The sequence below is a fragment of the Nitrososphaera sp. genome (genome assembly GCF_013388945.1).
In the GTDB taxonomy this organism is placed as follows: Archaea; Thermoproteota; Nitrososphaeria; order Nitrososphaerales; family Nitrososphaeraceae; genus Nitrososphaera.
In genome coordinates, this window is sequence record NZ_JACAEH010000004.1 from 107792 (window position 1) to 223134 (window position 115343).

Annotated in this window: 118 protein-coding genes, 1 tRNA gene and 1 pseudogene (2 of these 120 running past the window's edge); 48 read left to right on the plus strand and 72 right to left on the minus strand. The window is 52.9% G+C overall.

Going from position 1 to position 115343, the window contains the following annotated elements; all coding sequences use genetic code 11:
* Positions 1–30, minus strand: the beginning of a protein-coding gene (locus HXY31_RS02205; protein WP_292639131.1) for a dCMP deaminase family protein. The gene continues 501 nt to the left of window position 1, outside the view; the window shows 30 of its 531 coding nt (coding positions 1–30); the start codon lies at positions 28–30; its stop codon lies beyond the left edge, outside the window.
* A 78-nt stretch (positions 31–108) separates the two neighbouring features.
* On the opposite strand from HXY31_RS02205, the gene HXY31_RS02210 reads away from it, so the two are divergent.
* Positions 109–564, plus strand: coding sequence for a CBS domain-containing protein (locus HXY31_RS02210; protein ID WP_292639134.1), 456 nt, complete (start codon positions 109–111; stop codon positions 562–564).
* Here the strand turns inward: HXY31_RS02210 and HXY31_RS02215 are convergent.
* Positions 561–1040, minus strand: coding sequence for a universal stress protein (locus tag HXY31_RS02215; RefSeq protein WP_292639137.1), 480 nt, complete (start codon positions 1038–1040; stop codon positions 561–563). The two genes, HXY31_RS02210 and HXY31_RS02215, sit on opposite strands and share 4 nt — an antisense overlap.
* Positions 1037–1183, minus strand: a complete 147-nt coding sequence (locus tag HXY31_RS02220) for a hypothetical protein (protein WP_292639140.1) — start codon at positions 1181–1183, stop codon at positions 1037–1039. The genes HXY31_RS02215 and HXY31_RS02220 overlap by 4 nt, the downstream gene beginning before the upstream one ends.
* 490 nt (positions 1184–1673) lie before the next feature.
* On the opposite strand from HXY31_RS02220, the gene polX reads away from it, so the two are divergent.
* Together polX and HXY31_RS02230 are read left to right on the plus strand one after the other, a co-directional pair.
* On the plus strand, positions 1674–3404 hold the full coding sequence (gene polX / locus HXY31_RS02225; RefSeq protein ID WP_292639141.1) for a DNA polymerase/3'-5' exonuclease PolX: 1731 nt from the start codon (positions 1674–1676) through the stop codon (positions 3402–3404).
* Between the two features lie 33 nt (positions 3405–3437).
* Positions 3438–3989, plus strand: a complete 552-nt coding sequence (locus HXY31_RS02230) for a hypothetical protein (RefSeq protein WP_292639143.1) — start codon at positions 3438–3440, stop codon at positions 3987–3989.
* On the opposite strand, the gene HXY31_RS02235 is transcribed toward HXY31_RS02230, so the two are convergent.
* Both HXY31_RS02235 and HXY31_RS02240 read right to left on the minus strand, forming a co-directional pair.
* Positions 3981–5123, minus strand: a complete 1143-nt coding sequence (locus tag HXY31_RS02235) for an FAD/NAD(P)-binding oxidoreductase (RefSeq protein ID WP_292639145.1) — start codon at positions 5121–5123, stop codon at positions 3981–3983. The two genes, HXY31_RS02230 and HXY31_RS02235, sit on opposite strands and share 9 nt — an antisense overlap.
* 38 nt (positions 5124–5161) lie before the next feature.
* Positions 5162–5902, minus strand: a complete 741-nt coding sequence (locus tag HXY31_RS02240) for an SDR family oxidoreductase (protein ID WP_292639147.1) — start codon at positions 5900–5902, stop codon at positions 5162–5164.
* Positions 5903–5976: 74 nt separating this feature from the next.
* Here HXY31_RS02240 and HXY31_RS02245 point away from each other — a divergent pair, with 74 nt between their 5' ends.
* A complete protein-coding gene (locus HXY31_RS02245; protein ID WP_292639149.1) occupies positions 5977–6162 on the plus strand; it encodes a hypothetical protein in 186 nt (61 codons plus the stop codon).
* 17 nt (positions 6163–6179) lie between these two features.
* On the opposite strand, the gene HXY31_RS02250 is transcribed toward HXY31_RS02245, so the two are convergent.
* The 3 genes from HXY31_RS02250 to HXY31_RS02260 form a co-directional block, all read right to left on the minus strand.
* Positions 6180–6761 carry a hypothetical protein gene (locus HXY31_RS02250; RefSeq protein ID WP_292639151.1) on the minus strand — a complete coding sequence of 194 codons (582 nt, stop codon included), beginning with the start codon at positions 6759–6761 and terminating at the stop codon, positions 6180–6182.
* 114 nt (positions 6762–6875) lie between these two features.
* Positions 6876–7157, minus strand: coding sequence for a hypothetical protein (locus HXY31_RS02255; RefSeq protein ID WP_292639153.1), 282 nt, complete (start codon positions 7155–7157; stop codon positions 6876–6878).
* A gap of 33 nt (positions 7158–7190) precedes the next feature.
* Entirely contained in the window at positions 7191–7757 is a 567-nt protein-coding gene (locus tag HXY31_RS02260) for a hypothetical protein (protein WP_292639156.1), read from the minus strand.
* Between the two features lie 66 nt (positions 7758–7823).
* Between HXY31_RS02260 and glnA the strand changes: the two genes are divergently transcribed.
* Positions 7824–9293 (plus strand): type I glutamate--ammonia ligase, encoded by a 1470-nt coding sequence (gene glnA / locus HXY31_RS02265; protein ID WP_292639159.1) that lies wholly within the window; start codon positions 7824–7826, stop codon positions 9291–9293.
* On the opposite strand, the gene HXY31_RS02270 is transcribed toward glnA, so the two are convergent.
* Complete coding sequence (locus HXY31_RS02270) at positions 9290–9541, minus strand: hypothetical protein (protein WP_292639162.1); 252 nt, start codon at positions 9539–9541, stop codon at positions 9290–9292. The genes glnA and HXY31_RS02270 overlap by 4 nt on opposite strands.
* Entirely contained in the window at positions 9541–9819 is a 279-nt protein-coding gene (locus HXY31_RS02275; protein WP_292639164.1) for a peptidylprolyl isomerase, read from the minus strand. The genes HXY31_RS02270 and HXY31_RS02275 overlap by 1 nt, the downstream gene beginning before the upstream one ends.
* A 78-nt stretch (positions 9820–9897) precedes the next feature.
* On the opposite strand from HXY31_RS02275, the gene HXY31_RS02280 reads away from it, so the two are divergent.
* A complete protein-coding gene (locus HXY31_RS02280; RefSeq protein WP_292639167.1) occupies positions 9898–10191 on the plus strand; it encodes a hypothetical protein in 294 nt (97 codons plus the stop codon).
* A gap of 134 nt (positions 10192–10325) precedes the next feature.
* Here the strand turns inward: HXY31_RS02280 and HXY31_RS02285 are convergent, their stop codons facing one another.
* Positions 10326–10886 carry an HD domain-containing protein gene (locus HXY31_RS02285; protein ID WP_292639170.1) on the minus strand — a complete coding sequence of 187 codons (561 nt, stop codon included), beginning with the start codon at positions 10884–10886 and terminating at the stop codon, positions 10326–10328.
* A gap of 77 nt (positions 10887–10963) precedes the next feature.
* On the opposite strand from HXY31_RS02285, the gene HXY31_RS02290 reads away from it, so the two are divergent.
* On the plus strand, positions 10964–11551 hold the full coding sequence (locus HXY31_RS02290; RefSeq protein WP_292639173.1) for a DnaJ domain-containing protein: 588 nt from the start codon (positions 10964–10966) through the stop codon (positions 11549–11551).
* A 4-nt stretch (positions 11552–11555) separates the two neighbouring features.
* Here HXY31_RS02290 and HXY31_RS02295 read toward each other — a convergent pair whose 3' ends face one another.
* On the minus strand, positions 11556–12149 hold the full coding sequence (locus tag HXY31_RS02295) for a hypothetical protein (protein WP_292639175.1): 594 nt from the start codon (positions 12147–12149) through the stop codon (positions 11556–11558).
* Between the two features lie 102 nt (positions 12150–12251).
* On the opposite strand from HXY31_RS02295, the gene cobI reads away from it, so the two are divergent.
* From cobI to HXY31_RS02315, 4 genes are read left to right on the plus strand one after another with little or no spacing between them, the layout of a single operon-like run.
* Positions 12252–12980: a precorrin-2 C(20)-methyltransferase gene (cobI, locus tag HXY31_RS02300; RefSeq protein WP_292639177.1), complete on the plus strand. Its 729-nt coding sequence runs from the start codon at positions 12252–12254 to the stop codon at positions 12978–12980.
* Positions 12967–13743 (plus strand): precorrin-4 C(11)-methyltransferase, encoded by a 777-nt coding sequence (gene cobM / locus HXY31_RS02305; protein WP_292639180.1) that lies wholly within the window; start codon positions 12967–12969, stop codon positions 13741–13743. The genes cobI and cobM overlap by 14 nt, the downstream gene beginning before the upstream one ends.
* Positions 13744–13801: 58 nt before the next feature.
* Positions 13802–14020: a hypothetical protein gene (locus tag HXY31_RS02310; RefSeq protein WP_292639182.1), complete on the plus strand. Its 219-nt coding sequence runs from the start codon at positions 13802–13804 to the stop codon at positions 14018–14020.
* The gene (locus HXY31_RS02315; RefSeq protein WP_292639184.1) at positions 14020–14427 is read left to right on the plus strand and encodes a hypothetical protein; all 408 of its coding nucleotides are present in this window, start codon (positions 14020–14022) and stop codon (positions 14425–14427) included. Before HXY31_RS02310 ends, HXY31_RS02315 begins: the two co-directional genes overlap by 1 nt.
* Here HXY31_RS02315 and HXY31_RS02320 read toward each other — a convergent pair.
* The 3 genes from HXY31_RS02320 to HXY31_RS02330 form a co-directional block, all read right to left on the minus strand.
* Complete coding sequence (locus HXY31_RS02320) at positions 14424–14639, minus strand: hypothetical protein (protein ID WP_292639187.1); 216 nt, start codon at positions 14637–14639, stop codon at positions 14424–14426. The two genes, HXY31_RS02315 and HXY31_RS02320, sit on opposite strands and share 4 nt — an antisense overlap.
* A 9-nt stretch (positions 14640–14648) precedes the next feature.
* The gene (locus tag HXY31_RS02325; protein WP_292639189.1) at positions 14649–15293 is read right to left on the minus strand and encodes a hypothetical protein; all 645 of its coding nucleotides are present in this window, start codon (positions 15291–15293) and stop codon (positions 14649–14651) included.
* Between the two features lie 227 nt (positions 15294–15520).
* Positions 15521–15820 carry a hypothetical protein gene (locus HXY31_RS02330; protein WP_292639190.1) on the minus strand — a complete coding sequence of 100 codons (300 nt, stop codon included), beginning with the start codon at positions 15818–15820 and terminating at the stop codon, positions 15521–15523.
* 53 nt (positions 15821–15873) lie between these two features.
* On the opposite strand from HXY31_RS02330, the gene HXY31_RS02335 reads away from it, so the two are divergent.
* Positions 15874–16449 (plus strand): hypothetical protein, encoded by a 576-nt coding sequence (locus HXY31_RS02335; protein ID WP_292639192.1) that lies wholly within the window; start codon positions 15874–15876, stop codon positions 16447–16449.
* Between the two features lie 19 nt (positions 16450–16468).
* Here the strand turns inward: HXY31_RS02335 and HXY31_RS02340 are convergent, their stop codons facing one another.
* Both HXY31_RS02340 and HXY31_RS02345 read right to left on the minus strand, forming a co-directional pair.
* On the minus strand, positions 16469–17620 hold the full coding sequence (locus HXY31_RS02340) for a vWA domain-containing protein (RefSeq protein WP_292639194.1): 1152 nt from the start codon (positions 17618–17620) through the stop codon (positions 16469–16471).
* 95 nt (positions 17621–17715) lie between these two features.
* Positions 17716–18018 carry a hypothetical protein gene (locus HXY31_RS02345; protein ID WP_292639196.1) on the minus strand — a complete coding sequence of 101 codons (303 nt, stop codon included), beginning with the start codon at positions 18016–18018 and terminating at the stop codon, positions 17716–17718.
* A gap of 114 nt (positions 18019–18132) precedes the next feature.
* On the opposite strand from HXY31_RS02345, the gene HXY31_RS02350 reads away from it, so the two are divergent.
* The 5 genes from HXY31_RS02350 to HXY31_RS02370 all read left to right on the plus strand — a co-directional run bounded on the left by HXY31_RS02350 (position 18133) and on the right by HXY31_RS02370 (position 20906).
* A complete protein-coding gene (locus tag HXY31_RS02350) occupies positions 18133–18579 on the plus strand; it encodes a hypothetical protein (protein WP_292639198.1) in 447 nt (148 codons plus the stop codon).
* Between the two features lie 323 nt (positions 18580–18902).
* Positions 18903–19220 carry a hypothetical protein gene (locus HXY31_RS02355; protein WP_292639200.1) on the plus strand — a complete coding sequence of 106 codons (318 nt, stop codon included), beginning with the start codon at positions 18903–18905 and terminating at the stop codon, positions 19218–19220.
* Between the two features lie 37 nt (positions 19221–19257).
* Positions 19258–20058, plus strand: coding sequence for a glutamate racemase (gene murI, locus HXY31_RS02360; protein WP_292639202.1), 801 nt, complete (start codon positions 19258–19260; stop codon positions 20056–20058).
* A 226-nt stretch (positions 20059–20284) separates the two neighbouring features.
* Positions 20285–20656 (plus strand): hypothetical protein, encoded by a 372-nt coding sequence (locus HXY31_RS02365; protein WP_292639204.1) that lies wholly within the window; start codon positions 20285–20287, stop codon positions 20654–20656.
* On the plus strand, positions 20646–20906 hold the full coding sequence (locus HXY31_RS02370; RefSeq protein ID WP_292639205.1) for a hypothetical protein: 261 nt from the start codon (positions 20646–20648) through the stop codon (positions 20904–20906). The genes HXY31_RS02365 and HXY31_RS02370 overlap by 11 nt, the downstream gene beginning before the upstream one ends.
* 1 nt (position 20907) lies before the next feature.
* Here the strand turns inward: HXY31_RS02370 and HXY31_RS02375 are convergent, their stop codons facing one another.
* Together HXY31_RS02375 and HXY31_RS02380 are read right to left on the minus strand one after the other, a co-directional pair.
* Positions 20908–22098, minus strand: a complete 1191-nt coding sequence (locus HXY31_RS02375; RefSeq protein WP_292639207.1) for an adenylate/guanylate cyclase domain-containing protein — start codon at positions 22096–22098, stop codon at positions 20908–20910.
* Between the two features lie 58 nt (positions 22099–22156).
* Complete coding sequence (locus HXY31_RS02380; protein ID WP_292639209.1) at positions 22157–27151, minus strand: SpaA isopeptide-forming pilin-related protein; 4995 nt, start codon at positions 27149–27151, stop codon at positions 22157–22159.
* Positions 27152–27664: 513 nt separating this feature from the next.
* Between HXY31_RS02380 and HXY31_RS02385 the strand changes: the two genes are divergently transcribed.
* Positions 27665–28882 carry a transposase gene (locus HXY31_RS02385; RefSeq protein ID WP_292639212.1) on the plus strand — a complete coding sequence of 406 codons (1218 nt, stop codon included), beginning with the start codon at positions 27665–27667 and terminating at the stop codon, positions 28880–28882.
* Positions 28883–28905: 23 nt separating this feature from the next.
* On the opposite strand, the gene HXY31_RS02390 is transcribed toward HXY31_RS02385, so the two are convergent.
* The gene (locus HXY31_RS02390; protein WP_292639214.1) at positions 28906–29340 is read right to left on the minus strand and encodes a universal stress protein; all 435 of its coding nucleotides are present in this window, start codon (positions 29338–29340) and stop codon (positions 28906–28908) included.
* Positions 29341–29432: 92 nt separating this feature from the next.
* Here HXY31_RS02390 and uppS point away from each other — a divergent pair, with 92 nt between their 5' ends.
* Both uppS and HXY31_RS02400 read left to right on the plus strand, forming a co-directional pair.
* Positions 29433–30254, plus strand: a complete 822-nt coding sequence (uppS, locus tag HXY31_RS02395; protein ID WP_292639950.1) for a polyprenyl diphosphate synthase — start codon at positions 29433–29435, stop codon at positions 30252–30254.
* Between the two features lie 31 nt (positions 30255–30285).
* On the plus strand, positions 30286–30414 hold the full coding sequence (locus HXY31_RS02400; protein WP_292639217.1) for a hypothetical protein: 129 nt from the start codon (positions 30286–30288) through the stop codon (positions 30412–30414).
* Between the two features lie 4 nt (positions 30415–30418).
* Here the strand turns inward: HXY31_RS02400 and HXY31_RS02405 are convergent, their stop codons facing one another.
* Positions 30419–31345, minus strand: a complete 927-nt coding sequence (locus HXY31_RS02405; protein WP_292639219.1) for a hypothetical protein — start codon at positions 31343–31345, stop codon at positions 30419–30421.
* Between the two features lie 27 nt (positions 31346–31372).
* Positions 31373–32164: an NAD+ synthase gene (locus tag HXY31_RS02410; protein WP_292639221.1), complete on the minus strand. Its 792-nt coding sequence runs from the start codon at positions 32162–32164 to the stop codon at positions 31373–31375.
* 115 nt (positions 32165–32279) lie between these two features.
* Between HXY31_RS02410 and HXY31_RS02415 the strand changes: the two genes are divergently transcribed.
* Positions 32280–33257 (plus strand): hypothetical protein, encoded by a 978-nt coding sequence (locus HXY31_RS02415; RefSeq protein WP_292639223.1) that lies wholly within the window; start codon positions 32280–32282, stop codon positions 33255–33257.
* A 51-nt stretch (positions 33258–33308) separates the two neighbouring features.
* Here the strand turns inward: HXY31_RS02415 and HXY31_RS02420 are convergent, their stop codons facing one another.
* The 3 genes from HXY31_RS02420 to HXY31_RS02430 form a co-directional block, all read right to left on the minus strand.
* The gene (locus tag HXY31_RS02420) at positions 33309–33695 is read right to left on the minus strand and encodes a PIN domain-containing protein (protein WP_292639224.1); all 387 of its coding nucleotides are present in this window, start codon (positions 33693–33695) and stop codon (positions 33309–33311) included.
* Positions 33688–33897 (minus strand): AbrB/MazE/SpoVT family DNA-binding domain-containing protein, encoded by a 210-nt coding sequence (locus tag HXY31_RS02425; RefSeq protein WP_292639226.1) that lies wholly within the window; start codon positions 33895–33897, stop codon positions 33688–33690. The genes HXY31_RS02420 and HXY31_RS02425 overlap by 8 nt, the downstream gene beginning before the upstream one ends.
* Before the next feature lie 537 nt (positions 33898–34434).
* The gene (locus HXY31_RS02430) at positions 34435–35133 is read right to left on the minus strand and encodes a hypothetical protein (RefSeq protein WP_292639229.1); all 699 of its coding nucleotides are present in this window, start codon (positions 35131–35133) and stop codon (positions 34435–34437) included.
* A 34-nt stretch (positions 35134–35167) separates the two neighbouring features.
* Here HXY31_RS02430 and HXY31_RS02435 point away from each other — a divergent pair, with 34 nt between their 5' ends.
* The 3 genes from HXY31_RS02435 (at position 35168) to HXY31_RS02445 (ending at position 38002) form a co-directional block, all read left to right on the plus strand.
* The gene (locus tag HXY31_RS02435; RefSeq protein WP_292639231.1) at positions 35168–35401 is read left to right on the plus strand and encodes a hypothetical protein; all 234 of its coding nucleotides are present in this window, start codon (positions 35168–35170) and stop codon (positions 35399–35401) included.
* 775 nt (positions 35402–36176) lie between these two features.
* On the plus strand, positions 36177–36938 hold the full coding sequence (locus tag HXY31_RS02440; protein ID WP_292639233.1) for a glycosyltransferase: 762 nt from the start codon (positions 36177–36179) through the stop codon (positions 36936–36938).
* A 5-nt stretch (positions 36939–36943) separates the two neighbouring features.
* The gene (locus HXY31_RS02445; RefSeq protein WP_292639236.1) at positions 36944–38002 is read left to right on the plus strand and encodes an SIS domain-containing protein; all 1059 of its coding nucleotides are present in this window, start codon (positions 36944–36946) and stop codon (positions 38000–38002) included.
* On the opposite strand, the gene HXY31_RS02450 is transcribed toward HXY31_RS02445, so the two are convergent.
* Genes HXY31_RS02450 through HXY31_RS02460 form a run of 3 tightly spaced genes read right to left on the minus strand, consistent with a single transcriptional unit; the run spans position 37999 to position 40977 of the window.
* Positions 37999–38721, minus strand: coding sequence for an amidohydrolase family protein (locus HXY31_RS02450; RefSeq protein WP_292639239.1), 723 nt, complete (start codon positions 38719–38721; stop codon positions 37999–38001). The genes HXY31_RS02445 and HXY31_RS02450 overlap by 4 nt on opposite strands.
* On the minus strand, positions 38718–39902 hold the full coding sequence (locus tag HXY31_RS02455; protein ID WP_292639241.1) for an asparagine synthase C-terminal domain-containing protein: 1185 nt from the start codon (positions 39900–39902) through the stop codon (positions 38718–38720). Before HXY31_RS02455 ends, HXY31_RS02450 begins: the two co-directional genes overlap by 4 nt.
* A gap of 10 nt (positions 39903–39912) precedes the next feature.
* Positions 39913–40977 carry a hypothetical protein gene (locus HXY31_RS02460; RefSeq protein WP_292639244.1) on the minus strand — a complete coding sequence of 355 codons (1065 nt, stop codon included), beginning with the start codon at positions 40975–40977 and terminating at the stop codon, positions 39913–39915.
* 149 nt (positions 40978–41126) lie between these two features.
* On the opposite strand from HXY31_RS02460, the gene HXY31_RS02465 reads away from it, so the two are divergent.
* A complete protein-coding gene (locus HXY31_RS02465; protein ID WP_292639247.1) occupies positions 41127–42011 on the plus strand; it encodes an FkbM family methyltransferase in 885 nt (294 codons plus the stop codon).
* Here the strand turns inward: HXY31_RS02465 and HXY31_RS02470 are convergent.
* The 9 genes from HXY31_RS02470 to HXY31_RS02510 all read right to left on the minus strand — a co-directional run bounded on the left by HXY31_RS02470 (position 41971) and on the right by HXY31_RS02510 (position 52458).
* A complete protein-coding gene (locus tag HXY31_RS02470) occupies positions 41971–43116 on the minus strand; it encodes a hypothetical protein (protein ID WP_292639250.1) in 1146 nt (381 codons plus the stop codon). The genes HXY31_RS02465 and HXY31_RS02470 overlap by 41 nt on opposite strands.
* Before the next feature lie 205 nt (positions 43117–43321).
* On the minus strand, positions 43322–44377 hold the full coding sequence (locus HXY31_RS02475; RefSeq protein ID WP_292639253.1) for a glycosyltransferase family 2 protein: 1056 nt from the start codon (positions 44375–44377) through the stop codon (positions 43322–43324).
* Positions 44378–44410: 33 nt separating this feature from the next.
* Positions 44411–45790: a UDP-glucose/GDP-mannose dehydrogenase family protein gene (locus HXY31_RS02480; protein ID WP_292639256.1), complete on the minus strand. Its 1380-nt coding sequence runs from the start codon at positions 45788–45790 to the stop codon at positions 44411–44413.
* Complete coding sequence (locus HXY31_RS02485) at positions 45772–46785, minus strand: NAD-dependent epimerase/dehydratase family protein (RefSeq protein WP_292639259.1); 1014 nt, start codon at positions 46783–46785, stop codon at positions 45772–45774. The genes HXY31_RS02480 and HXY31_RS02485 overlap by 19 nt, the downstream gene beginning before the upstream one ends.
* Before the next feature lie 36 nt (positions 46786–46821).
* Positions 46822–47646 carry an FkbM family methyltransferase gene (locus HXY31_RS02490; RefSeq protein ID WP_292639261.1) on the minus strand — a complete coding sequence of 275 codons (825 nt, stop codon included), beginning with the start codon at positions 47644–47646 and terminating at the stop codon, positions 46822–46824.
* 41 nt (positions 47647–47687) lie between these two features.
* Complete coding sequence (locus tag HXY31_RS02495) at positions 47688–48245, minus strand: HAD-IA family hydrolase (RefSeq protein ID WP_292639264.1); 558 nt, start codon at positions 48243–48245, stop codon at positions 47688–47690.
* 41 nt (positions 48246–48286) lie between these two features.
* Positions 48287–50083: a hypothetical protein gene (locus HXY31_RS02500; protein WP_292639267.1), complete on the minus strand. Its 1797-nt coding sequence runs from the start codon at positions 50081–50083 to the stop codon at positions 48287–48289.
* A gap of 115 nt (positions 50084–50198) precedes the next feature.
* On the minus strand, positions 50199–50930 hold the full coding sequence (locus HXY31_RS02505; protein ID WP_292639270.1) for a class I SAM-dependent methyltransferase: 732 nt from the start codon (positions 50928–50930) through the stop codon (positions 50199–50201).
* Positions 50931–51219: 289 nt separating this feature from the next.
* Positions 51220–52458, minus strand: a complete 1239-nt coding sequence (locus HXY31_RS02510; RefSeq protein WP_292639273.1) for a glycosyltransferase — start codon at positions 52456–52458, stop codon at positions 51220–51222.
* A 155-nt stretch (positions 52459–52613) separates the two neighbouring features.
* On the opposite strand from HXY31_RS02510, the gene HXY31_RS02515 reads away from it, so the two are divergent.
* On the plus strand, positions 52614–55463 hold the full coding sequence (locus HXY31_RS02515) for an alpha-(1->3)-arabinofuranosyltransferase family protein (protein WP_292639276.1): 2850 nt from the start codon (positions 52614–52616) through the stop codon (positions 55461–55463).
* On the opposite strand, the gene HXY31_RS02520 is transcribed toward HXY31_RS02515, so the two are convergent.
* Complete coding sequence (locus tag HXY31_RS02520; protein WP_292639279.1) at positions 55453–56952, minus strand: radical SAM protein; 1500 nt, start codon at positions 56950–56952, stop codon at positions 55453–55455. The two genes, HXY31_RS02515 and HXY31_RS02520, sit on opposite strands and share 11 nt — an antisense overlap.
* A 67-nt stretch (positions 56953–57019) precedes the next feature.
* Positions 57020–58168, minus strand: coding sequence for a glycosyltransferase family 4 protein (locus HXY31_RS02525; RefSeq protein ID WP_292639952.1), 1149 nt, complete (start codon positions 58166–58168; stop codon positions 57020–57022).
* Between the two features lie 109 nt (positions 58169–58277).
* On the opposite strand from HXY31_RS02525, the gene HXY31_RS02530 reads away from it, so the two are divergent.
* On the plus strand, positions 58278–59597 hold the full coding sequence (locus HXY31_RS02530) for a nucleotide sugar dehydrogenase (protein WP_292639282.1): 1320 nt from the start codon (positions 58278–58280) through the stop codon (positions 59595–59597).
* 1 nt (position 59598) lies between these two features.
* Positions 59599–60528: an NAD-dependent epimerase/dehydratase family protein gene (locus HXY31_RS02535; RefSeq protein WP_292639954.1), complete on the plus strand. Its 930-nt coding sequence runs from the start codon at positions 59599–59601 to the stop codon at positions 60526–60528.
* Here the strand turns inward: HXY31_RS02535 and HXY31_RS02540 are convergent.
* From HXY31_RS02540 to HXY31_RS02550, 3 genes are all read right to left on the minus strand, one after another.
* Entirely contained in the window at positions 60521–61399 is an 879-nt protein-coding gene (locus HXY31_RS02540; RefSeq protein WP_366933069.1) for an NAD(P)-dependent oxidoreductase, read from the minus strand. The two genes, HXY31_RS02535 and HXY31_RS02540, sit on opposite strands and share 8 nt — an antisense overlap.
* A gap of 11 nt (positions 61400–61410) precedes the next feature.
* On the minus strand, positions 61411–62682 hold the full coding sequence (locus HXY31_RS02545; protein ID WP_292639284.1) for an aminotransferase class I/II-fold pyridoxal phosphate-dependent enzyme: 1272 nt from the start codon (positions 62680–62682) through the stop codon (positions 61411–61413).
* 243 nt (positions 62683–62925) lie between these two features.
* Positions 62926–64431 (minus strand): radical SAM protein, encoded by a 1506-nt coding sequence (locus tag HXY31_RS02550; RefSeq protein WP_292639287.1) that lies wholly within the window; start codon positions 64429–64431, stop codon positions 62926–62928.
* A gap of 92 nt (positions 64432–64523) precedes the next feature.
* Here HXY31_RS02550 and HXY31_RS02555 point away from each other — a divergent pair, with 92 nt between their 5' ends.
* Positions 64524–65495: a glycosyltransferase gene (locus tag HXY31_RS02555; RefSeq protein WP_292639290.1), complete on the plus strand. Its 972-nt coding sequence runs from the start codon at positions 64524–64526 to the stop codon at positions 65493–65495.
* Here the strand turns inward: HXY31_RS02555 and HXY31_RS02560 are convergent.
* Positions 65492–66361 (minus strand): UTP--glucose-1-phosphate uridylyltransferase, encoded by an 870-nt coding sequence (locus tag HXY31_RS02560; protein ID WP_292639292.1) that lies wholly within the window; start codon positions 66359–66361, stop codon positions 65492–65494. The two genes, HXY31_RS02555 and HXY31_RS02560, sit on opposite strands and share 4 nt — an antisense overlap.
* 382 nt (positions 66362–66743) lie before the next feature.
* Between HXY31_RS02560 and HXY31_RS02565 the strand changes: the two genes are divergently transcribed.
* Together HXY31_RS02565 and HXY31_RS02570 are read left to right on the plus strand one after the other, a co-directional pair.
* The gene (locus HXY31_RS02565) at positions 66744–67682 is read left to right on the plus strand and encodes a Gfo/Idh/MocA family oxidoreductase (RefSeq protein ID WP_292639295.1); all 939 of its coding nucleotides are present in this window, start codon (positions 66744–66746) and stop codon (positions 67680–67682) included.
* Positions 67683–67761: 79 nt separating this feature from the next.
* Entirely contained in the window at positions 67762–68586 is an 825-nt protein-coding gene (locus HXY31_RS02570) for an SDR family NAD(P)-dependent oxidoreductase (protein ID WP_292639298.1), read from the plus strand.
* A 27-nt stretch (positions 68587–68613) separates the two neighbouring features.
* Here HXY31_RS02570 and HXY31_RS02575 read toward each other — a convergent pair whose 3' ends face one another.
* Entirely contained in the window at positions 68614–69933 is a 1320-nt protein-coding gene (locus HXY31_RS02575) for a hypothetical protein (RefSeq protein WP_292639300.1), read from the minus strand.
* A gap of 210 nt (positions 69934–70143) precedes the next feature.
* Here HXY31_RS02575 and HXY31_RS02580 point away from each other — a divergent pair, with 210 nt between their 5' ends.
* Both HXY31_RS02580 and HXY31_RS02585 read left to right on the plus strand, forming a co-directional pair.
* Complete coding sequence (locus HXY31_RS02580) at positions 70144–70266, plus strand: hypothetical protein (protein ID WP_292639303.1); 123 nt, start codon at positions 70144–70146, stop codon at positions 70264–70266.
* A gap of 72 nt (positions 70267–70338) precedes the next feature.
* The gene (locus HXY31_RS02585) at positions 70339–70773 is read left to right on the plus strand and encodes a hypothetical protein (protein ID WP_292639306.1); all 435 of its coding nucleotides are present in this window, start codon (positions 70339–70341) and stop codon (positions 70771–70773) included.
* Between the two features lie 16 nt (positions 70774–70789).
* Here the strand turns inward: HXY31_RS02585 and HXY31_RS02590 are convergent, their stop codons facing one another.
* Together HXY31_RS02590 and HXY31_RS02595 are read right to left on the minus strand one after the other, a co-directional pair.
* Complete coding sequence (locus HXY31_RS02590; protein WP_292639309.1) at positions 70790–71227, minus strand: hypothetical protein; 438 nt, start codon at positions 71225–71227, stop codon at positions 70790–70792.
* 151 nt (positions 71228–71378) lie between these two features.
* Complete coding sequence (locus HXY31_RS02595; protein ID WP_292639312.1) at positions 71379–75233, minus strand: hypothetical protein; 3855 nt, start codon at positions 75231–75233, stop codon at positions 71379–71381.
* A 376-nt stretch (positions 75234–75609) separates the two neighbouring features.
* Here HXY31_RS02595 and HXY31_RS02600 point away from each other — a divergent pair, with 376 nt between their 5' ends.
* Entirely contained in the window at positions 75610–80736 is a 5127-nt protein-coding gene (locus HXY31_RS02600; RefSeq protein WP_292639315.1) for a LamG-like jellyroll fold domain-containing protein, read from the plus strand.
* Between the two features lie 12 nt (positions 80737–80748).
* Here the strand turns inward: HXY31_RS02600 and HXY31_RS02605 are convergent, their stop codons facing one another.
* The 4 genes from HXY31_RS02605 to HXY31_RS02620 all read right to left on the minus strand — a co-directional run bounded on the left by HXY31_RS02605 (position 80749) and on the right by HXY31_RS02620 (position 83363).
* The gene (locus HXY31_RS02605; RefSeq protein ID WP_292639318.1) at positions 80749–82173 is read right to left on the minus strand and encodes a hypothetical protein; all 1425 of its coding nucleotides are present in this window, start codon (positions 82171–82173) and stop codon (positions 80749–80751) included.
* A 28-nt stretch (positions 82174–82201) separates the two neighbouring features.
* Positions 82202–82507 (minus strand): hypothetical protein, encoded by a 306-nt coding sequence (locus HXY31_RS02610; protein WP_292639319.1) that lies wholly within the window; start codon positions 82505–82507, stop codon positions 82202–82204.
* Positions 82494–82868, minus strand: a complete 375-nt coding sequence (locus HXY31_RS02615) for a hypothetical protein (RefSeq protein ID WP_292639322.1) — start codon at positions 82866–82868, stop codon at positions 82494–82496. The genes HXY31_RS02610 and HXY31_RS02615 overlap by 14 nt, the downstream gene beginning before the upstream one ends.
* A 189-nt stretch (positions 82869–83057) precedes the next feature.
* On the minus strand, positions 83058–83363 hold the full coding sequence (locus tag HXY31_RS02620) for a hypothetical protein (protein ID WP_292639327.1): 306 nt from the start codon (positions 83361–83363) through the stop codon (positions 83058–83060).
* Between the two features lie 115 nt (positions 83364–83478).
* Between HXY31_RS02620 and HXY31_RS02625 the strand changes: the two genes are divergently transcribed.
* On the plus strand, positions 83479–83631 hold the full coding sequence (locus HXY31_RS02625; RefSeq protein WP_292639976.1) for a hypothetical protein: 153 nt from the start codon (positions 83479–83481) through the stop codon (positions 83629–83631).
* Here HXY31_RS02625 and HXY31_RS02630 read toward each other — a convergent pair.
* The 7 genes from HXY31_RS02630 to HXY31_RS02660 form a co-directional block, all read right to left on the minus strand.
* Positions 83628–84446 (minus strand): SDR family oxidoreductase, encoded by an 819-nt coding sequence (locus HXY31_RS02630; protein WP_292639329.1) that lies wholly within the window; start codon positions 84444–84446, stop codon positions 83628–83630. The genes HXY31_RS02625 and HXY31_RS02630 overlap by 4 nt on opposite strands.
* Before the next feature lie 15 nt (positions 84447–84461).
* Positions 84462–86648: a CDC48 family AAA ATPase gene (locus tag HXY31_RS02635; RefSeq protein WP_292639332.1), complete on the minus strand. Its 2187-nt coding sequence runs from the start codon at positions 86646–86648 to the stop codon at positions 84462–84464.
* 36 nt (positions 86649–86684) lie between these two features.
* Positions 86685–86867 carry a hypothetical protein gene (locus tag HXY31_RS02640; RefSeq protein ID WP_292639335.1) on the minus strand — a complete coding sequence of 61 codons (183 nt, stop codon included), beginning with the start codon at positions 86865–86867 and terminating at the stop codon, positions 86685–86687.
* A gap of 56 nt (positions 86868–86923) precedes the next feature.
* A complete protein-coding gene (locus HXY31_RS02645; protein ID WP_292639337.1) occupies positions 86924–89650 on the minus strand; it encodes an adenosylcobalamin-dependent ribonucleoside-diphosphate reductase in 2727 nt (908 codons plus the stop codon).
* A 266-nt stretch (positions 89651–89916) separates the two neighbouring features.
* The gene (gene nrdD / locus HXY31_RS02650) at positions 89917–91974 is read right to left on the minus strand and encodes an anaerobic ribonucleoside-triphosphate reductase (protein WP_292639340.1); all 2058 of its coding nucleotides are present in this window, start codon (positions 91972–91974) and stop codon (positions 89917–89919) included.
* 107 nt (positions 91975–92081) lie between these two features.
* Positions 92082–92675 carry a hypothetical protein gene (locus tag HXY31_RS02655; protein WP_292639342.1) on the minus strand — a complete coding sequence of 198 codons (594 nt, stop codon included), beginning with the start codon at positions 92673–92675 and terminating at the stop codon, positions 92082–92084.
* An 85-nt stretch (positions 92676–92760) separates the two neighbouring features.
* Positions 92761–92925, minus strand: coding sequence for a hypothetical protein (locus HXY31_RS02660; protein WP_292639344.1), 165 nt, complete (start codon positions 92923–92925; stop codon positions 92761–92763).
* 124 nt (positions 92926–93049) lie between these two features.
* On the opposite strand from HXY31_RS02660, the gene HXY31_RS02665 reads away from it, so the two are divergent.
* Positions 93050–93514, plus strand: coding sequence for a hypothetical protein (locus HXY31_RS02665; RefSeq protein ID WP_292639346.1), 465 nt, complete (start codon positions 93050–93052; stop codon positions 93512–93514).
* On the opposite strand, the gene HXY31_RS02670 is transcribed toward HXY31_RS02665, so the two are convergent.
* Positions 93515–93895, minus strand: a complete 381-nt coding sequence (locus tag HXY31_RS02670) for an OB-fold domain-containing protein (RefSeq protein ID WP_292639348.1) — start codon at positions 93893–93895, stop codon at positions 93515–93517.
* A 5-nt stretch (positions 93896–93900) separates the two neighbouring features.
* The gene (locus tag HXY31_RS02675; protein WP_292639350.1) at positions 93901–95067 is read right to left on the minus strand and encodes a thiolase domain-containing protein; all 1167 of its coding nucleotides are present in this window, start codon (positions 95065–95067) and stop codon (positions 93901–93903) included.
* 107 nt (positions 95068–95174) lie between these two features.
* Here HXY31_RS02675 and topA point away from each other — a divergent pair, with 107 nt between their 5' ends.
* Both topA and HXY31_RS02685 read left to right on the plus strand, forming a co-directional pair.
* Positions 95175–97175, plus strand: coding sequence for a DNA topoisomerase I (topA, locus tag HXY31_RS02680; RefSeq protein ID WP_292639353.1), 2001 nt, complete (start codon positions 95175–95177; stop codon positions 97173–97175).
* Between the two features lie 60 nt (positions 97176–97235).
* Positions 97236–97370, plus strand: coding sequence for a hypothetical protein (locus HXY31_RS02685; protein WP_292639355.1), 135 nt, complete (start codon positions 97236–97238; stop codon positions 97368–97370).
* Here HXY31_RS02685 and HXY31_RS02690 read toward each other — a convergent pair.
* The 3 genes from HXY31_RS02690 to HXY31_RS02700 are packed head-to-tail and all read right to left on the minus strand — an operon-like array spanning position 97367 to position 98718.
* Entirely contained in the window at positions 97367–98176 is an 810-nt protein-coding gene (locus HXY31_RS02690; protein WP_366933062.1) for a carbon-nitrogen hydrolase family protein, read from the minus strand. The genes HXY31_RS02685 and HXY31_RS02690 overlap by 4 nt on opposite strands.
* A gap of 27 nt (positions 98177–98203) precedes the next feature.
* Positions 98204–98380, minus strand: coding sequence for a tautomerase family protein (locus tag HXY31_RS02695; protein WP_292639356.1), 177 nt, complete (start codon positions 98378–98380; stop codon positions 98204–98206).
* 14 nt (positions 98381–98394) lie between these two features.
* On the minus strand, positions 98395–98718 hold the full coding sequence (locus HXY31_RS02700) for a helix-turn-helix domain-containing protein (RefSeq protein ID WP_292639358.1): 324 nt from the start codon (positions 98716–98718) through the stop codon (positions 98395–98397).
* Positions 98719–98762: 44 nt separating this feature from the next.
* Here HXY31_RS02700 and HXY31_RS02705 point away from each other — a divergent pair, with 44 nt between their 5' ends.
* Positions 98763–99446, plus strand: coding sequence for a uracil-DNA glycosylase (locus HXY31_RS02705; protein WP_292639360.1), 684 nt, complete (start codon positions 98763–98765; stop codon positions 99444–99446).
* Between the two features lie 177 nt (positions 99447–99623).
* Here HXY31_RS02705 and HXY31_RS02710 read toward each other — a convergent pair.
* Both HXY31_RS02710 and HXY31_RS02715 read right to left on the minus strand, forming a co-directional pair.
* Positions 99624–100118 (minus strand): annotated as a pseudogene (locus tag HXY31_RS02710) (transcription factor); the annotation flags it as partial.
* Positions 100119–100178: 60 nt separating this feature from the next.
* Positions 100179–101123 carry an adenylate/guanylate cyclase domain-containing protein gene (locus HXY31_RS02715; RefSeq protein WP_292639361.1) on the minus strand — a complete coding sequence of 315 codons (945 nt, stop codon included), beginning with the start codon at positions 101121–101123 and terminating at the stop codon, positions 100179–100181.
* A 127-nt stretch (positions 101124–101250) separates the two neighbouring features.
* Between HXY31_RS02715 and HXY31_RS02720 the strand changes: the two genes are divergently transcribed.
* A complete protein-coding gene (locus HXY31_RS02720; RefSeq protein WP_292639363.1) occupies positions 101251–101430 on the plus strand; it encodes a hypothetical protein in 180 nt (59 codons plus the stop codon).
* On the opposite strand, the gene HXY31_RS02725 is transcribed toward HXY31_RS02720, so the two are convergent.
* Positions 101414–101779 carry a response regulator gene (locus tag HXY31_RS02725; protein WP_292639365.1) on the minus strand — a complete coding sequence of 122 codons (366 nt, stop codon included), beginning with the start codon at positions 101777–101779 and terminating at the stop codon, positions 101414–101416. The two genes, HXY31_RS02720 and HXY31_RS02725, sit on opposite strands and share 17 nt — an antisense overlap.
* Before the next feature lie 97 nt (positions 101780–101876).
* Between HXY31_RS02725 and HXY31_RS02730 the strand changes: the two genes are divergently transcribed.
* Positions 101877–102338, plus strand: coding sequence for a COX15/CtaA family protein (locus tag HXY31_RS02730; protein ID WP_292639367.1), 462 nt, complete (start codon positions 101877–101879; stop codon positions 102336–102338).
* On the opposite strand, the gene HXY31_RS02735 is transcribed toward HXY31_RS02730, so the two are convergent.
* Entirely contained in the window at positions 102335–102475 is a 141-nt protein-coding gene (locus tag HXY31_RS02735) for a hypothetical protein (protein WP_292639369.1), read from the minus strand. The genes HXY31_RS02730 and HXY31_RS02735 overlap by 4 nt on opposite strands.
* A 77-nt stretch (positions 102476–102552) precedes the next feature.
* Between HXY31_RS02735 and HXY31_RS02740 the strand changes: the two genes are divergently transcribed.
* On the plus strand, positions 102553–104022 hold the full coding sequence (locus HXY31_RS02740; RefSeq protein ID WP_292639371.1) for a DNA-directed DNA polymerase II small subunit: 1470 nt from the start codon (positions 102553–102555) through the stop codon (positions 104020–104022).
* On the opposite strand, the gene HXY31_RS02745 is transcribed toward HXY31_RS02740, so the two are convergent.
* Complete coding sequence (locus tag HXY31_RS02745) at positions 104012–105283, minus strand: AAA family ATPase (protein WP_292639373.1); 1272 nt, start codon at positions 105281–105283, stop codon at positions 104012–104014. The two genes, HXY31_RS02740 and HXY31_RS02745, sit on opposite strands and share 11 nt — an antisense overlap.
* Before the next feature lie 439 nt (positions 105284–105722).
* Between HXY31_RS02745 and HXY31_RS02750 the strand changes: the two genes are divergently transcribed.
* Positions 105723–106169 carry a hypothetical protein gene (locus HXY31_RS02750; protein ID WP_292639375.1) on the plus strand — a complete coding sequence of 149 codons (447 nt, stop codon included), beginning with the start codon at positions 105723–105725 and terminating at the stop codon, positions 106167–106169.
* Here HXY31_RS02750 and HXY31_RS02755 read toward each other — a convergent pair.
* Together HXY31_RS02755 and HXY31_RS02760 are read right to left on the minus strand one after the other, a co-directional pair.
* Entirely contained in the window at positions 106099–106713 is a 615-nt protein-coding gene (locus tag HXY31_RS02755; RefSeq protein ID WP_292639378.1) for a helix-turn-helix domain-containing protein, read from the minus strand. The genes HXY31_RS02750 and HXY31_RS02755 overlap by 71 nt on opposite strands.
* Positions 106714–106766: 53 nt before the next feature.
* Positions 106767–107105 carry a hypothetical protein gene (locus HXY31_RS02760; protein WP_292639380.1) on the minus strand — a complete coding sequence of 113 codons (339 nt, stop codon included), beginning with the start codon at positions 107103–107105 and terminating at the stop codon, positions 106767–106769.
* Between the two features lie 115 nt (positions 107106–107220).
* Between HXY31_RS02760 and HXY31_RS02765 the strand changes: the two genes are divergently transcribed.
* Both HXY31_RS02765 and HXY31_RS02770 read left to right on the plus strand, forming a co-directional pair.
* Positions 107221–107970, plus strand: coding sequence for a geranylgeranylglyceryl/heptaprenylglyceryl phosphate synthase (locus HXY31_RS02765; protein WP_292639382.1), 750 nt, complete (start codon positions 107221–107223; stop codon positions 107968–107970).
* Positions 107971–111345: a DNA polymerase II large subunit gene (locus tag HXY31_RS02770; RefSeq protein ID WP_292639384.1), complete on the plus strand. Its 3375-nt coding sequence runs from the start codon at positions 107971–107973 to the stop codon at positions 111343–111345.
* On the opposite strand, the gene HXY31_RS02775 is transcribed toward HXY31_RS02770, so the two are convergent.
* The 3 genes from HXY31_RS02775 to hisI form a co-directional block, all read right to left on the minus strand.
* A complete protein-coding gene (locus tag HXY31_RS02775; RefSeq protein ID WP_292639386.1) occupies positions 111342–112673 on the minus strand; it encodes a ThiF family adenylyltransferase in 1332 nt (443 codons plus the stop codon). The two genes, HXY31_RS02770 and HXY31_RS02775, sit on opposite strands and share 4 nt — an antisense overlap.
* A gap of 5 nt (positions 112674–112678) precedes the next feature.
* Entirely contained in the window at positions 112679–113896 is a 1218-nt protein-coding gene (locus HXY31_RS02780) for a threonine synthase (RefSeq protein ID WP_292639388.1), read from the minus strand.
* A gap of 160 nt (positions 113897–114056) precedes the next feature.
* Positions 114057–114392 (minus strand): phosphoribosyl-AMP cyclohydrolase, encoded by a 336-nt coding sequence (gene hisI / locus HXY31_RS02785; protein WP_292639391.1) that lies wholly within the window; start codon positions 114390–114392, stop codon positions 114057–114059.
* Positions 114393–114462: 70 nt separating this feature from the next.
* Between hisI and HXY31_RS02790 the strand changes: the two genes are divergently transcribed.
* From HXY31_RS02790 to HXY31_RS02800, 3 genes are all read left to right on the plus strand, one after another.
* A complete protein-coding gene (locus tag HXY31_RS02790) occupies positions 114463–115032 on the plus strand; it encodes a hypothetical protein (protein WP_292639393.1) in 570 nt (189 codons plus the stop codon).
* 24 nt (positions 115033–115056) lie between these two features.
* Entirely contained in the window at positions 115057–115215 is a 159-nt protein-coding gene (locus tag HXY31_RS02795; protein ID WP_292639395.1) for a hypothetical protein, read from the plus strand.
* A gap of 41 nt (positions 115216–115256) precedes the next feature.
* Positions 115257–115343, plus strand: a tRNA-Met gene (locus tag HXY31_RS02800); it runs 7 nt beyond the window's last position.

Below are 115343 nucleotides of genomic sequence, written 5' to 3' on the forward strand. Positions count from 1 at the left end.
AAAGTAGGTGTCCCAGTCGGGTCTCTGCATCCGCACTATCTGGGCAGTGTTGCTATAAAAGCTGTTGGCAAGATGCAGTAATATAGAGCAGGCCTTCCAAAAGATGCCATGAGCAAGCGCGTTCGAGCCAAAAAGTCAGCGACGGTTGAAGAGATCATGAGCCGCAAAGTCGTGTCGGTGGACGCGGACGCAAGCGCACAGAAAGCGGCAGAAATCATGGCAAAGAAAAACGTCAGTTCTGTCATGCTCAAGGACGGCGACAGGATAGTCGGGATACTCACCGAGCGCGACCTTGCCAGAAACGTTTGTGCAAAGGACGGCCTCGCAAGCAAGACCCCTGCAGTGTCCATAATGTCGACCCCAGTGCAGGCAGTCAGCAAGAACGCGCCTGTCGGAAGGGCGGCAAGCATGATGGCCGAGCACCGCCTGAGGCACCTCGCAGTCGAGGGCGACTACCAGGAAATAATCGGCGTTGTCACCACCACCGACCTTGCCAGGTACCTGCGCAAAAAGCTGGGCGTCACCGGCGCAGATCTGGAAATAGTAGAAGCGTTGTATGCCTAGTGCACGATGAGCACCGGACACTTTGCTTTTTCAGACACGGTCCTTGAAACGCTGCCAATCGCCCTGAGCTTTGAAAATCCCGAGAGCCCGACGTTGCCTATCACTATCAGGTCCACGTCCTCCTCGTCGGCTATGGCAAGTATCCTGTCTGAAGGGTAGCCCACCTCGACGCGCATCTTTACCTCCACGCCCGCCGCTTCCAAGTCGGGTTTTTTTTCGGAAAGCATCTTTTGCGCGGCCGATTTCAGGTCCTGGTGGAGCTCCTTCCATACCGCTGCAACAGAGGTCTCCTCCCCTGTCTTTGTAGAGCGCATCCGGGACTCGAACATCATCGGCGGTATGGGTATCTCCTGGACGATGTTTAGAAGTACGAGCTTGCCGGACTTGACGAGCTTTAAAAGTGAGACTGCATGTTTCAGTGCAGCTTCGGATGGCTTTGAGCCGTCGTAGGGGACGAGGATTTTACGAAAAGTCACGCATGTAAATCGGTGCTAGCCGATATATCCTTTGCCTGCCTTGCGCGCCTGAGCCTCTGCTCGTCCCGGGCTATGCGCAGGCCCAGCAGGCACGCAATAAAGGCCACGCCGGCAGCGCCGGCGATTGTCAGGGCGTCTGTCACCTTGCCTTCACTTCGAGGAGCGCAGGCTGGCGCCTTCCCATCCTCCAAGCGGCCTCCATCGCGGCCAGGGTGACCGCAAACCCGATTGCCACGTATCCGATTTCTTCGATCATGATACTACTATAGCAAGAAGAAAGATTAACGGTGCTAAAATGCAGGCACGATCCTTCAGAGCCGGTTGCTAGAGCTCATCGCTGCATGCAGATGTCAGCGGCGCTTTTGCGCTATCATAACGGCGCGCTAGCAATCAAGAGCGCGTTATATCAACGGTAAAATCGCCCGGCGCGCATACGCAATCAACGACTTCACAGGAACATGGGGAGTGGATCGGCATTTCCAACCAAGTCCCCACTTCCCATGTTTTTATCAAAATGTGACCAACTCAGAGCTAGAAAGCCATCATCACCGCTGGTCAGCAGTTAACAGCACCTATTGTAATGACAACCTAGCAGATAAACGTTAAGAACGGTAGGACCTGCATATACAGTGCTTGGGCAAAAACGAGCAGCTTGCAAAGGCTCTCCGTGACATCGGCTTTCTCACTGAGGTCGAGGACGCTGAAAACGCCCAGTTCAAGTCCAAGGCGTACTACAGGGCTGCTGACAGCGTCGAAAATCTTTCTGCAGACGTTGCCGACATTTACAAAAAGGGCGGCGTTGCTGCCCTGCTGGAAATACCGGGCATAGGCAAGGCGATAGGTGAAAAGATAGTGGAGTTCATCAACAAAGGTGCTATTCACCACCTCGAGGAGCTGAAAAAGCAGATACCGGTGGACGTCGACCAGATGAGCTCCATTGAAGGTATCGGTCCCAAGACGGTCAAGGCCATCTACAAAAAGCTGGGCGTGACGGACTTGGCAAGCCTTGAAAGCGCGGCAAAAGAGGGCCGGCTGAAGACCGTCCCGGGCATCTCTGCAAAAAAAGAGCAGGACATTTTGAAAAAGATAGAGTTTGCGAAAAAGAGCGGAGGCAGGCGCATAATAGGAGAAGTGTGGCCGCTTGCAAAGGGTATAGAGTCGCGGCTCCAAGAGCTGGACGGAGTTCTGTCAGCCGCGCTCGTCGGTTCTGCCCGGCGCATGAAAGAGACTGTGGGCGACCTTGATTTCTTGGTCGCCGCCAAGGACGCAGGTTCTGTCATGGACTTTTTCACGAAAATGCAAGAAGTCGAGGAGGTCAAGGGCAGGGGTCCGGCAAAGGCGTTTGTCAGGCTGGAAGGAGGCATCGACGCCGACGTGCTGGTCGTGCCGGAGGAGAGCTGGGGGTCGGCGCTTCTGTATTTCACCGGAAGCAAGGACCACAACGTGGAGCTGCGCAAGGTTGCCATTGACAAAAAGCTGAGGCTCAACGAGTGGGGCCTGTTCGAGGCAGGCACCGAAAAGATGGTTGCCGGCAGGACAGAGGAGCAGGTCTACAGGGCCCTCGGCCTGCAGTGGATACCGCCTGAGATGCGCGAGAACACGGGCGAGATACAGCTGGCGGCAAAAAACCGGATACCGGGCCTTGTGGAGTACGGCAGCCTAAAAGGCGACCTGCAGGTTCACAGTAACAGCACCGACGGCACGGCTACCATAGAAGAGATGGCCCGCGCCGCAAAAGAGTTTGGCCTTGACTACATCGCGCTGACCGACCACACCAAGAGCCTTGCAATGGCAGGAGGCCTTGACGGCGGCGAGCTCTTGGAGCAGGCACACGAAATTGCCGAGCTTAACGACAGGCTGGACGGTTTCCGCGTCCTTGCGTCTGCCGAAGTGAACATCATGAAGGACGGCTCGCTTGACATCCCAAACAACGTGCTTGACAAGCTTGACATCGTGGGCGCGGCTATCCACTCTAACTTTAACCTGCCAAAGGAAGAACAGACTGCGCGCCTTGCAAAGGCGGCGGAGAACCCTAGCGTGGACATCATATTCCACCCGACAGGCAGGCTCATCAACAGGCGCGAGGGCTACCCCGTCGACATTGAAAGGCTGGTGCAGGTTGCCAGAGACACCGGCACCGTCTTGGAGATAGACGCGCACTACAACCGGCTCGACCTGAAGGACGAGTACGTGAGGCTTGCCGTGGAAAACGGCGTCAAGCTGGTCATAGACTCTGACGCCCACCACCCCGTGCACTTTGCGTTCCTCCAGTTCGGGATAGGGCAGGCGAGGCGTGGCTGGGCAAAGCCATCAGACGTCCTCAACACGCTTTCGGCAGACAGGCTTCTCAAGGCAATCAAGTAAATCATTATATCCCTTCCCACAATACACTAGCCCGTGCGCTCAGAGCTCAGAGACGACCGCAGCGCGAGAAAGATCTACCTCGGCGTGTTCTACTTTTGCGCCTTCGTGATGGCAGCCGTCACGTTCTACGCTCTGTACGCCAGCATCGACGAGTACCAGAGGACCGGCAAGGTTGTGATAGGCGAGGTTCTCGTCGAGACCGAGTTCCCGTTCCCCGGCCTTGCCAAGCTTGTGACGTACCTGATGATAGTCTCCGTGGTGGGCTGGTACTGCGTTGTCAAGCTCGGTGGCGACAAGGTGAGCAGCATACCCAAGTGGGCAAAGTCCATCCTGCAGCTGATAGTGCTTGCGATAGCGGTGGTTTCGCTGTACGAGTTTGTCTACAACTTTATGGTCTGGAACTCGCTCATAACAGCCGACGTGATACAGGGCATATTCAGGTTCGACAGCATCAACGTCGAATACCCTAAGCCCGAGACGCCGTGGAACCTGGTGTTTGCGACCAAGATGTCGCTTGCCGCGTTTCTGATATCCGCGCACGGCTTTTACACGATGTCAAAGCCGGAGAAAAAGGATCTACAGTAGCCACTCTTTCAGCCGGCTGCGCTCAAACTCGTGTTTCTTCTCAAAGTACTTTTCTGCAGGCGCGTCGAGCTTGAACGCGGGCCCGGCGGAATTGTAAAAGTCGGCCTCCACGTAGCCGGCCGTCCTGTTGCCTGCCTCTACGTAGCAGTACCCCTGCCCGTTGTATGCGGCCTGCGGCTTTTGGCCTGCTATCTCGTCTGTTATCTCCTGCGCGACGACCTTGGCCTCGCCCTCTGCAAAGATGCCGGCCTTGGGCATCGCAAGCTGGCCCATCTTTATCTCCGTCACGTCGCCTATCGCAAAGACGTTTTCAAACTGCGTCCGCAATGTTTCTCTGTCGACGGCTATCCATTCGGCTGCAAGGCCGGAGCTCTTGATGACGTCAGGAGCCCTGTGCTGCGGTATTCCTATGAGCACGTCGAATTTTTCACGCCTGCCATTTTCAAACTCTACCTCGCCGTCCCTCACAACCTTTGGCTTGCAGTTTGGCGAAAACTTGATGCCGAATTTTCCTATCATCTCCACCACGTCGGCGCTCACCTTTGGGCCGGCGACCGGCAGCGCGATGGGCGACGGCGCAAAGACTTCAAGATCTATCGCCTTCCTCGTCCCGTTATTTTCAAGCATGTCGCTTATCATCATGGCAGCCTCGTAGGGCGCTGGCGGGCACTTGTAGGGCGCGCCCATTATCGAGATTGCCACCTTGCCCTTCCTTAGCGCCAACAGTTTTTCCCGGAGCCCGGGCACCTGCTTTGAGTCGTAGAGGTTGAACCCCCTCCCCTCAAAGCCTTCCACCCTCTCCGGCGCAAGCTCTGTCCCGAGCGCGACAACAAGGTAGTCGTATTCGAGCCACCCGTGCCCCTTTACCTGCACGCGCTTTTTTGCCACCTCTATCTTTGTTATCTCGTCGTTCAGGTACTCGATGCCCTTGGCGTTGAGGCTTGAAAGCGGGGTCTGCGATTCTTCCAGATTCCTGGTGCCGTTGAGCACCCATAGCTTGACCAGCCCCATCATGAACGACTTTTTCCTGTCGATGATTATTATCCTGTGTTCCTGCCCCAGGTTCTTGCGAAGTGTGTTTGCACATGCAAGGCCGCCAAAGCCGGCCCCAAGTATCAATATCCGCTTGCCCACAGTTCCAGACACAAGATACAGAGTAAAAAGTCTAGTGGCTAGCGTTCCTGCGGCGTGGGCCGGAGCATTATCTCGTTGACGTTCATGTGCGGGGGCGACTCGACGGCAAAGAGAATGGCGCTTGCGATGTCCTCGGCCTTGAGCGTCACCGCCTGCTTTGTGGACTCGACGAACTTGGCAAGAGACTCGTCGGTTATGGTGTCGTTCAGCTCTGTATCCACCACGCCGGGCTCGATGCACGTGACGCGTATGTTAGAGCGCGTGCTGAACTCCTGCCTGAGCCCTTCTGAAAAGGCTGTGACTGCGTGCTTGGTCGCGCAGTAGACGCTCCCTGAGGGGAACACCACCCTGCCTGCTATCGACGACATGTTGACGATGTGGCCCGATTTCCTGGCAAGCATGTGCGGAATTGCGGCAGCTGTGCAGTAGATGACGCCCTTTAGGTTGACATCTATCATCTGGTCCCACTCGGCGACCTTGAGCTTTTTGAAAAACGAAAGTGGCATGAGGCCTGCGTTGTTGACAAGTATGTCGACTGAACCCCATTTGCCGACCGCGGCCTCTACAAAGGCGTCGCACTCGGCCTTTTTGGTGACGTCAAGCTTCATCACTATCGCCTCGCCACCGGCCTTCTCTATCTCCTGCTTTAGTGCATCAAGCCTGTCCGTGCGCCTTGCGCCCGCAGCGACCTTGGCGCCTGCGCGAGAAAGCGCAAGCGCAGTCGCGTAGCCTATGCCGCTGCTTGCCCCCGTGACCAGCGCGACCTTGCCCTTTATCATGGCCGTACGGATTTGCTTGCGCCGTAATATTCTTTTGCAACGCTTAAGTACTGAAGAGCCGATTACTTCTCTCGATGGATCTGGACGACGGCGACGAGCTGGCCTACCTCTGGACAAAGGTCAAGTTCGTGCAAAAGTACATGAGCGCCAACAACTGCTCTTTTGACGTGGCAGAAAAAGAGTTCCGCCGGTGGATAGACGGGCTCATGGACAGCAGGATAGAGCTTTCAAACCGCATGCTGAACTCGTCGAATATTTGAAAAAACAGCTGCCCGGATTACCCGAGCAGCTCCCTTGAAGATGTCCCGAGCCTCCCGAGGAACCCGAGCACGCAGCCAAAAAGGATGTGCATGGCAAGCGCGCCGGCCACAATCGTGCCTGACAGTTCTACGAGCCTTGCTGCAAGCTGGGCACTTGATATCTCTGCAAGCTGGCCGGCAATAGTAAAGTCTGCAGATGTGGCTCCCTGCGCCATCGCCTGGAGCATCGGCAGAATAACGCCAAAGTGCAGCGGCAAGAACAGCACCGCCCACACCACGGCGCCTGTCATCGGCCCCGTCGCCAGGCCCTTGAAGACCGAGCTTATGTAGAGTGCCCTCACGCGGTCTGAGATTGTCATGTAGATGATGCCAATCACGGTGGCAGTCACCATGTGCATGACAAAGCCTACGTAGACGTCGGTTGCAGGGCCCTGGCCGAGGGCCATGCCTATCACCTTGTAGAACGTGCCCGGCGGGGTCAAAAGCGCCGAGTCGATTGCAAGGAACACGCCAAATATCGCCCACGCTGCCGCCTGGCCTGCCACTATCCCTGACTTGACCGAGTCCCTGATTGGTGCGACTTTGCGCATTGACTGCATGGCGTTACTATCGCACTCCAGATATTTACGGGATCGATCAGGATATTTGCAAAGCTTTTGGAAAACGGCGACGCTATTCAAGAACGTGCAAAACTAGATCTGAAAAGCTGAAATTTATGCGCTCTGCGGCTCGGCCTTTAATTTTTGCTTCCGGGCCATGAAGAGCAACAGCGCGCCAAACATGGCAAGGATTATCGCTATCCCTTGCGCGCCTCCAAGTGGAATCAGCGCAAAGTACGCCGCCGCAAACGCAAAGCACACGGCTGCCTGGATTATGTAGGTGTAAAGCTGCTTCATGCCGGTCTTTTTTGCGGCAAGCCCAACTGCGAAAAACGCCGCCGTCGGGTAGACCGTGTACAGCACAAAGTCAATGATGTCGACGCCGTTGTGCGACAAGCGTGCTGCATTACTCTTTATCGGTATTTAATTTTACAGATGGGCGTGCACCTGGACTGCCACGCCGGCCTCGACAAGCGAGCGGGCGTTCTCTAAAGGAAGGGTGGCGACGTTTTCCTGCTGGAAGGGGCCGTATTTGGTCATGTCGACTCCGATGAACTGCTCCATCGGCCTTACAAAGCGCACTATGATGCGCTTTTCGCGCATCCTTGCAGATATTGCCTCGAGCACCTTGGGCCTGCCCCTGCTTGCGGCCTCGACGACTTCTTCCATGCGGCTTGCAGACTCGTTCTTGCCGTCAAGCACATACTTTTCCTCGTCGGTGAGCCTTGAATAGTCTAGCTGCTCGGCGCCTGACTGGGCCTTTCTCTGCCTGACTTCCACTAAAAGCCGCGCGGACGACGACATCAGCTCCACTATCCTGTCGCGCACCTTGGCTTCCATCCCTTCAAAGCCCTGGCCCTTCAGGCTGCCAAGCGACGACGCTATCTTTTGGTAGATGTCCGGCTCGACTTCCTGCAGGCCGGAAGACTCGACTTCCCGGCGCAAGAGCTCGCCTACATCCTTCAGAGAAATGCCGCCGTCATTTTGTTCACTCAATTTTTTTCCCTGCGAATAACCTTAAAGTAGAGGGTTTCCGTGTCCTACTGCGAGAGGTTAGCCAGGTTGCCTTATAAACTGATTGACGGAAGAATCGTGCCGCTTACATTCACAGCCCCGGAAGTAATGCGCCGGCTCAAGGACGACGACATCAAGTTCATCGACCTCCAGTTTACCGGGCTCTTTGGCAGGTTCCACCACACGACGATGGACGCCAAGATGTTCCGCATAGAAGACTTTGAGGACGGCCTGCCCAAGGTGGACGGCTCGTCCATCAGGGGCTTTACCGAAATCCACGAGTCTGACCTAATAATAAGGCCCGACCCTGCTACCTATGCAATAATACCGTGGATAGAGCCGGAGCACAAGACTGCAAGGCTCATCTGCGACATACTGAGCGGCGGCGCAGAACGCGACGTGTTTCCCCGCGACCCGAGGGGCCTTGCGAGAAAGGCCGAGCGCTACACCGCAGAGCAGGGGTACGACACGTCGTACTGGGGGCCCGAAGTAGAGTTTTTCGTGTTTGACAAGATAGAGGTCAACACCATGACGCCGTACCAGGGGCAGAGCTACCACATCACCTCGAAAGAAGCCCCGTGGTCTACAGACAACGTCGGCTACGCGCTCAGGCTGAAAGAGGGCTACCTGCCAAGCGCGCCGGGCGACACGCTCATGGAATACCGAAACGAGTGCGTTGACGCGCTTGCAAACAACTTTGGCATTGTCTGCGACGCGCACCACCACGAGGTCGCAACCGCAGGCCAGTGCGAGATAGACATCCGCTTTGACACTCTGACAAACGCTGCCGACGGCGTGCAGAGCTACAAGTACATCGTGAAAAACATAGCGAAAAAGAGGAACATGATAGCGACGATGATGCCAAAGCCCATTGCACTTGACAACGGTTCCGGCATGCACGTCAACGTCAGCCTCTGGAACAAGGGCAAGAACCTGTTCTACGACCCAGACGACGACTATGCGGAGCTGTCGCAGACGGGGCGGTATTTCGGCGGAGGCATAATGGAGCACGCGCAGGCCCTTGCCGCAATAATCGCGCCCACTACAAACTCGTACCGCAGGCTCGTGCCCGGGTACGAGGCGCCGGTCTACGTGGCGTGGAGCACCGGCAACAGGTCCGCGATCATCAGGATACCGGCCCACTACAAGGGCAAAAAGTTTGCAAACATGAAGCGCATAGAGTTCCGCGCGCCTGACCCGTCGTGCAACCCGTACCTTGCGTTCTCGGCCATCATGGCCGCCGGCCTTGACGGAATCAAGAAAAAGCGCGACATGGGCGAGCCGGTCAAGGAGGACATATTCAAGATGAGTCCAAAGCGCAGGCGCGAGCTTGGGATAAAGCAGCTGCCCGCGTCGTTGCGCGACGCGTACGAGGCGCTTGACAGCGACAACGCGTTCTTAAAGCCGGTGTTCGACGACCTGACGATAGAAAAGATAATCGAGCACGCGCATGCAGAGCACGTGGAGGTCACCGTGAGGCCGCACCCCCACGAGTTCTCGATGTACGCCGATGTCTAGTACTTCCACTCGCCGGCGATGCCGTTCCACCACGACCGGTAGGGACGCGCGTCGGCGCCTATCTCGCCCTGTATGCGGTTCTCTATCGCAAAGAACATGTTCTCCATAGCGTCCGCGCCGCCGTCGGCTGCAAGCTCTTTTCCTATCTCGACGACCCTGCTTTTCCTTGCTGCAAGCTCGCGCGATTCTGGCTGCTGTATGCACCGCGTCAGGAGATCGTACAGCTCTTCTTCAAGCCCGGCATCCATCAGTCAACCCTCTTGATTATGTGGTATCCAAATTCCGTTTTCACCGGCTCTGACATCTGGCCCTTTTCGAGCTTGAACGCGGCGTTTTCAAACGGCTTGACCATCATGCCTCTTGTAAAGTAGCCGAGGTCGCCCCCGCGCTTGCCCGATCCCCTGTCGATTGAAAGCTCCTGCGCAAGCTTGGAGAAGCTCTCGCCCTTTTTCAGCCTCTCGAGTATGGCAAGGGCCTCGCTCTGCTTCTGCACCAGTATGTGCGAGCACTTGATCTTGTTTGACATTGCAAGGATTGAAACGGTGCATGAATTAACCTTTGCTGGCCCGAAACTGTGATATAAGCGCCAAAAGATGTGCCTGTGATGTCCGACGACACGGAAGCCGCCGGCCCCATACCCTTCCCGACCCTCACCATCCTCTATGTCCCCGTCGAGGCCGCGTCGGTGGTAGAAGACGTGAGCCAGAAATATCCAAACATCACCGTCGAGGAGTGCGTCGGCTTTTTCCACGGCGGCCAGAGAAACTACAAGAAGGTGACTATTTGGAGTCAGGGCATAGATAGTTTGTGGATGGACGCAGTTATTGCAAGGACAAAGGAGCTTGGCGGCGTCGAGTTTGTCACGGTAGTGTCTGGCGGCATGATGCACATATTGTGAAATACGGGAGCTGCGTATCTAGTGCATGGAAGAGATAAAGCGCTGCCCGATATGCGGCTGTACGGAGCACAGGCTTGTTGGCTGCCACAGGCACTGGGGAAAGCACAAGCAGGGCCCTGACGGCCGCTGCGTGGCTACTTGATCTCGTACAGTGCGACTGAGAGCTTGAACGCAAAGCGCTCGTCGGTGTTCTGGGCAAGCGGGACGGCGTACTTTTGCGCGTCTTCCTTGAACCTGAGCGCTTTTTCGCGGTGGGCATGATTTTTCATAAGCCGCGCTATGTCCAGCTGCTCGGCAAGTTTTACAAGCCTTGCGCCCTTGGATTCCTTGGCAAGCCTTGCGTAGTATTCGTCAAGGCCAGAACCCTGCTTTGGGTCTGCAGTGGCGCGGACAATCCCTGCTATGCTGTCGCCGCACTCTTCTTTCACGTCGTTTTCAGACACGCTTTCAAGCGCGTCGTGCAAAAACGCGGCGGCCACAAGCTCGACGTCGCGCACCTGGAACTCCTCTGCAATGATGAGCGCGACGCGCAGCGAGTGGTCTATGTGCGGCTCGTCGAGGAACTTGCCCCGGTGGGCCCTGTTTGCAAGCGCAAAGGCTTTTGTAAGCTTGACAACGTCGTCCGTGTTTGTCTCGAAATGCTTGAGAAGGCGCGCAAATCCGGCCTTTGTAAAATCGTCAAATCCTGATTCCACGCCTTTTTGTGGATAGGGAGCCCTTTTAATGTGATTCGGAACAAGACATAATAGTTCTGACCGACGATCATGTTGCGTTGGCCGACAGCAAGGGCTACTATGCCACGCTTGGCGTCTCTGAAAGGGCGAGTCACCACGAGATTAAAAAAGCCTACAGGAAGATGGCAAGGAAATACCATCCTGACAGGAACGGCACCGCGTACGCGGAGGACATGATAAAAAAGATAAACGCGGCGTACGAAGTGTTGTCAGACGACCACAAGCGCGCCCAGTACGACAAGACCGGCTTTGCAGACGCAAAAGAGCAGGCCGAGCCTGCTTATGACATGAGCGAGCATGTGCAGGAACACCACGAGCACAGGGCCGAGCGCGTCAAGACGGTCAAGAAGGACACTGACTATTACTACGGCCCCACGTTCATCGAGACGCCAAAGAGCAGGTTCCACGTTATTGTCGAGCCGTCGCTCTGCATGGCCTTTGGATCGTGCGAGACGCTTGCGCCAAAGGTGTTTGTGGTGGAAAAGAACAAGCGCGTAAACCCAAAGGCGCGTGTTGAATCTGAAACCGGCGCGGACCTTGACACCATATACGCGGCTGCGCAGACGTGCCCCACAAAGGCCATCAAGATTATCGACCGGTATACTGGCGAGCAGCTGTTTCCGTAGTCAGTCAGAAAAGGGCTTTGATTTCTGCTTCCAGATTTTGCTCGGTCACCGGCTCTATTCCCTGAATCCTGTACCACTTGCTCTGGAGCAGCCTGCTTCCTTCGCCGTCCTCGCCTACAAAGACAAACTTGTCAAACAGCGCAAAGGAAGTCCAGTCACCTTCAAGCGTCCCCAGAAAACCTTCAGTTTTTGCTACGAAGAATAGCGCTTTTTCGCCTTTCTTGTGTTCCACTGCATAATAGTTGTCCACAAACACCTCGGACCTGAACGGGTAGGCGCACCCGAACCCATACTCGGAGAATGTGACTGTAGGCCGGTGTTCTCCTGTCTCGTCCAGCAGGTATCTGTCAGCAGATATGGTGACAACATAGCGCAGATCCGCACCTTCCAGCCGCCAGTCCGCCGGCCGCAGCTCTGCGCTCATCACGGTCCCGTACAGTATCATCGAGGAATATCCCACCTGTCTTTCCAAGTCGGGCGCAGAAATCTGCAGACCCGGAGCCCCGCATGCGCCGACATTGGAAAATACGGAAAACATGATGACAAATGCCGCGCCCACTGCGAGCCCGGCTATGACAGGACCGCGTTCTGAAGCCAAGTACATGTTTTTCGCTCATCGCGCTTTTGAGCATTTATCCCGGTCCAAACGTGCATTCTGCAAGTAGAATATTATAAATTGCTGCAAGCGTGAGCAGTCCTCATGAAGCTTTACTGCGTCGGTTGCGGCCCCGGCGACCCCGAGTTGCTCACGGTCAGGGCCGTGAACCTGATAAAAAGTGCAGAGGTGATATTTGCGCCAACTGCAAGAGAGGGCAAGCCCAGCATCGCGCTTTCAGTCGTAGAAAAGTACGTCGACAAGTCAACAAAGACTGCAAGCCTCGTGTTCCCGATGGTAAAAGACAAAGAGTCGCTCAAGGACTACTGGAAGCGAAACGCCGCCGAGATAGCAGAGGCGGTGCGGGCCGGCAAGAAGGTCGTATACCTTACAGTCGGCGACCCGGCGCTCTACAGCACCTGGATATACATCCACCGCCAGCTGAGAAGCGACCACCCTGACATCGAGATAGAGGTGGTGCCCGGCGTCACGTCGCTTTTTGCAATCGCCAACAAGGCCGGGATAAGCTTGGCAGAGGGCGACGAGACGGTGGCAATAGTGCCGGCGTGCTACGACATGGAGCGCGTAAAAAAGGCGGCAGGCGCGTGCGACACGGTGATATTTCTCAAGGACGGCCGGTACTTTGACAGCGTGATCGACATGCTCGGGCAGGCAGGATTTCCCGACGACGCGTCGATATCAGTCGCGCAGGACATCTCTGTCCCCCAGAGCGAGATACTCGAGCAGACCACGCTTGCGGAGCAGCGGGGCAGGAAGGGGCCGGCGGAAAAGTACTTTGCGATAATGGTGGCAAAGAAAAATGCCAGAAAGTAAGACGGTGTATTTTGTCGGGTCCGGACCTGGCGACCCCGAGCTCATAACGCTCAAGGCCAAAAAGCTGGTCGAGCAGGCAGACGTCATAATTTACTCTGGTTCACTGTTCAACCCAAAGAACCTGGAATACGCAAAGAAAGACGCCAAGCTCTACGACGCCGCTGTAATTGACCGGGAGAAGATCTACCAGATACTGCGCGACTCTGCCCTTGAGGGCAAGCTGGCAGTCAGGTTCCACGATGGCGACCCTGCGCTTTTCAGCACAATCAGGGAGCAGATAGACAAGCTTGAATCAGACGGCATAAAATGCAAGGTTGTGCCCGGCGTGACTGCGATCCTTGGCGCCGCTGCCGACCTGAAGCTTGAATTGACACTGCCGGGCGTCACGCAGACGCTCATCATCACAAGGGCGGAATTGCGCACGCCGGTCCCCGAGAGGGAGTCGATTGCAGAGCTTGCAAAGCACGGCGCGACAATGGCGTTTTACCTGAGCGTGCACCTGATAAACGACGTTGTAAAGGAACTTTTGAAAGGGGGCGTCTACACAAAGGACACGCCGGCGGCAGTCGTGTACAGGGCGACGTGGGACGACGAGAAGGTGATAAAGGGCACACTTGGCGACATCGCCGAAAAGACGAAAAAGGAGAGGATAATCAAGACGGCGCTCATAATCGTCGGCGACGTGATAGCGCCCAAGAAATACGAGTATTCAAAGGTGTACGACGCAGGCTTTACGCACGGCTACAGAAAGGCAGACAAGTGAAAGCTGTAGTCAACATGGGCGCGCCTTAATTATCCCAGCCGTCCCAGTAACTAGCCCCATGACCTACATGCTTGACAGACGCGTGATGGATGCGCTTGCTAGGTCCCTTGACGTCCTCGGCGAATCATCGAAAAAGGTCGTGCTCTACCACATTTCCCAGAGGGGCGTGAACCCGGAAGGCGCCACGCTGGAGGAGGTAGAGGCCGCGCTTTATGCGATGCTTGGGCCCGCGGCGTCGATAATCACAGGCCCGATGCTAAAAGAGCTTGAGCCCTGATGGATGGCTACTTTGACCTTTTCTGCCAGCGCGTCATTTCCTGCGACGGCGCCATAAGATCGGTGCGGGCCGCAAACGGCCTTGGCAGGATCCTCGGAAGCTCGTACAGGGCCGGCCTTGCCCACATGCGGAACGACGAGGAGGAGCTCCACTCGCTCAGGTCGGTCCTGCGCGCGGCGCTCAGGGAGGATTTCGAGCCCGTAAACGGCAGGCTGCGCTACTCGCTTTCTGTTTACGAGAGGCTTGCGCGAGCTACTGTCCCGCTGAAAGGCGGCGGCAACCCGGGCGACAAGCTTTACCTGCTTGTCGCGTTTGAGCCCGGCGCCGACATCGGGTCGATAATCACGGGCAAGATATTTCCGGAGATAGAGCGTGCAGGGATAAAAGAAGAAAAAGCGGGGGCCTAGGCCCTTCTGGCCCACGCAGTCACGGTGACCGTGCTCACCAGCGCGCCTGCGGCGCCCGTTATCATGGCAAACACGATGCTCGGGTCGACTGACAGCGTCGGGATGAGTGCCAGAAGCGCCTGGCCGACGACGGGCGAGGCCAGGTACGCAAAGAACCCGACTGCAAACCCGATCATTGCAAATATTGCGATTACGCCTGCTCTTGATGCCACGCCGACCACCTACTGCTGGTGCTCCTCCGACAGGCCGTAGCCTGCCGACGGGATTGAAGGGAACTTGTCGTTCACCTTCTGCTCCGCGACAGCCGATGCCTCCTGCATTATCTGGTCAATGTCTGCTCCCGAGCCTGTGTTCAGGTCGAAGGTGGGTGTGGTCCCTTGCAGCGACTCCATAAGCACGCCGCCGAGCATGTTCTGCATGTTGCTTATTTCGCCGTCTGCTCCCGGCAGGAACTGCGCAAGTCCTGGCTTCAGGCCCTTTATCGAGGCCATCGCCGGGCCCAGCGCCACCATCGCGTCACCGAGGTCGTGCACCGTGCTGAGCCTCATCTGGACCTGCTCAAGCGCCATCTTGGCGGAGTTGAGCGTCCTTGAGATCTTGCGGACCTCGGCAAGCTCGTTTGAAAGCGCCTTTGCCGCGTCCGTGTCGTGCCTCTGCGTGGCCTCGACAACGCGCCGGAATAGTGCGGCGTCCTTCTCGTTCATCTTGCTTATCATTGTCTCTAATTTTGAGGTCTGAAGGTGAAGCTTGTTAACCGCGGTCTCGATCCTTGGCTTGAGCGGACCCTGCGGCTTGAGAGCCTCCTTCAGCTTTTCGCTTGTGCTGACCTTGCTCTGGTTATTCCAGTTTTTTTCAAACCCGGTCATGGCTTCGCATGAAGATTTGCGTTATTAATTCCGGGTGTATAATCTGCTAAACCATAAGCTTAGCTTATTACAGTGACCATGAGACGCGCGCCGGTACCAGATTTTTCTAGAGCTTCCGTCTAGGATAATCCGCCGCGGCGAAAGCTTGAGAGACGCGCGGAAAAAGAAAAATCCTCTCCGCGATGCGCAGGTAGCGCCGTCTCGAAAAAGCGGCGGCAGGAGAACGACTACTTTAGTGGTATCTTGGCTACCTCTTTCATCGCCACAGAGCCCCAGGCGCCCATGCCACGGCTCTGGCCCGCCTGCGCCGGCCCGGTTATCTGGCTCACAGCTATATCGGTCGCGGCCATCGGCGGCCACAGCATGGCGACGTACTCGCCGGCGTCGCCGGCCTTGTCGAGGCTTGCCGGCACCATGTTTTCCTGTCTAAAGCCGGCGGCTGCGAGCTTGGCCTTGACCGGCTCTATCAGGTCGCGCCTGCCGTGCACGATGATGTAGATCTTTTTATTCCCGTCTATCTGCGACACAGGGTTCCAATACGGGTAGGACTATAAACATGTTGGCTATTCTTCTTCCATATTTGATAGTCGCCGACTCGCACATGGCAATGGTGCTCCCCGACGACATCTCGGCGCGCATATCCGACTTTGTGGCAGGCAGGCGGGGATTCCCGTTCATCGAAAAAGGCGAAACGATGTGTGTGATGTACCTGTACGGGAAAACAGGCGGCGTGACCGACGCCGATGTCAAGGAGGCGACGGAGCTTGCCGGGCGCACGGCTGAACAGGTGTCAGCCGATGTCGACAGGTACAGGAACAGCTCAAAGGCGATGCTTGACCCCGAATACATCAGGAGCAAGTTTGTAAACCGCGGGCTCCAGCTTGCAGTCGAGAAAAAGCATGGAACTGGAAGGCTTGCAGGCGACCCCGCAGTTCTCGCGGACTGCTTTGCGCAGCACGTCGCCTTTTACAGGCAGGACCACTTTTTTGGCCTGTACGGTCCGCTGAAAGAAGCTGAATTAACGGCAGATATCAGGGCCGCGCTTGTCCGCAGGATGGTTATGGTCTGCTACAACAAAAAGAGCGAGAAAGAGCTGGGCACGCACCCGCTCATACCGGTGTACGTCTGGTTCAGGGACCGTGCAGGGTTGAAATAGAAAAAGGAAAGAGGGGAGGTCAGGCTACCGTCGAGTCGAACAGCGCTCCCTGGTCTACTGCTGCAGCTCCGCTCTGGTCGTGCGGAACTGTCACCAGCACCTCGCCGGTGCACGAGCCGCCTGCTCCGTCGTCGGCGCTGAACATGATGTGGTACACCCTGCCGTCGCCGGTGCCAGACCTCTCGGACCTTACTTCCGCGGTGCCCGTTCCAACTCCCGCGCCGTCAGGCGACTTGTCCCCGTCGCCAAGGCCGTTTGTGGGCTCGTCCTGGAAGATGCCGGTTATGGTGACTGTCACCTCGTCGCCGTCTGCGTCAGTCACGCCTTCGATGGTCACGCTCTGCATCTTGTGGTTCGGCGGCCACAGAGTGGCAACGCTTGGCGCCGCTGCGCTGCAGTCAGGCTCCTCGTTTGCGGTTCCGCAGGTCTCTATGATGGCAAGGATTGCGTCAGCAGTTCCCGTGCCGTCGGCAGCAGTTGTTATGAACACGCCGCCGCTTGTCGTGGCGTCGTCTGCAAGTATGGCTGCCTGGCCCGCATAGTCGCCGGCTGTCGGGACGAACACGTCGGATATCCTGATGCCAAGGCCGGCCGCAGTCACTGCCACGTCGTGCATCCTGGCAACGTCTGCCGGGTCGGTGACGTCGTCAAATCCGCCTGGCGGGGCGTCGGTTATCAGGATGAGGATGTTCACTGCCCCTGCCCTCCACGGCTCGTCAAAGTCGCCTGTCTGTCCCGGCCTTGCAGCCAGATTGTTGATTGCCGTGTTCTTGGCTTCGTCTGATGCCTCTGGCAGGCCGGCTCCGCCGCCTGCAACCGTGGCAGCTATTGATGCTTCAACCGCGGCAAGGCTGATTGTCAGCTCGTGGTGGACCGTCACGTCGTCCTTGAATGTTATGTATCCAAGACGCAGGTCGTCGTCTGCCGTGTCCGGCATGCCGTCAGGACCCGACGCTGCCTGCGCCTGGTCTATGATGGTCGGCAGCGACCCTACGACGTTGGCGATTGCGCCGCCCATGCTTCCGGTGTCGTCCAGTGCTATGGCTATGTCCATCGGCCCGCAGAATTTCTGCGCTTCTGCGTTCCTCGGGACAAATGCTGTCGCAAAGACTGCCCCCACCAGCAAGAGCGAGAGCAGCATCGTGCTTGAGAACGTAAGATATTGCGTCATCGGAAGTGACAGACGGTTGAAAATGAAATAAAGCTGGCTCACCTTGCCAATGCTCATTGGAAAAGTGAGTAACTTTTCCAAGCTACAATGTTATGTCAGGTTGATGAAAGCAGTGCTGCCGCGCCATCGGTGAACTGCGTCCGGTAAAGATTCATCCCGCTTTCGCTCAAGGATATGACTTGAAAGCCTTCCTCGTCTTTTTCCCTCCTGATGAGGTCCAGCATGTCCATCCAGGCAAGGTAGAGCATGCACTTGTCATAGCCAAGGCCAGACTTCATGGCAAGGTGGGTCTTTTTCATCCGGGGGCTGGACTGCAGGATGATGATTATGCGTCGGACTATGCTCCACTCTATGCGCTTTAGCTCTCTCTTGCTGTCTCTCAGACCTGTGCCCTCCAAGGGGTATCTACTTGAGAAGTCGCTTGCTAAAGAAGTTTTTGGCAGGTGTGAACATGACAGAAAGGCAATCGCGTAGTGCAGCGATAATATACTGAAAAACGTCAAATGCTTGCGTTGCCTGCTCCAATGGTCAGGTTTTCCGAGTTTCTTGGAATCGGCTATTTTGGAGACGAAAGGCAGAGCGTTATTGCGCCGATTTTTGACTCCCGACACAACGCCGAAAAGGGATGGTCAAGAGTTGCCGACAGCCGGCCGGCGTTCCACGCCGTCTTTGTGCAGCACGAGCAAAAGTACGAGTTTATCGCCTACCCGCTTGAAATGGACGAGGGCAGGATAAACTACGTCCTGTACAGGTCGTTTTCAAGCCTCGGCAGCCTGCGCAGGTTCAAAGAGACGCTGGGCGGGCGCACGTTCATCAAGTTTGGCTGGCACGACCTGACAAAGCCCGAAAAATTCGACGTGATGCCGGCCTATGCCACAGTCGACGGCGTAGAGTTTGTCGCCCCAAATGACATCAAGCCCGGCTCGCTTGTCGACAGGATAAGGAAAAACGAGCTTTAAGTGGTTAGGGCCCGCCCGGCTTTTGTTCCGGGCGGGAGGTGATTTGAGACTTGCTGGTTTACAACTGATATGCAGTGCGACCACAGTGGTCTCACGCTGCATACCAGTCGGAAACTTGCTGGTAGATGCCAACGCCAGTCTTCCTGGAAATTAGGCATGCCTAATTAGGTCAGCCTAATATTTAAACGGTCCCAGCTTTCTTGCCCCAGAAAACCCTGCATGTATGCACGCAATCCGGGAAAATTCTTATCTCATACTCCAGCCAAAGATTGCTAACTGCAGCCATGGCCGGGAAAAATGGTCTCTGCGAGAAGATAGGGGAGATGCGAAACGTCCAGGCAGTGTTCCTTGTGCACGACGGAAGCATCGTGCAGTGGAAGGCCAGAAGGGGCGTCAGGACTCCGTCGCCGGAGCAGATGGACAACGTCGTGGTGCAGAGGCACATGATACTTGCGCTTGCGCGGGCGCACGAAGGCTTTCTCGGCAAGTTCCACTACAACCTGAGCCGGTACGACGACTCTGACATACTGCTCTTTGACACGCCGGCCGGGAAAAAATCGATGCTGATGGTCATGGTGAAAAAGCCGTACGAGCTTGACGGGCTCTTGCACGAGATTCGCGGCGCGCTAAGGGACTATTGATCTACGTTTATACCCTATTTGATAGATAGCATCACAGTTGACGAACAACCCGATAGCCGTGTTTGATTCCGGCATAGGCTCGCTTTCCATAATCAAGGAGCTTCGGCGCGAGCTTCCTGCAGAGGACCTGCTGTACTTTGCCGACAGGGCGCACTTTCCGTACGGCAACATGTCGCACAAGGAGCTTTACGAGATAGTCTTTAACACTATAAACTACCTGAAAAGGTTCAAGCCAAAGCTCATAGTCCTTGCGTCAAACACGCCGTCGGTGCAGGTGCTTGAAGAGGTAAAAAAGAGGGTGACAGACGTCCCGGTAATTGGCGTCAGGCCGCCGCTCAAAGAGGCTGCAAGGATGACAAAGAAGAAGCACATCGGGATACTTGCGACTGCCGGCACAGTGAACAGCAAGGAGCTTGAAGCCCAGATAAGGAAGGAGGTGCCGCAGCACATCCTTGTTACAAAGTTCAACGCGTCGCCCATCGTGCAGCTCGTGGAGCAGGGAGTGCACCTGACCGACGAGCGCAGGACGTTTGACGTGATTTCAAGGGTGCTCGGCGACGATGCCGACGAAAAGATAGACGTCATCACGCTTTCAAGCACGCACCTGCCCTTTGTCAAGCGCTACCTGAATGCGCTTTTGCCAACAGTCAGGTTCGTCGACCCCGCGCAGATGGTCGCAAAGGACGTGAGGAAATTCTTGAAGTTCTACAGGATGACAAAGAAGAGCGGGAGCGGGAAACTGCAGATCCTGGTTTCTGACGGCAAGCGCGAGTTTGAAAAGTCGGTGCGGGCCATGGGCGTGAGGGAGCCGGTCGAGGAAGTCTTTCTCACGTTCTAGCAGACCCAGCTGCGCACGTAAAATTTGTAAAATAATAAAGATATTTTGATATTAGTTCTGGATTTGTCTGAATGCCGATAGAGAATTACATCCATGTTCTTGCATTATGAAAACTATTGCAGCGTTGTTAGTGCTAATATGCCGTTGCTACTAGGCCAAAGCCCGCAGTAGATTGCGCAATTGCATTTTACCAACCAATATCATCTGCATCTGCGAACTATAGGGCATGTCGTCATTCCGGATCGGTGAAACGCTCGAATCGCGCTATGTGCGGGACGGGGACGGGCTGTTTTTGGACAGGCCGGCGCATGCGCTGCAGAGCACTCTGCTCGACGAGAAGGCAAGGCTTGTTTGCAAGGAGCTCGGGCTCAGCTACAGCGCGATGAGCCCGGTCCAGAGGCTGTTCCTCACGCACTATAGGTGCTCCGTCTGCAAGCTCGTGCCGCTGTACTTCCTTGACCTGGCGCACCCAAAGAAGGCCCGGTGCGGCAAGTGCGGGCATCTGGTGTCGTTCACAAGCTCGGGCAAGTACGGCAAGATGAGGAAAAAGCTGGCTCTTGTGCTGCAGATAAAGGGAGGCGGGGAAAGTGTTTCGTAACAGCGTAGACGCGTTCCTCTATCTCCTTGACGGCAGGGAGCAGGAAGAGCACCCGGCGCACAGCGTGAAGAGCATAGAGGTGGATATCAAGTACATGGCAAACGGCATCAAGAGGTGCGGCGTTCAGGTCATGTATGACGACGGGGTTGGATACGGCGTGGAGGCGTACGACAAGGAGGCAGACGAGCTGTACAGGGAGGCCAAGATCCGGTCCTGCCTCCGCAAGGCGCCCCTGCTGACTGTCACCTGACTTACCATTCGAACCTGTACGACAGGCCCGGGGGCATCTCCTTCCGAGACCATTTTGCGATATTGCGACTGCCGGCCTTTGTTATTGCCGGCTGCACGCTGGTCTTCTTTTTCGCCTCCGTCTCGAGGCTCACCTCGTAAACGGTTGGCGCCTTCATGCCGGCGGGGTAGTCCATGGCGATGGCAAACTTGCCGCACGCAACCAAAAACGCGTTTTCAAAGTACCTTTCAGGCTCTTCCACGTCGTACTCCAAGACGTAGCGGCTGCGCTCGCCTTTTTCCACCGGCGTGTTGAAGAGTGTGGTGAACTCTTTTTGCCGCGGCTTGTCGATGCTGATGCTCGATATCTTCAGGTCGTGGCCGTGGTCGTCGTAGACTTTGATGTTCAGCTCGTCAAACGTCTTGTCCACGTCGGAAGTTATGCCGTGCAGGACGTGGTGTATCGGGTCGTCAGAGATGTTTTCTATCTCGTAGGTCCGCTTGTAGTGCATGAGCTGCGTCTTGGAGTTTTTCAGAGTCATATCCACCTGCACAAACGGGTATAATGCAGTCTTTACCAGTCGCGACGCTTCTCTGCCCATCTTGCTCCTCTGGAACGAGCCTTTCACCGGCGGCCTGGGGTTGCCAAAGCCGGTTCCGTACGCAGAGTAGAGCAAAAGCGCCTGCCCGTGCTTTATGGAATAGTCGTGGACAGGCTTTATCATCCTCTTGTACTCGTCTGAAAGCTCGCGAAGGTCCTCTGCCATCCTGGTGCTCACAAGTATGTGGCCGTCGTCGCCAAGGTCCATGACGCGCCTTGCAATTATTATGCCCGGTCCCCAGACGTTCTTGTTCCCAAGCACGTCGTTTACAACAAACACGTTGCCTGCGTGCATCCCCACCCTAACCCGCACGGTTTCCGAGGGGATCTTGTCCCGGTTGTACTGCGCAAGGCGCTTGTGGAGCTCTATTGCAAGCTGCAGCGGGAACTGGGGCCCCTGCAAGAATCCTATTGCCATGCCGTCGCCTGTCGGGAGCACGAGCATCAGCTCCTTCGGCGTCTCCTTGAAGGCGGCGCACTCCATGATGCACTTGTTCAGCGTCTCTATCTTTTTGATCTGGGTCTTGGTGGACATCGCAGGGTCCGAGAGGCCGACTATGTCAACGAAGAAGAAATTGGCATGGATGAGGTTGAGGTTGGAAAGGATTGTCAAGCGTGAAGATACGCGTACTATATCCCGCTTTCAGATAAAGTTATTCGGCCAAAAGAGGTCACACCTTCAGCGCTTTCTGGAAGGCGTCTGACAGGGGCCACGGAGAGTCGACGCCGCTCCAGACCATCACCAGAACTGTGTAGTTGCCGCGGCGAAGGTCTATTGTTTCAGAGACCTCCTGTTCGGCGCCCCTTTCAAGCGTGCCCGTCGATACGTGGACGTACTGCGTGATGCCGGCCCTGTCAAGCACCTGAATTATCACCGCGTAGTCCTGGGAGAGCCTCTGCGCGTTCTTTACCGTCGTTGACAGGGCGATTTTTCCCTCGGCAGTCTTGCTTGCCAGCGGCTTGTCAGACACGATTGACATTTTCTTCAGAGGATAGGCCTCAAAGTACGAGTCTGGGTACGTGCCGTCGTCTATCACTGCCGCGACGACCGGCGAAAGCGAGGTGAGCTTTGCCCTGATAACCTTTGCATTAGTGTCGACGCTTACTGTCACGTCCTCCCACCCTGCGCCGGTGTAGTGCAGCAACCGCAATTCTGATTCTTGCGCAAACGGCGGGAGCAGCGAGGGGTCGTACGGTATGACAATCTCGATAGGCCCGGAGAACGTGACGCCGGAAGTGTCGATTTCATAGACCGTGCCCACGGTTGCATAAGGCGTGCTTCCCTGGCTGCCTGCAACTACCACCTTGCCAGTGCTGCCAGAGACCGATGAAAATATGCCGGGCATCTGTGAAGGTGTAGAAACGCTCACCCTCACGTTTCCGGTCGCCTGGATGCTGGCAAAGCTCAGCCCTATCGTCTTGCCGCCTACTGACACGGACGTGTTCACGTTGCTGCCAGAGCTGACAGGCGCCGCAGATGAGCTGGACGAGCCGGGTGTGCTTCCGCCGCCGGCTCCGGGGATGATGCTCTGGAGCACGTTTGCGGTTATCTTGACGCCGCCGATTGCAAACTTGGACCAGTGTCCGGGCTCAAGCTCGTATCCGCAGTACTGGCCTGTGTCAAGGGACGGCACCCTAGTGGGCTTTGTTACCGTGGTCCACTGGTTCAGGCCCTCGTCAAAGAAAAAGAGCGAGACGTCGGGGCATCCGTCTGACAGCTTGTCGACGTTCAGGTTCCTGTCGACCAGAACCCTCACCTTGGGGGAGCCCTGGAACGCCGACGGGCTGGAAAAGTTGGTGCCTGAAAAGTCGCCGGCAAAGTCCACCGTCAGAAACATCGCAGGCGTTTCCAGTATCGACGTGGGCGGGGCAGGCGTCCCTGAAGGGACGGTGTCTGTCACGCCGACGCTGAACGCGGCGTTGTCCACCGAGCCGGCGCTTGTAAAGGTCATCTCTACGTTCTTGAGCTGGCCCGAGCCTGTTGCAGTCGGGGTCAGGCTGTCAAACAGGACCGTCATGCCCGGCAGTGTCTTTTCCAAGACTGGCGTCATGACGAACTTGTTGTCAGAGCCCTGCTGCCCGATTACGATTGGCGGGATGATGTACACCTTGTTTGTAACAAGGTTCTGCTCCGGCGAGCCGTATGTGGGGATGGTGTAGGCCGACTTCAAGTCCTGTATGGAGGAGTTGGCAGGCGCTTCTGCTGCAAAAGAGATTGTCGGAAGTGTGGTGACCTCCGCGGGCGGGACTAGCAGTCCCTGCGGCAGGTCGTTCACGGTCTGGACAGGCGTGTTGTTGACGGCCGCCCCGCGGAGCACAAAGTTGTTGAACTCGACACTTGTCAGGTCAGGCGCAGGGATTTCAAGGGTCTGCTCTACCACCTGACCGGTAGGAATGTTTTCAAAGATGACGACTGGCGACTGCTGGGTCGCGTGCACGCTTGCAGTTATCTCCTCGACCACCCTTGCAAAGCCGGCCGGGACCTGGGTCTCTTCAATTGCAAAGGTGCCAAATTCCACGTTGTTGAGCAGTATGACGCCGTTTGTAGTGTTAGAGTCCTCCGGCATCCCGTCCTGCACCACAAGCGAAGACGTGAGGGTGAACGGGTTTGGAGTTATGGTAAAGCGCGCGCCCTCAAGCAGATTGGTCGTGCTCTGAAGCACCTTCTTTATCGTGAGCGTGCCTTTCCTGTCGTTCACTGTAACGTTTACGGTGTCCGGGGCGCTGTTGGCTTTGCCGTCGTTCACCACCAGCCGGAATGTCAGGGTGACTGTAGAGGTTATCGTCGGGGCGGTGAACGTGGGCGAGGCGGCGCTTGCGCTTGACAGCGCCACTGCCGGGCCGCCGGTCTGCGTCCACGAAAAAGCCAGCGCGTCGTTATCAGGGTCGGAGCTTGCCGCCCCGTTGAGGGTCACCAAGTTGCCCTCGTCAACTGTCTGGTCTGCTCCTGCGTTTGCTACCGGCTGTCTGTTTTTCATTGCTGTTGTGCTGTCTGAAAAGCCCAGCTGGTCTGCAACAGCGCCGGGGATCGTGAACTTTGTGAAGAAAATTTCGTGACCACCGGCAGAAAGGTCTTCCCAGACTGCGTATACGGTATTCCCAGATATCGCCACCTCGGGGACCGTTGAATCGCCGGTGTTTTTGCTGAGGTTGAGTTTCACATCAAAAGTGGAGCCGCTGTTGGCGCTGTGGCGGAACAGTATTTCAGCAGGCGAGGACGCATCATCCCACGTGACAGCAACGCTGCTGCCGGCCGAAGTGACAAAGGGGTCAAGCGAAGAGCCCGAGTTGCTGCTGAGGTTTACTGCCGAGCCGAACGTGGCGCCGCTGTCGGTGCTTTTGGAAAACATGATCTCGTCGTTTCCAGATGTATCGTCCTGCCATGCCAAGTAGACATTTGAGCCTGTAAAAGACACCCAGGGCCAGTCCGAAGAGCCCGAGTTGCTGCTGAGGTTTACCGGCGCACTGAACGACGTGCCGCTGTCGGTGCTCCTTGCATACATGATGTCAAAGTTGCCGGGAGTGTTGTCTGTCCATGCCACAATGACGTTGGTGCCCGATGCCGAAACGATTGGAAGCTCTGAGGTGCCAAGGTTTCCGCTCAGGTTTGCAGATGCGCTGAAGCTGGCGCCGCTGTCGGTGCTCCTTGAGAAAAATACCTCGTATTCCGCGGCTACCCCGGACTGCCAGGTTACGTAAACATTGGTGCCCAGAGCGGCCATGTGCGGGATGATGGAAAAATCTGAGTCGTTGCTGACGTTCACTGCCGAGCTGAACGTTTCCCCGTTGTCTGTGCTCTTTTTGAAGAGTATTTCGTGGTTTGTTGCAGACGTATAATCTTCCCACACAACATAGACGACGCTGCCGACTGCCACGACAAAGGGAATCGTGGAATCCGTGCTGTCGTTGCTGAGGTTTACCGGCGCACTGAACGACGTGCCGCTGTCGGTGCTCCTTGCATACATGATGTCAAAATCTCCCGCAGTGTCATCGTACCAGACCGCGTGGACGTAGGTGCCCGAAGCGGCGATGCTGGGGAGGAAGGAATCGCCTGCGTTATTGCTCAGGTTCAGCTTGCCCGTCATATCGTTGACAGAAATGTTCACCGTGTCTTGGCTCGAGCCGCTTGCGCTGCTGACAGTGAGCTGAAAGGTCAGTGTTGTAGCGCTGCTCACCTGCGGCGCGGTAAAGGTCGGGCTTGCCGTGCTGGCTCCTGAGAGGCTCACCGATGGCCCTGCAGTCTGGGTCCATGAATACGTCAGGCTTTCGCCGACCGGCGCCGTGCTTGCTGCGCCATTGAGCGCTACTGTTACGCCCTCTATTGTGTTCTGGTCTGGCCCCGCGTTTGCCGACACGTCGGGGTCCCTTGCAAACATCACCTCGGCAGGCGAAGCGGCAGAATTCCATGCAATGTAAACCGTGTCAGTCGATGCAGCAGCGTGTAGATTAAAAGAATTGGCAGCATCATTGGTCAGGTTTACGGTGTCATCAAACGTCATGTTGTTGCCGTCGTGTGTTCCCTTCATGTAGAGTATGTCGCAGACAGCGCCGACGCACTCTTCCCAGAACAGGTATACGGTGCTCCCGTACGCGGCCACCCTTGCAGTGGCAGCAACGCCTGTGGTGATGTCCCAGTTGGAGCTCCACGACGTGACAAAGCCGTTATTGCTGAGCGCGACCCTAGCGTCGCCGTTTCCAGAAGAGTCGTCCACCCAGGCTACGAAAGCGTTGTCCCCGGAAAGAAATATCGTCAGTTCGCTTGAATCCCCGGAATCAGATGAGAGGTTTGTGGGAAGATCAAACGTCGCGCCGCTGTCGTCGCTGAACGCGTGAAAGGTGTCAACATTACCGGGGCCATTGTCGAGCCACACTATGTGAACGTTGGTGCCGGTGGCCGCAACTTCAGGTCCCTCGCTGGTTCCATTGCTTTCATCGAGATTCATCGTGGTACCATAGCTGGACCCCCTATCCGTGCTCATTCTAAAAAAAGTGAATGCGTCGATGCCGTCGTAGGACCTCCACGCGACATAAACGTTGAATCCTACAGCCGCTATTGAAGGCAGAGTGGACTCATCTGAATCGTTGCTGACGTTGACAGGAGTTCCAAAGGTTGCACCACTTCCTGTGCCAACTATGACAAAGATATCATGGTTGCCGCCGGTAGGGTCATCCCAAGCGACGTACACGTAGGTCCCCTCCGCAGCTATGCGCGGGTTGTCTGCCAAGACGGAACTTCCGCTCAGTTTGACCGGAGTGTTAAAATTTGTGCCGTTGTCCGTGCTACGAGTAAACCAGACCTCGCCGCTCTCACCTAGGTCTGAAAGCCAGATGACATATACGTTTGATCCGACGACTGCAACTTGTGGTTTTATGGACAGATTCGCGTCGTTGCTCAGGTTTACTGGCGAACTAAAGGACGCACCGCTGTTGATGCTTCTGGCAAAGAATACGTCGTGGTTTGCGTCTGCTTCTTCCCATACGGCGTAGACGTTGCCGCCGGAAAAAGCTAGCTGGTTGCCTTTAGTGGACGACAGCAACGAGTCGGTTGTGTTGTTGCTGAGGTTCTTGGGCGTCCCGAATCCCGCATAAGCCGGCTGGATGTGAGAAGCCAAGGGGAGGGCTGCGAGAAGCAGCACCGCTGCTAGCCATATCGCCCACCCCTTCATGAGCTCATGAATCTAAAAGAATTATATAATAATACTAGTCGTTCGACGAATTTTCTACCAGAAACAGGAAAAAGCTTATCCTTTGTTCCAGACTTGTCCTTATCAGATTAGCCTGCTCTCAGGACAGCAACCAGAGGCATTGTAGGTCAATGCAAAACAAGCAACAGCGCTCCAAAGCTTGACTACTGTTTTCAATAGGCCAGACGTAAAGTATGCGCTGCGAAACGAAAGCCCCGGAACCTCGGGCCAGCATGACGATGGCAAAGGAAAAAAGCTGACAGACGTACGACCGAGATAGCGGAAAAATGCAGATGGCAAAGTACTGGCAAAGGGTGGCGCAGGGCCTGCGGCTGCACAATGGTGTGGTTTTGGGCCGGTTGCAACCGCGCCGCCTGCGAGGGTGGGACTTGAAGTCGTGCCGTTGATAACAGTGATTCTGTTAACTGCCAGCTCCTACCCCCTCCCCTAATGGTGCTACACTCTTTTAATACAAAAGAATGAAATCGGTAATAGTTGGCCATAGTAACGGCTGTCAAATGCATCAATCAAGCTTGTTCGCTTAGTGAAGGAATGCTGGCGATGATGGAAACATTCAGACAGATGGTCAATGACTGCCTGAGAATTGGACTTGAGAATAATGCTTCAACTCTAAAGAGGCTGTCAAAACTCTGCTATCCTGCTCTTGCTAAGTATGACATCATATCCTACTACAAACTGAACGCTATCTCAAAGGCAGCCGGCATCCTTTCAAACAGAAAGCAGTCCATCAAACGAGGTTATCCTACTAGGACTCCATACATGAAGCGCGCATTGTTGATCTCAAGCTATGGCTTTAAAGTTGAAAATGGCGTCCTGCAGGTTCCGCTTGGTGACAGGCGGTATTTTGACATTCTCCTTAACTCCTACGTCAAGTGCATCCTGTCTGACGCTGCGGTAATAGTGCGTTCTTTCACTCTTGCAGCCAACAACACTGTAAGCATCGCTTATTCAAAGGAGGTAACAGAGATTGGATGTAACACGACAGCCGGGGTGGACAGGAATCTTGCGAATGTTGCTTACGGTAATCATGATAGAGTCGTCATGTTTGATGTCTCGCAAGCAGTCAGGGTGGCAGAAAATACGTGTTCTATCACACGGTCTTTTAGACGCAATGATGTGCGAATTCGTAAGATGGTAACCGACAAGTACGGACGACGCAGGCGCAACAGGGTAAGTCAACTGTTGCACAAAGTCAGTAAAGCAATAGTACAAGATGCAAAGGAGCGCAAGGCTGCAATAGTATTCGAGGACATCACTTTCATTCGCAAGCTATACCAGAAAGGCAACTACCAAGGACGCGAATATCGGGGTCGGATGAATTCGTGGTCCTTCTTTGAATTGAAAAGGCAAGTCGAATACAAGGCAGCATGGGAAGGCGTGAAAGTAATAACGTTGACGAAAAGCAAGACGAGAGGAACATCGCAGCTCTGTCCTCGATGCGGAAAGAGAGTCCAAGAGGCAGAACGTGACAACCCGTTCTACAGGCGGCAGCTCTGGTGTCAAGACTGTCGAAAGTGGATGGATCGTGACGTAGTTGCTGCGATGAACATAGCTAGGAGGGGCGCTGATGTGTTCCAGCGTCCAGAAGGGCTTGCAGGTGAAGCAATGGTACAGGAACTCGGGAGTGTGACGCCGGTAATCCTGAAAGTCGATGCAAGCAAGTTGACTTTAAGCCGTGAGCCGATAAGTTAACAGAACCGGCGGGCCTTGCGCGTCTATTTTACGACAAGGACCGGGATCCTGGCATTTTGCACAACCGACTGCGACACGCTTCCAAGCAAGAGCCTCCCTATCCTGCCCATCCCGCGGCTTCCAATCACAATGATGTCCGCGCTGTTTTCCTTGGCTGCTGCAAGTATCTTTTCCCGCGCGTCGCCCGTCTCCAAGAGCGTCTCTATTTTAAAGCCGTGCTTTGTGCCAGCCTCCCATGCAAGGTCTGCAAGGATCCTGCTCCCCATGCTCAGGTAGGCCTTTTCCAGCCTTTCAAGCGTGGTGGGCGCAACCCCCTCTGCCACCGGGGGCGGCGGGACGACATGAACGGCAATAAGCCGGGCGCCTGTAGACTTGGCAAGCCATATCGCCGTCTTGAGCGCCCTTTTTGCGTTCTCTGACTGGTCGACTGCGACAAGGATGGTGTAGGGCCTCTTCAACGGCCTTTCTTGCCAGACTCTGGCTATATTGTTGTCGCTGAGAGGGTCAGGTAATATCTTAAATAAATGTCGCATTCCATGAATTATTGAGGATGGGGCTCAGCGAGGACTTTGACAGGGGAGGCAGGGCCGTGATGGACGGCCTGCTCCATGCGAGCCGGATCTACTCGTACTACGAGCGCCGGCTGGAATCGGAGATATTGAAGTATCCGCTGCCAAACCACGTCGCAATCATACTTGACGGCAACAGGCGCTGGGCGCGCTACCATTTCCTTGACAGCGAGCGGGGCCACCAGTACGGCGCCGACAGGGCAGAGGACCTGCTGAACTGGATACACGACCTTGGAGTCAGGATAACGACGCTCTACATTCTTTCAACGGAGAACCTTGACCGGCAGGACGACGAGCTGCGCAACATCTACAGGCTTCTCGAGATAAAGCTGAACAAGCTGTACAGCGACGAGCGCGTGCACAGGCGACAGATGAGGATAAAGGCTATAGGCGACAGGCACAAGCTCCCGCACAGCATACAGGAGATCCTGACAAAACTCGAAGAGTCGACGGCAGAGTACAACAAGATGTTCTTGAACATCGCAATAGCGTACGGCGGCCAGAGGGAGCTCGTGGACGCGGTGAAAAAGATAGCAGGCATGGCAAAGAGGGGCGAGATCCAGGTTGACGACATCGACGAAAAGACCATCGAGGCTTCTCTGTACACGTCGCACCTGCCGCAGTCGTCGCCCGACCTGATACTGAGGACCTCCGGCGAGAAGCGCCTGAGCGGGTTTCTCATCTGGCAGAGCGCATACTCTGAGCTTATGTTCATGGACGTGTTCTGGCCCGAGTTCCGCAAGATAGACCTGATGCGCGCAATAAGGACGTACCAGCGCAGGGTGCGAAGGTACGGCAAGTAAGACACAAGTACTCGTTTTTGCAATCTTTTTCGTGCCAGAAGAAAAAATATCGTGCCCCTACTGCCAGTCCGAGTTTGAGTCCAAGGAGGACCTGTCAAAGCACATAGACAGGATCCACGGAGGCTCGGGCCTGCTTGAAGGCGACAAGCGCAGGTGGTAGCCTGTCAGCCTACGGTCTTGCCTGCAAGGTCGACGTCTATCTCCCAGTACTTTGGATGGGCCGGAAGCGGCAGGCCCTTTGCCACGTCGACAAAGTCGTACGACGCCGTGACAAGCCTCGGGGCCACGGTATCTTCAAACGTGTCTACCTCGCCTCCAGAGACTGTGGTGACAGATACCATCACCTGCTCCTGCTCCTTCCATGCAGGCGCCGGCCCGGAGAACTGGGTGTAGTTGCCCGAGAGCCATCCGCTGGCAGCATTGGGCCAGAACAAAAAGGCGGCATCTGGCACATCTGTTCCTATGGATAGCCCCGTCTGGTACTCCTTGTCCGACGCGTCTTTTATCGCAAAGAACACCCGGGTGTCCTTCTGCGGGTTGGAGACCTTTAGCTCAAGCGGGTAGCCTTTGCCGGCCTGCTCGAGGCAGTTTTCAAAAGATTCAAGTTCCGTGGAATCTGGCTGGCTGATGGGCACTTTTTGGATGAGGTTTTTGGCAGTTATGGAATTCTCCTCAAGGCCCAGTATGTAGACTGTGGTTTCAAAGCCTGGGCCGGTTGGCACAGTGGACAGGTTGACGTTCCTTGAATCAAGCGTCGCCTGAGAATTTGCCGGCAGCGAGTCAGGGTTTGGGACCAGCCTGCCGCCGGTGTCGTTGACCCGAAAGTTTGCGACGACTATGCCCTGCGGCTCGCAGTTTTCGTCAAGGCCCTTTCTCACCACAAACGCCGCCGCGTTGTCAAGGGCTGGGCCCTTGTTTTCCACCTTTGCAAGGAACCTGCTGCTAGTGTCTTCCAGCACGTAAACCGTGAAATCGCCTGAAGAGTAGGATTTTGCCCCGATGGTTTGAAAAGAGTTTGCGTAGAAGGCCAGAATTATGCCTATCGCCGCTATTGCAGCGCCGCCAATTATGGCAAAATGTACAGTTTTCAACGCTGCACCCATAGGTTGCGCTTGTTATTAATCGATGCGAGCGACGGGCGGCATAATCCTCTTGTGGGCGCTTGCCTTGATCATTGCTTCTACTTTTCGTACACTAGCTGGAGAGACGGCTAGCGCCTTTGCAGCCCGGGCGGGTTTCATCTTTTTGTCCACCAGACAGTAAAGGATCGGATCGATGGTGTCATAGCTCAATCCAAGCTCGTCTTCTGCAAGCTGGCCGGGCCACAGGCGGGGGCTGCTCTTTTTGTTGACTATTTGCGCGGGGACGCCGAGGTGCCTTGCCAGCTCCCTGACCTGCGTCTTGTACAGCCCTGCAAGCGGCATGAGGTCAGAGCCGCCGTCGCCGTACTTGGTAAAGTATCCTATCATCAGTTCTGACCTGTCGCTCGTTCCTACCACAAGCGAATTGCGAGAAGCCGCAAAGTAGTACAGGATACCCATCCGCATGCGGGCGACAAGGTTGCCCCTTGTCTTGTTGTCTGCCTCTGGCAGCAGCTTGGCATAATTCTCTATCAGAGGATCAATCGCGATTACTTTGCATTCGACCCCAAGACTCGACGCGTGGTTGACGGCGTCTGACACGTCGTCTTGTGGTGTGGAACTTGAAGGAAGGACCAGGCCGAGGACCTTCTTTGGCCCTGCAGCTTTTGCGCACAGCTGTAAAGCAACGGCAGAGTCGAGGCCTCCGCTCAACCCTATTACCAGCCCCCGGGCGCCACTTGATTTCAAATAGCCGGAAATGAACCGCTGTATCTTGCTAGAGACCCTGGCAAAATCCTTTATCGCAAGGCCCGCCTGCGCCTGCTTCACAAGAGCAACTCGCTGCAGGCGTATTTATTGCTACTCGAGGTAGAGAGCATCTTCAGAATGCCTAAATACGATGATACGGGCGGTATGACCGTTACGCATGACTGGAGGGGCTGCCATGGTCTTGCTATTGATCTTTATCGGCAGCACCGGCGCTGCGTATGCCCAGACCGAGCTTGGCAGCAAGTACAGCGTCAGGACAGCGGGATTTGAGATCCAGTTTCCTGCCGGCTGGAACGGCACTCTGACAAGCGAAGAATATGCCATAATGTATCCTGCCGGCGCCGAACCTGACGCTTTGATGACGGTTCTTGTGACAGACAGAATAGATGCCAGAAGGCTGATGACGTCGGAGGTGGGAGTCGAGTTTGGCCGTGTCGCAATATACGAGGACGAGTCGTGCGACAGCATCGTGGACCAGATAATTCCGCTGAACGGCAACAGGGTTTTCCACACGGTACACGAATGCCCGGCTGAAGTGGGCTACAGCAAGACGGACACCTACGTGATCTTCACCCTGAGAAACGCCATCGCTGTGAGCCTTTCTGCCGCGTCCCCGGAAGCATACGAGAGGCATCTTCCCGAGTTTGAAAGTTCGCTCAAGTCCATCATTATTGAAGGGCCCATCGACTTTCGGACCGCCCTTGAGATCATCCTGGGCACGACGAGCATCTCTACCCAAGAGGTGGATTTCTCAGCCGGCGAGATCAGGCTGACTGCGGGCGCGTCGTCGAAAATAGTGGCAATTGACTTTGACGAGGAGTCAAGGTGCATCTCTGTCACAGTCGACGAGCAAAAGCGGTCCGAGGGCCACCTCCTGGTCCCGGCCCACCGCCTGCTTTTGGGGCCCTACCAGGTCTATGTCGACGGAGAGCCTTCCGACGACTATGTGGTGATAGGAGACGAGGGCGGCGCGACGCAGCTGATAGACGTATGGTACAAGCGGGGGGCGCACAAGATTGAGATTGCCGGCACCGAGGTCGTTCCAGAGTTTGACGCAGGTATCGCGTTGATCCTGGCCGCCTCGCTGTCGGCCGCATTGCTATACCGGCGCATGGCCTCTCAGGCCACAAGGCCAGATTCGGCGCCTGCATAGTTCAGAAGATTCTCCGGGACGAAGATGGTTATTTGATCTGAAAGGGCAAACTTACTTTACGAACATTACTCCTTCGAGCTCCTTGAAATGCCGGTCTCCTGTAAGGAATGGGATTTGCATCTTTTTGGCAAGATAGTATCCAAGTGCATCAACGTATGATATGTCCTTCCGCTTTTTCATCAGATCTTCTCTGAGTTTCATTGAGCCAGCAATGTCATCAATATCAAAGTCAACGAGATACCTGGAAAAGCGATCGATAATCTGCCTTGCGGCCTCATGGCCATGGAGCTTACCGACCCTGAAGTAGATTTCCATCAAGTTTAGCTTCGTTAGTGCACCTGAAGATTTTTCCTCGAAGTATCTGGTGTAAGCCTTCTCACCGCTGATGTATGCAAGCACAGCGTAACTGTCATAGAAAAAAGTCCTGTCCCTACTCACTGTCAGCCCATTCCCTGCGAAGTTCGTCCTTTATCTTTTGGATGTCGCCCATCGGGTATTTGCCAAATAGCTCCTTGATGTCGTTGCACTTCTTGAGCTGGTATTCGACCTCGTCTCCTTCCCGTAGCCCTTCCTTTGAAGCCAGATCCGCCGGGATTATAAGCCCAAGTGAGTTGCCCCACCTTTTCACCCTAGCCCTCATCAGTTATACGTAATGTATAACTCGTTAATAAACAGAGCTGTTCGGCCACCGATCGCGGCGCCAAGTATCTCAAAAACACTAGCATCCCAAGCTGCAAAGCCAGATTCGACGCCTGCATGATTCAGGACGTGGCTATTTAATCCGAAAGGGAGGCGCCTTTCAGCCCGGGTTTTTTGAAAAGCCGGTCTGTCTCAATGAACCGAACCTGAGTGAAAGCTATTTCACATCCTGCTCTCTTTTCTTCTTGCACGCCACTATTATTGCAGACAAGCTCAAAGCAAATTCCCAATGGCGGCTGTAGGACTCAGCAGGCTCTGTCACGAAAAGCTTTGCCGGAGCTGCGGAGGAAACATGATTTCAAGCAAGTTCTGCCTGTACTGCAGCGAGCCGAGTGCGTGGAGATGCCCCGAGTGCGGAAACGTTACCGACCTTGTGCATGCGCACAGATACGGCAACAAAGTCTTGCATTTCTGATTGGTCGCTTAACTTTCATAATTTACATTAGGACTGAAAAGAAAAGAGGGTAGGAAGAGCTACCTAGGCGACAACAGTCAGGGTCTTGTCGTTGACTATGGACAGCGCAGTGGGCGTCTGGCTGATTCCGTCCCAGACGAATATCCTCACCGTGTAGTTGCCCTCGTCTCCTGCGACCCACGATCTTGCAGCATTGGTGGTCTCGCCGGATGCAAGCGTGCCGGTTACCCAGCCTACATCAGCGGTGAAGCCGTCCTTGTCGATCACCTGTATGATGATGGCGTAGTTCTGTGAGCTCTGCTGGTAGTTCTTGAAGGTAGCCTGGATGTCTATCTGTCCTCCAGTCCTCGCAGCCGCTACTGCCTGGCCGCTTGAGCCGATAAATGCCGTGCTCTGCACCTGGACCTTTGCCAGCGGGTTGTTCACGAAGTAGGAGTCTGGGTACGTCGGTGTCAGATCTATACCTGTTCCACCGCCTGTAGTTCCACCGCCGCCTCCGCCACCTACTGCTCCGCCTCCGCTAGGAGCCACAGACGTGTAGCCTGCGACAACCGGCGAGAGCGAGGTCAGCCTGCCTGTAATAGTGTTGGCAGCGGTATCTACGGTTAGTGTAACATCTACCCATGCAGTCCCTGTCCAGTGGAAGAACTTGACGTTTGCTTCGTTAAAGCCCGGAGGAAGCAGTGTAGGATCGTAGGGTATTGTGACATCGATCGTTGCACCTGAGCCCAGTGTTATGGATGAGGTGTCTATCTCAAACACAGTGCCAATGGTGTTACCTGTGGAGGTTCCAATAGTGAGACTGGACGACGTTCCCACAGCAGAGAATATGCCCGGATTGTCTGCTAGGAGCGTAGATGGAGATACCTGCTCTACAACTATCGTACCGCCGGTCTGGACGTTGCTAATAGTAACAGTGATCGGTGTTGATACGCCGGGCACGGTTATCGGCGGAAGGGAGACGTTAGTTCCAGAGCTTACCGGGATCTGGATTATTGCGGGGCTCGAATTGACAGTAAATGTCAATTGAGGAGCAACAAGCTCGTCTACTCCGTTTCCTCCTGCATTGGTCTGAATCAATACATCAAGGGTGTGAGTGCCTGGAGGTATCAAACCCGAGTTGAGTTTCCCACTTATTGTTATGGTCACGGGCCCATAGTATCCGTTTACAACGTTTGTACCTGCTCCAATATTTTGGTAACCTAGATTGTTACCGCCAACAAATCCGTACGACGAACTAAACGTGAAAGAATAAGGAGCCGAATAGGTTGTTCCCGTCGAAATCAAGCCAAAGCCATATCCATACCCGGAAGCACCAGCCGACGGGCTTATGGTAAGCGTGTTATCTTTGACAAGAGAAGGGTCACCGCTTGTTCTCTGACCGTTTGCGTTAAAAATGGCATGCTTGACACCTGCAATAGTGTTATCCATTGTTAATTCAATTGAACTGATAGAAATTAATTCTCCAGCAGCAACCTCAACAGATACTTGAAAGTCACTGCCGCTTGCAGACTGCGTTATTGTGTTGCCAGTTGTATTAGGAAGGCTGGTGGTAACAGTAAACGCTTCTGCATTTTGCAAGGGCACGAATATCACAGCAAGAATTATTCCGGCGACGGCAATTCCGAGAATCTGCTTGTGTTTGCGAATATCATCTAGACCGGATGCCATCTACTATCTAGGTAGGACAGCGAACGGCAATATAAAAGGCTTCTTGTGCCCAAAAATGGAAAAGTCTCATAGTATAGCTCTATTCATGTCGGGTCATTTCTTATATATAACTCCAAGAGCATATCTACCAGCAGTTGCAAACGTCTTCCCCCCAGCCATTAAAGTCTGAGACTAAGTTATCCGTCATCATTCCTGTATACAACCAAGAGAAGAGGGTTGGCGTTTCACTTGCACGGATAAAACGGGTCTTGGGGTCCACGTTACAAGCTTATGAAATAGTCGTGGTCAATGACGGCAGTACTGACAAGACGCTCGATGTACTTCAGGAAGAGCAGGAAAAGGATCCCAGCATACACATAGTTTCCTATCCCGTCAACAGAGGGAAGGGATACGCTGTTAGAGAAGGCGTAATGAGGTCAAAAGGAAGTACCGTCATATTTACCGACGGAGATCTGGACGTCTCGCCAGAAGTTATCAAAGACTACATCGATGAACTTGGCAGTTTCGATCTGGTGGTAGCATCAAAGCGTCATCCATTGTCAAGAGTAAAAGCGCCGCAATCCAGAAAGTTTCTTAGCAGGGCCTTTAGCCTCGTCGTTCGACTACTGGTTGGAATAAAGCTAAAGGACACGCAGGCGGGGTTGAAGGCGGGCAATGGCGACGCCCTGCGCTTGATTTTCAGCGTGATGCAGGTAAGGCGCTATGCGTTTGACGTGGAGCTGTTTGTGATTGCAGACTTGCTGCAATTGAGGATAAAGGAAATGCCAATCGAGATCGAACTTGACAGGCGATTCAAGGTCCGCGATATTGCAAGGATGTTTGTGGACGTTTCAGGAATAGCCTACAGGCATCGCGTACGACACTGGTATGCGAACCAGAGCAAAGGGCTCAAGTGAGATAGATGATTCTTGACGACCTTGCAATGTATGATTCTTCCTTCATGAAAGTGTATGACAATTGGTACGACTATTCGCTCTCAGCCAATGCACAATCTGAGAATATTACCGATGACTTGAAAATAAGAAAAAGAGCCTATTCATCGATAGTATTTGCAGGAATGGGCGGCTCTGCTACTGTAGGAGACATTGCCTGCTCGGTATTGAAGATGAGTTCGCGTGTAGTTAGAGGGTCGACGCTTCCAGAAAGCGTAGACAAGAACTCGCTTGTAATTGCATCGAGCGTATCCGGCAATACCTATGAAACAATCGAGATTGTCAGGGAATGTGTGAGAAAGAAGATCGATACAATTGTACTGTCCGCAGGTGGCGCGTTGGAGACGTTGGCAAAAAAAGAGGGTCTTTCACACATTAATATTCAGAATCTTGGAGCACCTAGGCTGTCGCTGCCTTGTTTAGTCTATCCGGTGATGAATATTCTAAGAGTGTTTGAGTATGGCATGGAAGAACAAATCGCATCATCGCTGGAAACATTACGGTCATTATCACATTCAGCCAGAAGCTCGTCTCCGACGAGTGTGAATATTGCAAAAAAGATTGCCCTGTTCATAGGCTGCACGCTTCCCATCTGCTATTACAACTCTGACCTCAGGGCGGCTGGAATAAGATTCAGGAATTCGCTTAATGAAAATGCCAAGACCCACGCGATCAGTGAGGACGTTGAAGAGGCGTGTCACAACAGCATAGTTCCTTTCTCCGATAAACAATCTTCTGAATGTAGCGTGGTATTGCTCCGTTCTCAGAAGGAACGCAATTCGGTATCTTCGAGGTTTCGGATTGTAAAGAATTTCCTTGAGACCAAAGGGATTCCGGTACTGGAATTGAAAGGCGAGGGCAATACTCTGCTTGCCAGCATCATGGGTTTGGTTTACCTCTTGGACTATTCAACTGTCTACCTGTCGTTGCTAAATGGGCACGACCCCAACGCCACGGCAGCCATCGATTACGTAAAGTCCGCCATCAAGGAACAACTTCAGACCGACTTTGGGGATAAGAGCGACTAGATCATTTTATCCAAGTTGTCGTGTATTATGTTTTGAATGTCTGTTTCGTTGGTCAGGCTTTCTTTCACGGTTGCCAAGTTTGCGCTCATGGTTCCCCACGGAATGTCGGACCCGAGCAGGACTCTTTTTGACCCAAGGTCGCGGACAGCCCACCTGATTACAGACGGTATGCGGCAATTGCTCGTCTCCAGCCACAGGTTGTCTATGCCCTTGGAGTTCTCTATGGCAGCCTTGGCATTTTGAAGCTCGTTTCCTCCCATGTGGGCCATGACTACCCTCAGCTTTGGGTACGACTTTGCTATCTCTATTGCAAACTCATAGCTGGCCATTTCTAGCCACCTCCCGGTATGTATCAAAGCTATGGCTCCCTTGTCATGGAGAATGTCAAAGACGTCGGAAAAAACAGGATCCGTGACTTTGACCTTGTCGATGCTTGGATGATACTTTATGCCCACTATCTTGTCATCCAAAAGCTTTGGTAGATTTTGCTTGCACCACGAAACATTAGAGGGCGTCATCCTCATTAATGCATAGATTTCTTTGTGGGTTCTGGAATACTTGATTAGATCGGCATTGACTTTGTCTATTTCCGCGTTGCTTGCAAACGCCATGAGCTTCCTCACGCTAAATTTTTCAATGTATCTTTCCAGATCACTTATAGCGATAACTTCTTCCACCAAGGTATCCGGCCCGAAATGGACGTGGGCGTCGCAGATCATAACGTTTGGTTAAGGGACATTGATTTAGTTATAAAGATTCTGTGCCATACTTCTAGTGCAAGGATGCCCAGCAGCTTGTTGACGTACCTGTGGCTGGCCTGCCTCTCCTGGCTGCCGAGGGTCCTGTCGATCCATTCCATACTGATCAGTCCCGCTTCAACAACTTCTGATTGATCCATGATATTTTCGAAGATCTCCTTGCCCTCCTTTTGCCACAACTTGATCGTATCAAATGCAAATCCCTGCTTGCCCTGGGCTGACAATTCCTGCAGGCCATAGCTTGCTAGCAAGTGTCGCAGTATCAATTTTCCTTTAGAGCTATTCCGGTCATACTTTAGAGATACAGGAATCCGTAGTGCAAAGCTTATCATCTCCTTGCTCAAGAAAGGCCTGAAGAGTTTGAGATTGAAAGCGTCGGCCCACCTTTGAAACATTGGGTGCCAGTCGTGGAGTAGCTTGCCGTTAAAGTCTGCGAGGAAGACCTGATCAAGAGGTTCCAGAGGGTTGTCAAAGTAGGGCACAAGGAGCGAGTATACAGAGTCCCAATCAAAGTTAATCGATTTACCAAAGAGATCTTTCTGGTCTGGAACCCAATCACGACCGTGGCCATCCAGATAGCTTTTCACTCTGTCAATAGGACTGGCAAGATTCCCGTTGAGAAACTGTTGATATCTAAACGTATATCCGCCGAAGAGCTCGTCGCCCCCGTCGCCTGTGCAGAGGATGTCGCAGTACTTTGACGCATACTTTAGCAGGTAGTACGACCACATGTTCCACATTGGTTTTTGTACAAGCCAGATGTGGCGCGGCATCTCTTTGAATATCCTGTCAAGTACTATGTCATGATGGTCAGTCTCATAGTTGGCTATCATGCGTTCTAGCATCGGATCTTTCTTGCCGTCCACAAGAACGCTGAATGTCACCAGGTTTTCCACCGACTTGGAAGCAGAATGCAAGAGAACTGAAGAGTCTATGCCGCCTGAAACTGTGAGCCCAAGCTTGTTCATCCCTGCAAAGGAACCCGACAGCATTTCATGGACTGTTCTGGAAGCGCCGTCAATCGTTACATTGTTTTTTGGGATAAAGTCTTGCCAGGTTTTTGCGTCATTGCTGAGTGGAACCGGGCTGTATCTGAGCGTAAGGATGTTTGTTATTTCCTTCTTGTCGGCGTCGGTGAGCAACTAGTGGGACTTAGAGTACCTTTTCTTTAAGGTTATGCCAATCCGTTATCCACGCACCGCAGTCGATATGCCTCACCAGGTATATCTCTGGATAGATATCGTACTTGGGCATGTCCGGCACCTGCTTTTCCAGCCCAATAGAAAGGTAAAGGTTTGGCAGCGCGTAAATTGCGGGCAACTTTAGGTGTTTGATTGCGGCGTAACCCCAGAGACCAATGGTGGTATGGAATTTTCCCGAATCCACCTCCGTTATCATTGGCTTCCCGTCCTTTTCTTTCATGTCAACGGAATAGCAGCCATGGGGCGAGGGGTCTATTGCGCGTACCGCCTTTTCTGCGGCAAGGTTGACTTTATCCTCATGTATTACTCTGGCTACGGTGGGAGTGCCGGTTATGCCGGAAAGCGTAAGCTGGCTGAACGGGTATTCCAAGCGTTCTCTTGCATACGAGGTGACAAGCTTGCCTTCGTGCCACAGGCTGTCCCAAGCCATGTCACGCCCTTCCAGAAATTCTTGGATGATAAAATCGCCCCATTTGGCACGGCCTTGGGAGACGCACAGCTTGATCCAGAGGAGCACGTCGTCGGCGCTGTGGCATTTGTTGCTCAGCCTCCCGCCGGCGCCTCGTCTTGCCCTCACCCAGACTGGGAAAGCGATTTTGCCTTCAATGTCATGTAAATCTGCTTCTGAACTAATCTCTATGGTTTTTGCGACATCGATGCCGTTTCTTTCCAGCACCCGCTGCTGGGCCAGCTTGTCTCGCAAAACAACCTCGGGGGCGGGAAGGTAGGTTTCGACGTCCAGCGCATCCCTGTTCTTGGCTATTACCTGCAATTCAGGGGTTGGCTGCGGATGCAAAAAGTCAATATCGTTTCTTTCAATCACCTTTCGGAGCTCGTCAAGGTAGTTGTGATCAGAATGATTCGGGATTACTTCCATCTTATTTACGTTGGGAAAAAGAGTGTGGAACTTGTTTCTCTCGGTTCCGACAACGAAATACTTGTCTGAGAGCGTTATGGAACGGATAAAATTTACGCCCGCCGTTCCACCGGCGCCCGTGACTAAAATATTGTACAATCAACTTTGGTTGAAGTTGCGATGTATATTTGCCTTTTTAGTCTATTTGCCTCTTGACAAGGATCTGCTTTATATTAACAAGATGATATCCAAATTGGAAGTGCGTTGATGCAAGTCTGCGAGTCGGCGCATCAACAAGGTGAGAAATAGTGCCAATTTTAAAAAATATCCTTGGTAGCCTGTACAAAAGAGGCGAGCACATACTGGCCGGTCACGAGCTCGAAAAATACCGCGTCATACACGACTTTAACAAGTGGCTCATTCAAAGGCTGAAATCTGACAGTGTGGAAGTAAACGGGTATAGGATGTTTGTGGATTGGAGAGACTCTTTGCATCTATCAATTAACAAATCTTTCGAGCCTTTTCAGACGGAAATTGCAAAAAAAATGCTAAGACAGGGTGATGTCGCGGTAGACATCGGGGCCAACATAGGCTATTATTCGCTTCTATTTGCCGCGACGGTTGGATCAACCGGCAGGGTCTTTGCCTTTGAACCGGATCCTTATAATTTCGGCCTATTGAGAAAGAATGCTGAGATTAACAACTTTTCCAATATCACGATGTTCGATAAAGCAGTGTCGGACACGAACAGGCAGGGCAAGCTCTACAAGAGCGAGTACAACCTCGGCGATCACAGGATATTCGCGCTGGACGACGACTACAAGTCTATTGACATTGAAGTGATAAGGCTTGATGATGTCTCTGAGCTGCGCGATGTAAAGATTTCTCTCATAAAAATAGACATCCAAGGTTCGGAAGGCGCAGCAGTCACAGGCATGAAGCAACTGATTGCCAGACAGGACAGGCTTGTTTTAATGTGCGAATTCATACCTAGCTTGATCAAAGGCTCTGGTATGGAACCCGAGTCTTTCTTGACAATGTTAAGAGAGCTCGGGTTTAAGCTACATGAGATTGATGAAAAGGCGCAGAAGATGATCCCAACAGATGTGGAAACTCTGTTAAGAAAATATCCTACTAAAAGTAGACTGTACACTAACCTTTTGTGCGTGAAAGGCTCGCTGCAGCCGTTGTAAATCCTGCCTGAACAATGTTTGCGAGTAGGAATCCGATGGCCAGCCCTGCCAAGTCGAACAGCTTGCCCAAAAACACTACCCCTGCAAGCAGAGCGCCGATGTAAATCAAGCTTCCAATGAACACATGACGTGCCTTTTCATGCGCTTGCAATTCGGCGTTCATTATCGCCGTAACTGTAATCGGAATGATAGCAATGCCCACGATTTGGACCGCAGTTTTCGCGTCAATGAACTGGGGAAAAAACACATCGATGACAGCTGGCGAAGCCAGGATTATGATGCCCGCCATTCCTATCGAGAGCGCGATGCCGACCAATGCGAGTGTTCTCGTGACGCCACCGGCCGACCTTCTCGGAAGCATGAATTGATATATGCTAATCGGGAGCATGCCGGCCATGGATACAAACTGCATCCCTATCTGGTATAGTCCTAAAGTTGTCAGGCCGTAAAGCCCGATTATCACGGTCTTGTCGAGAAACAAGGGTATGTTCTGTAACACATTCCAGCCAGCGCTATATCCTGCAAAGTTGAATTTGGGTCGAAGAGCGTCAAAATCAAGGGACACCTTTCTGAGCGTCTGGTGGAACCTGAATGCAAGGGCAATGTGAGAAACCCCAAACCCGACAAGTATGCCAAGCGGTCCCATCAGAGTAAAGAACAGGAGGGACAAGCCAAGTCGCAGGCTGCGCTCTGCAATGACGGTTATCGCATATTCTTTGTATCGTTGCGAGCCGAGGATCTCGCCTACACTCATTGCAAAGTATACAAGTCCGAGACACAGTATAGCCGCCTGCCAGTTAAAGAATGCAATAGCGGCAGCGCCGGCGGTAGACGCGATGAGAGTAAAGGAGAATGCTTGGTGAACCAGCTTTCTATCATTTTCTTTTCCGATAAAAGTCATAAGCAGGGTATCCATACCAAACAACGCGCCAAATGCGATCATCGTTGCTAGCGAAACGTAAAAGTTGACCTCGCCGTAGCTGTCAACCTGCATCATCGAAGCAAGGAAAAGCCATGTCAAACCGCCGATTACGTTTGAAACTAGGTTGCCTAGCGTAATGGTGGATAAACCGATTTGATTCTGGGTAAGCCTAGGTAACTTCAATTAATATTACTTCCATTCATAACCAGAAAACTTATGGATGTTAGAGTTTTGCAGATGCTTTTCACCAAGTTTTTGATGCCGTGGGTGGTCTGCAATTCCGGCAACGAAAAGCGTGGACGGCACTAATAGGCGGGAATAGGGTTCCCCCATTCATAAAAACGAAGTATGTCTCCGCTCTATTATAGTTTGTCAGTCGAAGTTTACGTTAATTACTTTTAGGAGCTGTTTGGTCGGTTCCGCTTCTCATGGCACCTTTCGCGTATATCATCAAAGTCAACCAACACGCGATAACATGAAATTTCCATGAATCGTCACGGAACTTTGCATAGCCTGAAAGCGCCTGCAAAAGCAGGGGTATCGTCGTAACAGTATAGACGATGAACTTCATTATCTGGAGCTTGTTTCTCTTTACCAGCCAAGGATATTTTCGCAGACCCCGGCTCTTGAAGAGCAGGTAATCGTTTATGCGTCTTCTTTGTTTCCGCTTGAAATCTTCGCTGTCTTTTCCGTAGAGGTGCACTATCCCAATCTTGACTTTGGCAACCTTGTTCTGCCCGATAGAGATGATGTTGCCGAGAAGTTCTATGTCAAAAAGATAATCTCCGACGTCGCTAACAAGATTCCGCTTTATCATGAAGCCGTTTGCCCCTATGGTCGGGACCTCTTTGCCAAGGCTGACCTTGATGTAGTTTCCCTGGTCAACCTGAGGTACGTGGAGGTTCGTCCACTTGCCGGTAAGCACGCAGTATCTGTCATAATTGCCCAGAAACAAGCAGAGCGGATCGTTCATCCCGAGCAACGCCGAATATCTGGTCAAAACGGGATCAGTTTCCCTATAAGTGTAGTAGAGAGGCTCGGTTGCGACTATCTCGCGATCTTCTATAAACGGCCAGACCATTTTTCTGAGCCAGCTCTTTTCGGGCAGAATGTTGTCGCTGTCTATCAGAGCTATGATATCATTTTGTGCTTTTTTGACTCCCACCGCCTTGCCGGCTTCGCCGGTCTTGAGAGGATTGTTTGCGATGATATCGACGCCCGCATTTCTCGCTATTTCGAGCGTGTTGTCGCTTGACCCTCCATCTGCAATTATGATCTCGATCTTGCTGCGCGGGTAATCTTGGGCAAGAATGCTTTTCAGGCATTCAGGCAGGTATTGTTGGGAGTTGTAGGTTGGTATGACTATGCTTATTGAAGGGAGACGCTCACCTTCCACTTCAGGAAGCTGACTGAATTCTCCCAAACCGTAAATTGGCTTGCCCAATCAGCACTAGTCCCTTTGTCTATGGATATAAATTCAATGTGAAGAAAGGGTTGCTTTGGTCTTGCCAATGGCAAGATACTTGATGTCAGCCGTCTCCTTTACTTGCAGGAATCGTTTCGTATCGATCACTGCGCATTTTGACGTGAATTTTCTTATCATTTTTTCGGTTATAACTCGATAATCGTCCCAGTCTGTCATCAGTACTACACAATCCGTGTTCTTCAGAGCGTTTGCCAATGAAGCTGGATATTCGATTTTGTTGCCGAATACTGTTCTCGTGTTGTCCATGGCCATCGGATCATGTATGCGCACAATGGCTCCAAGCTCCAATAATTTGTCAATCACTCTTATCGATACGCTTTCTCTTATGTCGTCTGTGTTTTTCTTGAAAGATGTGCCCAGAACCGTAATCGATTTGCCGCTGATCGGTCCCAATCCATGTTTGACCAGATCTATCACGGCCTGTGCTTGAAGTTTGTTTACTCTGTCCGTAGCTTCCAGAAGTGTTGGATCAAGCCCCAGTGTCTTGCAGAACTGTATGAATCCTGAAACGTCTTTTGGAAAGCAAGAGCCGCCGTAGCCAGGTCCTGCAGAAAGGAACTGGGAACCTATCCTTGGGTCGGTCCCTATAGCGCCTGCGATGATATCTACGTCTGCGCCGGGAATCTTGTTGCACACATTTGCTATCGTGTTTATGAAGCTGATCTTTGTTGCCAAGAAGGAGTTGTTTGAGTATTTGATCAGTTCAGCTGTAACAATGTTTGTTTTCAATATCTTCGTTCGCGGGCCGTATAGATTTCTAAAGAAGCTGTGAACTCGTGAGTCTACTTTCTTGTCCCCGGTTCCAATTACTATGATGTGTGGATTCAGCGAGTCTTCGACGGCACTTCCTTCCCTAAGAAATTCAGGCGTCATTGCTATTCCAAAGTCGGTCGAACGCTGTTTGTTGCTCCCAGCTTCGATGTTCTTGGTTACCACGTTCCCGGTCGTTCCCGGAGGTACTGTGCTCTTTACGCAGAATACGTGATATTTTCTCGAGTCCTTGATGACTTGTCCGATCTGCAGGCTGACTCTTGCAACGTAGTCAAGGTTGACCGAGCCATCAGAATTCATCGGGGTGCCGACGCATATGAATGTCAGGTCAGAATTGTCGATTGCCTCGGCAATAGAGCTTGTTGGAACTAGTCGCTTTTGGGCAACTGCTCTTTTCACCAGGGCATCTAACTTTGGTTCAAAGAACGGCGCCCTCCCTTTCCTGATAATGTCTATCTTGTTCTCGTCGCTATCGACGCCGTACACGAGAGCGCCCTTCTTTGCAAAGACGGCCGCGGTTGTGAGGCCCACGAATCCCATTCCTATGATCGATACTTTGTGCGTCAATCCACTCATCTTTCCTATGAAGACGTGTTCCAATCTAGAGTCATTTGAATGCCCGTCTTGAGATCAATCTTGGGCGTCCAAGATAAAAGTTCATTTGCCTTTCTGATATCCGGGCAGCGTCTTTTCGGGTCGTCTGGTGCTGGAGGGGCGAATACTACGTCGGACTTGCTGTTAGTCACCTCTTTGATGGCTTGTGCCAACTGCAGAATGGTCATTTCCTCTGGATTCCCGATGTTAATTACTTCGTTAACAAGAGTCGATTGCGCAAAATACAAGATTCCTCTTACAGTATCGCTTACAAAGCAAAATGATCGCGTCTGCTTGCCATCTCCAAAAATCGTGATATCCTTGTTGGATGACGCCTGCATCAGAAATCTTGAAACAGCCCTGCCATAGTATCCGTCAGCCCTCAATCTTGGTCCGTAGGTGTTGAAGATCCTGAATATTTTCACGGGCACATTGTATTGTCTTGAATACGCCATGAAAAGCGCCTCTGCATACCTCTTGCCTTCATCGTAACACGACCTCAATCCGACCGGATTGACATTGCCCCAATATGATTCAGGAGTTGGTATTACCCGGGCATCACCGTATACTTCCGATGTGGAGGCAAACGCTATTGGTATGCCTCTTTCCTTGCAATAACTCAAGAGTTTCTGCGAACCTGTAGAGTTGGGGAGCAAAGATTCTACAGGATGTAGCTGATAGTCTTCTGGCGATGGTCTGCTTGCCAGATGAAAGACAAAATCACAGTTTATTGCTGATAGATCCGCGGTGACTATGTTTTCATGAATGAGATGAAAGTTTGGATGCTGGCGCAGATGATCCACGTTTGTTGCAGGGCTTGTGGAGAAATCGTCAACACAGTACACCGTGCCTCCAATCTTGCATATGGCCTCGGAGATCCAGCTTCCGAGAAAGCCGGCGCCGCCGGAAATCAGGAACGACTTTGACCTGAAGAAATTAGTTTTGATTCCATCGTCCAATATGAGCGATAATGTCTTGTCTATCAGGTCTGCCCGGCGCATGAAAGCAAGGTCGCCTGATATGTTAATAATCTTTTATCAACCGGCTGCCCTTGCTGGAACGAAATTTGTGTTGATTGCATGTAGCACCCCTGTTCCTGAACTTGCTCCTCCTGTCCCTGGCTTGGGCCTTGTGCCCGGGGGCCCTATTTTGAAGACATATCTAAGATACTTCCTTGTGAGAAAGAAGCTGTTTTTGAACTCCCCAGCCAAGAAACTGCCGAAATGTGAAGTGATGTTTCGGCGGATTCTAGAATAATCCACATCGGTTATGTCCTTAATTACAAAACCATTCCCGGTCAGTAACTCAGAGATTTCGTTTCGAATTTCAGAAGAGTGAACTTCTATTATCATTTCCCGTATGGCTTTCCAGTGATGGAAGGCCTTCAGGACCTTCGCCTCGTATCCTTCTATGTCCATCTTGATTACATTTACTTCTTTACAGTCGTCGCGCTCCAAAATCGCATCTAACGAGTCAGACTGGACCGGTTGGCCTTTTTCCGAAATTTTGGCGAGAGATGAGAGACCGTCAATTTTTACTATTTCCATTTTGTCTGATACCGCCATATTGAATAGAGTGACATTTTTCAGACTGTTGTCTTTGACCGCTCTCTCTAAAACGCGAAAGTTGGATGGTTCGGGTTCAACTGCAATAACCTTCTTTACTCTGTCAGAGATGTGTATTGTAAACAATCCTATGTTGGCACCAAGGTCTATTACTACATCGTCTTCCTTCAAGGCAAATGGCCAGTATACATTGGCCAGTACGACCTCGGCGTATGCCCAGTAGTCCCAAGCATCCCTGAAAAGGTAGGTCTTGCCCGCGTGTTTGAGACTCACCAGTTTTTCGGGTCTGCCGTTCATTTAGTGAAGGAAACTAATCTAGTCTTATATGCATTCCGGGGTCAGATTATTTCTTGAAGTTCCCCGAGAGACATGAAAGGTATGCCACCTTCTCTTCGTACAAGGTATGCCTTGCATTGCAAAGTTGAGGCACTGTGATAGTCATGCGCTTTATCTCCTATCACTAGGGTATCTTGTCCTAGAACGTTGAACTTCTTTAGGCAACGTGATATCTGTTCCAATCTGGGTACGACATCGTCACGTGTAACCACATAGTCGAATTTGTTGGATATTTCCAGTCGCTTCATGATTTCTGATGTGGGTTTTTTTCCCTGAAGAGTTACAAGACAAATAATGTAGTCTTTTTTCCTTGCTTTTTCAAGCACGTTTCTGGCGTGGTCTTTTATTTTCAATGTATCGAGGGAGTTCAGTTCAAAATCATCCAGCATGGCGAATGCGGCCTTTCTGTCGTTTTCACCCAGCTTGCTGATGCTCTCCATTATGCGAGTAAAATCAGAGTTGAAATTGGCGCCCAATTCTTTCCGTAGCCGATCATAATCTATCTCAAACGAAACCAGCGTCCCATGCAGATCAAAGATCATCATTCTGCGCCGTATCATGCGTATTCGCTTGTTATCAGTTATGGAGGTATGAATATGTTTTACAGCTTAAATTCCAGATTGCCCACCGATCTTATGGCATACGTAAGAAGGCATGCGCTTACCAGAACCAGGAGAGACACTTTTACGTCATTTCGGATGCGCCTTGACTCCAGTATGCGAACAATTCCAAATGCAGAAAGGATGTGTATAGGCATCATGTAAAAGATTCTCGCCTGGATGCCATAGTCTCCAAAAATGATGATAAGAGACGTCATGAATATGGCAGACATGACAAGCCTATCGAAGGTCTTCTTCCAGTTCATGCTCAATATTCCGATTAATGCTAGGGCTAGCAACACAAAGTTGGCATAGAATCCACCAAACCATATTTGAAAGTTGTAGTAAAGACTCAACCACCTCAACCCAAAGTTTTCAAATGATATGGCGCTCGTTGCTCTCGATAGGTTCGTTTCAACGCCCGAGCTGGCGTTGAACACGCTGAGAAAGACTACGTCAAGAAGAAATGTGGGTAGAAGCAATAGCGCAACTACTATTGCCTTTTTTATTGTCGCCCTGTTCCGCTCGATGACCAGAGAGAGTCCCAAGAAGACGAGCACGGATACTGAAAGATATATCCAGGTATGCAGGTGCGCGAGCATCGATAGAAACGTCATTGCGACAAAGAGAAGATAGTAAAGTTTTCTTTCGCTGTTCCACGCCTTCAGGAGGAAGATGAAAGCGCCGTAATTGAAGATTACAGCCAACCAATTCGCAATAAATCCGGTGTACATGCCTATGACGACGTGATACGAGGCAACTGAGAAAAGCGCTGCGACAATTGCTGCTTTCTTGTTATTTGCAGTATGCCTTAGAAAAATGTATGAAACCAGTGCGGTCATTGTTGTCAGGAGGATGGGAAAGAGTTGTATCAGGTGCTCGATCTGAATGTTTATCATTTTGTGTATTACGAAAAGCAACAAAAGCGTGAGAGGCCGGTCACCCCGCCCCACCGAGAGCTGGTCTCCGCTCAGACCCAGAAAAGACTTGTATATTACCTCTTGGGCACTATCTGATTGTTCAAGCGATTCTACCCAGTCAGAATAAAACGGAACATCAGTCGACCTAATCGATTGATCTGGATTGATTGAAGGCAGATATGGATAGAGAGGAACCAAGATCACGAATGCGGCGATGACACCAAACCATAAACGCTTGTAGCTGAAAACCTTGTCAGAAATATTTGAAGCATTGTAATCTTGAGTTTTTTTTGACCATAGCCTTCTGCTCGCATCCGTCAATGATGGGATAACGCCTATCTTGAGAAGGAAGGCGAACACTACCATCAGCAATACAGGGGGCGCCACAAAAGCAGTCACATAGAAAATCTGCCTTTCAAGTTCGACAATTTGCCATGACCAATCAGAAAAGTAGCTGGATGGAAAAGCAGGGTATACCATCAACCTAGCTAACGTATACACTTGTACGACGGCTATGGTTAGGAAGAGGACTGCCAGATAGCTGTTGATTGAAAACTTGGGCTTGAAGGTGAACAGAAACGTGACGGCCAGAGGCAGAAGTGTCAGAGAAACTATGCTGACGGCCAGATCATTTGAGAGAAATGCTGCAGAGAAAGTGATGTAAAAACCAATTATTGGAAGCGAGATTTTCTTTGGACTTAACATGAATATCGATGCCAGAGCGACGCCTTGGATCAGAAAGTTATCCATGCTTGCACTGCCAGTGAATGTATCAAAGAGGTGCCCATCCAGATACGTTACGCGGTTAATCGTAGGGTAGTAAACTATGCCGAGAACATTGAGCAGTCGTAGGATAGTAGTGAATGATAGAAGAGCCAACAATCCTTCAGAATAATACGAACGGCCAAGATTCGCATTAATTAGCACTATTTTCAGACCGTAGTACCTACAAAAATACTTTTGACAAGTATCGAACCTTAAAAGACGGTCGTCATCAAGAGGTGTTTTTCTTGCATACTACGTATATTATACTGGCCAGCTCTGGGAAGTCCGTGCCCAGCTTGTTGAGAGCCTTGAAATAGCGATCCCTTTGCTCATCATTTTCCCATAGCCCAGCGTTATACAGCCTGACCATCTGAGGTCCTGAGAGGGGTTTGAAGAATAATCCGCCTTGCCTAACTGGAACAAGACCAGCTTTCTTGACTGTTTTGATGAGACCATTCATATCAAAGACGATCTTATGCCCTATGGCTCTATCAGCATCATTAAGATCGGTGCAGTTGTTCAACAGGTTCATGTATTTTCCCAACCTCCTGTGAACCGAGTACGCGTTTGGAACGTGAATTATGATCTGGCCGTTTCCTTTCAACCATTTGCTGATCGTCGCAAGTTTCTTTACCGGTTCTTTGACGTGTTCCAAGACATTGATCATGAGGACTGTATCGAACTTCCTTGCAGGCTTGAAGTCTTCGATTGACGATTGAATGATGGTCGCGCCTTTAGCGTTTATTTTCGCTTTATTTAGCGCTACTGTTGATTCATCCACTCCTGTTACGTTCTTGAAATGTTTCAGTAGCTCCCGGGTAAGATAGCCGTCGCCGCATCCCACATCCAGAATTTCTTCTCCTCGACACATTTCTATTGCTGCTTGAATCTGAAAGAAGCCTAGGACGTCCTCGAATGGAGATTTTTCCCTTCTCCATATCTCCCAATCAACATGTGACAACATCTGTCAAGAAAATGGATTCTGATATAAGCATTGTTGTAAAAGCACTCTTATGAGCCTTTGATTATGTTAGGACGTATGATAAGGATCGCAACCAGTGCGGCGAATCCTATCATCAAAAAAATATAGCTGTATTCTGCAAGCTGTTCTGTCGTAGAAAGATACTCGAAACGGACGAGTGCGAGGAGAGCAACGAATGGCGACAACAATGCAATCGCAATCCATGAATATCTGTGCTGGCAGAGTCTTGAGAGCAAATGAAGATTCATCATATAATTAGGAGCAGCTGCTATTTGTGTAAAACGATAGGATTATTCATTACAATATCCTGCCCTCGTAGTGCTGAATCAAATATATTCTGCCATTCGTATTTTGTTGCGAGTTTTCTAGCGTTTGCCGACATGATTTTGTATCGTTCGTTATCTGAGAGTATCTTTATCACGGTATCATACATTTCCTTCGGGCTCCACTCTATTGCGATGCCGGCATTCTCATTTCTCACTTCGTAACTTATACCCATGCCAATAGTGCATATTATTGGCAAGCTTGCTCCTAACATTTCCATGGTGCTTGTGGTTGAGCCTAACACCTCCAATGCAGAATCCGCTTCCATGGTCTTGCGAAACTTTGTAGGAACGTATGCTGCGTAGCCTACGCTACATTCATTTACAATTTGTAGTGTTTCTTCGTGCGTCTTTTGACCATAAAACTTGACGTTATTTTCTACGCCTTTTTCTTTAGCCAACTGTTGCAGCGTAGGCAGATACTTGCCGGTGCCTACAACTATGAACTCCAGATCAGGTATTACTTTGAGCAGGTCTGGCATGACCTCGATGAGTAATTGTATGCCTGCAGTTTCTGATGTGGCTTTAGCTGAAACAATCTTGTGATTGTTTATCTTAGGCAGGGCATGGTTTTGGTTCAAGTATACTCCGTGAGGAACCATTACGATGGCTCTTTCCTTTATGTTCCCGTACTTTGCTAGAACGCCGTTTCGATGGTTTTCCCATCTATACCAAACATAATCTGCGGAAGTAAGGCAGCTTTTTACAACACGCGCGTAAAGCGCATTAAATAAATTATTGTTGGAACGTAAGGGTGTTACATCGTTATAGTTTGCGTACACTGCTTTTTTGACCATGCCCATGTTTCTTAGTAGAGAGACAGAATAAGCACATACAGGGTCCGCTCCTATGCCCACATCAAACTTCTTTCGACCAAATTGCGTCACTTGAGCAATTTTGAGTAGCGCTTTAATTTGATTTGTTATCTCCAAAATAATGTCTGTAGCTTTATCACCATACCAGAATTCATCGTGTTCCCGTTTGATGTCAACTTTCTTCTCATACTCAAGGTTACCATTCGAATACAATGCGATCTCGAAGAATTGCTTTCTGGCAAAACCCAGAGGAAACCTGGCGGCAACGTATTTCTCCATTTCTTCTTTCAGATACCGATCCAAAGCTACGGGTGGACCGAAGTTATCCCCTCTATGGTAGAAAAAGATGCAGCTCTTGGGGTATTCCAAACATGTTCAAACCGCTAATACTCTTATTTCTAGATTTAGAGCTTTTTCATGAATCGCACGGTATTACTCTCAAGAATACCAGCAAAACCTAAATCCCTATCGATTCATTCACATGTAAAAGTGTGCCTTCTAGACTTTTGATGCCATTCAATACTATGGATCCAAACGTTGTCAGGCTGTTGTCCAAGCTGTTTCCATATGCTGTAATAATTACTTTGGCAGCGATACCGTTTGCTCTCTCTAACGAAGGTATCATAGATTCTGTGGACGCGGCATTTCCGCTTCATCCGATTGAGACTCTGTTTTCAAAACAATGGACATGGGATACCACCCTGGGTTTCGGTGGGAACGCTTCTTTATCGAATCCCAACACCATCCCCTATCATCTTATTCTGGCTTTCCTTAGCTTATTTTTTCCTGTTGAATTGTTAAGCAAAGTTTGGTACATAGCAATTTTTGCACTGGGTGGTTGCTCCATGTACTGGTTTACGACCAGTTTTCTAAAGTCGGATTACAAGCAGATTGGTGGATTCATGGCGGCCATTTTCTTCATGTTCAACCCGGTGCAAGTGCAGGCATTGGTTCACGGAATAAGCAATTTTCACTACACTTGGTATGCGCTGCCGCTCGTATTGGCCCTTTTCATCAAAGTATTCAATGTTGAGAGGCAGCGATTCCTTCTATATGCCATTATTTTTTCGCTGGCTTATACTATTCTGCAGACTACAACGGACATCCAAAACAGGCTGATTATTATGATGCCGTACATTTTGTTCTTTGTATACGAACTTGCTAGAAACAAGGCAAGAAAGGAGGTTGCGGCTAGATTCCTTGCTTGCCTCGGGATTCTCTTTTTCTTCAATCTCTTTTGGATTATGCCCAGCATAGTTTCCCTCGGCGAAGTTTATGAAATTCAATCATCAGAACAAAAGACTTATCGCTCACTTGAGGGCGGAGGAGAAACTTTTCTAAATATCATACGACTTTCTGTAGCGCCTTCATTTGACTTGTATAAGGAGATCTGGCTTATTGAGGTAGGGATTGTAATATTTATCGCCGCTATGATAGGTTTGCTGCATTCCATAAGGATGCCTGAGATGAGATCTGTTGCAACATACTTGGGGATCTCTCTCTTTTTCTTTGCAATTCTTACCAGAGGAGAAGAAAGCCCGTTTGGAGGAATCTACAGCGCTATCTTTAACGCGCCTTTTGGCGACGTGTTATTAACGAATGCTCCAGCAAAGTACATCTATCTCCTGCTTGTCCCAATGTCTTTCTTTGTTGGAATCTTCGTATCATTCTTTGGCTCAAATATTGCAAAGCTTGTCAGAGGGCACAGAATAAGGCTCATAATACATTCTAGTGCCTACATCGGCGTTTTCTTATTGATAGTTTCTGTGGCAACCCCAATGTTTACCCACCCTAACCTTGGCAATTTCGTTGTCTTTGACTATATGGGCTCGGTAAAGGTCCCAGAATATTACTCAGAAGCTTATGATTGGCTTAAAAGCGACAAAAGCTCGTTCAGGGTGCTTGCAGTACCTTCTCCGGCTTGGCGCGGCTATTCGCATTATACATGGTCCCCCTACGATATGGCCGAGATCATTCCAACGGCTCTGGGACGACCAATAGTCATGGATCTCCCGGGTGTTGGAGAGTTCAGCACTATAGGCCAGTTACCCTTAACACGAACCATTGCTAACAACCTCGACATAGAACAAACTGAAGGGATACTAAATACGATGTCAAAGACAAACATAAAATACGTGCTTGTAAGGAACGATCTGGCCGCGGGTGCTATGGGTCACCTGCATGTGAATAACTTTCCTGTCCTGAATCAAGAACGCACTGATTTTGGTGCCTTGTCATTTTACAAGGTTCCACAGGGGGGCCGCGTTTATTTTCCCGACAGGATGGTGATACTGATCGGAAATACCAATCACATGTTATACGCTAATGCTTTTCCATTTTTTGAAAAGGCTTCATACTATCTTGTGGGCACTGGCGATGTTGACCGTATTCCTTATTCAGTCGTAGAAAATGCGGATGCTATCATTTATGGTTCATCAGGCAACAGGCTGGCGATGCTGGATAACAACACCCTTTCAGTTACCATTACCGCTTCCAGCAAGGGCGGCGACATACCCTACAATATTTATGATATCACGAAAGGTGCGATAGTGATTTCAACGGGAACGGGAAGATACCTAGAGCCGTATCAGAGCATCACAAACACCTTCACACTGGATTACCTTAACTCCGTTGGCCAAGTTCAGATTGACGAAGGGGACGAGATTGTCATAACAGGTATTGGCAGCGGATATGCAACCAATACCCTTACCATGGGACCTTCGCAGGATGGCGACGGTATACTGCCATCCTACATACAAGGAAGGATACAGGATGCGGCATTGAAATTTGGAATGATTATCCCGGGCAATTCCGCAAAAATCGATATTCCAGTTGCCGGTTACTTTGAAGTTGCAGGTACCGACGACGATGGCTCCTTGCTGGGCTTATCCATCAGGTCTGATAACACACTGGAAATAAGCAGAGATGGATCACCCCGGATTTTCCTCAACAGAGGAACGTATGTTATTAACAATGTTAGCGGATCAATTCCTCCTTTCTTTATCAGAACAAGTCCACAATTAGGACAGAATGGTTGGGCAGGAATCCAAGAAAATAGTAAGTTATCTTTCGTTGAAAATTCTCCCACCTCCATATCAATATACAATCCCTCCAAGGAACCATACATCGCTGTACTTACAGATGGCAACTCGGCATTATGGAAGACGGACAGTAATGCTATTCGATTTGTTGCTGACGGTTATGCAAACGGTTTCATAATTCCGGAGGGAAACACTATCAATATCTATTTTGAGCCGCAAACATACTTTACTGTCGGTTCAATCATATCGATTCTGGCGGTATTGGTATCCGTGGCATGGTTGACACGCGTGATCTTGAGGTTGAAAGTACTTCAAAGGCATGTCAGCCATTAAGAACATACTTGCCTTTCATTACGGCCTTGATTCCTGTGATGCTTCCTTTCAGTCCTCTGCGGCGGATCTGGAGCATCATGTTCTTGGGGTTCTTCATAGTCGTTTTGACCATGTGCTTGAACCAAGTGTCAACCGCGTACTGACGCAGCTCCTCGATTTCTTTAGATGAAAGGTTGGGATAGTTCAGCACCGCAGTTCTTTCGCCATCATACTGGGTCCAGTCGTACGTCCTTAACCATCCCTTGGCTTTTGCTTCCTCAAAGAACGGAGTTCCCGGGAATGGAGTTGCGATGGAGAATTGAGCGTTATCAACACCCAGATGCAACGCATAATCTACCATGTTATAGACCCCTTCCCTTGTATCGCTGGGCAGTCCAACTACAAAGCTGGCATGAGTCTTTATTCCCAGATTCTTGCATTTCTGTACGAAGGTGGTCACTTTGTCGGTGGTCACTGTGCCTTTATGAACAGCCTTGAGGGCCTGGGGCGTCACAGAGTCGACGCCAAACTTGATTCCGCAAAAGCCGGCATCGGCCATCATTTTCAGCGCATCTTCTGCAATAGTAATGTCGCCCATGCACGACCACGGCAGGTCCACTTTTCTATCTATGATTTCCTGGCAGACGGCCTGCACGTGCTTCTTGTTGATAACCATGGTATCGTCATCAAAGTATACCTGCCTTGCGCCGTACTTGTCCTTTACAAGGATCATTTCGTCCACGATTTCCTTTGGAGACCTGCGCCTGTACATTGAAGACGCAAACATGGTCTGGATTGGAACGCAGAATGTGCATCCAACGGGGCAGCCTCGCGAAGAGAGCATCTGAATGCAAGGAGTGTCCGCAAAGACCGCGTCTTCGTACCGCTGGGCAGGAAGATCTTCCCTGTCCGGGAAAGGCAATTGATCAAGCGGGTCTATCAGCATGCGCCGCTGGTTTACCTTCACAGAATCGCCATGCCTGAAAGCCAAGCCGTGTATCTCTTCAAAACCTGATGGAAACTTGGAGTAGCTATTTACCAGCTCTCTCAGCGTCAGCTCATATTCTCCGACTAGGCCAAAGTCGATGAATTTGTATTCATTCATTGTATCCTCCGGAATACCGGTAATATGCGGACCGGATACCGCCAACTTGAAGCCAACCTCCTTTTTCAGTTCTCCTAGAATTGGCAGCATAAGGGGGAATGCCACGGTTGGCACTTCAACAAGAAGTATGTCTGGAGAATAGGATTTCACGTAGGAACGAAAGTCATTTACATCTAGGTCAAGGACACAAGGATCCCAGGCTTTTACAGTCCAGTCCGTGTCTCTTTTCAACAAGGCAGTAGAATACCCTATGTTGAAAGGGTATTCCATGTATTTCCACTCTGCAGCTCCCGGATCGCCTTTCCTTATCTTGTAGGTGGCGCTCCAGCGCTGGCTACCAGCCCCATTGTAATGGCGCTCAGGATCTTTTATATAGGCTGGAATATTGCTGAGCAGAATCTTCATGGAGTCCATTCGGTGATGACAGGCTATTATTCTTTATGTCACAGTCTGGGTTATTCAGCCTAGAATATCATGTGTTTGTATAAACGTCGACCAGTCGCTTTGCTATATTTTGCCACAGCAGATCTTTCTCGGCTATCTCCCTGCCCCTCATGCCCATCTTCGCACTTTCTGCTTCACTCTGTAATAGCTTTATAACGGAATCGGCCATTCCCTCAACGTCGTCAACGGCACATGCGATGCCGCATTTGTCTTTCTCAATTATCCTTTTGACTTCTCCCACCGCGTTTGAGACGACGGGGCGTCCTGCGCACAGATAATCGCCGAACCTTATTGGAAACCGGGCCTTCTCGATGTTAGAGTCTCTCATAGGCAGTAAGAAAATGTCGGCAGCACACAGGTACAGGTTGAACTTGTCTAACGGAACCTCTCCGGGGAGTATCACGCTGCTACCTAGCTCGTCAATCTTTTTCCTGAGAGAATCGTCAAGAACTATTCGCGAAAGCAGGATCAGTTTAGTTGCAGGATTGGACCGCAAAACTTTCTTGAACGCTTCTAGGAGAGAATCCATCGTATCGGCATAGGTGTGCCCCATGCTCAGCAGGAAAGGCCCCCGGCCCAGATTCAAAGCTTTTCTGCATTCATGTTTATCCAGCGGTACAATTTCTGTTGAATTACACCCATTGGGTATGCGGACAATTCGCTTGGGGTCCACGCCTATGCTCTCTGCCTTGTTGTGAAGAAATTCGCTTGAGACGGTAACCATGTCGGCGTGCTTGGGCACATACAGCTCTGAGAAGCTCAGTATGTTGCGGACAGGGAACCGGTGGTAAAGTGCAAAGCCCTCGTGCCAGGCATCATCCCAATCCACTATGAGCCGTTTTCCTCTGAGATACTTGGCTAGCAGTGCAGGAAACCCTATCTGGGGTTGCGCGACGGTGAAAGCATGCACTATGTCATAATTGAAAGTCAGCGTCTGCCAGATGGATAGAAGTAATCTGATTTCCTGTCCGCTCATGTACTTGCCGTACTTGAATCGTGGGAGAGTGATGATTTCAAAATTCTTGGCAATTTGCTTTTTCTTTATGCTTGTGTCGAGGTCTTCATCCGATGCGCAGACCATTGTGATGTCTAGTCCCAGTTCCGACGCGTGCTTTGCCAGATAGAATACGCGCCAGTAGGTGCCGTAACCTACAGGGTTATGATTAAGGAGCAGCACGCGCAAAGCGTTGTCCTAAACCCGGCTAGGCTATAAAAGGTTGCACTATTTTTCACCTCGCGTGTCGTGTAATTACGTTTTTATCGGGATAGACTGATATCACTAGTTCGTGTCAGCAGTCGTAATAGGTCTAGGGTTTGTTGGTTTGACGCTAGCCCTTGCTCTCGCAGACAAAGGTGTGATGGTATTTGGAGTTGAGAGCAACAACGGCTCGTACAGGACCATCTCTGCTGGGAAGCCAACGATTAACGAGAAGGGCATAGAGCTTTTTCTGCGCAGAAACCTTGGACGTACGTTCATGGTATTCGAGAAGCTGGAAGATGTGCCTGGCTCTGAGGTTGACACGTACGTGATCTGTGTGGGAACTCCACTTCAATCAGGATCGCCATATATTGGATATCTGAAGTCGGCGACAGAATCCGTTGGCAAGCACATGAAAGGGAACGAGATGGTGATCGTGAGATCTACGGTTCCTATAGGGACCACGCGCAAAATAGTCCTGCCAATACTTCGAGGCGAATTGAAGAAAAGAGGCATAGAGACGCAGGTGAACATCGCATTTGCTCCCGAACGAACGGCTGAAGGAGTGGCATTGCAGGAATTGTACGAGCTGCCCCAGATAGTGGGAGGAATAAACGAGGAGAGCGTCTCGAGGTCCATGAACCTGTTCCGGAGGCTGACCCCTACAGTCATAATGGTGTCATCTGTAGAGACCGCCGAAATGATCAAGTTGATAGACAATTCGTACAGGGACGTGCGGTTTGCATATGCGAATGAGATTGCATTGATGTGCGAGAAACTGGGGATCGACGCCAATGAATGCATATCAAAATCAAATGTGCATTATCCTAGAAACAGCATACCGTTCCCAAGCCCCGGAGTAGGCGGTCCCTGTCTTTCAAAAGACCCGTACATACTTGCACAGGAGGAGCTAGTTGATTACCTTCCTAACAAGCGTTCGCTGATCATCGCAGGACGGCGATTAAACGAAGCAATCCCGGAACTCTTGGCAGAAAAAATCAAGAGTAAAATTCGTTCAAAGAACAAATCTGCAAAAGATCTAAAGGTGTTCGTTATGGGTTTTGCTTTCAAGGGGCATCCCGAAACCAATGACACCAGGGACTCGCCAACTATTCCACTCGTAAACATCTTGAAAAAAGATTTCAATATCTACGGCCATGATCCAGCAGTTCCAAAAGATATCATAGAAGCTGCAGGCGCGACGCCCACCGACATCGAATCAGGGTTCAAGAACGCGGCATGCGTTATAATCATGAATAATCACATGTCCTACAGAAACCTGGACGTGACATCGCTCGTTGAGAAGGCTGCAAGACCATTTATTTTTGTGGATTGCTGGAGGCTTTACGACAAAAAGATATTCGAGACTATGGATGGCGTGACATACACGGGTGTAGGCATTGTCTAAGGTGCTCGTAACAGGCGGAGCAGGCTTTATCGGCTCGAATCTGGTGAACAGGCTGGTTCAGAATTCCAAGGATGTCGTCATATTCGATAACGAATTTAGGGGTTCATTTAATAACATTTCTGACAAGAAAGTCCAGCTGGTAAAAGGCGACATCACGAAACCCGAGGATTGGGAATGTCTGCCAAAGGGTATAACTTCAATATTCCACATGGGCGCTATCAATGGAACAAAGTTCTTTTACGAGATTCCTGAAAGGGTTCTTGAAGTAAATGTAAAGGGCGTCATCAACATGCTGGAATACGCTATCAAAAACAATGTTGGTGAGGTCCTCTTCGCGTCCTCCTCTGAAGTCTATGGCATCCCTTCCCGTTTTCCTACCGGCGAGACAGAAATACTGAAGATACCTGATCCTCTTAACCCGCGATATTCCTACTCCGGGAGTAAGATCATAGGCGAACTTTTCTGTATCAATTACGGAAGAAAATATGGTCTCAAGAACACGATAGTAAGGTATCATAATGTGTATGGGCCCAAGATGGGAAATGAACACGTCATACCACAGCTTATCAGGAAGCTGGTCAGAAAAGAAGAATTTGTGCTTGAAGGTGACGGCACCGAGACAAGGTCATTTTGTTACATTGATGACGCGGTTGAAGCGACTCTGATCGCAGGTAGAGACAAGAGTGTGAAAGATAGGATTTTCAATATCGGCAACCCGGAGGAAGTGTCCATTTCGTCTCTTGCACAACAACTGATCCAAATTTCCGGAGTAAAGGTGGTTCCCAAATACAGGCCAAAAGAGATGGCGGGGACTAAACGAAGGGTTCCGGATATTACCAAGATAAGGTCGCTGGGATATACGCCCAAGGTGTTTCTCAAAGAAGGGCTCCGCATCACCTATGACTGGTATGCAAAACACTACTCTAGTTAAGCCGCATTTCTCTGGCGGTCTCGAGTAGTCCTCTTTCCAGATCAAATTTTGGGCGCCATCCAAGTTTCTTGATCCTTGTTATGTCGGCCTGAAGGACTGGAATGGGGCCAGAAGACTCTTCCTGGGCATGCAGAGTAGCTGTATCTTTCCCTGTCACCCTCTTTGCCACTTCAAACACTTCTGCGATAGAATGAGTGATTCCGGTACCTATATTGACAATAACATCGTCTCCCTGAAATTCAGACAATTTTACTATCGCAGAAGCCACATCATCTACAAATACAAAGTCGCGTTTGCTTTGTATGTTGTTAATGGTTACGCTGTCTGAAGACACGAGCTGCGTTATGATGCTGGATATGACTCGGTATTTTGGCGAATTAGGGCCATAGGTATTGAACGGTCTTGCTATTCTGAGGCGGAAATTGTTAGCCTGAGACATCCCATGGCAGAGTTGTTCTGCGGCGCTTTTGGTGGCAGCATAAACGGTGATCGGATTTGGCGGGTGTGTTTCATTTATGGGCAATGATTTTGGCTTGCCGTAGACATCGCATGTGCTTATGTATATCAAGTCCGCGCCCCTCCTCTGGGCTACTTTTAGCATGTTAAGAGTGCCCAGGCAATTTGTGGCAAAAAATTGTTCATAGTTGTTGGCAGCCGACGGCCGCGTGTCGGTATAGGCTGCAGCGTGGATTATCAGGTCTATCGGGAATGATACCTTCTCCACGATGCGGGGGTCTGAGACGTCAGACTGTACGTCTCCTTTTGCACTTTCTCCTCGCGTTACAGAGAAAACCTCGTCTCCATGCTCTTGGAAAGCTTTTTTTATTCTGCTCCCGATGAAGCCCGAGCTGCCGGTTAGGAGTATTTTCAGCTTTGCGCACCCTAGTTATATCTTGAAAAGAACTCCTCGAATGTGTCGGCCACGTATTCCCTTACTTTCTTGGTAATGCCGGTGTGGTTTCCTATCAGAAATGAATTCTTGGTTACATAGTCGGCATTTGGAAGCTTGCCTATTCTTCTGTACCGCATTTGAGTAAGTGCTGGCTGCCGCGCGATATTTCCTGTCATGACCGGCCTTGTTTCGATGCCTTTTTGTTCCAAAAATGATACCAGTTCTCGCTGCTTGAAAGGAGCCCTTGGTTTCAGGCTGATCGGGTAACAGAAGTACACGTGTCGTGCCCCAGGATTCTCGATGGGAAGGGAAATGAATCTCTCGTGCTTTGAAAGTCTTTCATTCCAGTAACTGGCGTTGTCCCGCCTAGTCTTTATTATGTTCTCCAGCTTTGGCAATTGAGTTGTCCCCAGCGCCCCTTGCATTTCCGTAGGGCGCACGTTGAATCCTGCCGTAATGAAAAGGAACCTCGGGTCTATAGAAGAGTGCTTCTTGGCTAGTTTTTCCTTGTCGCGCAGCTCTCTGACCCAGCCAAAAGCCCGCAATGCCTTTCCCAGTTCGTGATACTTGTCGTTGTTAGAAAGGATCATGCCTCCCTCTATTGTGGATATATGGTGGGAGATGAAAAAACTGAATGTAGCCAGATCACCAAATGTGCCCACTTTCTTGCCATTCAATTCTGCTCCATGGGCTTCACAGCAATCCTCAATGAGAAAGAGATCATTAGCATCGGCTATCTCTTTAATCTCGTCTATCTTGCAGGGATTCCCCAGCAGGTGAACCGGCATGATTGCCTTTGTCTTCTTTGTTATCGCTTTCTTGATCTGGTTTACATCTATGTTATAGCTGTCTTTGTCAATGTCTACCAGAACGGGTTTCGCGCTGACCATGGAAATAGGAAACACGGTGGTAGCCCATGTGACGGCAGGTGTGATTATTTCGTCTCCGGGTTTCAGTCGCTCCTTCAAAGACGCATTGGTAAGAATCGATAATGATAAGAGGTTGGCAGAAGACCCTGAATTTACCATTACGCCTGGATTCTTGCAACCAAGATAATCCGCGAATGCAGATTCGAAAGATTTTACCTTCTCTCCCATGCTCAGCGAGCCCGAAAGGAGCGTGTCTATTGCTGCAATATAATCATCGTAGTTGAATGGGGGCACTGCGAGAGGAACCTTGTTGTTAGATTTTTGTGATGCCTCCAGTATCTCGCGAATATTAGAATGTAGTGAGCCGTACATGTCCGTTAAACTGGAAGCCATGTCTACCCTTCAATTATGGTATTTAAAATAGTTTGTCGGACGGAAAGAAAATCTCTAAGACGGCGAGATAGCTGTCATGACAATTCTATCCCATGTTCGACCTTGTAGTGTTCGAAATATTTCTTTTCTGCCTCTTTGTATTCCCCTTTTGCATAGACGTTGTAGTAGAAGTGTTTACCGCAAATATCACAGACTAACCTTAGCTGATTTACCATTTCAACCAACCTAGACTGCTTCCGGACATCAAGAAGCCACTATCGGTTCTTCCTGCTTTCTCAGGGTGGCGGATATCTGCTCAGGCGCGAAGTCCTTGATATGGCCGAAGATGTTCCTGGCGCCCCTCAACATGAACTTGAGGTCGTCAAAAGTCCTTATCATAGCGACCTTTCTCAGTATGAATTCAGGATCAAGCGCGACCTTGTACAGCTTTTGCACTATCTCCAGAACTTCCTCTTCTTTCATCTCTGTTTTCATAATAGGCTCGCGCATATCGTAGCGCTCCCAATCCTCGGTCCTCAACCAGCCGTTCATTTTTGCAAGGTCAAAGAGAGGCGTGCCGGGGTACGGAATAACAATTGTTACCTGCCAAGTCTTGGCGTAACCCTTCTTTATGAGCCATCTGCAGGTTTCCATCGTCTTCATGGCCTCTTTCCTAGTCTCCCAAGGATAGCCGAACATGATTGTAAGGTGCGGATCCAAGCCTGCCTTTGCGGCGTTGATGCAAGAGTCGATCTGCTCCTGCTCCTTCACGCCTTTGTTCAACATATCTATGGTTCTCTGATTTGCAGACTCGACGCCAAAGAGCATGAATCGAAAATTCGCCTTCTTCATCAGCTTGTATTCCTCAAAAGTAAGCGCACCGAAACGCATGTTGCAGCCAAAGTACAACTGTTCGTTGTATCCACGCTCTACCATTCCATTACAGAATGTGTTGAGCCACGCGCCGATCGGGAAGGTGCCGGTATCATCGAAAATCTCTCGAATACCGTAGTTGTTTATCAGATGACCGACCTCGTCCAGAACGTTCCTAGGTGTCCTGACGGTAAACTGCGGGTAGTGAGTGGTCCACGAACAGAACGTGCAGCCGCCGTCGGTTCTGTACCAGCAATCCCTTCCTGCCATCGTGTATGTACCTGGTGTTACCTTGTAGTTACCGTTATGAACGCTGTACAGCTTCCATTTTGTGAGATCCCTGTCGATGAATGGAAGGTCTGTCATGTCCTTCTTTTGTGTGAAGTCGCCAGAGTTCTTGATGCCTTTACCGTCCCTGAACCAGATTCCGCCGTCCATCTTGGCTTTTCCTTCAAGGCTATCAGCCAGCGACAATATGGTTCTGTCGTAGTCTCCGCCCCTTATGACATAGTCCACTTTGCTGTTCCGGAAAGATTCTACAGGCAGCGCCGTCACATGGTCGCCGTACAGTACCGTTTTTGTGCCAGGGCTTGCTTCCTTTATTGCATCTATTACTTTCCAATACCACTTTATGGTCGGAGTCTTGGTTTCTATACATATGAGGTCGGGAGGGTTGCTTTGTACCTCCCTGATCCAGGAGTCGTACGTCTTCTGCTCCGAGATAGCATCATCCCATATTGCCTCATGGCCTGCAAGGTGGCAGAGAGTCGCCGCATATGCGGGAATAACGGGGTAAATAAAAGTCGGCTCGTTAAAGTACTGGAATTGTCTATTCTGAGACAGCAAGGGCGAGCCCTTGTCTGTTGGAATAGGAGGATAGGATATCGATACCTTCAAAGTGTTTGAAATTCGTCCATGCAATATATAAGAATATGCAACATTCACACGTGGGAAGACGTTTATAATTCCCAGATCTCTGCAATAATCCGTTGGGCCCCGTTTCGCCTTTGGTCTCTATAATAATCCCTTGCAGACGAATAGAAGCGTATGAGAAGGAATCCATCGAGGGCTGTCTGGCTCTCAAGTGGACAAATATCGAGATACTCCTCCTTCCTGACGAGATCCAAGAAAGCTACGATTACCCATCGAAGGTAAGGATTATTCCTACAGGCAAAATCAAGCCCGCTATCAAGCGTAACATCGGAATACAACACGCATCTGGAGAATACATTGCGTTTCTCGATTCAGACGCTTATCCCATCCCTGAGTGGCTGGAAAACGCCATTCCTCTTTTTTCAGACGAGAGAGTAGGATTGGTTGGAGGTCCTTCCCTGACCCCGCCAAATGATGACGTGAAAAGGCAGGCAAGCGGGCTTATTCTTGCTTCCAAAATAGGTGGTGGGGGTCTTGCGAATAGGTATCTCGCAGGCCGGCCAACATCGGTGGATGATATCCCTAGTAGCAACATGATAACCAAGAAATCAATTATGGATCAGCTTGGAGGATTCAACGCAGATTATTGGCCGGGAGAAGACACTTATCTTTGTCTACAGATAAAACGCGACCTCAATAAAGAGATCCTGTATTCGCCAGAAGTCGTCGTCTACCATCACAGAAGGCGCGTATTCAAGCCACACCTAAAACAAATCTGGGGATACGGGACTCATCGCGGCTATTTTGCGAAAAAGTTCCCGGAAAACTCGCGACAGCTGACTTACTTTATACCGTCTTTGTTTGTGTTGTTTAATGCAATAGGGATACCCTTGGCTGTGATCCTTCCCAGTCTCTTCCTAATGCCGTTTCTTGTGATCATTGGAGCGTATTTCGCCGCGTGCATAGCTTCAGGATCGGCAACAAGAAATGCGAAGGTGGGTCTAATGGTGATTGCCGGTATACCCTTAACCCACGTTGTATATGGAATAGGATTCTTGAAAGGTCTCGTTTCAGAGCTCAAACACTAGGATTTCTTCGTTACCTTGAATCTGTTGTACGTGCTTGACTGGGCCTCCCAGTATGTCTCTGGCGTGCCGACATCAATCCACATGTCATGCGAAGAAAGCTTGGATGCCATTACCTGCAGTCCTTGTTCCATTAATTTTTTTATGCCATCGGTTAGTTGTATCTCGTTTCCTTTTCCTGCCTGTGTTTCTGCTAGAGCCGAGAAAATCGCCGGATCGAAGATGTAGACTGGCATGATCGCAAGGTTGGTCTTGGGTTTTGCAGGTTTTTCTTCAATGTCGGTAAGTTTGATCAGCCCGTCCTTACGGACATCTCCTGCGACCACACCGAACTGACGGGGGTCTTCCACCTCTCTGATCAGCAATGTGCAATGGTTCTTGTGCTTCACGTGACTTTCAAGCAGGGTCGTCAGGTGTCTGTTTTTTTCAGAAAAGATTACGGTGTCGCCTGCATGCACCAAGAAATGCTCATTTCCTATGAGGTTCTTTGCCAGATACACAGCATGACCGAACCCCAGAGGGGAGGGTTGGTTTATCCACGCGATGGTCGAAGATTCCAGTTTGTTATAAAAGTTCTCCAAGTCGCAGGCCTGCGAAGTTTTGCCCTTTCTTTCTAGACTTTTTACAAATTCAAAGTCAGCCGTGAAGTGATCCTCGAGCGCACGCTTGCTTCTTCCAACTATGAAATAAAATTCCCGAAATCCTACGTCGTGTAGCTGCTCGAAAATGACCTGAACAATAGGTTTGACTGATAGGTCGCCGAGGTCATTCCCTGCAAAGATTGGCAGCATCTCTTTAGGTTGTTCTTTAGTCGCAGACAATAGTCGTGTGCCAAGGCCGGCAGCTGGGATCACTACCTTTGATATCATGCTTGTTTACGCGAATAGCGTCAGGCTGGTCTAGTATATAATAATAAGTGGACTTATCGTTCCTTGGCGACGTGTTGCCATTTCCAGAACTCAGCCGTGCAATTTTGGCATAGTTCCATCTTCGCTGCATTCGAAGATTCAGGATAGTTTGAAAAATCATGGAATGTGATGAATCCTACAGGCTTGTCTACCATTTTGTTGCAACGCGAACAGCTGCTAGTCATGATTTATTGGATGTTTGTTGTGCCTATAAAATAATCGGAATGTTTTACCACATGTTTTGCAATGCCCGTGGAATTGGAGGATTCAAAATTTGTCGCGTCATTTGCAGTGATATGGTTCGACGACGCGCTTATATTTTTGGCAATCAGAGGTCAATGCTGTGTCAAAGGTTGCAGTGATCGGGGTTGGTGGGTGGGGCAAGAACCACGCGAGAGTTCTCAACGAGCTTCAAGCTTTAAGCGTGATTTGCGATAAAGATGCGGTACTGGCAAAAGAGGCTGCCAAGAAATATGGAGTTAATTCCTATTCCAACATAGAAGAGATGCTGGAGAAAGAAAGCGAACTTGATGCATGCATGGTATGTACGCCCATCAAAACACATTATGAGATTACGAAAATGCTGATAGACAAGGGAATGCATGTGTTTGTAGAAAAACCGCTATCATTTTCTTCAGAAGAATGCGAAAAAATGATGAAGCAGGCATTGGAAAAGAACGTTGTCCTTACAGCGGGATACATTGAGAGATTTAACCCGGCAGTTCAATATGCCAAGCGTCTCATAGATGAAAAGAAATACGGCGATCTATTTATGATGGAATTTCACAGGGAAAATAGAATGCCTGCTCAAAGCCTCGATGTAGGCATCATCTATGACATTACGGTGCACGACATTGATGCTGCAATGTTTCTTTTTGGTTCAAGACCGGAGGTTGTTTTCGCGCGAGCCGGAAAAAAGCTTCACCCGTACGAAGATTTCGCCACCATTATGCTGGGATTTAGTAACCAGAGGGTGGCGGTCATCGCTTCAAATTGGCTCACGCCAAATAAAATCAGGACTTTTAGTGCTGTTTGCACGGATGGCATCATAACAGGGAATTACATTTTGCAGGAGGTGAAGATAGATCATGGCGAAGCTACAATTTTTCCGCGCATAGAACTAAAAGAGCCGTTAATGCTAGAATTATCCCATTTCCTTGATGTAATTGCAGGAAGAAGGAAAGAGCCTTTGGTTTCAGCCGCGGATGCAACGTATGTCACGAGGATTGCCGAGGCTGCCATTCTATCTAACCAGACAGGAAAGCCTATTTCCTTGAAGTAATACGTAACTGGCCAAAAGTTGTAGAGCTTGATGCCTCTGCTGCCTTGACATTTTTAAGCAGGAAAACCGGCGTAATATCATGCAATCATTAGGCAAGGTCATAGTAACAGGCGCGTCTCGTGGAATAGGTCTGGAGACGTCAAAAATGTTGGTCGAGAGTGGATATCAGGTATATGGTTTGTCAAGGACCCAGCCCGTATTTTCTCATGAACTGTTTACGCCAATCATCTGCGACATTACAGATGCATCTGCATTGGATAGGACGTTGGGATTAATATCGGAAGATATGGGAGCAAATGATAATACAAGACTCGCGTCATTGATAAATAATGCAGGATACGCCCAGGTTGGAAGCATCGAGGATGTCCCCGTGGACCTAGTCAGAAAGCAGTTTGAAACCAACGTATTTGCCCTGCTTGACATCACTAAGAAAGTTATTCCGATTTTCAAAAAGCAGGGGGAAGGAAAAGTGATTAATGTTGGCTCAGTTGTCGGTCACTTTGCAGGGCCTTTAGGTGGAGTGTATTCAGCAAGCAAGCATGCTCTGGAAGCTCTAAATGCTGCCATGAGGATGGAACTGCACAGGTATGGAATCAAAGTCATAGTTGTAAATCCAGGCCTTACAGACACCGACTTCCATGCTACCGCTTTTACCACAATTGATGGATTCAAGGACGCCTCTGATTATGGACGGTGGTACAAACAATACGCTCGCAGGCACATGCAAGGGATTCCAGCCGCCGCAGTGGCAAGAATAATTTCGAACATAGTGTCAAACCCCAACCCAAAGCCACGCTATATAGTCGGCGGCAGAGAGCGGCTAGTTCTGCTTATGAGAAAGCTTTTGCCCGAAGGAATGTTCTATTCACAGGTAGAAGGGAGAGCTATGAAAATTGACAATTAGGGATACGAATTATTCTGTATACCGATGCTAGTCTATACCCGGTAGTAGCAGCGGGAAAATCGTTGGCAGCAGGAAAAAGGCGACGATGCCAATTGATCCATAAAAAATCAAAGACCGTATTTTGGTAAAGTCAATGTGCAGCGCTTTTTCCTTAGCGGAGGCCAGCAGCGAACCGCATCCTATAGCGAAAAATGCTATTATTGGAATGGTGTTATGGGTTTCATAGATGCCGTTGGTAAGGACGCCTACCGCGAAAGGCAGCGATATGGTGAACATTATTGAGAAAATTACCGAGTCTGCATATATCATACTCCTTGCCTTCAGGAATAGCCCTACCACTACAGGAAGCATGAACATGAAGAAGAATGGGCCGTCTACTCTCAGCAGCAAAGGAATTTGATTGAGCCTGCTTCCGATTGATTCCAGATTTGGTTCGAACGTCACCAGAGTTCCGGAAGCGACGGTCGCTATAGCGGCGGCAAGAAATATTCCGTAAATGATTAGAAGCTTCTTTGCTTTCGGAGCATCAGAGCGGTACAGTATGAAGAGCGTTATTGGTAAGAGAACCGCTGACAGCTGTTTTGAAAAGATGGACAGCGCAAATGTGAGTGGTGAGAGGTATGGTTGTCTGGAGAATAACAGGTATACCGACAAAAGGTAGAACGCAAACCAAAAGTTATCGTATGTGGCTGAACCGACAAATGTCAAGAATGTCTTGCTTTGTATCATCACGGCAAGAGATACTATCCCAGCTATGCGCTTTCCAGTAATCCTGTACGACAGCAGATAAACCAAAATCAGCACAAAGATGCTAGCCACGTAAGGCAGGAGTCGTATGTTTCCAAAAGCGGCCTGTGACAGAGAAATTAGAAAGAGCTTGACAACATGAAAGTATTCGAACCCCCGTATCTGACCAAGCCAGGCCCAGTTCTCGACGGCAGGTTTTATGTAGTTGACGTAGTCAGGCCACTGCTCTTCATGCAAGAGTTGTTCGTATGTAAATGTGAAAAAAATTCCAAACAATATTGCGAGCATGATTGCGGTTATTGTTGGGGAAATTTCTGCCCTTGAAGCGTAGTTGAATGTTTTTACAATGAACTTGGGCAGCCGATTTACTTTGTTTAGAATTATCAGCGCCAAGGTAAAGATGTTTACAGAGATTATCGGCAGGAACCACGAGCCTAATTCGAATGGATTGGATGAGCTGGTTCGTCCCTGTGATGCAATAATACCTCCGTCGGAGCTGCGAACCTCTATTCCAAGCGTGTCGCCAAAAGCATGGTTAGCAGCCATGAAAAACGCCAGTATTACAATGGAGGTTGAGGACCGCCACAGTATGGCTTTCAACTACTGATTGGTACATTGTTCTATTAATAAGTTCTAGAGTCAGGTATATTTAACATCCCCAACACAAGCATAGACTTCAATGAGGATAGTCGGTCGCACTTTGTCTATAATGGTATTCAAAGTGCTCTTGTGTGCGGGCTATTTTTCCTGATTCTTTCGAGTCGAGGTCAATCAGCAATTTTATGGTTTAGCACATTACCTATTCCGAATATGACAAAAGGAACAAGTATCAAGCTGTGGGCAGTGGTTGCAGTGGTAGTTTTTTCCCTAGGCACCATTCCGCCTGCCCTTGGCGCGTACTTTAACGAAAGCGTAAGGCTGGCAAACTACTAGGCAGTAGAGTTTGAAGGAGCCGACGGCACCCCGCGTACAGAGATGTTTGTCAGGCCGACAGACGAATTCGTAATGAAATACAAGATGCCTGACAATTCTACAGAAAGCTTTCTAGATACGAGGATATACGGCGGTTGGCCGCAAGTCAATTTCGGATTGTTTGCACCTTTCTTTGTGCAGATAGCCGCGCCTGAGCCTGCCACTGAGCAGAACCCGGCAATAAACAGCAACTATCTTGCTCTGGCCGGTGAATTCTGGAGCGAGGAAGGTGTGATTTCCAATCCTGTGCCACAATCTTTGCACCGCCAGTGGGCCTTTCAGAATGTAATGGAGCCTGACGGCAACTCTACGCTTGTCATCTATTATGGCAAGATAGAGAACAATGAGAATGACAACGCGCCGTTAGAGCCAATAATGAGGCTGTCAAACAACGGCACGCTCTACGTGCAGTGCATCAGGATAGTAAACGGCACGGGGCAAGCAACAGGCCAGTCGCTTGGATGCTAATGATGCCGGGCTCCTGCTAGAACTTCCAGCCGCACTTGGTGCAGAACGCGCTGTCCTCGCTTGCGCTCCCGCCGCAGTGGGAACACCGGCGAAAGATGCTGGAAGAGACCTGCCGGCCCTGCCCGCACCCGGCGCAGTATCCCGACACGCTGCCAGGGGCCCCGCAATGTCTGCAAAACACCGTGCAGTCTACCTTCAGGCTTTCTGACGCCTTTGGGCGGCTGGCTTTTTTCCTGACAGTTGCGCCGAGCCCGGCCACGCCGACGCCGGCAAGTGCCGTGACAAGGAGCCCGAGTCGGACCTTTTGCAGGAGGTCTGTCATTGAGCTCTGCAAAAACTCCCCGCCTGACTCGTAGCTGCCGATCTGCATGTTGAGCTGCCTGTCCATGTAGTAAAAGCCGCCCACGCCGACGGCTATCAGTACAAATCCAAGCGCAAAGTACTCGGGCTTCATGCTCCGTCAATGCGTCAGATACTGCCGACGGCACGAAAAGATTTGTACGTCATGGGGGATACTTGCATCCTCCGATCTGATGCCTGTCAGAAACCGTGGAGGTGGGTCACGTCGTGTGTACGCAAGTCCCTTTTTGCGTAACCCATAGCTGTCAGACCGCTATCTGCAAGACGGTGCCGTCGGAGAGCGGCATGGCGCTGTCCTCTATGGTGTCCCACACGAATACCTGCACCCTGTATGTGCCGTCGGCATCCGCAAGCCAGCTGCTTGAGACCTCTATTATCTGGCCGCGCTCTAGCGTTCCTTCTTGCCACGTCACGCTCTTGGTTATTCCGTCGCTGTCTGTTATCTGCACGATAAAGACGTATGTCTGGTCGATTCTCTGGGCGTTCTTGATAGTGGCAGACACCGTTATGGGCGGTCTGTCGTCCGGGACGCCTGCAAGTAGCCCTGAAGGCAGTTTGCCAGAGCCGATTGTGATGTCTGATAGCACCTTGCGCAGGGGATTGGCCTCGAAGTAAGAGTCGCCGAAGGTCCCGTCGTCTATGACTGCCGCCACGACTGGCGAGAGTGAACCCAGGCTCCCGGTCACCGTGTTTGCCTCCATGTCTATTGCCACCGTTACGTCCTCCCAGCCGTCCTGACTGTGGTGCAAAAAGCGCACGTTCTGCTCGTCGGAGGCAAGCGACTCGCTGTAAGGGATAGTTATCTTCACGGGGCCCGAATACGACGCCGTCGTGCTGACGTCAAACAGCGTCCCTGCGGTCGAGAACTGGCTGCCGCCAACCGAGCCGGTGCCCTGGCCGGTACCGGCGATCTGCGAAAACAGCCCTGGCTGCTGCGAGACGTTCATGGAATTGACACTCACCGTTCCGGGACCCTGCACAGATTCAAAGCTGACGTTCACGGTCTCGCCGCCGACATTTGCGGTCGTGCTTTCGTTGCTCGAGGAGACCTGAGGGCCGGATGTCCCTGACGGCGCAGAGCTTGATGCCGGGCTTGAAGAGCCGCCGGAACCTGAATAGCTGTTCGATGATCCTTGGACGACTACTGCGACCGCGTCGAGCACCAATCCTGATCCCGGCCGTGGAAGGCCTCCTCCGCCTCCCCCGGGATCCGCCGGGCACACGCCGGGTGTAGGAGGACCATTCAGCCCTAGCGCGTACTGGCCAAGAACAGTCGTGGTACCGGTCAGGGTCTTCTGGGCGGCGTCGTGTCCCGCCCCTCCCGTGAGGGTTATCTCTGCTTGGCAGGCGTTGCCGTTCATCCTGAACATCCGTATGTTGGCAGGGTTGTCGCCGCTCATGAACATGGCATTTGCGTATGACATCGTCGGGCTTATCGTCGCCCCGGTGGCTAGCCTCGCATCCCTTAGCACCAGACCATAGCTGTCCCCTACAGGGTGGATAAAGTTGGGAGGAGTGTAATCGACCAAATCCAGGGAGCCGGCCTCTACCACGTCTTCTATCACGACTCTGAACGGTGCCGTAAATTCCCCGTATGAGGCCTGCAGCGAGTCTCCCACCCCAGCACGCAGGACATCGCCTGACGAGCCTGAGGTGGAGACGAAAAAGTTACCCGTAAAGACGCCGGCGCCGGGGCTGACCTCAGTCAGGTTTATTGTGATGCCGGCTGGATCGGAAGTCGAGGTTATCTTTGCTACGACTGTCTCTGCTATCGCACCATTCAGATTCTTGGTGGGATCGGTGACGGTCACAGGCAGCCCGCCGCCCAAAATTGTGGAGCTCCCTCCCAACGAAATTGCCTTATTCTGCGTAAAGTCAAATGTGATGTCGTTGTCGCCCACAAAGAGCTGCTTCCGCAGCCCACCTGCAGGAAGGGGATCGTGTAGAGCCGCGCCGACTACAAAGTCGGAAAAGCTGGATGTCTTGCCGGTGACCGTGTCCGCACTTGTGTCTCTTGACTCTGTGATGTCGACTGTGCCGGACGATCCGATATGGAAAATGCTCACCTCGTCTTCAGAGTGGCCGGCCGGGGTGGTTTTTCCGGCATATGAAACTGTGATGTGGGCAAACGAGTTTGGCGCCATCGTGACGGCAGGCGAAATGGTGAGGCACAGATCCGTGTCAAGTTCAAGGTAGCGGGCGCTTGCCGGCGAATCGCATGCTGATACAAAGATAGAACCCGGCGTGACAACATTGTCAAACAGGATCGAGGCGCCAAAGCCGGTGAGTGCAATCGGCCCGGAGGGGGCGCCGGCAGGAACGGCAAACGAGGCTGCACCTGTTTCCACCGTGTCGTAAAAAACGGTGGCACTATCGGCCGCTGAATATGCGCCGTCGCCTGCAAATTGTGCCTGAACAGACAGCAGCGGCGATGCTGTGCCGGGCGAAGTGCCGGTAGAGGAGTATGCTCCTGAAGCAGTGATCACCGGCAAAAGGCCCGCGGCCCCCGTCCCCGTGAAGGTTACGCTCTTGCCGTCAAGCGCGGCAGAGGCGTCGGTGTCAGTAAGCGTGCCGGCCGCGGTTATGCTTGCACCCTTGACGACGCTTGCAATGGATCCTATGGTCAGGGATGTGGCATGCTTTTGCACGGTGATGCCAAGCGTGGCTGACGCCTTTTCCACTGAAGAAGAGTCGAGAAGGCGCGCCGTTATGGTCCTCGCGCCTGTAGCAGCCGACGCATAAGTATGCGAAATGGGTCCCCAGGAGCTTCCGCTCACTCCTGCAGAGTCGGTGGAGCCGTCTCCCCAGTTGATCTCTATCGTGTCTGTAGATTCACCTGTAACTGCGCCGTTTACCTGAACTTGATCCAGCCCCCATCTGGGAGTGGTGCTGCCGGAGGCTATCGAGATCGATATCGACCCTGGCTGGTCAACTATCAGCTTGAAGAGTATGTCATTGCTGCCCGACGTGCCGTCAACCCAGACCGTGTACAGGTTGATTCCAGACGCTGCTATCTCGGGCGAGGTAGATTGTCCTGAGTTTAAGGAGATATTTACGGAACCTGACGGCGCGGTGCTGCCGCCATTGGTGCTGATTGACAGGAAAATGTCATTAGGGATGTTTTCCTGCCATACGATGTAGACATTGCTGCCGGAAGAGGCAATGCGCGGCGAGCTGGATGCAGTGGCAGTCGAGCTTAGATTTGTAGAATAATCTATGGTAAGCGAGCCGGCGGAAGTCGTCCCCTTTGCAAAAAAGATGTCGCCAGAGCCGGCACTCGAGTCAGCCCAGGCAACGAAGAGGCTTGTGCCCGAGAGAAGGGCGTCGAATGTAGAAGCCGACCCGGACGAGCTGATTCTATTGTCAGAAGAATCCGCAGGCTTGTCAAACGACGCGCCGCCGTCGGCACTCTGCGCGTAATAGATGTTGTTGCAATAACCGTCTCCCCATACTACAAAGACATTTGCGCCTGAGGCCTGTACTATTGCATCTTGGGCATTAGCGAGACCGGAGCAAGATATGCCTGAACTCAGGTTTTCCGGACTCGAAAAGGTCAGGCTGCTGCCCGAGACCGTGCCTTTCCTAAAGAATGTGGTGGCAATAAGGCTGACAGTATCGTTTTCGTCCCATGCGACAAATACATCGCTGCCCGACACAACGACACTGGCAGACTCTGAAGTGACTGACGGAGTCGCGCTCAGGTTGTTGGTCACAGACGTGTCAAAGCTGGTTCCGCCGTCTGTGCTGAACGCGTAGAAAATGTCCTTGAAGCCTGAGACGGTCTCTTCCCACATAACCACGACGTTGCTACCAGACACGGATATGCGCGGATCTTCAGAAACGCCCGCGCTGTTGCTGAGAGGAATGGCGCTAGACATGGACAGGGTGCCGCCAGACACTGTTCCCTTTGCAAAGTAGATGTCCCCGCTTCCCACGCTGGTGTCAACCCATACAGCATAGATACTATCCCCGCTTGCTGCAATCCGCGGATTGGTCGATGCGTCGCCTGTGATGCTGATCTCGATGGGAGCATTGAAAGTTCCGCCATTGATGCTGTTTGCGACAAAAACCTTGCCCGACTGCACCCAGGCTGCAAACACGTTCTGCCCGGCGGCCGCTACTCGCGCTTCACTTGAGGCTCCGGGAGTATTGAGCGTCTGCGAGGTGCCGAAGCTAAAGGCAAATGCGGAGGGAAGCCAGTTGCCAGCGGACGCTATCAGGGCTATGAAAATCGCAACCCAGATCGCCTTGCGATGTTCTGGGTGATTTTTTCCACAAGCATGTCCCTCAAATGACAAACTTTCCTATTAGAGAGTGCCTTTGGGCAAGATATAAGATTACTCGATCATATTTTTATGAATCACTGTACCACGTGGCAGGTTTTATATCAAAAAAACGTGCCAATTGTGTAATACCACTATAAAATGTTTCAAGAAAATACTTAAGTATAAAATAACCTACCCGTCAACTGGGGAAATGGCTAGGAAATTTGCAATCTCAATAGCAATTGTACTGATCGTGGGGGCTATACTGCCAAGCTTGCCGCAGAATGCTTTTGCCACGCCGCCTGCAATCATCATACTGCCAAGCTTGCCGCAGAATGCTTTTGACAACCTGACCCCAAACACCATTCAGGACCTCTATGAAAGTTCTCTGTCTGACGGAGATATCATATTCGTGGACAAAAATGAGGCAGAGGTCAAGCTTCCGATCATAGTTTATCCGGCTTCTAGCGTAACAATGTCGCAATTCCCCGGCGCTAAACTTGAAGCTAGACCGGGAGCGTACCCTGTGTCAGTTGGCGTGTTCCAATTCAGCTGGCTCGTTGACAATGTGGTCATTTCTGATCCTAACACGCCGGCGATGTACGGCGTGACTTTTACCGCAAAAAACGGCAATGAAGTTGCAGCAAAAAGCATCCTGATAGGAGTGGAGAGCAACCTGCGCGCCGCATTGTCACTTGACAGGACGGGATACTCTGCCGGCGAAAACGCCACCATCACGGTCAGGGATCCGCATGCAAATAGAAACGCCTTTGCCGTTGACACTACTGTGGCCGAAGTTCGGTTCCACGGTCCGGGGACGCAATGGGAAAGTGTCACACTTACCGAAAGCCCCGACGACCCCGACGTGTTTGTGGGCAAGTTCACCGTCGGAAATGCAAACAGGTTATTCGTGCGGTACGGCAACGCGGATCCGGTCGACGCGGAGATTGGGAGATTCATCGCGTTTGACCAGAGCGTGTACCACGTGGGCGAAAGTGCAAAAATCACGCTGCGTGACGACAGGGTGAATCAGAGACTGGCCGAGGTTGATACGATACAGGTTACCGTTTCAAGCGGCACGCAGAGCATCCAGGTTCCGCTTTCTGAGACGAATATCAGTTCAGGGGTATTCGAAGGATACGTGCGGCTTGGCTCTGGCAGTGATGTTTCCATTCCCTTGCTGCAGGTGCTCCAGAACACCGGCGCAATTAGCGACAGGCTCGTAGTCACGCTCGGAGACCACGTTGCCAGAGCCAGTGTCATCGAGCCCCGGTTCGAGGTCAACCACAGCATCAGCGCAACCAGGGACACAGACCTTGCTACCATAACGCTTGCTGACAAGAGCCGCAACCTTGACAGCAACGCAAGGGACACCGTCGAGGTTACAGTTTCAAGTGGCGGCTCGTCCATCGTGAACAGGCTTGTCGAGACGGGACGGGATACGGGCGTCTTTTGGAGCGCCAACAAGATAGTGCTCACAAGCGACCATGCCTTGGCTTCCGGATCGCCGCAGCATTCGCTGGTTGTCCAGGGCAACGTCATAGACGCGTCCTACCCCTCTATCCCGTCATCGCCCGGGAACAGCGCAAGCTTTCCGGTACAAGTCGAGCCTGCTCCTGTGGTCCCAGACAGGCTCAGAGGGATTGGAACGGATGGTTCGTCCCCCTTTCCCGGCGAGCCGATTTTCCCTGGAATTGTTCTTATCGAATGCAGTCAAATAGATCTGGATGGAGACGGCCTGCCTGATGGGGACGGCGACCTGGATGGAGACGGATTGTGCGATTCATGGGAACCCGGCAGCGGACCCCTGCGGATCCAGTACCCGTACGGAGGCGCTACCCACACATTCCATTCCAGCTGCACCCCAGAGTGTCCAAGCAGGTATACCAAAGATGTCTTTGTGGAAATAGACTATGACCCCAATTACGCCCCCAATCAGCTTGCGCTGAATTATGTCATGGACAGGTTCAACCTCGCGCCTGTAGAGAATCCTGAATCAAGTGGCATCAAGCTTCACAACATATTGAGCGACCCCCTAGAGCCCCAGGATGTGCGCGAACTGACGTACATCTGGACAAAACATGAAGAACCCGGCGTGCAGGATCCGGCCGATTCGTACACGGAGATCAAGAGCAAGTACTTTGGCATAAGCCATCCCAACCCCGCCGTTAAATTCCACCTTTCGGGCGAGCCGGAAAAGACTATGGCGTGGGCAAATGCGGTGCACTATTCATTGTGGATAAACAAGCAGCAGCACGCCCAGGGGTCGTCAGGCATAGCCGAAGTTGTCGGCAACGACATTATCGTGTCGCTTGGAAGCTTTACTCCCTACCCGATTGCTGTTGATAAGCAGCAGGGAACTTACATGCACGAGCTTGGGCACAACCTCGGGCTGGGGCACGGCGGCGCGCTTGTTCACACAGACAACAGCATAAACTGCAAGCCAAACTACCTGAGCTTGATGAGTTACTCGAGGCAGATGACCACTTACACAGGAAACAACCAGGATTATTCCCGTGAAAACTGGCCGGCCAGCTTGAGCTTGAATGTAGGGAATCTGGACGAACACGTTCCTTCTGGAACGGCACTCCCTTACGAGCAGATAGTTTATGGGGTTGGACCTATAACACCGACATCGCAGTACACATTCGACAATAATGCGAACGATGTCGTGAGTTCGAACAACCTTGACCTCAGGGGAAATCCGACTCCGGCTTTTGGCAGCTCTGGACCTTACGGGAGTTATATCATGTTCGATGGCTTGACCCAATCTGCGCAGGCAACCAACAATTCAGTCTATGATGTTGCAATGCAGGATTTCTGGATGGCCGGGATGTTTTACAAGACTGGCGATAACCCCGGAGACGAATTGATTGTACATAAAGCAGCAACTAATGAAGGCAGTTATGCGCTCTTCATCAATCCTTCCAACATCCTGCGTGCGGTAATATCAGATGGAACACTGGAAATTCAAACTGGCGGGACAACCATCTCGCCAAATGCATGGTATATCTGGGGTGTCAGCTATGAGCGCGGAAGCAGAATGACATTATACCTATACAATGTTTCAACTTCAACTCTTACGGCTGACTCTGCATATATCTGGCTAGTTAGATCTGCAACAAATAGTGGCAAGTTTACAGTGGCCAGCACTTCCGCTACCCCCGGCAGTTTCTTCCCAGGCTACATGGACAACCTCATCCCGCCACAGATGGACAGCAAGCTCTCTCTGAACAGGTTCTACCGTCTAATCAGTCAGTTTATCTTTGGCACCGAGAACACTTACATTCCTGTTCCCATCGATCCCAGCACAACATGGATAGACTGGAACGGAAACGACGTTCCTGACGTAGCTGCCAACGACATAACTGATATTGGCATCCAGGGATGTACTCCTTCTTCAAACCAGTTTGACCGTGCGATTCCCCTCCGTGACCACAATGACTGGCGGGATATCGTTGCAAGCTTGAACTTTAGATCCGCAAATCCAGCAGCGGTGTCAACCGGCTCGGCTATTCTGACGCATGGTCTGGCCATAAACGATCTGGTGGACTTTAGAAAGAACGGCATTTATGCCATCGACGCGGCAATCCAGAATATTGGCAACAGCTACTTTAACGGCTCTGCGGAGATCATCAAGGCGAATTACAGAAAGGACCTTCTCGCGGGCGGTGGAAGCGTCCTATCGTTTGTCAGTTCCGGCGACATACAGAAGGCGGTTGCCAAGCTGGAAACAATAAGGGAGACGATGGACGGGCGGGCCGGAGGCAACCCTGCAGGGGACAAGATAAAAGTCAGCGCCCAGAACCTAGTCCTTCCCATACTGGACAACAACATAGCGGCGCTCAAATTAGAGCTGGACGCGCCCTACAAGGCTCCACACACGTTCCAGGTAAAGTCCTACTCAGGCAGCAAGGTCTACACGATAACCGGCAACTCCACCACCATCACGTCGGCGGTGAATACCTTCACGTTCAACAACGCGACAAAAACCATAGACCTCGACTTCATAGGAAGCGGAGACGTACTCCTAGAGATTCCAAGCGAACTGGTCACGACAGTCACGGACGTTTCAAGAGCAGGACAGGAGATTGCGTTCACGTACACGAGCCCAAGCCCCACGGTCAAGGTGCTGATAAAAGATCTTCCCTACTATGCGAGATCGACTACCGTGAACGGGGGCGGCGTCGTCCAGCCGAAAAGCCCGCTGGACGTGTCCCCGACGCAGGACGTCGGGCCCGCAGGGGAAGTCACCGTCAAGGTGTCTGACTGCGACGTCAATGCAAGCCCCAGCTTGAGGGATACAGTGACAGGCAAGGTGGAAGTGGATACTGACAGGGGAAGCAGCGCCGACCTGACCGTAACGGAAACAGGTGCGAACACCTGCGTGTTCATCGGCACGATAACCCTGAACCCTGATTCCCACGCCGGCAGCCAGGGCTCCGGCACGGGCCATGCAACCATCAATGTGATCCCAGGCGATATCGTGAGCGTGAGGTACGAGTATGTTGAAGCGGGGACGAACACGGTCGCAGCAAGGGTATTTGAGGTCGAGAGCGAAGACCCCACGATGGAGACCGGCGCGACTATCTACACTGCAGGTGACATCATCGGGCTAACAGTCACCGACTTTGACGCAAACACCGATCCAGCATTGTTTGACTCTATAGAGGTGAGAGTGACGTCGGACAGTGACGCCGTGGGCTTTGACGTCATGGCAGTGGAAACAGGGCGCGACTCGGGAAGGTTTACTGCAGCCGTGCCCACGTCAACGAGTTCCAGCAGCGGATCCATCACTGTCAAGACCGGCGACAAAGTGTACTTTGAGTACACGGACCGCTTCTCGGCAGACTATGCAGATAGACTTGGGAACCTTGCCGACCCGAGCGAGGACTTTGTTCTGGAGGTCCAGATTGCTCCGGATGGGATAACTTCCACGACTCCAAGCGCCCCGCAACCCGAGGATCTGACAGGCAACCCACTTAATGAAATCCTGGTAGGCACGCAGGTGGTCATCTCGTCTACCATCACCAACAACGCCAGCGTCGCGCAGCCGTTTGCCGCCGTGGTAGAGGTGAAGGATGCCGACGGATTCACGATCTTCCTGTCATGGCAGACAGGCATCCTGCCGGCCAGCGGTCACACAGATGTCGGACTGTCATGGACGCCTGCGGCTCCGGGCGACTACACCGTCAAGGTATTTGTCATCGACAGCATCGCCAGCACGAGCCCCACCGTCCTATCGCCAATAGCGCAATCGACTTTCACCGTGAGCGCAGCTGTGCCCATGAACTTGCCGCCGATGTCGCCGCCATCTGGAACAATCGTCGAGCCCTGAGCAGGTTGACAGCTACCAGTCAAACCTGTAGGCGTCAAAGGCAGGGATGTCCGACCCTGCCCACTCGACCTCGGTCTTTTTGCCCGTGTACTTGACAGCGGCAGGCGTGGAAGCGTAGGTCTTGTCGCCTGTCTCCGGCGAGATCTTGGCCACCTTCTGCTTCACCACGAGGTCCCTTGGCGCTGCCAGGTGGAACCTGAATTTCTTGCAGTCCGACGCAAACCTGTACAGGAAATGCCTGTCGGGCTCTTCCCAGTCGTACTCCAGCTTTACGAACCGCCCTTTCTGGTCCGGCTTGAGCGGCTTTGCAAGCTTGACAAAGAACTCTTTTTTGAGTGGCTTGTTCACGTCCAAGCTCTGCAGCGAGAGCTCGCGGCCTGCCTCGTCTGTCACCTTCAGGTTCAAGTCAGGAAAGTCCCTCGGCACGTCGCCTTCCAGGTAGTAGAACACCCTGTCGACCGGCTCGGACGACTTGTTCACGACGTGCCACACCCACGTGTGGTGCGTCATCATTGTTTTCGGGTCGACTATGTCAAGCAGTATCTCCACCTTTTCGAAAAAGAACGCCGCAATGCTCTTGCCAAACTCCCTTGCCGCCTGGCTCTTTTCCACCCTCCTTGCAAGCGGGTTCTTTTTTGTGCCTATCTCCGTGCCGTATATGTTGCCGTACACGTTGTAGATCATTATCTTCTCGCCGTGCTTTATCGGGTAGTTTCCAAGCGGGTGCAGTATCCTGCCGTACTCCGGCCTGAGCCTGCGTATGTCGTTTGCTATCCTGTCAGAAGCAAGGATGCTCCTTGCCCTGCCGAGGTCCATTATGCGCCGTGCGTAGATGATGCCCGGACCCCACACGTTCTTCTTGCCGTTCAAATCAACGATTGGGTAGACAGGCCCCGTGTCGAGACCGACGCGAACGTCTATCCTGTTCCTCTGGCTCTTGTCCAGGTTGTACTCCGTAAGCGCCCGGTGGAGCTCTATCGCCAGAAGCAGCGGCTTTTCCGGGCTGTCGGCAAAGCCTATTGCCACGCCGTCGCCGGTGGGCAGGATTATGGTGGACTTGGCGCTTCTGTGCTTGAACGCGCTCGTCCTGTGTATCAGCTTGTTGAGCGCGATTATCTTTCTCGTCTGGTCGTCAGTCGTTATGTCCGGGTTTGCAGACGCAACGATGTCTGTGAAGAACCAGTGGTAGCCTTTTGTGTACTTGGGCGGCTCAAACTCGGTGTTGACGCTTTTCAAAGAGCGCGACAGGCGCGAGATGAAATTCATCGGGCACGCCTTCAGAATCTCAAAGGTGCTCATCGCAGGCGTCACGGCCGCGTTAGCGCCGGCCTTGCCTATCTGCTCTATAATCCAGTACTTGTCCTTGTCAAGCTTTTCCATGAGGCCCATTATCTCGGCTATCTCGGCGTTCTTCTGGACCGACCCCACCTTGGACAAGCGCGTAGCTAAAAAGCCCAAAGAGCTATTAAAGGTGTTTTACAGCTGTTTGCCCTACAACAGAGACAGGCTCTGCCTGTTTGACCACGCAAGGTACCTTTACCACCACAGAGTAGTTTTTCGCCACCACGCACAGCACCTCCGCCTCGTCGCCAAACGCGTCCACGCCGTAGCAGGCCCCGTCGTTGCAGGTGATCTGGACGTTGCAGTGGCGTACGCCGTTTCTCAGGTATCCCATCTGTACTGAAATCTCGCTCACGGCCCCCGGCCTGGACGGGTCGCCGCCCCTTTCGTTCAGCACGGACGTGAAGGCGTCTATGCTATCTTTGAACATCCTCTCCACCTTTCCTTTCCTGCCACAGGAGGAAGGCGAGCTTTTTCTTTATCTTGCCGTACTTGCCCTTGCCCGGGAACGATATCACGTTCCTGCACTTGCCGCAGCGCACCTTGTTGCGGTGCCGCAGGTCCAGCGCGTACAGCGGCAGCAGCTTGCAGATGGGGCACCAGTAGTGCGTGAGGAACACCCTCTGGACCGGCGTCATGTCCTTGTAGCTGAATCCCTCGTTTTTGGACAGGATGCTGGCCTTTCTGTCCAGCATCCTGTCAAGCGATTCCTCGCCGGAATCAAAGTCCAGCACTACCCCGTCGGAAGGGCGCTGATCCCGCGGTATTTCCCCGACGTAGTAGTGGGACATGTACCAGCATTCGTCAGCGCGAATCATATTGGTTAGTAAAAGGCGTTGGCGCAACCTAGCAAGGGCTTGTGCCTTGTATCACGGCTTTTCTAGCACTAGTTTTCGTTGGATACAAATCATACCGGATAATTGATCCGGGCCGTAGCTAAATGCGCGATTTGCGGTACTTATTTTGAAGATTTTGCAATGCTAGCGGATGAGTGCAGGCACGCGCGCCCAGGTGCTTATCACCGCAAGCTCTATCGAGACAAGCGCAATGGTTGCAAGCGACGGGTTGAGGTACGGGATCTTTTTGGATGCAAAAAGCCGGGCCAGCTCTGCGCACCTGTTCCTTATCGTCACCTCGGTGATGCCAGCTGCCTGGGCCAGGACTACCTGCGTCTTTTCCTCGTCCACGTCTCGAAACGTCGGGCAGCCGCAGATAGTGCACGGCTCCGGGTCGTCTGCTTCCCTGTTCCATCTATGAGCATGCCTGCACGCACAGACATTGCTCATTGGTAATACATCGCAGAGCCTGGCTATTTCCTTTGCCGCGGCCGCGTTCATCCCTGCTTGCTTTTCGTCCAGTCAGGTTTAACTGCGACGGAGTGCTACATGAATCATGGCAGGGGTGGAAGCCCTACCCGCCGAGATAGACGACCACAGGAAGCTCTTTGGCAAGGAGCCATGGGAAGTCGTCTACGACCCGCGTGATTACTGCATAATCTGCAACACGAGGGTGGACGAATACGGATACTGCGCCTGCGGCGGTGCCGCGGACTAGGCCAGTCCTGTCAGCTTTTCGCTCAGCTTCCAGAGCTTTTTTGCAGTCTCTTCGCCGTACGACGCTTCGGAGGACCTCTCCTGCTTCCTCTTTACAAAATACCCGCCTGCCATGCCGGCCACCTCGTCCGACGACGCAAGGTACACTGCCGTGTCAGCACCCTTTTCCGGGCTGAGAAAGAACGGGCCTGCCGCTTTCCAGACCATGCCGTACGAGCCTCCCTGCACTAGCTTTGTCCTGACAGCTCCGGGGTGGAAGCAGTTTGCAGCCACCTGCGTGTCGTCAAGCCTGCGCGCAAGCTCGCGCGTAAACAGTATGTTTGCAAGCTTGGACTGGCTGTACGCGGAAATGCCGCTGTAGCGCCTCTTCTCGAACTGGATGTCATCAAAGTCTATCTGGCCGGCCCTGTGCGCGGAAGAGCTGGTTGTGATTATCCGCGACGGCGCGCTTGTCTTTAATTTTTCAACAAGCAGGCTGGTCAGGAGAAACGGTGCGAGGTGGTTCACCGCAAGCGTGCATTCGATGCCGTCCTGCGTCACCTTCTTTTCTGCCAGGAAAACGCCGGCGTTGTTCACCAAGACGTCGAGCCTGTCGTACCTCGACGCAAATTCTGCGGCCAGCCTGCGCACCTCTTTTTGTAAGGAGAGGTCGGCTACAAAATACGACGCGCTATTTGTCTCCTGCATGGCGCTTTCGCATTTTTCCCTGCTCCTGCCTGCGACTGCCACGGTTGCGCCGAGCCTTGACAGCCCGCGCGCTATTTCTTTTCCAATCCCGGACGTGGCGCCGGTGACAAGACAGACCTTACCCTGCATCTATGGTTCTCCGGTTTACCTGTAGTGGGAAAGCGCGCGGCGCTCCTCGGGCCGCATCTCCTTCTGCGCCCTTATCTTCCTTATCGCCTCTTCGAGGTCTGCCATGCTGATGTGCGCCTCCGACGCGTGTTTGGCGGCTTCTTCCGGCGTCGGATAGCGCGCAAGGTGCTTCTGCAGCACAAGCGACACCGCGGTGTTTATTATCGCGGCCGTGTCGGCGCCGCTCAGCCCTTCCGTCATTTCTGCAAGCTTGTCGAAATCCGCGTCGCGCCCAAGGGGCACCTTCCTTGCGTGTATCTCTAGGATTTTTTTCCTGGTCTTTGCGTCAGGGTTTGGCACAAGCACTATCCTGTCAAACCTGCCCGGCCTCATCAGCGCGGGGTCTATCATGTCCGGCCTGTTCGTCGCCGCAATCACCACGACGCCGTGGAGCTCGCTGATTCCGTCCATCTCTGTCAGTATCTGCGAGACTATGCGCTCGGTGCTTCCGCCGCCCTCGCTCCTTGCGCTTGCGATGGCGTCTATCTCGTCAAAGAATATGACGCACGGCGACGCTTGCCTTGCGCGCCGGAAGACTTCGCGGATGCCCCGCTCGGACTCGCCTATCCACTTGCTCAAGAGCTCGGGACCGTTGATGCTGATAAAGTTGGCCTCCGACTCTGACGCGACTGCCTTTGCGAGCATTGTTTTTCCGGTGCCCGACGGCCCGTGAAGCAAGATTCCCTTTGGCACCGTGTGGCCGAGCTTTGAAAACAGGTCTGGATATTTGAGCGGCCACTCGACTGCCTCCTGCAGCTGGCGCTTGACGTCGTCGAGTCCGCCGATGTCGTGCCACTTTATGTCCGGTGACTCGAGGAAGACTTCCCTCATGGCAGAGGGCATCACGTCCATTATCGCCTGGTCAAAATCTGCCTGGGTCACGACAAGCTTTTCCAGGCTCTCGGGCGGCACCTTTTCCTCGTGCAGGTTTATCTCTGGGAGCAAACGTCTGAGGCAGCGCATCGCTGCTTCCTTGCACAGGTACTCCAAGTCCGCTCCAACAAAGCCGTGGGTGACTGACGATATCTTTGTCAGGTCTATGCCAGATTCCAGCGGCATGTTGCGCGTGTGTATCTGCAGGATCTCCAGGCGGCCGTGCTTGTCAGGCACCTTGATTTCAATTTCCCTGTCAAACCTGCCGGGGCGCCTGAGCGCCGGGTCGAGCGCGTTGGGCCTGTTTGTAGCGGCTATCACAATAACCCTGCCGCGGCCCTCAAGGCCGTCCATGAGCGAGAGCATCTGCGAAACGACGCGCCGCTCGACCTCTCCTGTAACTTCTTCGCGCTTTGGCGCGATTGAATCTATTTCGTCTACGAATATTATGGTCGGGGCCTTTTCCCTTGCCTCCTTGAATATCTCCCGAAGCCGGGCTTCTGACTCGCCGTAGAACTTGCTCATGATTTCAGGTCCTGATATCGAGATAAAGTGGGCGTTGCTCTCGTTTGCGACTGCCTTGGCAAGCATTGTTTTTCCGGTGCCGGGCGGGCCGTAGAGGAGCACGCCCTTTGGCGCCTCTATGCCAAGCTTTTCAAATATCTCGGGGTGGCGCAGCGGCAGCTCTATCATCTCGCGCACCTTCTGTATCTCGTCCTTGAGCCCGCCTATCTCCTCGTAAGAGACGCGGGGCACGCCGTGCGCTGCCTCGCCTTTCTCGCCTATCACAAAGACCGTCTTCTGGTTTACCATGACCGCGCTGTCTGCAGTTGTCGCAGGAACCGTGCTCACCACCTGGAATGTCAATCTGCCTCCAAAGTACGGCACGAGCACGTTGTCGCCCTTTACGACCGGCACCGTTTCAAGAGCGTCTGCAAGGTAGCGCTCGTCAATCGGCGGTATCGCCTCGACCGGCGCCACCAGTATCTTTTCTGCCTGCGCGGTCTTGATCTTTCTGATTGCGACCTTGTCGTCTATCCCCACGCCGGCGTTGTTGCGGGTAATCCCGTCTATCCTGATTATCCCCTTGCCCTCGTCTGACGGGTAGAGCGGCAGGCATTTTGCAACCGTCCTGCGCCTGCCCTTCACCTCTATGACGTCGCCCGTGCTTGCGTGTATCGAGTCCATCGTGGCGTAGTCTATCCTTGCGATTGCGCGGCCAACGTCGCGGGTATAAGCTTCAAGCGCCTTGAATGTCGGTGTGTTGCCTTCCTGCGCGCCAGGATTCACGAAAACATGTACGCAGCGATATTTAATGAATGTTAGCTAGGCGTGGCACATGACTTTCTTCAGCTCCTTCGTGCGGTAGAACGTGTTGCACGGGCTGCAGATCCACACCGGGTCCCTGCTTGCCATCCAGTACCCGCCGTCGAAGTATTTCTTGTCAAGGTCGTTTCCGCACTTGGGGCATGCAAACATGGAGGAAAACGCGTCGCGTGTGTATATCAACAGAATATGGAAAAAATTTTGTTTTTGTGCTAATTTGAAAAAGTAAGGCGGGGTGTTTACCCCGAGGCGCAGCTGCTAAAGCCGCACTCGATGCAGATGTTGCACCCTTCCGTGATGATGAGCCTCGCCTTGCACGACGGGCAGACCTCTTCCTCGTTTGAGGTCAGCACCTGCATTGCCGCCGGCTGCGTCACCTTCTTGGGGACTTCCATCGGGACGACTTCTGCCCTTGGTATGCTCCCGTCGTCGACGCCGGACTCTTTCAGGATTTTCTGCATCTGCTCAAGCACGTACGGCTCCCTGATGCTGGCCTCGACATAGTCTGCGACGTACCTGCTAGGCTTGACTGCAAAGCTCTTCTCGCCCGTGTTCTTGCCGGTGATGTGCAGTACCTGCTCCTGCCTAGAGCCATCGCGGAACACGGTCACGCCCTTTAATCCCAGCTCGTGCGACAGCAGGTACGAGCACTTGACGTCCTCTGCCGTCACGTCGCCGGGCATGTTTATCGTCTTGGCGATTGCGTTAGAGATCCACTTTTGCCAGACGCCCTGCGCCATGATGTGGTCCATCCAGTGGATGTCTATAGCAGTCACGAACGTCTTTTGCATCCAGTCCGGAATTTCTGCAATGCCGCGCACAGAGCCGTAGTTGTTCGCAATCTTGGTCAGTATCTCGTCAGAGTACAGGCCGTTTTCCTTGAGCGCGTTCTCGAACACCTTGTCCGTGTAGAAGAACCGGCCTACAGTCACGCGCTTTTCGTAGACGAGCGCGAACACCGGCTCGACGCCGTTTGCAGTGTCTGCTATCATCGACAGCGTCCCTGTGGGCGCTATCGTCGATGTCCACGAGTTGCGGATTCCGGACTTCTTTATCTTTTCAATGAGCGTGGCCCAGTCGTAGGTGTGCGTCTCCTGCGGCAGTTCATAATAGCCGGCAACCGGTATCCTGCCCTTGACATAGTCGGTGTCCTTGAACATGGAGAACGGGCCTCTTGTTTTTGCAATCGCGACAGACTCGTCCATGCTAAGATATGAAACAGCTTCGGCAAGCTTGTTCATGAACTCGTATCCTCCCTTCGAGTTGTAGGGTATCCTGAGCAGGAAAAGCAGGTCTGCGATGCCCATGATGCCGAGGCCTATCCTGCGCGTGGCGCGCGTGTTGACTTCTATTTCTTCTACAGGGTACTTGTTCATGTCGATGATGTTGTCCAGGAACCTTGTCGACAGCCTGACTGCCTGCTCGTAGCGCTGCCAGTCAAACTCGTACATGCCGTCGGCCTTGCGCTTGACAAAGTTTGCCAGGTTTATCGAGCCGAGGTTGCATGACTCGTACGGGTAGAGCGACTGCTCGCCGCACGGGTTTGTAGCGCGCAGCGGCCCGCCCTTTGCGCCTATGCAGGGGTTGTACTTGTTGATGTTGTCAAAGAAGATGACTCCAGGCTCGGCGCTCTTCCACGCAGACAGCGCTATCAGGTCGATGAGCTGCTGTGCGTCTATCTGCCTTACCGGCTCGCCAGTGCGCGGGTTGCGCAGCGTGTACTTGTGGTTGCCTTCCTTGTTTACAAGCGACTTCCAGAAGTCGTCCCAGATGCCGACAGAGACGTTAAAGTTCTCAAACACTCCCGGCTTTGTCTTTGCAGTCACGAACTTTTCGACATCAGGGTGCCAGGCTTCAAGGATGCCCATGTTGGCGCCCCTGCGCTTGCCTCCCTGCTTCACCACGTCGGTGATGGTGTCGATTATCCTCATGAACGACGTGGGCCCCGACGCCACGCCTGACGTCGACGCGACGATGTCGCCTTCAGGCCTGAGGTCAGAGTAGTTGATGCCGACCCCGCCTCCTGACTTGAATATCATTGCCGCGTCGGTGGACGACTTCATTATGCGCTCCATGTCGTCGGGCATGTCCAGCACAAAGCAGGCGGAAAGCTGCCCCAGCCTTGCCCCTGCGTTCATGAGCGTGGGTGTGTTGGGCAGAAAGTCCCTCGAGACCATGAGGTTGTAGTATTCCCTGATGCGCTCGGCGTGCCCTGCCAGCTTGCCCTCGGCAAGGAGCTTCAGCAGTTCCTTGAAGCTGACCTTCATCTGCCCTGCCTTTGCAGCGTGCACGTAGGCACGCACCATCGCCTCAAAGTGGTAGCGGTTGAGCCAGTATTCGCCTATCTTGAACTTGCTGTCAAAGTCGGCAAGCTTGGCATAGTATTTTTCTGCCTCCTCGGCATCCTGCCTCTGCCCGCCTGCCAGACTGAATACCTGCGGGTCGTGTATGATATCGGCGATGCCGACGAGCGTGGCTACACGCTCGAACATCTGCTTGGGGCCCTCGATTATCTCGTTCTGGTCGTCCCTCAGCAGGTAGCGTGCTGCAAGCACCCGGAGCGAGTTGACGTCAAACGCCTTGTCGACCTCGTCGAGGTCCTTCTTGTTCAGTATCTTCATCTTCTCCTCGCGTATCTTGCGCCTCTCGTGCCTGTACAGTATGTACGACTTGGCCGTGTCTGCAAGGCCTTCCTCTATCAGTATCGACTCCACCATATCCTGCACGTCTTCAACGGTGGCGACTGCCTTCTCTGCGCCAAAGCCCTGCTGCGCCATCTTCTGCACTACCCTTGTGCCGAGCCTTTCTGCCAGCGGATAATCCGGCCTGCCTGTTGCCACGAGCGCCTTGTAGATTGCATTCGCTATCTTTGACTGTTCAAAAGTAACTATGCGTCCGTCGCGTTTTCTGATCTTTGTGATTAAAGAAGTCTCTTTCGAGTTGTTAAACTCAGTAACTCCCGCCATCCCGCCCTATACACCGATACCACTCATACTTTAACTTTCCATGTGAAAAAAATGCATACGATGCGTAACGAAAAATACACTTCTGTTTTTTATTGAATGACAATGCAGAATTCAAGCTCAAGTCGTGCAAGAATTTGGCGAAATAAAACAAAGTTTTCATTTGTTGTACACAAAGCTGTTGCGGCGGCGCGCCATGTAAGCGTTTACAGCTGACTATCATAATTTTACAGAAAAAAGATACGGCGGGGGGAGCAGCTGCGCTGCTGCTATGCGAGCCTGTGCGGCGACTTGCAGGACTCGCACTTGTCTGCCGACGCCTTTGATTTCTTGCCGCACGTCGCGCACACGGCAAGCGCAAAGCGCGGGCGCGAAAAGGCAAGCTCTGATGCAGACTCTATCGCACTCTTCACGTCAGCCGCAGAAAGGTCCGTGACGTCGATGGTTGCCGCCAGGCCCCCGTTGAGAAGTTTGTCTATTGCAGAACACTCTTTTGCCAGGCCCGAGCCCTTTGAAAGGAGCTCTTTACCGCTCAATGTCATTCCCTGGGAATAACTGGTAATATTCTGCGACTGGGAGAGCGAGACCCTGCCGTACTTGTCCGAGTCTATTGTGGCAAAGCGCGCTCCAGAGCCATCTGCCACCATCGACACCGCGGCCTCGTCGCCAAGCTGCTTTGCCTGCGACTGCGCCACTTCGACTGCTGTTTTTAGAACCTTCTGCATCACCTCCGTCCCGCCGTGCGCCGCGTCGTGGCCCAGTATGCTGTACACGGCCTCGTGCGCGCCTGTCAGGTTCACGATGACGCCGGTGGTTGCGCGTTGCAAAGATTGCGTGGCAGCCGAGAACGCCGGCAGCATTCCGCGCTTGGCGTTTTCAAGGACAAGCTTTTTGCGCATCGCCGAAGCCGCAAGCGACGGCTTTATCGCAAGCGCGAGCTTTGCGCGGAAATAGGTCTCGTCCCTGTTTGACTCGTACGCAAGCCGCGGGAGGTTTATGGAAAGCGAGTGCAGCGTCATTGCCGCAGCAGGGTTCTTGCCTCCGGCAGCTTTTCTGATGCCGCTTGCAGCACGACCAGATCCGATTGTAACGATGCCGCCGGCGCGAACCGCCGCGGCGACGTGGTCGGCGCTCTCCTTTTTCAGCGCGCCAAGCGAAAGGCCTATGCGCGGAAGTGGAGTGACGTCGACGTATTTCTTGTAGCCGTCCAAGAGCGCGTTCACCTGCCTGGCGTCTGTCTCCTGCGGCACCGCGATTGTGGTCGCAGGTCCCGGGCCGGACGCAGAAGACGCGACGAGCGCGCGGCCAAACCTGGACGCAAGGTCGTCAGCGTCCTTGGACTTTGCGAGCGCGGGTGCGACTCCCTCAAGCACTACCTCGGCTGATGCCTCGTATGCAAGCAGTGGAATGAGCACGGGCAGCGCTGTCAGCATGTCGTCTGCGCCCTTGAGCGACGCAAGCCTTGCGACAGCGGGGAACCTGCCCTGCAGGTCAAAGCTGTCAAGCTCTGACAGGTCCACAAATATCGTGTCAGGCAAGAGACCCCACGTGCCTGATGAGGCGATGTTTATCTCGCCGGCAAGGTGCATATCGGCGATGTCCTTTGGCAGTGTGTTAAAGACGAAATACTCTGAAAACACCGCGTCGGCAGTCCTGCCCATGACGCCCTGCGCGCCGTTCCTTGTCGCGTCCTCGCTTGCAAGCATGCCGGCGATGTCTGACACCGGCAGGCCGACTCGCGCAAGCTTGTTTCTGTATTCTTCGTGGCCGTGCTCTATCAATACTGAATTGACAGTCTCGCGGATAAGCGACGACGTGAGGTACGCCGTCTGGAACTTGTAGATCTTGTTCTCGACTTCCTCGGTTATCTTTTGCGCCTGCTCGAGCGGAAGGCTTGCCTCCCTCACAAGCGACTGGATTATCTTGTGCGAGTTGAATTCCTCTATCGTGTGGTTGCTTGTCCTGACGTACATCTTGCCGCTCTCGATTATCGAGCGCTCCTCAATCTGCCTGGCAAGGCTCAGCACGAGCTTGCCCAGGTTTGTTATCGTGTAACGGCGCTCCGCCTTGTTGAGCGCCACCAGCAGCTGCCTCAAAAGCTTCCTGAGGTGGTAGGCGAACTTGCCCGACTCTTTCTTTGACTTGAACCCCGCCAGCGCCTTCAGTTCCGAGTACGTAAGCGGCCCTTTTGTGTTCAGAATCCGCAGTATATCTATCCTGTTTGGGCTTGCCATCACGGAAAATATCATCCGGACGCGCTTTGACGCCGATTCCAGGACCCCGCCCTTCCGGGCGCTTTGAGAATAGTCTAGGCTCTCCGTTTCCATTGCACCCCGCTATCAGTGCAAATGATTAAAACTACTTTGTAAAAAGGTTTTGACTAAACAGTGATGCCGGCCCTACGTGGGCAAATTTGACCGAAAAGTCAAGCTTTTCAGCCTTCGACCATCACGGCCTGCTTCTCTTCTTCCTTCTCGTGCACGGGCATGTTTGCCGGGATCTCGGGCAGTTTCGCTTTTGCCTCGCTCTCCAGCGCGCCCTCTATCTGGTTCAGGATGTCGTAGGCGTCCTGGTCCATAGGCGTCGATATCCGGCCCACGTCAGAGCGCATGTTGGCGCTTGTGAGCACGTCCGTCGTGACTGATGACACCTCCGAGAGCGCCTGGCCTGCCTGTGGCATAGCCTTGGTGAGGTCTGCGTGTATGCCCTTTATCATCTCGACAGTCGGGTCGATGGTGTCAAGTATCATCGCAAACTCGTTGAGGGTGCTGAACCTTATCACCAGCGCCTCAAGCGCCATCCCCGTGTGCTGCGTGGTCCTGCGCACCTTCTTGAGGTTTGCAAGCTCGTTTGCCAGGATCCTCGCCCTGCCGTTGTTGCCCGTCTTGATGCTGGCGGTCAGCTGGTCGAGGTAGTACGACTCCATCGAGGCGAACCTGCTGTCAAGTGCCTTGAGCCTCGAGAGCTGGCTGTACACAACCGAAGTGGCGTTGTTTATCTGGTTCACTAGGTGTTGGCGCTCGACCATCGGCCTCTGGCTGCTGGCGCCGCATATTTGGTTAAGGGCTGGTGTTGAAGCTTGTCTACAAACAGCTAGCGAAAAGCTGATCTACTTACCTCTTTGTCGCAGTCACCGTAAATTCGGAAGGATTGAGAGCGGCGCCGCATACGGGGCAGCGGTTGTTAGTCGCGCGCAGCGCGTCCTTCACCGATTTTAGCATGCGCATGGTGTAGATAACGGAGCCGCACTTGCCGCAGACGACGTCAGCTGTCATCATGTATGAAACTTATGTAAAGGAGCTGAAATAAGAAAAGTCTCCTTGATGTTTTTTTACAATTGAAATGAATAAACTAGACTTTTCTTCCGCAATGCTCTAAAGCCGGCTTCACAAAATGCCGGCGATGACTGCCGGCGCCGTAGCCGCGGGTTTTGTTGTCGGGATTGCGTTCCTGATTATTTTTGCCGTTGTTAGGATACCACCTCATCCGATACTTGCAACGTCTTGGGCATTCCCCGACTTGGACGACTATTTGCCGTTGTTGCAGATTAGAATAGACGGGTTAAAAGAGGTGTATAGTGTTGGAGAGAAGCTTGATTTTGCAGTCGCACAAAAAGGAGGAGGCTGCGCGTACCCGGAAATGATCATGATCAAAGATCTGGAACGCGGCGGTGTGGTGTGGGAATTCAATGGCACGCAGGCAAGTTTCCTATTGTTCTGCCCAATCGTGACAAATTATGCGGACTTTGAGATTACCTGGCATTCAAGGGACATAGACCCGCTTGTCATGAACCAGACCGGTACGTATGCAGTAGTGGCAAAGAACGAACACCTCACAGTGCAAAAGGAATTTGTGGTTGTAGGGTAGCTACGCCTTTTCCAGCAAGAGTCCGTGCTTTGCGTCAAAGCCCTTGACGCGCACCGCAGCGCCCACAGGAAGCTCTGCCGGCGTCTTTACGCCGGGCAGAAATCCCGAAGCGCGCACGCTTGTGTTGTTTACCTTGAACACCACCCACGCATACGAGCCGGCGTCCTCGAAACCTTCAGGCGCCACTGCCTGGATAGTGTACGTTACCACGGTGCCTGCGCCTTCAAGCTCGACGTCTTCAAACTTGCCTGCAGAGCACTTTTCGCAGAACATGACGGTCTCCAGCATAAGGTGGCCGCACTTGCTGCACTTGTGCGCCAGTATCTTTTTCCTGCTTGCCGCCTCGATGAACCTCTCGTGCGTCCCGTGCTTGACTTCCACGACGGTCACCTCCTGTCTACCTTCTTGAAGATGTGCACAGCAGCACTTGCGCCGGTCGCGCCAAAGTTGTGCGTCAGCGCTATCTCGGCGTTTTTGACTGTGCGCTCGCCGGCCTTGCCGGTGAACTGATCGAATACTTCAACGACCTGGCCCACGCCCGTCGCCCCTATGGGGTGGCCCTTTGACTTTAATCCGCCGGACGGGTTTACCGGGATCTCGCCTGTAAGCCTCGTCGCGCCGTCCCTGACTGCGTGCGCGGCCTTGCCCTTGGGGAAGAAGCCCAGGTCCTCGATGTCGATTATCTCTGCAATCGTAAAGCAGTCATGCACCTCTGCAAAGTCGATATCCTTTGAGGTGATGCCGGCCATCTTGTAGGCCTGCCTTGCTGCAGCTACAGTACTTGGGATGGTCGTGATGTCCTCGCGTGCCTGGACGGCTGCCGGCGACGCGCCGCGGCCAGAGCCAATGATTTCCATGTAGGGCTTGCCTGATTTCCTTGCAAAGTCTTCCGAGCAGAGTATAACTGCAGACGCGCCGTCTGAGAACGGGCAGCAGTCCAGCAGTTTCAGAGGCGACGCCACGACCGGCGACTTCAATACATCATCTACTGTGATCTTTTTCCTCACGTGCGCCTTCGGGTTCAAGATGCCATTGTCGTGGTTCTTGACGGCCACGTGCGCAAGGTCCTCTTCTGTCGCCTTGTGCGTGGTCATGTACGCCCGGGCCATCGACGCAAAGAGCCCGGGGAACGAGGCGCCGTTTCCGCCCTCGTAGAAAAAGTCAGAGCAGTACGAGAACAAAGTTGTGCTGTGCGCGGTGCCCGTGTGCGTCACCTTCTCGACTCCGAGCGCAAGCACGCAGTCGTAAAAGCCGGCCGCGACATTGGCGTAGGCTTCCCTGAACATGACAGAGCCCGAGCCGCATGCAGACTCGATGGTGAGGCCCGGCACGTGCGATATGCCGAGGTTGCTCATGATGACAGGCGCCATGTGCACCTGCTTGTCGGCCACGCCGAAAACGTTTGAAATGTATCCTGCCTGGATCTCCTTCGGGGTTATGCCTGCTGACTCGATGGCGTCCTTTGCAGCGCCGAGCGCGATCTCGATGATGCTCTCGTTGAGCTTGCCGTATTTCGTGCTGCCGGCCCCAAGGACGCAGACTTTGTTGGTCATGTACGGGAAACTACTCGTTTTGCACTATAAATAGCTTCTAAACTCTCTCTGTGTAGAGATCAGCATCAACGTTTAATCTTAATACCGCGTGCATGCAATTGCTTTTGTTGTACACGCTGGTCGTTTGCGAAAAGCCGAACGCGGCGCGCAGGATTGCAAAGGCGCTCGGCGACGCAAGAGAAACCAGGGTTGCCGGCGTGAGCGTGTTTGATGTCGACTTTCAAGACAAACACTACAAGGTCTGCTCCGCCATTGGTCATCTGTACGGCATTTCCGACGGCACAAAGAACAGGAGCGTCTATCCTGTTCTTGACCTAGAGTGGGCGTCCATCGAGGGCAAGTCTAGGGTGATAAACGTTATTTCCAGACTGGCAAAGGACGCGGACAGCTTTGTGCACGCGTGCGACTATGACCAGGAAGGCGAGGTGATAGGGCACAGCATTCTGCAGTATGCGTGCGCCGGCGCCTACAGCAAGTCAAAAAGGGCAAAATTCTCGACTCTCACCGACGAGGAGATAAGAGGGTCGTTTGCAAGCCTGCAGGAGCCCGGCGCAGGCCTTGCAGAGGCCGGGAGGTCGCGCCACCTGCTTGACTTTATCTACGGCGTGAACCTTTCGCGGGCGCTTGCGCAGTCGTTCAAGGCCGGCAACAAAGGGTATCGCAATTTATCGATAGGCAGGGTGCAGGGTCCGACGCTTGCGTTTGCGGCAGACAGGGAGCAGGAGATCCGGCTCTTTGTCCCCGACCCGTACTGGGTCGTGACGGCGGATTTTGAAAAGGACGGGCAGGTTTTCAGTGCGCGCTATGAAAAGCCAAAAATAGAGAAGCTTGCAGAGTCTCAGGCCGTTGTCGGCGCGTGCACGGGAAAGGACGGCACAGTAAAAGCTGTCGACAGGAAAAAAATCCCGCTCAGGCCGCCGGCGCCGTTTAACACCGGCGACCTGCAGCGCGAGGCGTACAGGCTGTTCAGGGTCTCGCCCGGCTACACCCTTGCCATAGCCGAGAAGCTGTACCTGAGGGCCCTCATCTCGTACCCGAGGACGTCGAGCCAAAAGCTGCCGCCGTCGATAAACTACCGCAAGATCCTCTCGGGGCTTGCGCGCTCGTCGCTCTACAGCTCTGCAAGTTTGCTGCTGTCAAAAAGCAGGCTTGTACCGCATGAGGGCCCGATGACAGACCCCGCGCACCCGGCAATCTATCCCACGGGCATGTTTGGCAAGCTGTCTGGTCTTGAATTCAAGATATACGACCTGATTGTGAAGAGGTTCCTTGCGACGTTTGGCGACGCGGCGGTGACAGAGAGGACCGACGTCGCAATCGACGTGCACGGGCATTTGTTTGTCGCCGAAGGGAACGTGATGCTGTACGAAGGCTGGACTGCATTTTACAAGCCGTATGCAAGGATCGAGCAGGCAGCGCTGCCCGAGCTTGCAGCCGGCGACGCGCTGCAGAACAGGCAGGTAGCAATGGAAGAAAAATTCACGCAGCCGCCACCGCGCTACAGCCAGTCAAGCCTGCTCGCAAAAATGGAGCTGGAAAAGATAGGCACAAAGGCAACGAGGGCCGACATAATCGCGACGCTTTTCAAGAGAAAGTACCTGGAGCAAAAGCGCGGAGGCATCGAAGTCACGGACCTCGGCTTTGCAGTGGTAGAGTCGATGAGGGCGCACGTGCCCGACATCGTCTCGACGGACCTGACAAGAGAGATGGAGGAGCAGCTGGAAAAGGTGGAGCAGGGAGCCGAGTCCGTCGCCGTTATCGAATATGCAGTCGACAGGCTTGTCGGGTCACTTGAGGCGTTCAGGCAGGGCGCACAGGAAATCGGCCTAGAGATAGGCGCGGCTTCAAAGCCCGACAATGTGCTCGGCGCATGCCCGGTCTGCAAGACAGGCAGCCTGCGCGTGATAAGGTCGAAAAAATCGGGCAAGCGGTTTATCGGCTGCTCAAACTATGCGCACGGCTGCAGGGCGTCAGCGCCCCTGCCGCAGAAGGGGATTATCAGGGTCGCAAAAGCTTGCAAATGCGGCTGGCCGATTGTCAGGGTTATTTTTGCGCGAAGGGCCAAGCCGTGGCAGATCTGCACCAATGTGCAGTGCCCGCACAAGTAGAAAATTCCTCTCTAATTCTATTGCATTAGCTTGATAAGAAAAGGCGCGAATTTTTCTCCAGTGATATACGAGAGCGACCACTCTCACATGTGCGAATACTGCAGCGAGCGGTTCTCCTGCCCGCTTGACAAGCACGAATGCAGGATAGGCTGGCGCACCAGCCACAACGACCATTATCTGGCGCTGACTGCCTAGCGCACCGAAAGCCGGTAAATGTCTGTCCGGCGGTTCTTGAGCAGAGGCAATGACTGCCTGACCTCTTTTACCTTGTTCATGTCAAGCTCCACCACCTCCATACCCTCGCCCTGCCCCATGTCAAGCAACACCGCACCAAACGGGTCGACGACCATGCTGCGCCCGGAGTATATGTTGCCCACCTGGTCGGGCGCGACGACGTACGAGCCATTCTCTATCGCCCTGGCTTTTAGCATCGTCTGCCAGTGCTCCTCCTTCATGGGGCCTGCAACCCACGCCGAGGGCGCGACGAGTATGTCTGCGCCGCTTACAGTGAGGAGCCTCGAGAGCTCTGGAAACCTGAGGTCGTAGCATATCATGACGCCAATCTTGCCGGCAGAAGTTTTCGCCGGCTTCTCTATCTTTTTACCTGCGACCAGTTTTTTTGATTCCTTGAACCCAAGCGCGTCGTACAGGTGCAGCTTGCGGTACACCGACGTAATTGCGCCGGCTGGTGATATGACCACTGCCGTGTCAAACACGCGGCTTGTCGTCTTGCTTTTTTCATAGATGGTTGCGACGACTCCAATCCTGTTTTTCCGGGCAGCCGAGCGCAGCGTTGACACAAAGCCGCCCTGCACAGTCTCTGCAATTTTTGACAGCTCTGCCGGTGACTGGGTTTTCGGCGAAAAGGCCATCTGGAACTCGGGAAAGCACACGAGGCCGGCCTTCTTTGCAGAAGCTTCAGCGATGTAGCCGATAGATTTTTTCAGGTTCTCCTGCTTGTCCTCCGACGACCTCATCTGCACTACAGCCACGGATGCCAACAAAGACGGGTCGCGCTGGCACAGATATTAAAGCTGCTTGCCTGCCTGGAACCAGTTTTCCTTGGGGTTCTCGTCGAACACGAGGATGACGTGCTCTGGTTTTGTCTTTAGTATGCTGACAGCCGCGTCCGTGACTGCCTTTGCAAAATCGTCTTTCTGCTGCTGCGTCCTGCCGGGGTACATTGACACGGTGATGAGAGGCATGGAAAAACTGGTGCCTACGACTGATTTATAGTTACGTCAGGCGCAATCGGCGGCATCACGGCCCCTGCTTGCTCGCTCTTTGCGTTTGCCTGTGCAAGGTCATACAGCGACTGCAGGTAGCGCTTGATGAAGTTTGCGCCAGGCGACGGCCTGCGGCCCTTCTCGTAGTCGCTCAGGACTGACGGCGTTATCGCCATCTTCTTTGCCAAATCGGCCTGCTTGACTCCGAATTTTTTGCGCCAGTATTTCAGCTGAAGAGGTGGGTTGTCGCTCAGGACTACCGAGCCCGCTATCCAGGTCAGCTCGTCCCTTGGAATGCCGTTATCAGGACCTGACAAACGTAGAACGAACGATTCGACGGGTGATAAAAAGATTATTCTGGGTGCCAGCCCAGCTACTGCCCGTGCGCAAAAACGAGCTGGAGCTTCTGAACGGGCGCGTTGTAAGGTGCAAGGAGTGCCCGAGGCTTGCAGCATACATCCGCAAGGTGGGCAGGGAGAAGGTGAAGCGCTTTGCTGACGAGAAATACTGGGGCAGGCCATTGCCAAGCTGGGGCGACCCGGGTGCGCGGCTGCTCATAGTGGGCCTTGCTCCTGCTGCGCACGGCGGCAACAGGACCGGGAGGATGTTCACTGGCGACAGCTCGGGCGACTGGCTTGCAAGGGCGATGCACGAAAGCGGCTTTGCAAACAAGCCGGCAAGCGTCGCCCTAGGCGACGGGCTCGTGCTGAGAGACGCGTACATAACGGCCGCGGCGAGGTGCGCGCCGCCTGACAACAAGCCCCTGCCGGAGGAGCTTGCAAACTGCTCGAGATACCTGTCTGCAGAGCTTGGCATCCTGAGAAACGTGCAGGTGGTGCTTGCGCTCGGCAAGATAGCGTTTGACGCCTATTGCAAAGCTTCCGGCGCAAAGGGGCTTGCATTTTCTCACGGCGCGCGCTTTAGCGTTGCGGGCAGGACCCTGCTTGCTTCATACCACCCGAGCAGGCAGAACACGAACACGGGCAGGCTTACCTGGGAGATGTGGTCAGGGATCTTCAAGACAGCAAAATCGATGCTGTGCTGATCACTTTTTCTTGTGCTTTTTCTTTTCCTTCTTCTTTTCTTTTTTCGGAACCTGCTTTTTCGGCTTTGGTTTTGGCTTGGGCTTTGCCTTTGCCGCCTTTTTTTCTTTCTTGGCGGGCTCTTGCTCGGCAGCTTCTGCCGCAGCGCTTGCAGCGGCCGCGGCGGCCTTGGCGTTTGCGATGTCAGTCGTTATCTGGTCTATCTTGTACCGCAGCGCTTCTTTGACCCTGCTGTTGTCGACCATGTTGAGCGGCCCCTTGCAGTTGGGGCACTTGAAGAACAATTCAACCGCGGCGTCGAATTTGACGCGCGGGCAGTCGTGGTTGCCGCAGTGGTAGAATTCCGTGGAATCCTCGTGCTCGAGGCGCTTGTAGAGCCGGTCGAGGATCTTTTTCTTCTGGTTCTCGATAAAGTTGTCGACGTGGTCCTGCTTGGCGCGCCAGCGGTAGACGAACCAGCCCTTCTTCTCGTCTTTTACCCTGATGCCGGTTATCAGCGCCTTTCCAAACATGTCGTACAGTACCTTGCGCACGATGTTTATTTTCAGGCCGGTCGCGCTTGCTATCTCCTCGTCGGTGACGTCCTCGGTGTTGAGAAGCGCCCTTGCTACCTTGACGTACTCCTCACCGCCTATGAGGCCGGCTATCTTGACAAAAGAGTCCTCGTATTCCATCGCGTGCAATGGGATAACTGAAGTCAAATTCTGATATATAGTTATTGAGGATTGTTGAGATTAGACCGACCCGTACAGCTGGTAGACCTTGCCCGTGTAGTCGCTCATGTACTCCCACACCTCGGTGCTGACGACAAGAGGCTTGAAGAGCCCCTTCTGCTCGTCGGCAAGCGCCTCGTAGACGAATTCGCCCACGACCACCTGCCCTGGCATGGCAAGCGTCGTCATCTTGGCAGTCACGCTTATCGTGTAGCCCAGTATGTCGAGGTGGGGCTTGCGGATTACCCTTCCGTCCTCAAGCGTTGTCGTGTCCCAGCCGTACTGGACGACGACGTTGTCGCCGACGTCAATCCCGACGCGCACGTTCAGCTCGGGGTAGTCGTACTGGTTGAGGATGGGGTTTATCCCCTGCTGCATCACCTTTATCATCGCGTTTGCGCACGCGACCGCGTTCTGGCAGGGCACGCGCAGGTTGTCCCAGTCGGCAAGAAAGAACGCCAGGATGGCGTCGCCGACGTATTTCAGGATAAAGCCGCCGTACGCCCTTATCACAATCGACATCTCTTGCGTGAACGCCTGCACGATGTTCGCAAGCCTGTCTGCCGGGAGCGTCATCGACAGCTTTGTCGAGCCCACCAGGTCGATGTGCAGTATGACAAACTCGACCTTGGACTTTGCAAACTTTTCAAGTATCGCCTGGGTCTCCTCGCGGCTCAGGTCAAACTCGGGCTCGAATTTCAGCGCCTTCCAGACGCGCTCCTGTGCCTGCTTGACCGCCTCTTCCTTGTCCACGAGGCCGTCTAGTGGAAACGACGAGAGCGTCGGCGCGCTTGTGACTGCGGTGGCGGACCTTGCCTTCTTTTCCTCCTCTTTCTGGTAATCGGAGATGACGGCGTCCACCTGCTCCTTGGCAATGTCGAGCTGCAGCGCTATCGTGTCGGCGTCTATGCCTGATATGTGCAGGTTGATTATGGTCTGGCGCTGGTAGCCCGTGTCGTCGGACATGCCACATCAGAGTAGCGCGACGAGTATTAAAACAGAGATTCCATAGTCTATTGATATCAAATACCCATAATTTGGCAGAACCAGAACAGAGATTATTAATAATGAGCGCTGCGTAGATAAAGGTGGGATGGCGGGCAAGGTAGAAGAGGAAAGGGTTCTCCTGACTCTGACAAACATCAGGTATCTGGTGGAGGGGCTGGACGCGCTGCTCATGATGGACCTTGACGGCGAAAAGCGCGCCAAGGTGATACGCTTGCGCGACGAGCTTGTGTCGCAGCTCAACAGCATATTCAACGACTATTCGTAAACGCGGCGCGCACCTTGGCAATGACCTCGTTTATCGACAGGGGCTCCTTTCTTATCACGTCGTCCCTGTCAAGCGAGCCCAGCAAACGCAGCACGTCGCCGGAAGGCGTTATGAGAAACACAAAGCGCACGCGCACGTCGTGCTGCGTTATCTCCCGGTAGAGGTCGAGGCCGTTCATGCGGGGCATCACGAGGTCGGTCAGCACCACGCCGTAATGGATCTGGTCTGCAAGCTCCAGCGCCTCTTTCGGATCCTGTGTATGGTCCACCGCGTAGCCGTCGATTCGCAGGTACGTCTTCATCAGCTCGGCGGTGTGGCGCTTCTGGTCCACGAGCAGGACTGCCCGCACGGGGTAATTTCCCGTTTTTCGCCTTTAAATCTCGTGGTCAACTTATCTAGAGTCGGTCTGGCAAGGTTAATAATTGGAGCCGGGCAAACGCAATCCGGTGACGCAAGAGGGAGCCGGACCGGAGCTGAAAAAGCCGGTCGTCGTTCTTGCCTTTGTTTCTATAGGGCTGGTCTATTCAACGATGCTCGTCGGGGTTTTCCTGAGCTCCGGCCCCATAACAGAAAACGGCATAGTGTGCACCGAGTGGCCGCTGTGCCCAAACGGCTTTGGGCCCCCTGAAGACCGGTATCTGATGGAGTACGTCCACCGGCTGATTGCCGCTATAACAGCTGCAGTGGTCTATGCCACGGCAGTCATCGTCCCGTCGAGGGCAAGGCTGGCCAAGAAGGTCGCCCTCATCGCGGCTGGTCTGGTGTCGCTGCAGATGTTGCTCGGGCTTCTCACGGTTCTGACGATACTAGAGCCGCTCGTCGTCGCGTCGCACCTTTCGACCGGCATCTCGCTTTTTGCATTCGGGCTCCTCACATTCTGGTGGGCCGGCGTCTGGAAAATGCGCTAGCGCCAGTGCACGCGCGAGTTTTCCGTAAACTCCCTGTCGTCGTCTGCAAGCGCGACTTTTTTGTGGCACTCGTCGCACAGCAGGTATTTTGAATCCTGCGGCAGCTCTTTTTTGCATCTCCCGCAGAACTTTTTCACGGCATAGCTTTTGCAGAGGCGGGATAAAACGCTATAGAAAAGCAATTAAGGGCCGGCCCGCAAGGGTACGCGGTTTCTTGGTACTGCAAAGTGAGATAAAGAGTGCCCTTTCGTATGCCACAAGCAAAGGGTACCAGATCCACCCCGACGCCTTTGCGATGCTAAAGGGCCTGCAGGGCGACCTGCTAAAGGCAGTGCAGGACATCATCAGGCAGAAAAAGTCCGGCAGTCCTGTTATTGTTGTTGACGACGTGAAAGGATTGATTGCGCCTGAAAGCGCGGCTGAAGCGCCGCCGGCCGAGCAGAAATCGGAGGTGCTGATGGACTCGTCGCCGGCGGTAAACACCGGCGAGGGCGTCGACGGCTATGCGCTACTGTTCAAGAGCCGCTATGAAAAGACGATGCGCATCCTGGCGCAGAGGCCTGACAGCAGGAGGATAGCCAAGATATCGACTGTAAAACAGAACGGCCGCTCCGGCAGCGTCAAGGGCGAGAGGAGCCTCGGCAACGCCGGCACCCAGATTATCGCCGGGCTCTTGATGTCGAGGCGGCAGAGGAAGAACGGCATAGAGCTTGAGATAGACGACTATACCGGCAGGATGCAGGTTATTGCAGCGACAGAAGATGCGAGAAAGGCCGCGTCGGCGCTTGCGCTCGACCAGGTCGTTATGCTCGAGCTTGAAAACGCCAAGGGCGTGCCCGGGCTTTCCATAAAGAGCGTGTTTTCGCCGGACATCCCCGACCACCTGCCGAGCAGGAGCAAGTCGGAGGCGTACGCGGTGCTCATATCCGACATGCACGTCGGGAGCAAGTATTTCATGGAGCAAGAGTTTCTGCGATTCTTGGACTGGCTGTCGTCTGACGACGACGTGGTGCGCAAGATAAGTTTCCTGTGCATCGGTGGCGACGTAATAGACGGCATCGGCATCTTTCCAAACCAGGACAAGGAGCTTTTGATGATGGATGCGGCAAGCCAGATGGGCCACGCCACGAAGTTGCTGTCGAAGATCCCAAAGCGAATAAAGACGTTCATAATCCCCGGCAACCACGACCCGGGCCGGCGGGCGCTTCCGCAGCCGGGATTCCCGCAGGCCACGTCGGGCGGGCTGTACGGCCTTGAGAACTGCGAGGTCCTCGGCAACCCGGCGATGGTAAGCCTCAACGGCGTCAAGGTCCTCATGTTCCACGGGCAGAGCCTCGACGACGTGATAGCGACGACGCCAGGCCTCAGCTACCAGCGGCCTGCAGAGGCGATGAAAGTGTTGCTGAAGGCGAGGCACCTCTCGCCCACCTACGGCGAGCGCACGCCCATCGCGCCCGAGGCCGAGGACATGATGGTGATGACAGAGATCCCGGACATACTGCATTCGGGGCACGTCCACGTGACCGACGTTGACAGCTACCGCGGGACGCTTGTTGTGAATTCCGGCGCGTGGCAGGCGCAGACAAAATTCCAGCAGACGATGGGCATCACGCCGTCGCCCGGCATCGCTATCGTCGTCAATTTAGCTACGATGCAGCCGTTCAAAAAGGACTTCAATCAATAAATTCTGAAAGCACCGGGTCGTCCTTGAGCGCGGCCTTTATGGTCGCAAGCGGGACCGTTGCCTTGATCTTTTGCGACCGGCCGTACCGCCCCTGGTTTATGATGTCAGTCGATATCAGGCCGAGCTGGTCCATCCTGCTTATTATCTGGGTCATCCTGCGCTGTGTGAGAGGGTCGTGGTCGGCCTGCCTGCATAGCGACGAGTAGATTTCGTATACCTCGCCGGTGTTGCCGTTCTTTGATCTTGTTATCGCCACCAGAACCAGCTTTTCGTGCAGCGTCGCGTTCTGGATGAAATCAAGGTTTTCGTCCTTCTCTATCTTTTCCTGCGCGGCGCGCACGTGCTTTTCTTCCACCTTGGCCGCGTGCGCCCGCTCGGCAAGCTCTGCTGCAACGCGCAGAAGGTTGATGGCCATCCTGGCGTCGCCGTGCTCCCTGCCTGCAAGCGCCGCGCACAGGTTGGTGGCGGCGTCGGTTACTGCGCCTTCGTTGAACGCTATCTTGATGCGCTCTGCAAGTATCTGCCTGAGCTGCTCGACAGAGTAGGAATTGAACACCATCTCCTCTTCAGACAGGCTGCTCCTGACGCGCGGGTCGAGCTTGTCCTTGAACGTGAGGCTGTTGGATATGCCGATTAGAGTGATGAACCCTCCTTTGGCCATGCGCTCGTTTGCCCTCGTGAACGAGTAGAGCACGTCGTCGCCGTTCTTGTCTACAAGCGAGTCAATCTCATCTATCACCAGAATCACGTGCATCTTGTTTTTCTGGATGAACTGCAGGATCCTGTCGGTGGCCTCGCCCATGGAAAGCCCGGTAAAGTGCACTTTCTTTTCCTGCCTGTTTATTCCGAGGTTCTCTGCGATTTCGTAGAGGATCTTGTAGGCGCTGTTGGCAAGTTTCGCGTTTATGACGGGCACCGTTATTTCGACGCCAAGCTCGCCGGCTTTTTTTATCAGCCTGTCAACGACTGACTTTACCACCGCCGTCTTACCTGTCCCCGGTTTGCCGAACAAAAGCAAATTCGACGGGCGCCCCGGCTCTTTTTTCAGGACAGTTGACAGCGTTTCTGCAAGGCCCCGCGCTTCTTCGTCCCTGAACGGAAGTCTGTCAGGCACGTAGTCTATAGTGAGTGCCTGCCTGCTCTTGACAAGCGACTTGCCGCTTGCGGCCCTGTCAAAGATGTTGTCGATGTCGCTCGTGCACCCGCACCCCTGTCTTTCCTTTCGAAATGTCTTGTTTGTTAAGGTTGCCTTAACACTCATGTTAACAGGGCGTTTTTAAACCGACGAATCAACCCTAGCTACTAAACGTATCAGCTGGTACGAGCTTGATAGGTGAGATGATGAGACGCGCTGTGGACAGGAAAGTAAGGGGTGGCTGTCTAGTTGAAAAAAGGCGCCGGTAACAGGCCTGTCAATAAAGTGATCATGGGCCATGGAAAGGAGCCCAAAAACGACCCCTTTGTTTCCACTGGAGCGTTAAGGTGGTGGTTAACAATGTTAACGGGCGCAAGGGAGACCCCTCCATTTCCACTGGAACCAGAAGGGCCGACTTTTCTACGGCAAAACAGGTTAACCGGGCAGGCTTGTTAACGAATCAGGCACGCGTCCCATGCACAGCTAACAACAGCTAGCTAAATTGTTATCATGTTTGACACAAGCTCTGTTAAGTGTTAAGGTGTTAGCTGGTGAACTACTTCCGATGCCAGGGCGTAAAAAGTTCCGCATAGAGCTGGAGGACGCCGAGGGGAGCAAGTACAACCTCTCTCTAGAGGGCAATATCTCCAAGGACAAGATAGTCAAGATAATGGAGTTCATGGACCTCCTCAACATGGAAGGCGAGGTGCCCCGTGACATCGAGATATCCAAGCCTGCGTCGGTGGGCGACAGGATATGGGCGCTTGTCGATGCGAAATTCCCGTACGGCAGCTTCACCTCGTCTGACATCCTTGAATTATACGAGGACTCGTACAACGAGCCGATAAAGCTGAGCATAATCTCCACTTATCTCTCAAGGTATGCAGAACGTGGCAGGCTCGTGCGAACCCGCCAGGGAAAAGAGTGGGTGTATAAAACCACTAGGCAGCCCGCTGCAGGCCGGGTGCCTGAGCAGGTCTCTCCTTCAGCCTCGCTTGACCCGCTTCAGTGATTGCGTAGCGGAACGGCTTGCTGTTCAGGTCTCTGCTCACGAGGCCGGCGTCGTGCAGCTTTTTCATGAGGCGCGCCGTGTGCTCGCGGGTCCTGCCAATAGCGCTCTGCACGTCGCGTGAAGTGCGGGGCCTCTCCATCAGCAGCTTCAGGATATAGTCTGTGGTGCCGTTCTGCGCCTCATCTGTGACCTGCGGATGCTGCGTGACTGCAACAGGCTCACTCACGGGCTGCGCGTGAGTCGGGGCCGGCTGTGACGGCGTCACGGTGGCGTGAGGTTGCGTGAGTGACTGGGACTTTGCCTCGACGATGTCAAGCCGGGCACGCATCTCCGCTATTACACGGTCATAGTCCTTGAGCCTGCGTGAATATTCCATCACGACTGCTTCGACCACGGTGTCGTCGGCGTGATAGTCACGCTTTGCGCCGCGACGAAGCTTGTTCACTGACATCACTGTGACAAGGCCGACGCCGTAGGAGAGCACGCCGTATATCACGTAGTCAAGGTTGATCGTGATGCCTACATAGGGTAACTCTAGGAACATATCACGACTTTGCCACCGAAAACCGTGATTTAATGTTACAGACCAAACTTTGTTTACAACTTGGACATTCTTTTTACAAGCGTGTCCATCACGGATATCACGTCGGCCAGGCGTGTTTCGTCGATGATGTCACTGGAATCTGCGCTCAATATCACGCCCAGTTGCTCTGCCAGGCGGGCCAGAGTGCCCAGCGCTTCGGGCTGGAGCACGCCCGTCGATTGCAGAAGGAGCACGCTGTAAAGCACGCCTGCCACCTTGTCCCTGCACTGCTTCACCTGCCTGTAATACGCTCCTGAACTGATGTTCTGCGCCCGGCCGCGCCTGTTCAGCTGGTTGGAAATTATCGCCAGCTGGCGCGGTGTAAATAGAGAATTTGCAACAAGCTGATTCAAAACTGCGTTAGATTTCGATCCTGACCCGGCCATGGCAGCTATACAGTTCTGTATACTGCGCCGTAATTAAACATTGCATACATTTTAAAATGCCCGGGCCCACTGTCAATGAGGCGTGACTGGCAAGGTAGAGCAGCAGCTCAAAAAAGAGATCGAGAAGCACGGCACGATATGCCTGCCGCTCATCGACTCTGAAAATTCAACCAACGCGGCTTCCATCGCCAAAAAGGTGGAGGAGGCCGGCGCGTCCGGCATCCTAGTCGGGGGCTCGTCGGCAATCGACCAGTTTGAACTCGCAAACGTGGTCTCTGAAATCAAGAAAAACGTCACAATACCCGTGATATTGTTCCCCGGCAACGTCACAGGCGTGTCACCAAAGGCGGACGCTATACTGTTCAGCTCGCTCCTCAACTCGGAAGACCCGTATTTCATCACGGGCGCCCAGGCGCTTGGCGCCCTTGCAGTCAAAAAGCACAGCATCGAGCCCCTGCCGACCGCGTACATCATTGTCGGCGAGGGGACAGCGGCCTGGTTTGTGGGCAGGGCCCGGGCGATACCCTTCAACAAGCCCAACCTTGCAGTGATGTATTCTCTTGCCGCTCAATACATGGGCATGAGGTTTGTCTACCTCGAGGCAGGCTCGGGCGCGTCCCAGAACGTCCAGCCAGAGATGGTGGCGGCCGTGAGAAAGTACTACGAGGGCACCCTCATCGTCGGGGGCGGCATAAGGAGCCCCGAGACGGCGGGCCAGATTGCAAAGGCCGGGGCCGACGCCATCGTCGTCGGGACCATGATAGAGAAGGACGGCCAGTGGCAGCAAAAGTTATCTGCAATGATAAAGGCAATGCGGCAGGCCCGGAAGTAAATGCTTGCAGAAGGACAGGCCCGCCTTGCGGACATCAGCATGCCGGCATATTATCGCCGGTACCAGCATAACATCTTGGAAAACGTGCAGAAAAACTACGAGCACGCGCTCTTGGCTAGACGCAAGGGCATAGACGTCGCCGGCGTAGTGGAACCCAAGATTGCTTTCGATCTGTCAGACAGGGTCGCAAAAATGCACAACATCGACATTGCCGACCGGCTGCGCGCGCTCTTGGGCCAGACGACGAAAGAAAAGGCCGCGCTGAAAATTGCAGAAGAAATAGCGCGAGGCGAGTACGGCTCTGGCGACTTGAAGACGCGCCTTGACAACGCGGTTCGCGTGTCGCTTGCAGTAGTGACAGAGGGCGTGACGGTTGCGCCCCTGCAGGGCATATCCGACGTCACGATAAAGAACAACGCCGACGGCTCTCAATACCTCTCTGTCTCGTTTGCCGGGCCGATAAGGTCTGCCGGGGGGACGGAGGCTGCTCTCACGATGCTCATAGCCGACCACGCAAGGAAGGTTGCAGGCCTCTCGCCATATATCGCCAACTCGTTTGACGACGAGACGGGCAGGTTTGTAGAAGAACTGCGCATCTACGAAAGGGAGGTCATGGGCTTCCAGTTCAAGGTGCTCGACGAGGACGTCGTGAAATGTATAGCAAGCCTGCCGGTAGAGCTTGACGGCGTGGACACCGATCCAGTCGACGTGGTGGGCCACAAGGGGATGAAGAGGATAGCGACAGACAGGGTGCGCGGAGGCGCGCTTCGCGTCATGAACGACGGGCTGATAGGCAGGAGCAGGAAGCTCCTGAAGCTTGTAGAAACTCTAAAGCTGGACGGCTGGCAGTGGCTCAAAGAACTGAAAGGCGCCATACAGACAGGCGACGACGACGCGGCGCACCACAGGATGTCAGAGGTCATCACCGGCAGGCCCGTGCTTTCGATGGTGAAAAAGGCCGGCGGCTTTAGGCTGCGGTACGGCCGGGCGTGCAACACCGGCTTTGCAACGACAGGCATCCACCCTGCAGTCCCGGCGCTTCTCAACTACGCGATCGTCGCCGGCACCCAGATCAAGATGGACATACCCGGCAAGGCCTCGACCATAGCGCTTGTAGACACCGTCGAGCCTCCAATTGTAAAGCTGGACGACGGAAGCGTGCTTGCCGTGACAAGCGTGGATCAGGCGGAAAAAATCAGGAAACACGTGGCAAAGATCCTGTACCTGGGCGACATGCTCATCAGCTACGGCGACTTTCTGGAAAACAACGCGCAGCTGCCGCCTGCAAGCTATGTCGAAGAGATATGGGCGCTCCAGCTGAAGCAGAAACTCGCCTCCGACATCGACACTGACCGCGACAGGCTGGTGCAGCTGGCAGAGAACCCCGCAATCATCCCAACAGTCAGCGAGGCGTTTGAGATAAGCAGAAAGCTCGGCATTCCCTTGCACCCGCGCCACTCGTTCTATTTTGACATCGTTACCGTGCAAGAATTGCTGTTGCTAAGGGACCGCATGAAGCAGGGCACGCTGCCAAACGAGCCGGCGGTAAAGGAAGCCCTGGAAAAGCTAGGCACAAGCCACTCTGTTTCTGGAGACAGCATAGTTCTTGACAAAGAACATGCAGAGTCGCTTTCGATCCTTTTGTCGGGCCAGCCGGCAGAGGCCAAGGACGCAGTCGAGCTCGTGACAAAGATGTCGGGCATAACCGTGATGCCCAAGTTCGCCTCGTCCATAGCAGTCAGGGTCGGCAGGCCGGAAAAGGCCGCCGAGCGCAAGATGAAGCCTCCCGTGCACGTGCTCTTTCCTATAGGCAACAAGGGCGGCCCGACGAGGGACATACTCAAGGCGGCGGCCGACGGCACGCTTTACACCGAGATTGCAAACCGGCACTGCGACGTATGCAACCTGCCTTCGCTTGGGACCCACTGCCGGTCCTGCGGCGCCCCGACGATGCTCCGCAACCTCTGCCCCGTATGCAAAGACGAGGTGGAAGAAGGCGACAGGTGCCCGCGCTGCGGAAAGGAGGGCAAGACCTACAGCTCGGCAAACTTTCCACTCAAGGAGATGATAGAGGCGGCGCAGAGAAAGGTGGGCGCAAAGGCGCAGGATCCGCTCAAAGGCGTCAAATCATTGATGAGCAAGCACAGGGCGGCAGAGCCGCTTGAAAAAGGGATACTGCGCCAAAAGCACGGGCTTTATGCGTTCAAGGACGGCACGATACGCTTTGACGCCACCAACGAGCCCCTGACTCACTTCAAGCCTGCGTGGATAGGCGCAAGCGTCGAGAAGCTGAGGGAGCTCGGCTACGTGCGCGATTACCAGGGCAAGGAGCTTGTTTCGCCGGACCAGCTGGTAGAGCTGATGATGCAAGACGTCGTCATCCCGCGCGACTCTGCAAAGCACCTGGTCAACACTGCCAAGTTCATCGACGAGGAACTGGTAAAGCTGTACGAGTGCGAGCCGTTCTACAACGTCGACACCATCGACGACCTGGTGGGCCACATGGTGGTGGGGCTTGCGCCGCACACGTCAGTCGGCGTGATGGGCAGGATAATCGGCTTTTCAGACTCGCAGGTCTGCCTTGCGTCGCCTATATGGCACTCGGCAAAGCGCCGGGACTGCGACGGAGACGCCGACTCGGTCATGCTCCTAATGGACGCTTTTTTGAACTTCTCGTTTGATTTCTTGCCGGACAAGATAGGTGGGCTGATGGACGCGCCGCTTCTCATACAGCCGACGGTCCTGCCGCACGAGGTGCAGCGCCAGGCGCACAACGTCGACATCGCAAGTTCGTATCCGCTTGAATTCTACGAGGCGACGTGGAAGCAGGCAAAGGCCGCAGAAGTAGCAAACATGATAGACATCGTCAAGAACCGCATAGGGGAAGAGTCGCAGTTTTTCGGGTACAACTTTACGCACATGACAAGCGGGCTTACGACAAAGGAGCAGAGGAGTGCGTATTCGACGCTCAACACGATGGATGAGAAGCTAAAGATGCAGTTTGACACCGCGAAATTGATAAGCGCAGTCGACGCCGACGAGGTCGCCGCGATGGTGCTGACCACGCACATTTTGCCGGACATCATGGGCAACATGAGGTCCTACTCGTCGCAGACGTTCAGGTGCACAAACTGCGGCGAGAAGTTCAGGCGCATGCCGCTTGTGGGCAAGTGCACCGAATGCGGAAACGAGCTGACGCAGACGGTGACAAGGGGCGCGGTGGAAAAATACCTGGGCATAGCGACAGGATTTTGCCAGGAGTACAGGATAAACGACTACCTGAAAAGCAGGGTGGACTCGCTTGCCACCGAACTGAAACTGATTTTCAAAGAAGAAAAGAAGATGCAGTCCAGCCTGACAGAGTTCATGGGCTAGGCGCTACTGACAAACGTGTTGTAGATCTCGACGGCGTCCTTCTCGTCCTTGGCGCCAACTATAGTCGCGGCGCCGCTTGAGAGGAAGCTGACAGACATCCTGTTGTTGTTTGTCGCCGTGATGCCGAGGTTCCCTCGCGTCCTCACCTGGTATCCAAGGGTCTCGGCCCTCTTGCTGATGCCAGAGAGGTTGACCGGCACGGGGTTTGCCGGCGTTATAGTCCAGGTCCTCTTGCCGCGGTCCCTGCCGCACAATTCCTCGATTATCAGCTCCTGCGCAGTCACCTGCTGGCCGTTTATCGTCCTTGTGGTCCCGCACGCGGGGCACTCGTCCTGCCTTGCAATCTGGACCTTTTCAAACGACAGCTCGTTCAGGTCGATGTACATCAGCTTGTTGACAAGCGTCGGCTCCTTGCCGATGATTATCTTCACAGCTTCTGACACCTGGATGCCGCCTACAAGGTACAGTATCGACGGGTGCACGCCTTCCGTGCTGCACGCCGGCATCTCTTCTTCATTGAGGGCCGGGAACAGGCAGCGCAGGCACGCGGTCTTGTTCGGGATTATCGTGGTGACGGAGCCGAGCATCCCGAGCGCGCCGGCGTAAATGAGCGGAATGCTGTACTTGATACACGCGTCGTTCAGCGCATACCTTGCGTCGACGCTGTCCAGCGCGTCTATCACGATGTCAAAGCCCTTGACAACGTTTTCTGCCGTGTACTTTGTCACAGAAGTAGGAACGGGCTCTATCTCGACGCCGGGGTTCAGCTTGCGCAGTCTTTCCGCCGCGGCTTCAACCTTCACCTTGCCGATGTCCTCCTCGGTGTACAGGTGCTGCCTGTGCAGGTTTGTCACCTCAATCACGTCCCTGTCGACGATGCGGAGCTTGCCCACGCCCATCGCGACCAGCTGGGTGACGACGGGGTTGCCGATGCCGCCTGCGCCTACCACGCACACCCTTGCCGCTCTCAGCTTCTCCATGCCCTCAAAGCCGATCTCTTCGAGCATCACCTGCCTCGAGTAGCGCTGCAGTTCGTCGCTTGTGAGCTCGGCGCCGCCTGCCACTGCCGGCAGGATGTACACCGCGTCGCCGTCCTTGAGCGCGGTGGTCATGCCGCCGGAAAAGCGCATGTTCTTGCCGTTGACATAGATGTTGATGAGCGACCTTGGCTTGCCGTTGTGGTCAAACACTCTGCGTTTAAAGTCGTCGCCCATCTGCTCCGACACCTTGTTGAACGCGTCTTGGAGGTCAGACGCCTCTACCGGGAGCTTTTTCTCGCCCTGCCCCTTGTTCAATACCGAAGGAACCGTGAATTCCACTTTTGCCATTTCCATCACTTTATCATTGCCGACACGACTGCGGCGTCAGGCTTGACAGCAGAGAGTTTTGGCAGCAGGCCTATAATCGCTTCTGTGGCCTTCAGCCCGTTGCCTGTAACATAGCACACGACCTTCTCGTCCTTGTCTATCTTGCCCTCGTCCACCAGCTTTTTCAGGACGCCTACAGACACGCCGCCTGCCGGCTCTGTGAATATTCCTTCTGTCTGCGACAATAGCATTATGCCGTCTGTTATCTCCCCGTCGTTCACTTCTTCGGCGATGCCGCCGTACTGCTTCAACCGCTTCAGGACGTACAGCCCGTCGCCGGGGTCGCCTATCGCAAGGCTCTTTGCTATAGTCTCCGGGCGCTCCACCGGGATGACTTCGTCGGATCCTTTCTTGAACGCGTCGACTACCGGCGCGCACCCGTGCGGCTGTGCCGCGACTATCTTCAGGTTCTTTATGCTGTCCACAAGGCCGAGCTGGTGCAGTTCTTCAAAGCCCTTGCAAATAGCGTTGAGCATCGCGCCCGAGCCCACCGGGATTATCAGCCTGTCGGGGACCTGCCAGCCGAGCTGCTCGGCTACCTCGTACGCCAGGGTCTTTGACCCTTCCACGTAGTAGGGCCTCATGTTGATGTTGACGATGCCGTAACCTTTAGAGTCGCCGATTATCGAGGCAATCCTGTTGGCGTCGTCGTAGGTGCCTTCCACTGCGACAAACTCGGCGCCGTACGAGAGCGCCTGCGCTATCTTTGCGTGCTCGATGTCAGAGGGCGCAAAGATGTAACAGGGGATTCCCGCCTTTGCCGCGTGCGCTGCGGTAGCAGAGGCAAGGTTTCCGGTCGACGCGCAACCCACCGCTTTCAAGCCAGTTTCTTTTGCCCTTGACACGGCGACTCCGGCCGGTCTATCCTTGAACGAAAAAGTGGGATTTACAGAATCGTTTTTGATGTATACGTCCTTGAGCCCAAGGCGCGCGCCCAGCTTGTCAGCATACTGCAAAGGAGTCAGGCCTGCGTGCAGGCTGACTATGTTGCTCTTGTCCTTTATCGGCAGGAGCTCGAAATAGCGCCAGTACGTCTTTTCCCTTGACTCAAAAGTGTGCCTGTTGACCTTTGGCTCGAGGTAGTGGACGTCGAGCGGGCCAAAGCACTCTTCACACACATAGCGGAACTGCGGCTCGTACTCCTTGCCGCACTCTCTGCACTTTAAGAACCTGATATTGCCCATGACTTACGCACCTTTCTCTGAAAGTTTATTATTAGAACTTCACTGGTCACATTTTAGTATTGCTTAACTTTTTTGCCCTTGCATATCGTGACACTTAACTGCCGTTTTTAGCTCAGATTTTTATCCTCTTGGCTGGAAAAGCTATAGAAATTGTGTGATATCACGCTTTTTCAACCATATTGTGGAAGCATGTGCGCTCCCCGGTGTGGCACATAGGCTTGTTCGAGTCGACTATGTACAATAACGCGTCAGAGTCGCAGTCGACCCGTATCTCGGAGACCGGCTGGACGTTGCCCGACTCCTCGCCCTTCATCCAGAGCTTGTTCCTCGAGGTGCTGAAGAACCAGGCGTTGCCCGTCTCGATGGTCTTGGCTAGGGCCTCCCTGTTGGCGTAGACGAGGGTTAGCACGTCCTTTGTCTTTTTGTCCTGCACGACCACCGGTATGACCCCGCCGCGCTTGGCAAAGTCCACGTCGTCTGCAGACTTGACGTTCATGTGCTCCTTTGGGGCAAAGGCGGAAATAAACCTATACTGCCTAAATATCTCAAAATGCAATAGAGTGTCATTGAAGGTGTTTCTTGCCATCATTTCTGTATCGCTATTTTCAATCTCTATGCCCTTGGCGCATGCAGAAGATGCTTATGATTGTGGTCGCGTTTTCACCGGGGGCCTAGGGATGCACCAGCCTCCCGAATGGAAGTATGATATGCCATACGGGTGGACGATGGACATCGACGGCCAGAAATACGACATTCTTTACGGTGGGCACATCGCTAACGTCACGGCAGATATCGACAGACGTTCAATTGCGTTTGACGGAAGGTCCGAAGGCAGTACACTCGAACTCAGACTTTCAAGGGCACTAATTGATTCGACGCAGGATAACCGTGACATCCCGTTCATCGTGCTTGTGAACGGGCAACCAAGCGTCAATGCCACGCAAGGCATCGTACCGTCAACCGGCGACAGGATGGTGTGCATACCTCTTTCAAATTTTGGTCCATGGTCGAGAGTAGAGGTAATCGGCACCAGCATCGCTCCAGAGTTCGATATGCTTGCTATTGTTATCGCCTCAGTAATGGCGGTAGCAATTGTTGCGTCTAGAGGATTCAAGCAAAGAATGCCAAAACTTTAGGTGTACGCAGCCTGTATCAAACACATGTTTGATGCGTTGCTCACACAGATCCCCTGCGAAGGGCCCGCATGCAACGCCGTCAGCGCTGCAATAATAGCCGCGTACGCTGCAGCGGTAACTGCGGCAATAGTCGCGATAATTTACTTTGTGAAAAAGCGCGCGTCTGACCGCAGCCTGCGCTGAATGCAGACAGAGATATATGCCCCCGTTGCAGAAACGCTGTCAGCGGGGTGGGGAAGCCAGGTCATCCCGGCGGGCTCATAACCCGCAGATCGGTGGTTCAATAGGATGCAAATCCGGAAAATCCACCC

Bases quoted from the DNA above. Each gene is read 5' to 3' on its own strand.
- HXY31_RS02210 (WP_292639134.1), top strand. From the start codon at position 109: ATGAGCAAGCGCGTTCGAGCCAAAAAGTCAGCGACGGTTGAAGAGATC.
- HXY31_RS02240 (WP_292639147.1), bottom strand. From the start codon at position 5,902: ATGATAAAGGGCAAGGTCGCGCTGGTCACGGGGGCAAGCAGCGGCATA.
- HXY31_RS02245 (WP_292639149.1), top strand. From the start codon at position 5,977: ATGGATCTGGACGACGGCGACGAGCTGGCCTACCTCTGGACAAAGGTC.
- HXY31_RS02250 (WP_292639151.1), bottom strand. From the start codon at position 6,761: ATGCAGTCAATGCGCAAAGTCGCACCAATCAGGGACTCGGTCAAGTCA.
- HXY31_RS02270 (WP_292639162.1), bottom strand. From the start codon at position 9,541: ATGGATGCCGGGCTTGAAGAAGAGCTGTACGATCTCCTGACGCGGTGC.
- HXY31_RS02275 (WP_292639164.1), bottom strand. From the start codon at position 9,819: ATGTCAAACAAGATCAAGTGCTCGCACATACTGGTGCAGAAGCAGAGC.
- HXY31_RS02280 (WP_292639167.1), top strand. From the start codon at position 9,898: ATGTCCGACGACACGGAAGCCGCCGGCCCCATACCCTTCCCGACCCTC.
- cobI (WP_292639177.1), top strand. From the start codon at position 12,252: ATGAAGCTTTACTGCGTCGGTTGCGGCCCCGGCGACCCCGAGTTGCTC.
- cobM (WP_292639180.1), top strand. From the start codon at position 12,967: ATGCCAGAAAGTAAGACGGTGTATTTTGTCGGGTCCGGACCTGGCGAC.
- HXY31_RS02310 (WP_292639182.1), top strand. From the start codon at position 13,802: ATGACCTACATGCTTGACAGACGCGTGATGGATGCGCTTGCTAGGTCC.
- HXY31_RS02315 (WP_292639184.1), top strand. From the start codon at position 14,020: ATGGATGGCTACTTTGACCTTTTCTGCCAGCGCGTCATTTCCTGCGAC.
- HXY31_RS02325 (WP_292639189.1), bottom strand. From the start codon at position 15,293: ATGACCGGGTTTGAAAAAAACTGGAATAACCAGAGCAAGGTCAGCACA.
- HXY31_RS02340 (WP_292639194.1), bottom strand. From the start codon at position 17,620: ATGACGCAATATCTTACGTTCTCAAGCACGATGCTGCTCTCGCTCTTG.
- HXY31_RS02355 (WP_292639200.1), top strand. From the start codon at position 18,903: ATGCGAAACGTCCAGGCAGTGTTCCTTGTGCACGACGGAAGCATCGTG.
- HXY31_RS02365 (WP_292639204.1), top strand. From the start codon at position 20,285: ATGTCGTCATTCCGGATCGGTGAAACGCTCGAATCGCGCTATGTGCGG.
- HXY31_RS02380 (WP_292639209.1), bottom strand. From the start codon at position 27,151: ATGAAGGGGTGGGCGATATGGCTAGCAGCGGTGCTGCTTCTCGCAGCC.
- uppS (WP_292639950.1), top strand. From the start codon at position 29,433: ATGGGGCTCAGCGAGGACTTTGACAGGGGAGGCAGGGCCGTGATGGAC.
- HXY31_RS02415 (WP_292639223.1), top strand. From the start codon at position 32,280: ATGGTCTTGCTATTGATCTTTATCGGCAGCACCGGCGCTGCGTATGCC.
- HXY31_RS02425 (WP_292639226.1), bottom strand. From the start codon at position 33,897: ATGAGGGCTAGGGTGAAAAGGTGGGGCAACTCACTTGGGCTTATAATC.
- HXY31_RS02445 (WP_292639236.1), top strand. From the start codon at position 36,944: ATGATTCTTGACGACCTTGCAATGTATGATTCTTCCTTCATGAAAGTG.
- HXY31_RS02450 (WP_292639239.1), bottom strand. From the start codon at position 38,721: ATGATCTGCGACGCCCACGTCCATTTCGGGCCGGATACCTTGGTGGAA.
- HXY31_RS02485 (WP_292639259.1), bottom strand. From the start codon at position 46,785: ATGCGCCGGGCAGACCTGATAGACAAGACATTATCGCTCATATTGGAC.
- HXY31_RS02490 (WP_292639261.1), bottom strand. From the start codon at position 47,646: ATGAACGGCAGACCCGAAAAACTGGTGAGTCTCAAACACGCGGGCAAG.
- HXY31_RS02495 (WP_292639264.1), bottom strand. From the start codon at position 48,245: ATGATACGGCGCAGAATGATGATCTTTGATCTGCATGGGACGCTGGTT.
- HXY31_RS02515 (WP_292639276.1), top strand. From the start codon at position 52,614: ATGGATCCAAACGTTGTCAGGCTGTTGTCCAAGCTGTTTCCATATGCT.
- HXY31_RS02520 (WP_292639279.1), bottom strand. From the start codon at position 56,952: ATGAAGATTCTGCTCAGCAATATTCCAGCCTATATAAAAGATCCTGAG.
- HXY31_RS02545 (WP_292639284.1), bottom strand. From the start codon at position 62,682: ATGGCTTCCAGTTTAACGGACATGTACGGCTCACTACATTCTAATATT.
- HXY31_RS02560 (WP_292639292.1), bottom strand. From the start codon at position 66,361: ATGATATCAAAGGTAGTGATCCCAGCTGCCGGCCTTGGCACACGACTA.
- HXY31_RS02570 (WP_292639298.1), top strand. From the start codon at position 67,762: ATGCAATCATTAGGCAAGGTCATAGTAACAGGCGCGTCTCGTGGAATA.
- HXY31_RS02580 (WP_292639303.1), top strand. From the start codon at position 70,144: ATGACAAAAGGAACAAGTATCAAGCTGTGGGCAGTGGTTGCAGTGGTA.
- HXY31_RS02585 (WP_292639306.1), top strand. From the start codon at position 70,339: ATGAAATACAAGATGCCTGACAATTCTACAGAAAGCTTTCTAGATACG.
- HXY31_RS02590 (WP_292639309.1), bottom strand. From the start codon at position 71,227: ATGAAGCCCGAGTACTTTGCGCTTGGATTTGTACTGATAGCCGTCGGC.
- HXY31_RS02600 (WP_292639315.1), top strand. From the start codon at position 75,610: ATGGCTAGGAAATTTGCAATCTCAATAGCAATTGTACTGATCGTGGGG.
- HXY31_RS02610 (WP_292639319.1), bottom strand. From the start codon at position 82,507: ATGTTCAAAGATAGCATAGACGCCTTCACGTCCGTGCTGAACGAAAGG.
- HXY31_RS02615 (WP_292639322.1), bottom strand. From the start codon at position 82,868: ATGTCCCACTACTACGTCGGGGAAATACCGCGGGATCAGCGCCCTTCC.
- HXY31_RS02620 (WP_292639327.1), bottom strand. From the start codon at position 83,363: ATGAGCAATGTCTGTGCGTGCAGGCATGCTCATAGATGGAACAGGGAA.
- HXY31_RS02630 (WP_292639329.1), bottom strand. From the start codon at position 84,446: ATGCAGGGTAAGGTCTGTCTTGTCACCGGCGCCACGTCCGGGATTGGA.
- HXY31_RS02645 (WP_292639337.1), bottom strand. From the start codon at position 89,650: ATGGCGGGAGTTACTGAGTTTAACAACTCGAAAGAGACTTCTTTAATC.
- nrdD (WP_292639340.1), bottom strand. From the start codon at position 91,974: ATGGAAACGGAGAGCCTAGACTATTCTCAAAGCGCCCGGAAGGGCGGG.
- HXY31_RS02655 (WP_292639342.1), bottom strand. From the start codon at position 92,675: ATGGTCGAGCGCCAACACCTAGTGAACCAGATAAACAACGCCACTTCG.
- HXY31_RS02660 (WP_292639344.1), bottom strand. From the start codon at position 92,925: ATGATGACAGCTGACGTCGTCTGCGGCAAGTGCGGCTCCGTTATCTAC.
- HXY31_RS02665 (WP_292639346.1), top strand. From the start codon at position 93,050: ATGACTGCCGGCGCCGTAGCCGCGGGTTTTGTTGTCGGGATTGCGTTC.
- HXY31_RS02675 (WP_292639350.1), bottom strand. From the start codon at position 95,067: ATGACCAACAAAGTCTGCGTCCTTGGGGCCGGCAGCACGAAATACGGC.
- HXY31_RS02695 (WP_292639356.1), bottom strand. From the start codon at position 98,380: ATGCCTCTCATCACCGTGTCAATGTACCCCGGCAGGACGCAGCAGCAG.
- HXY31_RS02715 (WP_292639361.1), bottom strand. From the start codon at position 101,123: ATGTCCGACGACACGGGCTACCAGCGCCAGACCATAATCAACCTGCAC.
- HXY31_RS02720 (WP_292639363.1), top strand. From the start codon at position 101,251: ATGGCGGGCAAGGTAGAAGAGGAAAGGGTTCTCCTGACTCTGACAAAC.
- HXY31_RS02745 (WP_292639373.1), bottom strand. From the start codon at position 105,283: ATGAGTGTTAAGGCAACCTTAACAAACAAGACATTTCGAAAGGAAAGA.
- HXY31_RS02750 (WP_292639375.1), top strand. From the start codon at position 105,723: ATGCCAGGGCGTAAAAAGTTCCGCATAGAGCTGGAGGACGCCGAGGGG.
- HXY31_RS02755 (WP_292639378.1), bottom strand. From the start codon at position 106,713: ATGTTCCTAGAGTTACCCTATGTAGGCATCACGATCAACCTTGACTAC.
- HXY31_RS02770 (WP_292639384.1), top strand. From the start codon at position 107,971: ATGCTTGCAGAAGGACAGGCCCGCCTTGCGGACATCAGCATGCCGGCA.
- HXY31_RS02775 (WP_292639386.1), bottom strand. From the start codon at position 112,673: ATGGCAAAAGTGGAATTCACGGTTCCTTCGGTATTGAACAAGGGGCAG.
- HXY31_RS02780 (WP_292639388.1), bottom strand. From the start codon at position 113,896: ATGGGCAATATCAGGTTCTTAAAGTGCAGAGAGTGCGGCAAGGAGTAC.
- hisI (WP_292639391.1), bottom strand. From the start codon at position 114,392: ATGAACGTCAAGTCTGCAGACGACGTGGACTTTGCCAAGCGCGGCGGG.
- HXY31_RS02795 (WP_292639395.1), top strand. From the start codon at position 115,057: ATGTTTGATGCGTTGCTCACACAGATCCCCTGCGAAGGGCCCGCATGC.